We start from the raw sequence: 96,662 nt of genomic DNA on the forward strand, positions 1-96,662 counted from the left end.
TTCCTCGGCAGTTTTCGCCTTGCCTGACCTTCGTCTCAAGGCTTTTCATACAGACCCAAGTCGTACGATTCGCGAGCTAGCCCGCGAAAAGTACGACTTGGCCATCTGGCTCAGGCCACATCCACCAGCACGATCTCGCTGTCCTCGAGCGCCGTGACGCGCAGCACCTCTTCGCCTTCCACGGCAATCCCGTCCCGGGCTTTGGCGCGCACGCCATTGGCCTCGACCACGCCTTTGGCCGGAACCAGATACCCGCGTCGTCCGGCATCGAAACGGTACTCGGCGCTCTCGCCGGCACGCAGGGTCGCGGCCACCAGCCGTGCATCGGCACGGATGCGCAGAGCATCCTGATCCTCGACACGACCGCTGGCCAGCGTCACGAAGCCTTCGCCTCGCTCACCTTTGGGGAACGGCCGAGTCCCCCAGGACGGTGCGTCTCCGACCTTGTCCGGCACAATCCAGATCTGGAAGATGCGCGTGTCGACCTTCTCCAGGTTGTACTCGCTGTGCACGATGCCAGTACCCGCACTCATCACCTGTACGTCACCGACTTCGGTGCGGCCTTTGTTACCCAGGTTGTCCTGGTGGCTGATTGCACCTTCGCGTACGTAAGTGATGATTTCCATGTCCCGGTGCGGATGTGGCGGGAAGCCACTGCCTGCGGCGATCAGGTCGTCGTTCCATACGCGCAGGTTGCCCCAGTGCATACGCTCGGTGTCGTAGTACTCGGCAAAGGAAAAGTGATGATGGGCATCCAGCCAGCCGTGGTTGGCATGGCCGAGGCTTTCAAAGGGGCGCAGTTGCAGCATGATCAAGGTCCTCGGTAAGTGGGAATGGGGCCATGATGCGCCTTTCAAGTATCGAAAATAAGCGTAAATATCGACTTGTTTTTATCTGATAAATTGATGGTTTTGGTTGTGGTGCTTTCTGCGTTTCATCGCCTAATCCTATGATCTGCAAGCATTAGCTGGCACTTTTCAGCGGTTCGGTGGAACATGTTCCGCTGATTCGACTAGCAATGGAGTGACCGTGTCTTTCGAGCAGCCCCCGGCGCCACTGGACCTGACCCCACCCGCGCAATTGCCTTGGTTGCGCCGCTTCGCCGCTCGCCTGCTCGGGCGTGGATTGAGCCGTCTGCAGGCCCAGCACCGTGACTCATGGTTCCTCGGCCATGCCACTGGCCAGCGCAGCGGGCACGCCGATGGCTTGCGTGACGGCTATGAACGTGGCCGCGCCGAAGGGTACGAGGCGGGGCGCCAGGTCCTGGTGATCCGCGACAGCCGCCCGGACGGCGCTGCGGTGCCCGGCGAGGACGACAAGCTGTTCGACGACTGGCGCCTGCCGCTGACAGCAGAGCTGAAGAAACGCTTCAAGGCCGATGTCGGCCAGCGCCTGCCTGCCGACGCCCAACCCAGTGCCGCGCAATGGAAGCTGATCTTCAGCGATACGCCGTCTACCTGCGTGGTGGCGGGGGCCGGCGCCGGCAAGTCCACTTCGCTGGTGCTGCGTATCCTGCTGCTGCGTCACTATCTGGGCTTCGAGCTGGACGCCATGACCGTGGTCACCTTCACTCGTGAGTCGCGCAAGGACTTCATGAAACGGCTGGTGCAGGTCTTCGCCCTCTGGCAGATCGACCTGCCGCCGGCCCGTGCCCGTGACCTGGTGCGCACCTTCCATTCGCGCATCCTGCCCCTGGTGCGCAGCTTGCCGGGGTTCTCTCAACTGCGCGCATTCGAGACCCTGGGCAACGATGTACCTGCCGGCAGCGAAGCCGAGAGCGAAGGTAACCCTTTCGATCTGCGCCTGAACGATGCCCAGCGCCAGCAGCTCAATCTGTGTTATCGCGACCTGCTGCGTGACAGTCCACGTTTTGCGGAACTGGTCGCGACGATGCGCCAGGAGTCCCTGCAGCTCAAGCCGCTCGATCCGGATCATCCTGATGTGCAGAAGCGCGTACAGGTAACGCAACTGGCGGCCCAGCGCGACGAAGAGTTGTGCGACGTCATCGAAGACCTGTGGTTCGCTGCGGGCGCCTGGCCGATCAAGGGCATCGAGCCCTGTCGGGAAACGGTGCAGATCCGTGGCCAGCGCTTCCATGTGCACGGGCGTCTTGAAGGGCTCGATGCCTGGGTGGTACTGGGCTTCGACCCGTCGGAAAGCGCCCAGTACCAACGTGCCAACGCCAAGCTGTCGGTGCGTGCCGAGTGGGCTGTAAAGCGCACGTTGTTTCAAGCTTTCTGCGATAAGCCACTGATTTGGCTGGATAACTACACCTCGGCAAAGCGTCTCGCCGCGTCGCTGGCGGGTGATGCGGTGGCGGGGCCTGGGTTCGAGTTCAAGGTCAAGGGTGAACTGGCCCCAACGCCATTACTCGATGCCTTCGTCGGTGCGGCGAGCTTCATCGAGAACCTGGGGCTGGAGGTCGGGAGTGCTGTTGCTCGCATGAGCTTTGCGCCGGGCGACAGCGATGCGCCGTTCTTCGAAGCCCTGGCCCTGTACTGGAAGGCGTTGGAGGCCCACCTGCTCGGACAGTCCCCGCCGGTGATGACCTATAACCGCATGTTCGCGCTGTTCGGCGAGAACAACCCCGAGAATCTGCAACTGTTGCCAGACTCGCTGCTACGCCCGCTGGCGCATCTGATGATCGACGAGTTCCAGGATGTCTCGCCACAGATCGTCAGTTGGCTGCGCGCGACGCTGCGTGAGATTCGCAGGCGTGGCCCAGGCATGCATGCCGGGCGCAACGCTGCGCATTCGTCGTTGATGTGCGTGGGTGATGACTGGCAATCGATCTACGGCTGGCGCGGTAGTTCACCAAAGTACTTCATGGAGTTCGGCAAGACCTTCCCATCGCCGGCCAATACCCGGGTGATGCTGGTCGAGAACTACCGGAGTCAGCAGCACATCATCGATGCGGCGGAACACCTGGTGCGCGGCACAGCGGCAATCACCGGCAAGAAGGCCAGGGCCTGTGGTGGCGCTGCTGCGTTGCCGTTGTCGCCGGTCAAGGTGTTCGAGCGCGATGAGGCCGCACTCGGGCAAACCCTGATCGAGCATTACCAGCGTGGCGAGACAGTGATGATGTTGTTTCGAAAAAGTAGCGATAAGCTGCTGATTTCAAATCATATAGAGTCTGTGGTCAGGGCTGATTCGAGCCTGCCGCCTGAGCAGCGTCGTCTGCGTCAGCTCACCTATCACAGCGCCAAGGGCCTGCAGGCCGATGCCGTGTTCATGCTCGGCGATTGCCAATACCTGACCAGTTCGCCCTACAAGAATCAGGTTTACCGCATGGCCGGGTTGGGGCGTACCGGGGATGCGCAGCCGTTCGACAGTGCGCAGAAAGACGAGGCGCAACGCCTGGCCTACGTCGGGGTGACGCGGGCGATCAGGCACTGCTATTGGCATGTGGAAGCTGTCAGCGGCGAGACAGCGGCACTGCCTCGCGCATCCAGCCAGGTACAAGGCCGGCACGTCTACTTCGAGGACCTGCGCGGCCAGTGAGGATTCACAGCGTCAGTCGGTTTCGACTTCCCGGGTCAGGCTTTCGAACAGTCCGCGCTCGACGCTCGTCTGCTCATCGCGCAGCGCATTGAATGCCGCCACGTCCTGTTCATCGGTGAGCAGCAACGGCTGCAGTTTCCCGTTACTGCTGGGCAGCTCTTGAGCGATCGCTTTCTCCAGGGCCTTCCTGACCGAGGTCGACAACGAAGTGACGGGCTCGAGCTCGACGGTCTCGCCGTTTACTTGCGAAGCGAAGTCGCGGCAGTACTGCAGGTAATCAAGCCCGGGTCGCCAGAACTCGGTGACCGCCTCGAACTGTGAGGCATGGGCACGCCTGAGGCTGAGCTGCCAGGTGGGCTGTTCGACGATCCATTGGCGGGGCCCTGCCGGATCTGTATCCAGACGCGTCACTTCCTTGCTTACGTTGGCCTCCACCTTGTACGACAGGTGGGCAGTCGGCCTGTAGAGCATGTTCTCGCTCGGCTCTGGATAGTCCAAGTCCTCAGCGAGTGCCTGGCGCAACGCCAGGCGAATCTCTATATCGTCGACCAGTCCATCGATCAACACATCGTCCGGAATGGCGTCTGGGTCGTCCAGCTGATCAAGCGCAGGGATGTCCTCCGCACTGTTTTCGAGCCTCCGCTGCAGGCCGACTTTACGCAGCGTGCGCGCAAGGGCGATGCGATCAGCCAGGTTGTTGACCAGCTCTCGCCGGTAACGCTGGCGCAACAAGGCCCATTTTTCACTGAGGGTGAAGTCGCCGTTGCTGATCTTCTGCAAGCTGACCTCCGTTTCCAGTGCGCTGAATGCGTCGGCGCCGGCATCACCGCAAGTGGTGGGATAGTGTTCCGCGACATCGTTGAGCCTTTCACGCAGCTCGGTACTCTCACCTGCTGCTTTGAGCACTGCCCAGACGCGATTGCGCATGGCAGCAGGTTGTTGGCGAGTGTCTGCCGAATCGAGCAACAAGCCCAGCTTGTCCAGCAGTGGCTGGTTTTCGCCAGTTCCGAATAGATTGGCCCAGAGCAGACGTTGTTCTGGCGTGGCATTGGTCTGTATGAATGCCTCTGTCAGGCCGATCACGCCTTCGTTTTCGTGGACAACGAGTTGAATGCGGGCAAGCCCGGCACGGACCTCTGGCTCCAGTCCGTTGTAGTTGAAGGTCCAGCGCATGCCCGCCTGGCGCCTATTGATACCCTCGGCGAAAGGCGTGGCAAGGATATCTTCAAGGTCGGGTAGGGTGTGGATACGGTTCATCGACAGGTCGAGCTGGCGCAGCTGGTACTGCCTTTGGCTCATCAGGGTCGTCAGCCCCTGTGGCCATTGCTCCAGGTCGCAGCGCGACAGGTTCAGGTGCGACAGCCGAGCCATGTAGCCAACATCAGGCGCTACGCCCAGAGGGTTGGCTCGCAGGTTCAATTGCTGGATGTGGATCATCCCCTGGAAACGCTCGGCACTGGCAGCATCGAGTGTGATGCGGTTGTTGTTCAGCCTGAGGGTATCCAGGCGGCGTGCGGCGAGGAAGTCGATGTTCGCAGCACTCAGGGTGAGTGCATTGTGCCCCAGGTCGAGCTCTCGCAGAGAGGGCAGGCCGGCCAGGGTTTCCTGCATCTGAGGGCTGAGCCTGGTCAATCCGGTGTCTCTGAGTACCAGTCTGCGAAGATTTGGTGCCGCTCGCAGCGCCGTTGCCAGGGAGGATTCGCTGAGCTGCGAACTGTTGAGTATTTCAAGTTCTTCCAGAGCCGGGAAGCAAGTAAGCAGATCGGGGTTCAGTGCCCTCAACCCCAACCGATTGAGGCGCAATGTGCGGACATTCGAGAAGCGCGCCGAAATCTTGGGCAGCGTTGGGGTCTCGCTGCCAATGTTGTGGATTTCCAGCTCGTGCTCCTGCGGATTTCGCCAAGCGTCCATCAGCGCCACGTCTACTCCGCCGGACTCCGTACCAGCATTTCGTGAAGCGTCCACCCATCGGTCGATATCCTGGGTGAGTGTGTGCCACTCGTACTCAAGGCGAGAAATGTTGTTCTCCAATACGCGACCTGTGCCTAGTGGTGCTATCAGGTCATCGATCCGACTTTCGTTGTGTGTTCGGTAAAGCCTGGCGAGCCTTGCTCGCGCCCTGGAGACGCCCCGGCCACTGAGCGGATAGCCCAGCCGACCGTCGCTCAGGCGCAGAGGGGAGCGGAAGCCGGGTCTGACTGGTTGCTGGCCGATCAGTTGGCGGGCCTTGTCTCGGTCGGCGGTGGCGAGCTCGAACAGCGCGGCATCGGTCTTTGGCGGTTGTGTCTGCAGCCCCTCGCGCAGCAGTGCGGTATCGGCAGTCGCCAGATCGGCCTGTTTCAGACCAAGGATGGCCCGATCCAGGCGAATGCGGGCTTGCATCAGGCGCGCTTCCTCGGCGACGCGCAGTGGGACGCGTCCATCAGGGCTGCTCATCCGCGCGCGCTCTTGCGGGCTGGCATTTTCGACGATCTCATCCACCGCCACGCCCGGCAGGCTGGGAAACTGCCGCGACAAGCGTTCGGCCGCCAACGAGCTGTGCTCGGCCGCAGGCGCGCGTAGGCTGTCGAAGATCGACTGGCGGTTGGCTTCGAGTTGGTTGGCGAGGCGCTCCTGCAAGACCTGGATCCGGGATGCCTGTCCAGCTTCGACCGGCGCAAGACGCGCAGCTTGTTCGGGATCCATCTGAGCCAGCACACTGCTGACCAGTTCGCCATTCTCCAGCTCCTGTCTGCTGAGCTGCACCACATGATCGCCGGGCCTGCTGGCCCTGGGGTAGGTGACGGATTCGCCTGCACGCTCGCTCCCCTTGAAGACTTCCAGAACGTGATCGCTCGGCCATTCCGGCAAATGGGTCAGGGCATTGAGGGCGAAATTCTTGTATGCCGGGAAGCGTGTTCCTTCGCGAACGCTGCGTGTCAGGCCAGAGATCTCTTCGCTGGTGCGCAAGCGCTGGAAGGCGTCCAACAACTGTGAAGGTGTTCGACCATCCTCTGCCAATTGATGACGTAGAACGTCCGCGCTCAAGCCGGTGCTGCGCAGCGCCGTGTCGCGTTGCTCTGCACTGAGGCTGCGCGCCGCCGAGCCCTGGCGCTGGAGCAGAGTCTCACGGTCCCATGTCAGGGGATTCTCGTGCGCCACGCGCCAGGCCCCGGCGTCATTGTGCTCAAGCACAGGGCTATAGGCGTTCGGGTCGCTTGGGTGGCGAACGTGCCACTGGCCGTCCATGTCCTGGAACTGCTCGTAGAGGTCTTCGCCCAGGCGGACATAGGTCTTGCCCTGGTAGACATACTGACCCTGTGTATTGGGTTCGAGCTCGGAGGGGAGTTCCAGGTCACTGGCATACCCTGCCATGTTCGGGCTCCACAGCCGCTCCTGGCCATTGACGCTAATGCTTTGCATCGAATCGACAAAGTGCGATTGCAGTACCGCGCCACCGGCTACTGTGCCAATCAGCAAGCCAGCATTGATTACCAGTGACTTCAAGTGTGCGATGGCCTGGGCGTTGTCATTTTCTTCCCAGGCGTGCAGCGCATCGAATACCGAACCCATCATCTGCGCACCGATCACCAGGCTCATGACCGGGTTGAGCCCCGGTATGCAGACGGCCGCAATGTTGAGGATGTCCATGCCGATGACACCCCAGAATTCGAGGCGCTCCAGGCGGGCTTGGGCATCGACATCGGCGGTCGGTACCACAATCGCACGGGCATCGGCCTTCAAACGTCTGACATGGCGTATCTCCAGTTCCTTCCACGGACTAGACGGCAGGGTCGTCAGGTTCGTGTCCAGGTTGACCGTCGTCCGTGCGGTCAGCGCTGCGTCGTCTGCAGTCGGGTTGCTGTACAGCGCATTGCGCAATCGGCCGTTGAGTTCAGGCTGCACGGCGCGCGAAGTGTATTCGACGAAGGACTGGCGGACCTTTGGATCGAGCAGGCGTGTGCGCAGGTGGATATGGCAGGCGGCCATTGATTTGAATTCTTTCAGCGTCTCGGTGCTGTCCCCAGGGAGGTAGAGCACCACGCACGTAGCCTTGGGCGTCGCAATCGAAATCAGCATGAGTTCGTACAGCTCAAAACCGAAGACACTGAGCGACTGGCACTTGATGCTATAGGGCGCTTGCTTGCTGGCGGGCAGGTCGGCGCAGAGCGTATGCAGGGCAGCGAGCGTGTCGGAAGTGACGTCGCCTTTGAGGTAGGCGATGCGCGCTTGCACCCTCAACTCGTCCTGGCGTGCGCTGATCGAATCTCGGCTGATCTGCTCGGAATTACTGCCATCATAGATGGCGGCCAGGTGCTCCTGGTACTTCTGACCCAGGTCCAGATCGCGGGTTAGAGTGATGAACTTCTTCAGGTCAAGGCTTGGAAAGAATCGGTCATCGTCCTTGGCGAGACGTATACCGGAGAAACGAGGCGTGTCCAGCTCGCTCTTGAAGTTGTGCAGCGCAGCGGCGAGCAAGGAGCGGTACACGGGAGGGCCTGAGGGTAGGTATACCGTTTCCGTCTGGCCGCGTGTTGGTTGTGCGACTTTGGAATCTTGAGTGTAGTACTGCAGGACGTCGACTGACTGCTCCTTGTTCACGACCTTGACCGGCAGCTCCTTGTCGAAGCGCTTTTGCAGCAATGGCCGACAGAAATCGCTGATGCCCAGCAGCCCCGAGAGGCTGTTTTGCAGGGCTCGCAGGCTCTTGGCGCGCTGGTCGAGTGCATTGCGCAGCGCCTGCTGATCTTCGGGGAGTGCCGAGGAGTACCAGTCATACGCGTGACCGCTGGGGTAGAGGTGAGGGCTGCGTTGGGTGTCCAGCAGTGCGCTGAAGTGCTTCGGATGAAGGTCCTTGCTCCAGTTCGGCAAGGTGCGCAGGACCTGTGCTTCATGTTGGTTGGTGAGGTTGCTCATGGAGTGCTCCTTTCGTGGAAGCGCCCATTGGACGAGCTGGAGGGAGGCGCGCGTCTGTAGATGGTTAACGCCTGATAGCGAATTGTCCTGCCTGCGAGGGATCGGTTATGGTGCTGCGATGCACTTTCGGAGCTGCGACCAGGAGCTGCCACATGCGTCCCTTTGCCATTCGCCATATCGATCATCTGGTGCTGCGCGTGCGCGATCTTCAGCGCAGCGTCGCGTTTTACCGTGATGTACTCGGCTGCCGGGTGAGCAAGGAGCGCCCGGACCTGGGCATGATCCATCTGGCCACCGGCACCGCGATGATCGATCTGGTGAGCCTGGACGGTGAGCTCGGTCGCCCGGGCGGCGCTGCGGCAGGCGAGAGCGGGCGCAACCTGCATCACTTCTGCCTGCGTATCGATCCGTTCGACGAGCAGGCGTTGACCCGTTACCTGCGTGCTGCCGGGGTCGTGGTCGAGGCTGCGGAGTCGCGATACGGCGCCGAGGGCGAGGGGCTGTCGCTGTACTGTTATGACCCCGATGGCAACCAGGTCGAGTTGAAAGGACCTGTCGGCCAACAGCAGCAGGGATGATTCTTTCGATCGCCGGGCAGCCTCCAATTCTCAGTGGATATCCGCGCAATCCCGATTATGCTTCAACGTACCTTGCTGCGATTCTGGGCAGCCTGCCCTGTCGTGCTTCGCGCAACCGTAGTCCTGCTTAGACCCGGGGCCAGGGTGCGATGCTGTTTCTTTTGAGGTGCTCCGGCCTGACAAGAACACGACGGAGGCAACCCATGGCGGCAATCGACAGCACATCGACGGGCAGCGCGCCCCAACGCGGCATCAGTCGGGAGGAGCGCAAGGTCATCTTCGCCTCGTCCCTGGGCACCGTGTTCGAGTGGTACGACTTTTACCTTTACGGCTCGCTGGCGGCGATCATCGCCAAGCACTTCTTCGCCGGCGTCAATGAAACCACCTCGTTTATCTTCGCCTTGCTGGCGTTTGCCGCAGGCTTTGCCGTGCGGCCGTTCGGGGCCATCGTGTTCGGCCGTCTCGGCGACATGATCGGGCGCAAGCATACCTTCCTCATCACCATCATCATCATGGGCCTGTCCACTGCCGTGGTCGGGATATTGCCCAGCTACGCCAGCATCGGCGTGGCGGCGCCGATCATTCTCATCACCCTGCGGCTGCTGCAAGGCCTGGCGCTGGGCGGCGAGTACGGTGGCGCGGCGACCTACGTGGCTGAGCATGCACCGCCCGGCAAGCGTGGCTTTTTCACCTCGTGGATCCAGACCACCGCGACACTGGGCCTGTTCCTGTCGCTGCTGGTGATCCTGACCTGCCGCACGGTGATGGGCACCGAAGCGTTCGAAGCCTGGGGCTGGCGGATCCCGTTCCTGATCTCGATCCTGCTGCTGGTGATTTCGGTGTACATCCGCATGCAGCTCAACGAGTCGCCGGTGTTCCTGAAGATGAAGGCCGAGGGCAAGGCGTCCAAGGCGCCGCTGACCGAATCCTTCGCGCGCTGGGATAACCTCAAGGTGGTGCTCATGTCGCTGCTGGGCGGCACCGCCGGCCAGGCCGTGGTGTGGTACACCGGGCAATTCTATGCGCTGTTCTTCTTGCTGCAGACCCTGAAGATCGACCCTCAGACCGCCAACCTGCTGATCGCAGGCTCGCTATTGATCGGTACGCCGTTCTTCATCCTGTTCGGCAGCCTGTCTGATCGTATCGGGCGCAAGAAGATCATCATGGCGGGCTGCATCATTGCCGCGCTCACCTACTTCCCGATCTTCAAGGGCCTGACCGAGTACGGCAACCCGGATGTGTTCGTCGCCCAGGAGCAGAACCCGGTGGTGGTGATTGCCGACCCGGCGCAGTGCTCGTTCCAGTTCGATCCCGTGGGCAAGGCGAAATTCACCAGTTCCTGCGATATCGCCAAGAGCCTGCTGGCCAAGCGCGCCACCCCCTATGAAAACGAACGTGCAGAGCCCGGCAGTGTGGCGCAGGTGCGTATCGGCGAACGGGTCATTCCAAGCTTCGAGGGCACAGGCTTGGCGGCGGCCGAGCTCAAGGCCCAGGGCGATGCGTTCACCGCGACCCTGACCGGCGCACTGAAGGAGGCCGGCTACCCCGAAAAGGCTGACCCGGCGAAGATCCACTACCCGATGGTGCTGTTGCTGCTGACCATCCTGGTGATCTACGTGACCATGGTCTACGGCCCCATCGCTGCCTGGCTGGTGGAGCTGTTCCCGGCGCGTATCCGCTACACCTCGATGTCGCTGCCTTACCACATCGGCAATGGCTGGTTCGGCGGTTTCCTGCCGACAGTGGCCTTTGCCATGGTGGCGGCCACCGGGGATATCTACTATGGGCTGTGGTACCCGATCGTCATCGCGGTGATGACTGCGGTGCTGGGTATCTTCTTCCTGCCTGAGACCAAGGACCGGGATATCAATCACGCCTGAAGAACCGGCCACTCCTGCAGATCTTGCAGGAGTGGCCTTGTTTTGCAGTCACAGGCCTTCTTCAGGCTGCCAGCCAGTCGTGAATCTGCTCCAGCGTGGCGGTGGCGCCACCGCAGACGATCATCAGCACCTTGTTGTAGTGCGCCAGCCGCCCAGGTGCGTAGGCCAGGGCCAACGCTGCCCCGCAGGCAGGCTCTACCAGGATCCGGTGATCGTGCAGAAAGCGCTCGCAGGCCTGGAGCGCCGCACGATCGGATACCTGTTCGCTGTGCAACGGATGGTGCTGCGCGCAGGCCAGTGCCTGGTCCGCCACACGCTTGGCGCCCAGCGAGGTGGCCACGGAGTTGATGGCCGGCAGTTCCACCGGATGGCCCGCGGTGATGGCGGCATGCAGTGATGCGGCGCCTTCGGTTTCCACCGCCAGAACGGGCACGTCGTGCCAGCCATTGCGCTTGAGCCCTTCGACCACGCCACTGAGCAAACCGCCGCCGCCGACCGACAGCACCACGGCATCGGGTTTGAGCCCGGCCTGGGCGACTTCGTCGATCATGCTGGCATGTCCGGTCCACAGCAGCGGGTCGTCGAACGGATGGATGAACGCATCACCCGCGCCCAGCAAGCCTTGCGCATGCTGGTTGGCTTCTTGCCACGAACTACCTTTGACCACGACCTGGGCGTCTTCGAGCTTCAGCAGTTCGATGGCGCGCGCGCTGGTGGTTTCCGGCACCACCACGGTCACCGGCACGCCGAGCTTGCGCCCGGCATAGGCCACGGCGAGGCCGGCGTTGCCACCGGACGACGACACGAAGTGCCGGGCGCCACGCGCATGGTGCACTTCGCAGGCGTGGCCCACGCCGCGCAGCTTGAACGAGCCCGAGGGCTGCAGGGCCTCGAGCTTGAGCCACAGGGTAGGGCCGGCGGCCAGTGACAGCGGGCGGGATTCGATCAGAGGGGTCTGGACATGCAAGGTCATGGTGGGGCTCCGCATTCAGCGTTCGCGGGCAGCCGGCGTGGCATCGCCGCGCAGCTGCTCCAGGTAGTTGTAGATGGTGTAGCGGGTCACGCCCAGAGCGTCGGCCGCCTTCTCGACGCCACCTTTGACGATGAACAAGCCGCGTTCCTGCATCACCCGCACAGCCTCGACCTTGGCTTGCTTGTTCATCCGCCCCCGGCCCGAGCGCTGCAGCGAGTCCTGAATGATCTCGCTCATCAGCAGCGTCATGTCGGCCGCCTCGCGGGGCGGGGATGTGTCTGGGAGGGCGCCGAACGGCTGAAAGTGCTGGAGGAAGGCCATGGCCGCATCGAGGCCGGTGATGTCGGTGTTCACGCACAGGCTTGCGAACGGGTGGCCGCTGCTGTCACGAAAGATTGCCGTGGCACTGCGCAGCGTGCGTCCCTTGAGGGTGGTGGGGTAGTCCGGCAGCACCACCGGCTCGCAGCCGTCCTGAGTACGGCCGGCGTGCATCAGTGCCTTGAAGCCTTGGTCCTGTTCTGGTGCGGCGAGGATCGGGCTGCCCACTCGACGGCCCGAAAGATGGCCGTTGACGATGGCGATCACCGAGTGCTCGGGATTGTCCAGGTCGTGCAGGAGGATTTCCAGGTTGCGCGGCGCAACGCTGCCCAAGGCCTGAAGTGCCGCCTTGAGGACGGTGAGGGTGAGATGGCGTTCTTGCTGGAGGGGAAGCGAGGGCATGGGGAATCGCCAGATTCTTAAGTGTGTTGAATTTTACACAAATAGTTGAATCTGGCGAGTGTGGATTGCCTTCGAGCCTTTAACCTAGCGCCGGAGTGCGCGGTGGAATCACCCGGCGCGAGCCAGTGGCTTCGAAACCTGCGGCAAAGCGCAGCAGGGCATTGTCGTCATAGGCTCGCCCAGCGAAGGTCAGGCCCACCGGCATGCCGATGTCGGCCATCACGCCCATCGGCACGGTCACTGTCGGCACACCCAGGTGACGGATCGCCAGGTTGCCATTGGCGACCCAGATCCCGTTGCTCCAGGCGATGTCTGCCGAGGCCGGGTTGATATCGGCATCGGCCGGGCCGACATCGGCGACGGTGGGGAACAGCACTGCGTCCAGCTTGTGCTCGTCCATCCAGTCTTCCAGGTCCATCTTGCGCGTCTGCTCCAGGCCGCGCAGGCCATCCGGGACAGTCGCGATCTGGTCCCAGGACTTGAGGCCACGCTTGGCCATGTTGACGTATTCGTCCATGCCGGCTGCTAGGTCGTCCTCGCGGTTGGGCAGGGTGCCCGGATCGTGCGGGAAGATCTTCGGCCCGTCGACGTCAGCCAGGCGGTTGAGCTTGGGGTCGTCGTTGGCGCGCAGGAAATCGTCGAAGGCCCAGCCGGACAACTCCCACAGCTCGTCATGCAGGAATTCCTTGCTGACGATGCCGCGGTTGTACACGGTCGGTGCGCCCGGGCGATCCCCCTCGCAGTTGGAGACCAGCGGGAAGTCGGTTTCCACCACTTCGGCGCCTGCCGCCTCCAGCGCCTTGCGGGCTTGCTCCCAGAGGTCGATGACGCTGGCGCGGGTGTTGATGCGCTGTCCGGTCGGGCCACCGATGCCTGGTTTTTCCGACGTGCCGGCCTCGGCGTCGGCATTGATGTACATGCGCGGTACGGCAAAGCGCTTGCCCTTGAGCGCGCCGGCGCCGACGGCGAGGTCGAGGTAACTGGCCGGGCGCACGCTCGAGGCTGCCGGGATCGGCACCCAGGGTTGCATGCGCCACAGGTCGCCACGGGTGTCGGCGTCGTCGGCCACCACCACGTCGAGAATTTCCAGCAGGTCGGCCATGGTCCGTGCGTACGGCACGACCACATCCATGGTTGGCGTGAGCGGCCAGTTGCCGCGCACCGAGATCACCCCACGCGACGGGGTGTAGGCGCACAGGCCGTTGTTCGAAGCAGGTCCACGACCGCTGGACCAGGTTTCCTCGGCCAGGCCGAAGGCGCTGTAGCTCGCCGCAGTGGCGGTACCGGCGCCGTTGGAGGAACCGGAGGCGAAGGGCGCGGTGAGGTAGGCGGCGTTGTACGGGCTTTCGGCGCGGCCGTAGACGCCCCGCTGCATGCCGCCGTTGGCCATGGGCGGCATATTGGTCTTGCCCAGGCAGATCGCGCCGCCAGCGCGCAGGCGCTCGACGGTGAAGGCATCGCGCTGGGCGACCAGGTGCTCGAATGCCGGGCTGCCGGAGGCGGCGGTCAGGCCCTTGACCAGGTAGCTGTCCTTGGCGGTGTAGGGGATGCCGTCCAGCGGGCCCAGGGTGGTGCCGGCAGCGCGGCGGGCGTCGGAGGCCTCGGCCTCCTTGAGCGCTTCGGGGTTGCGCACCACGACGGCGTTCAGCGCGGTGGCGGTGTCGGCTCCATCGTAGGCGTCGATGCGGGCCAGGTAGGCCTTGACCAGTTCGACCGCCGTCGTGCGGCCGGACTCGAGCGCGTTGCGCAGCTCGGCAATGGAAACCTCGGTTACCTCGATCATGCTGTCACCAAAATGTACAGGTGGATTTTATGCAGGCGAGTGTACAAGAAGCCCTGCGCGGGCGCAGGTTTGCACCAGGGAAAAACCTGTTTGCAGCACGGCATGTGCCGGCAGGCGGGCGTGCGGCGTGGGGGCATGTTCTGAAAGATTCAGAAACATCCGATATGTCACGACGGGCAAAACCATCAGCGTCTACCGTTTGTCGTAGCTAACCGTGCGCATTAAGCGCCCTGATGGAGATTACCCGTACATGGCAAGTTCGCCCGAACAACCTCGCAAGCCCACCATCAATCCACCGGTTTTCTGGATTTCCGCGATCCTGCTGCTGATCCTGGTGCTGTACGCCAGTGTGTTCCAGGCCCATGCCCAGGCGTTGTTCGCACATATCCAGGGCTGGATCATCGGCAATGTCAGCTGGTTCTACATTCTCGGGGTGGCGCTGATTCTCGGCACCGTGGTGTTTCTGGGTGTCAGCCGCTATGGCGATATCAAGCTCGGCCCCGACCACAGCACCCCCGACTACAACAACGCCACCTGGTTCGCCATGCTGTTCTCCGCAGGCATGGGCATCGGCCTAATGTTCTTCGGTGTCGCCGAGCCGGTCATGCACTTTCTCAAACCGCCCATTGGCGAGGGCGGGACGGTGCTGGCTGCGGGTGAGGCGATGCGCATTACCTTCTTCCACTGGGGCCTGCATGCCTGGGCGATCTACGCCATCGTCGCGCTGATCCTGGCCTACTTCAGCTACCGTCATGGCCTGCCACTCACTCTGCGCTCGGCACTCTACCCGTTGATCGGCGAGCGTATCCACGGCCCCCTGGGGCATGCCGTGGACATCTTCGCGATCATCGGCACGGTGTTCGGCGTGGCCACCTCACTGGGCTTTGGCGTGTCGCAGATCAACACCGGGCTCAATGCGCTGTTCGGCGTGCCGGTATCCACTCCTATCCAGATCGCGCTGATCATCGGCACCACCTTCCTGGCCACCCTTTCGGTGATGTCCGGGCTGGACAAGGGCATTCGTCGCCTCTCCGAACTCAACCTGGGCCTGGCCGTGCTGCTGTTGCTGATGGTCATGCTGCTGGGCCCCACCGTACTGATCCTGCAGACCTTCGTGCAGAACACCGGCGGCTACCTGAGCGAGATCGTCAGCCGTACCCTCAACCTCTATGCCTACCAGCCCACCGACTGGATTGGTGGCTGGACCCTGTTCTATTGGGGCTGGTGGCTGGCCTGGTCGCCCTTCGTCGGGCTGTTCATCGCGCGCATCTCGCGCGGGCGCACCATCCGTGAATTCGTTACCGGCGTGCTGCTGGTGCCGACTGCGTTCACCCTGCTGTGGATGACGGTGTTCGGCAATACAGCGATCCACATGATCCTTGACGAGGGGTTGACCGACCTGGCCGCGGCGGTGGAGCAGGATACGTCGCTTGCACTGTTCGCCTTCCTCGAGCATTTCCCCTTCGCCAGCATCATCAGCACCCTGGCGGTGGTGATGGTGGTGGTGTTCTTCGTCACCTCGGCCGATACCGGCGCGATGGTGGTGGACATGCTGGCCTCCGGCGGCAAGGAGGGCACACCGATCCGCCAGAGGATCTTCTGGGCCTCGAGCATGGGCATCGTCGCCATCGCACTGCTGCTGGCCGACGGCCTCAAGGCGCTGCAGACCGCGACCATCGCCAGTGCGCTGCCGTTTACCCTGGCGTTGCTACTGAGCATGCGCGGGCTGCTCAAGGCGCTCAAACTCGACGCCACCAAGCGTGACCTGCGCTACCAGGCGCTGGCTATCTCGCCGACCGCTTCGCGTGCTGCGGGCAACTGGCAGCGACGTCTGCGCACCCTGGCGATGTTCCCGCGCCGTTCACATGTGCAGCGCTTCATCGCTGACGTAGCGCTGCCGGCCTGCCAATCGGTGGCCGAGGAGTGGCGTCGCCAGGGGTATGAATGCAGTGTCGAGGAAGGCGAGGGTGGCCGAGTGACGCTCAAGGTAGGGCCGAGCGATGAGGTGTTCGTCTACGAGATTCGTCCACGCGCCTATGCCATGCCCAGCTTCGTCCTGAGCGATGCCGCCGGGGAGGAGCGCAAGTACTTCCGTGCCGAAGTGCATTTGCGTGAAGGTGGCCAGGACCACGATGTGATGGGCTGGTCGAAGGACGAAGTGATCGGCGACATTCTCGACCACTTCGAACGGCACCTGCACTTCCTGCACCTGGTGCGTTGAGCCGGGCGCCCGCGAAGCGGGCGCCGCGACGTCGAGCTCAATCCAGGTCGGCCGCTGAATGCCGCTCCGGCACCTGGCTGGCCTCATCGCCCCAGGTGCGGTTGACCCGCGTGCCGCGCTGCACGGCCGGGCGCTGGGCGATCTCTTCGGCCCAGCGCTGCACGTGCGGATATTCGTCCACCGCCAGGAATTCGGCCGCGCCGTACAGGTTGCCGCGCACCAGCTGCCCGTACCACGGCCATACGGCGATGTCGGCGATGCTGTACTCGTCGCCACCCAGGTAACGGCTCACCCCCAGGCGTCGCTCGAGCACGTCGAGCTGACGCTTGGCTTCCATGGTGAAGCGGTTGATGGCGTACTCGATCTTCTCCGGCGCATACACATAGAAGTGGCCGAAACCACCGCCCAGGTAAGGCGCCGAGCCCATCTGCCAGAACAGCCAGTTCAGGCTTTCGACGCGGGCGGCTGGGTCTTTCGGCAGGAAGGCACCGAACTTTTCCGCCAGGTGTAGCAGGATCGAACCGGACTCGAACACCCGCACTGGCGGTTCGACACTGCGGTCGAGCAGGGCCGGGATCTTGGAATTCGGATTGACCTCGACGAAGCCGCTGGAGAACTGGTCGCCATCACCAATGCGGATCAGCCAGGCGTCGTATTCAGCGCCGCTGTGCCCCAGGGCCAGCAGCTCTTCGAGCAGGACCGTGACCTTGACGCCGTTGGGCGTGGCCAGCGAGTAGAGTTGCAGGGGATGCTTGCCGACGGGCAGGTTCTTGTCGTGGGTGGGGCCGGCGATCGGGCGGTTGATGCTGGCGAACTGGCCGCTGGCTGCGGCGTCGTTTTTCCAGACCTTCGGTGGGACGTAGGGGCTGCTGCTCATCCGATTAAATCTCCTGATGGTCTTCGATCCCATTGCGATCGCCTGATGCGATCAGGGTGCGATTGGCCAAGACTAGGGCAGGAGAAGTGGTCAAGGGAAGTGAAGTATTGCGCAGGGGTTATAACCGCTGCGCGTCTGCCAGCGGCTTGCAGACGCGCAGCGGGCTGCATCAGGCCACAGGGATCAAGGGGTCGGCTGCGGCGAGGGCGGCCGCGCGTTCGGCCGCAGGTGGGTAGATCCAGATGCTGTTGATCTGGCTCTTGAGTGCCTTGGCCTCGTGCTTGTCTTCCGGCGGGCTGACCTTGCGGTCCCAGCCTTCGGTGTACACCGCGCCCCACGCACCGAGGTCCAGGCAGGTCACGTACTTGGGCTGGCTGTAGGTCATCGGCGCCACGCCGATCAACTCGGCGGCGGCGTTGTTGCCGGCGTAGCGCCCCAGCGGGATGGCGTGCTGGCACGACATCACCGCGAAATTGCCCACCTCGTCGCAGGCGGTATAGGCGACGTCACCTGCCGCGTAGACCGCCGCATTACCCTTGACCTTGAGGGTGCCGTCCACATGCAGACGGCCCTGAAGGTCGTGCTCGCCGCTGACCTGTGCGGTAAGTGGGTTGGCCACGAAGCCGACGGTCCAGATCACGGTATTTGCCTCGATGCGCTGCCCGTTGTCCAGCGTGACGCCGGCGGCGTCCACTGCGGTTACTGATGCGCCGCAGATCCACTCCACGCCCAACGCTTGCGATGCCTGGACGATCGCCGGGCTGATGCCATCGCCCAGCGCAGCACCGATTCGTGCACCGCGATCGACCACGACCACGCGATGCTTGACCTGGTCGCCGAGGATCTTGCGCAGCCGTGCGGGCAGTTCGGTGGCCGTCTCTATACCGGTAAAGCCTCCACCGGCAACCACCACGGTATTGCGCGCCGGTGTATCGGGTTGGGCAGGCAACGACTTGAGATGCTCTTCCAGGCGTGTGGCGCTGTCGATCTTGTCGACATCGAAGACCCGCTCGATACCCGCAAGCGCCGGACGATTGAGGATGCTGCCGCACGCCATGATCAGCCGGTCGTAGGCCAGGGTCGCCTCGCTGCCATCTGCGCTGCGATAGCCGACGCGCTGGCCTGCCTCGTCGATGTGGTGGGCCGTGCCTTGTACGAAGCGCACCTTTACTGCGTCGAACAGCGCCTGCAACGGGGCAGCCATCTGGTGAACGTCAGACTCGTAGAAGCGTGGGCGGATGTGCAGCTCGGCCTGTGGTGCGAGCACCGTGATCTGGACGTCGTCGCGTCCTTGCAGGTCGAGCTGACGCGCAGCGCCCAGGGCGCTCCAGAGGCCGGCAAAGCCTGCGCCGAGGATCAGGATCTGTTTCATCGTTGTGCTCCTGGAAAATTCCGGATACCGCAAATTATGGGTGTTGTCGGAAACGGGCACGGCACGCGATGACGCAGGAAGAGTCGCTCGAACGGCTGGCGGCGCAGTGCGGTTCGCCTGACTGGCCGAAGTCGATGATAAGGCTTCCCGTCGGCGCACGGCCGTGGCCCGACAGGCGTAGCCGCAAGGCTCGATCTGTCACGGCGATGCTACGTGCGCTGCCGGGCAGGCCCTAGGTCAAAGATCCCTGGATTTCGGCCAGGGGCACGCTACGTGCGAAACGGGCGCGATAGTCGCGCGGGCTGACCTGCAGGTGGCGCTGAAACGCCAGGCGCAGCCTTTCTTCGTTACCGAAGCCGCACAGGCGGGCGATCTGCTCGATCCGCTGCGCCGAGTTCTCCAGCAGGCGGCGCGCGGCTTCCACGCGAAACAGCTCGAGGGTCTTGGCGGGAGTTCGCCCGGTCTTCTGCTTGTACACCCGGGTGAAGTTGCGCAGGCTCATGTTCGCCTGCTCCGCCAGGCGTTCGACGCTCAGGCGCGGGTCGCCCAGGTTGTCGTTGAGCCATAGGTGCAAGGCTTCGAAGGCGCCGCTGTCTTCGCCCTGGACCTTGAGCAGTTGGCTGAACTGGGTCTGGCCACCGGGCCGCTTGAGGAACACCACCAGTTCCCGTGCCACCTGCATGGCGACCTCTCGGCCACAGTCGGCCTCGACCAGGGCCAGTGCCAGGTCGATGCCAGCGCTGACGCCGGCCGAGGTCCACACATGCTCCTGTTCGACGAAGATCGACTCGGCATCGACCTGCACCTCAGGGAACAGCCGCTGCAGGTCGTCGCACATCGCCCAGTGGGTGGCGGCACGACGCCCCTGCAGTAAACCGGCTGCGGCGAGCAGGAAGGTGCCGCTGCACACTGATGCAGTGCGTCGTGCCTTGTGGCTGGCGTGTCGCAGGGCTTCGATCAACTCGCCCTGGTCGGGTAGCAGCCCGATCATCAGCGGAGCACCGGGCACTACCAGCGTGTCCAACGCTTGATCGAGCAGGACTTGCAGGCATTCGCTGGCCACCGCCAGGCCCTCGGCTGTGGTGATCAGTCCGCCGCCAAGACTTGCCGTACGCACTTCATAGCCTGGCAGTCCTCGCTCGTTGCGGGCCTTGGTCGCCGCCCAGAACACGGTCTGTGCGCCCGTCAGGTCAAGCAGGCCCATTTGCGGGTAGGCCAGGAACAGCACCCGACGCGGCAGGTCGTGGCAGACGTGGGGGGTATCCGGGAAGCTGGCGGGATGGGTCATGGGCATGTCGACGCAGGAAGGACGTCTACATGGTACTGCACCGCGGGTGAGGCCGCGGTGCCGAGCTGCCGGGTGGCGTGCCTTGCAGGTTCAGCACCAGCCGTGCGCTGCGGATCGCTCATCAGTGAGTAGGCATTGCTGAACTGGCGCCCGTCGGCACCTTGCATCTGCACGATGACGTGGCTGCCACCGCTGGAGGCCGGCAGTTCTTTGCCGAGCGGTATCGGTTGCCGGGGTGATGGCGCAGGTTGGTGTCGCTCTCTTCGCGAGCAAGCTCGCTCCTACAGAGAGCGGGCTTGCTGCGAAGAGGCCTGTCAGTGTGCGCCGGCAGCCTTGCTCAGGTCACTCTCGGCCCACTCGGTGTACACGCAGGCATCGGCCACCGCCCAGCGTACCTTGACCGTATCGCCCGGCTGCATCGGCATGCCCGCCGCCGACAGCGCCTTGACCGTCATTTCTGTACCCCCTGCCGTCACCACTTGGCAGGTCTGGCTTTCGCCAAGGAACAAGACTTCGCCGACCTTGGCGTTCACCTCGTTCCAGCCAGCGGGCAGCGGCTCGCGGGTCGCCTGCTCGGTGCTCAGCGCCAGGGCCTTTTCCGGGCGGACCATGATCAGTGCATCCTGGCCCGCGGCCAGCCCTGAGGTCAGGCGAATGGCCAGCGACTGGCCCTCGAACGCCGCCGCGCCATGGCTGCTGGCCGTGACCCGCAGGAAGTTGGAGTTACCCAGGAACGAGGCGACGAAGGCGTTGGGTGGGTTCTGGTAGAGGTCGTAACCGCTGCCCAGGCCGACGATCTTGCCGTGGCTGAAGATAGCGATGCGCTGGGACAGGCGCATCGCTTCTTCCTGGTCATGAGTGACGTAGACGATGGTGATGCCCAGGCGCCGGTGCAACTGGCGCAACTCGTCCTGCAGATCTTCGCGCAGCTTTTTGTCCAGGGCACCGAGGGGCTCGTCCATCAGCAGGATGCGCGGCTCGTACACCAGCGCCCGGGCGATCGCCACGCGCTGTTGCTGGCCGCCGGAGAGCTGGGCCGGGCGCCGGTGTGCGAAGGTTTCCAGTTGCACCAGCTTGAGCATGGCGTCGACGCGCTTGGCGATCTCGGCGCTGCCCAGCTTGCGGATGGCCAGTGGGAAGGCGATGTTGTCGCGCACGCTCAGGTGCGGGAACAGCGAGTAGCGTTGGAACACCATGCCGATGTCGCGCTTGTGCGGCGGCACGTTCACCAGCGAGCGGCCTTCGACCAGAATCTCGCCGCTGCTGGGGGTCTCGAAGCCGGCCAGCATCGACAGGGTGGTGGACTTGCCCGAGCCGCTGGAGCCGAGGAAGGTGAGGAATTCGCCGTCCTGAATGTCCAGGCTGATGTTGTCGACCGCGGCGAAGTCGCCGTAGTGCTTGTTCAGGTTGCGCAGGGTGACCAGGGTCTTGCCGTGCGCGGCTTCTTTGATGACTGCACTCATTATTGTTGTCTCCGGCACTCAGGCGTTGGTTTCGTTGCGACGGCGCAGGGCGCTGGCGATGAACATGACCAGGATCGACAGGCCGATCAGCAGCGTCGAGGCCACGGCGATCACCGGGCTCAGGTCCTGGCGCAGGGTGGTCCACATCTTCACCGGCAGGGTCTGCAGGTCGGGGCTGGCCATCATCACGCTGAGCACCACCTCATCCCACGAGACCAGGAAGGCGAACAGGCCGCCGGCGATCATGCCCGGGCGGATGGCCGGGAAAGTCACCTTGACGATCGCCTGCAGCCGCGAAGCGCCGCAGATCACCGCAGCATCCTCGATCGATTGGTCGAACAGCTTCAGCGAGTTGATGATCGAGATGATGGTAAAGGGCAGGGCGACGATCACGTGGCTGACCACGAAGGCGAACAGCGTGCCGGTGTAGCCCAGCTTCAGGAACAGCGCGTAGACCGCGACCGCGATGATCACCAGGGGCACGATCATCGGCATGGTGAACAGGCCGTAGAGCAGCTCGCGTCCGGGAAAGCGCCCGCGTACCAGGGCGAAGGCGGTCGGCAGGCCCAGGGCCACGGCGGCGAAGGTGGTCAGTACGGCAACCTTGAGGCTGGCCAGCGCGGCGTCCATCCACTCGGGGTTGGAGAAGAACTGGTCGTACCATTTGAAGGTCCAGCCGGGAGGCGGGAACACCAGCCACTGAGAGGAGCCGAACGACAGCAGGACGATGAACACCACCGGCAGCAGCAGGAAGGCGGCGATGATCCCGGTGGTCAGGTACAGGCCCGTGCGCAGCGGGCGACCCATGGCGTTGGGGGACAGGAGCATGAAGAATTACCTCGCATTGCCGACCGGGGATTCCGGCTGCAGCTTCAGGTACAGGTAGAAGAGCACCAGGGTTATGACCATCAGCAATGCCGCGGCGGCGCTGGCCAGGCCCCAGTTCAGGAACGACTGCACCTGCTGGATGATGAACTCGGGCAGCATCATGTTCTGCGCACCGCCCAGCAATGCCGGGGTGACGTAGTAACCGAGCGACATCACGAACACCATCAGCGCACCCGAGAACAAGCCTGAGCGGCACAACGGGATGAACACCTTCCAGAAGTTGGTCCAAGGGCTGGCGCCGCAGATCGAGCCGGCCTGCAGCACCATCGGGTCGATGGCCTGCATGGTCGCCTGCAGTGGCAGCACGATGAACGGGATCATGATGTAGCTCATGCCGATCACCACGCCCGTGAGGTTGTGCACCATCTCCAGCGGCGCATCGATGATGCCCAGCGCCATCAGCAGCTTGTTGATCACCCCCGAACCCTGCAGCAGCACCAGCCAGGAGTAGGTGCGGGCCAGCAGGCTGGTCCACATCGACAGCAGCACGATGTTCAGCAGCCAGCGACCCCAGCCGCGAGGCACCAGGGTGATCGCCCAGGCCAGCGGAAAGCCCAGCAACACGCTGATCACGGTCACCAGGCCCGCCACCGAGAAGGTGTTGAACAGCACTCGGGCGTAGGCTGAGTTGGCGAACAGTTGCTCGTAGTTGCCCAGCCCTGGCACCGGCTCCAGTACCCCGCGCAGCAGCAGGCCGATCAATGGCGCGAAGAAGAACAGGCCGAGGAACAGCAAGGCCGGCAGCAGGTTGCGGCTGCCACGCCAGCGCTGGCTCAGCGGCGGTCGGCGCACCGCCGCGCGTGGGGCGCCGGTGCCGGGGTCGGCACCTTGAGCGTTGTGCAGGGCGTTGATGGCGACTTTCATTTGACCAACCACTCATTCCAGCGCGCGGCGATTGCCTGGCCGTTCTTGGCCCAGTAGGCGAAGTCGAGGGTCACCTGGTCCTGGGCATAGGCGGTTGGCAGGTTGGGTGCGAGTTTCTTGTCGAGTTCGGCCACGCTGTCGAGGTTGACCGGGGCGTAGGCGGTAAGGTTGGCGAAGTCGGCCTGGCCCTTGGCGCTGCTGGCGTTGGCCAGGAACTTCATGGCCGCGTCCTTGTTCTTGGCGCCTTTGGGGATGACCAGGAAGTCGGCCATGACCAGATTCTGCTTCCAGCTCACGCCCACCGGGGCGCCGTCCTGCTGCAGGGCATAGACGCGGCCGTTCCAGAACTGCCCGAGTGCTGCTTCACCAGAGGCCAGCAACTGTTGCGACTGGGCACCGCCGCCCCACCAGACGATGTCTTTCTTGATGGTGTCGAGTTTCTTGAAGGCGCGGTCCAGGTCCAGCGGGTAGAGCTTGTCGGCAGGCACGCCGTCGGCGAGCAGGGCCAGCTCGAGCACGCCGGGGCTCGGCCACTTGTACAGCGCGCGCTTGCCGGGGTAGGTCTTGGTGTCGAACAGCGCGCTCCAGTCGACCGGCTTGTTGGCTCCGAGCTTGCCCTCGTTGTAGCCGAGCACGAAGGAGAAGAAGAACGAGCCGACGCCATGGTCGGAGACGAAGCGCGGGTCGATGCGATCACGCTGGATGGTGGAGAAGTCGAGGGGTTCGAGCAGGCCTTCGCTGGCGGCACGCAGGGCGAAGTCGGCTTCGACATCGACCACATCCCATTGCACGTTGCCGCTTTCGACCATGGCCTTGAGCTTGCCGTAGTCGGTCGGGCCATCCTGTACGACCTTGATGTTGCTGCTCTTGCTGAAGGGGTCGGCCCATGCCTGTTTCTGGGCGTCCTGGGTGGTGCCGCCCCAACTGACGAAGTTGAGGCTGTCGGCGGCCTGGGTGGCCTGGCAGGCCAGGGCTAGCAGGCTTGCGGACAGCACAGCGGTGACTCGTTTGCTCAACAGCATGGTTACGCCCTCGTTGCTTTTGTTATTCGAGGCGGGGCTTTTGTCGCGCCCGCCAACTGTGTTCGGGAGCAGCTATTTCAGGTGGTTCGTGGCCGTTGTGTGATTGTAGGTGTGGCCGGCAGATTTAAGGTCTACGGGATATCATATTATGGTATTCCAAGCTTTTGGCAAGCGTTCGGTGTTACCGGCGATCACCTGCGACATTGCAGGGCGCGCTGAATCGTCATTTCTCGCTGTAGGAGATGTCTATTTCGTGCCTGCTAAGGAAGTAGATCTCTTTGCGCCTGTTAGGTTTGCGCATTCCTCAAGCAACGGAGTCTGCGCATGCTTCGCGTCAATCTGAATGGCAAAGGTCAAGCGCTGGACGGCGACATGACCTCCACCGGCGCTGTGTGTATCGCAAGTGGTATCAACTATCAGGCGAACGATCGCGCCGTGCTGCGGCAGGGTGACAGCACTACGCCATGCCCTGTGTGTGGTGAGGTCGGCACCGTTGTCGAAGGCGTACCGTGGTTTGTGTCCTACGGTCGCCCTGTGGCCGTGGACGGGGCGTTGGTCGCTTGTGGATGCCCCAGTGGCAGCAATCGCGTGGTGGCTCCTCTAGACCATGGAGTGGCGGCAGGTCGTGCGAGGCTGACCTCGGGTGCTTTTAAGGCAAGCAACTCACCATCGCCTGCACCGGCTGCGGCTTCAATGAAATCGAACCTCTACGCAGGCCAGGGGGCTCAGTTCTCTGCACTGGAGCCTGGCTTCTACATCGTGCCGCGCAGCATGTCCGGCCCTCAGGTGCTGGCCCGACTGCTGTCGCAAGACTCAACGCTCCCCATCGCTCGGCTACAGCGGCTGAACCCTACCTTCGAACACGGCTTCAAGGCGGGTGAGATCTTTGTTGTCGGTAACCCTGACAATCTCCAGGCGTGCACTCACGAAGAGGCGCTACTGATGCAGGCTGCCGAACGCGCGCGTGGGGCCTTGGCGACTCTCAGCGAGGCAGAAGCCAACTTCATGATGGAACACATCGGGGAGATTGCCGGAGTTTTGAGTGGAGCAAGCAGTTCCATGGGGGTGGGCAAGGACATGCTTGATCAGGGCTTGGGACGTGTCAAGGACACGCTCAAGGGCATCGAAGCATTGCACCAGCGGCAGTTCATACTGCATGGCCATTTGCACAGCCCCGAGTTCTTCACTTCACGCCAAGCCTTGTATAAGCAGCTCAGTGCGCAATTGAGCAGCTCGTTCCTGCACAAACGATTGAACCTGGGGGGCTACGAGACGTTGCGCCGGGACCTGGGTATTTCGCCGAAGAGCTTGGTGCATCACTGGAAAAAGGCCGGAGGGCCGGGGCAGATACCGGGATATGCAACGCACTTGGATGAAGTGGCGAAAACAGCGCGATATTTGAAGTATGGGGGTATGTGGCGATTGGACTGTGTGCGACAGCTTCGTATCTGAAGGTGCAAGAGGCTTGTCGGTCTGGAGAGACCGATGAGTGTCGCAAGGTGCGCTTTACCGAAACGGGCGCTTTTAGCGGGAGTCTAGTAGCAGGTTTTGGTGGCGGTATCGCTGCGGGCAAGGTGGCTAACTTGGTCTGCCATTTTGGGGTGTGGGGAAAAGCAGTTTGCGGTATCGCGTTGGTAGGGGCGGGTTCCGTTGGTGCCGCAGAATGGGGTGGGCGTTACGGAGAGTATTGGGGGGAGTTGCTCTACGAGGTCTCAGATGATTGATGCCAGCAGTTGGTCGGCTAATTGCAAATTGGTATTCATAGGTGCGCCCTTTGCAATTATGTTGCTGGGGATTTTGATGGTGCTTCATATTTCTGCATCTCGTCACTTCGTCGTGATGTGTCGTGCTTTTGGAAGAAGCTCGGGGATAGATGCGGAAATCAAAGTTTGGGGAGTGACCTCGCTTTGGTCGCGAATGCTCATAGTGGCTGCCATGAGCTCAGCGCTAACGTGTCCTTCGATTGGTATTCGGCGTGGAACGCTGGATCCTCTTGATGTAAAGAGTTTTCCGTATTGCTTGAAGCGCCGTATACAGATTGCAACGTTATGCATTTTCCTCGGGCTGCTTTGGTTGATGGGGTTATCTGTTTTTCGCTTCAAATAACGCACGCCCGCGGCAGCGGGCGTTTCAGTTTTCACGAATTGATAGCGAATCAGATCGCTTCGAAGGGAATACTCTGCACCACCTCCAGCTCATACCCCGCCAACCCCGCGTACTTGAGCGGTGGGCCAAGATGGCGCAGCTTGCCCACGCCCAAGTCCTGCAGGATCTGGGCGCCGGTGCCCACCTCCGAATACACCTTCGACTGTCCGCGCTGGTAGGGGCGCTGCGGCTGGGTGAGTTGTGGCACGCGTTCGAGCAGGGCCTGGGACGATTCGTGGTTGGCAAGGACCACCACCACCCCGGCGCCCTCCGCCGCGACCCGCTCCAGCGCCGCCCACAGCGTCCAGTTGGCAGGGCCTGCGTATTCGGCGCCGACCAGGTCGCGCAGCGGATCGATGACATGCACGCGCACCAACGTCGGCTGCTCGCGGCGGATGTCGCCCATCACCATCGCCATGTGTACGCCACCTTCGATACGGTCTTCAAAGGTCACCAGGCGGAAGGTGCCGTGTACCGTTGGCAGCTCACGCTCGCCGATGCGCCTTACCGTCTGTTCGGTGCTCAGGCGATAGTGGATGAGGTCGGCAATGGTGCCGATCTTGATACCGTGGCGCTCGGCGAACAGTTCCAGGTCCGGGCGGCGGGCCATGGTGCCGTCGTCGTTGAGCACTTCGACGATCACCGAGGCCGGTGCGAAGCCTGCCAGGCGTGCCAGGTCGCAACCGGCTTCGGTGTGTCCGGCGCGGGTCAGTACGCCGCCTTCGCGGGCGCGCAGGGGGAAGATATGGCCAGGCTGGACCAGGTGCTCGGGGCGGGCATCCGCGGCCATGGCGGCGGCCACGGTCCGCGCGCGGTCGGCGGCAGAGATGCCGGTAGTGACACCGCTGGCGGCCTCGATCGATACGGTGAAGGCCGTGCTGAACACGCTGCCGTTGGTCGGCACCATCTGTTCGAGGCCCAGGCGTTGGCAGTGTTCGTCGGTCAGGGTCAGACAGATCAGGCCGCGTGCTTCGCGGGCCATGAAGTTGATGGCATGCGCGTCACAGCGCTCGGCGGCGATTAGCAGGTCGCCTTCGTTCTCCCGGTCTTCGTCGTCCACCAGCAGCACCATCTTGCCCTGGCGGTAGTCTTCGAGAAGGTCTTCGATGCTGTTGAAAGCCATGCTGCACGCTCACTGTGGTCAGGTAATTTTTATGGTATACCATAATACATAAATAGCCCTGTACAGGAGATCGACGGATGAAGGCTTACTGGATCGCCCATGTGGACGTCACTGACCCGGAGCAGTACCAGCAGTACACCCAGCGAGCGCCAGCGGCGTTCGTGGCATTCGGCGGGCGCTTTCTGGCCCGGGGAGGCAGGAGCGAGGCGATGGAAGGGCGGGCGACGCCGCAGCGCAACGTGGTGATCGAGTTCGACTCGTATGAGCAGGCGCTGGCCTGCTATCGGTCGGATCTGTATCAGGAGGCGTGCCGCTATCGGCAGGGGGTGGCCAAGGCCGAGGTGATTATCGTCGAAGGGTTCGAGCCGTAGAGGTGTTCCGATTCATCCGCGAAAAAACCAGCTTGCCCTGCACAAGTGCAGGGCAAGCGCGTTGCATCAATGTCCGGCAGCGAGCTTGGCGCCCATCTGACGGCGACGGTAGACGCTGTCACGGCTGGCCAGCCACCAGTACAGCGGTGTGGTCACCGCCAGCCCGACCAGCCACGACAGGTCGGCACCATTGATGTGTTCCGATACCGGGCCTACGTACAGCGGCGTGTTCATGAAGGGAATCTGCACCACGATCCCGACGGCGTAGGCGATCAGCGCCTGCGGGTTGTAACGCCCATAGATCCCGCCGTCGACCTTGAAGATCGACTGGATGTCGTACTCGCCCTTGTGGATGGCATAGAAGTCGATCAGGTTGATCGCGGTCCACGGCACCAGCACGACCAGCAGCACCAAGACCATGTCGACGAAGTGACCGATGAAGTCGGACGAGGCGAAGACTGCCACCACGCTGCACGCGGCCAGCACGATCAGCGAAAGTACGGCGCGGGTCTTCGCGGTCGGGATCCAGCGATAGGCGAAGGTTTGCACCAGGGTGATGATCGACAGTACCGCACCATACAGGTTGAGCGCGTTGTGGCTGATCACACTGAGCAGGAACAGCACCAGCATCAGCGGGCCAATGGCGCCGGTGGCCAGCTTTACGGCGTCCATGGTGTCCATCCCGGCGGGGATCGCCAGCACGGCGACTGCGCCGAAGATGAACGACAGGCTCGAACCCAGGGCTGAGCCCAGGTAGGTGGTCCAGAAGGTCGACGACACTTTCACATCGGCCGGCAGGTAGCGCGAGTAGTCCGACACGTAAGGGGCGAAGGCGATCTGCCACAGCGCTGCCAACGACACAGTGGCCAGCCAGCCGGAGATGTTGAAGTTGCCACGGGTCAGGAAGTCATCGCTCTGCACGTGGGTGAAGATATAGCCAAAGCCCACCACGATGCCGATGCCCAGCACCCAGGTGCCGATGCGGTTGAGCACATGGATGAAGCGGTAGCCGATGATGCCAATGATCCCCGAACCCAGGGCGCCGATGACGATGCCCACTGGCACGGGCACGCTGTCGACCACACCGTGCAGCGATTTGCCCGCCAGCACGATGTTGGAGGCGAAGAAGCCGATGTACATCACCCCTGCGATCACCACCACCAGCAGCGCGCCGAGGGTGCCGAACTGGGCGCGGCTCTGGATCATCTGCGGGATGCCCATCTGCGGGCCCTGGGCCGAGTGCAGGGCCATCAGCACACCACCGACCAGATGACCGACCAGGATGGCGACGATGCCCCAGATCAGGTTCAGGTGGAACAACTGCACGCCCAGGGCGCCGGTGACGATGGGCAGCGGCGCGATGTTGCCGCCGAACCACAGGGTGAACAAGTCCTTTACCTTTCCATGGCGGTCTTCGGGGGGCACGTATCCGATCGTGTGTTTTTCTATGAGAGGTGCCGATGTGGCTGCGCTGGTCATGACGGACTCCAAGGCAAGGATGGGCACTTCAAAGGTGCCCGGATGCGCGTCGGCAAAAGGCGACGCTTTCTTGTTGGAAGCGATCATGGGGCGTGGGCGCAGATGGATAAATTAGTAAATATGTGCTCATGAACGTTAAAAAAACTAAGTTCGCGAATGGGGCACGGTAGACCGTCGCAAAGGCTGTGCCACTGGGCTCCAGCACGCATGGGACGGGGTAGGCAGGGGGAGGTTGCGGCGCTTTTGCACCAAAAGAGTGCCTGTGGTGCGCTGGTGGGGCGGGTCAGGAAAAATCGGGTAGGGCGTCCGGGGCGCTGGAGAGCGCCCCGGAGTCGAGGAGGGTCAAGCCTGGGCCGCGACCGTTCGCGGGGTTACCGGCCGGAGCAGGGCGCTCAAGGCAAGCAGCAGTACAGCGCCACCCGCCATGACGGCCCAAGCCCAGTGCAACGAGCTGAACTCGTCACGCACCAGCCCGGCCACCACCGGCATCGAGGCAGCAATCAGGTAGCCACCCCCTTGCACGAAGGCCAGCAGCGACCCGGCTTCGGTCGGTGAGCGTGCATGATCGAGGGTGACGATCAGCGAGAGCGGGAACAACGCACCGATGCCCAGCCCCAGGCACAGGATGGCCAAGGCGGCCAGTTGCAGCGGCGCCGCCATCAGGCAGGCCAGCCCGCCGATCAGTAGCAGGATCACCAGCGCCAAGGGTTGGCGGCGATCCGGGAAACGGTGAATCAGCGCCGACACCAGCAAACCGGCGATGACCTCGGTGATGGTCAGTGCGCCGAGCAGGTAGCCGGCACTTTTCGCTGTCCAGCCCAGTTCGATGTAGAAGGGCGGCAGCCAGGCGAGCACCAAGGTGTACGCCCCGGTGCCGATCCCGAAGAACACTAGCAGCAGCCAGGCCCGGCCACTGCGCCAGGGCAGGCCGGCCGCCGTGGGATAGGCATGCACGTTGCCTGCGGCGAGCAGCCAGGCGATCAGCGCAATCATGGCCGGAATGGCGGCATAGCCGAGAGTGAGGTTCCAGCCCAGCTTGCCCGCGCTGGGAGCGGCAATGGCGGCGGCGATGGCCGCACCGCCCATGATCCCCGTGGTGAACAGCCCCATGAGCATCCCTGCGCTTTGCGGATGGTTGCGCTTGATGAACGCGGGCATCAGCGACTGGATCACGGCAATGCCGACGCCACCCACGGCAGCGCTGGCGATCAGTGCAGAGGACGATTCGACGTAGGTGCGTACCGCACAGGCTGCGGCAATCAGCGTCATGCCGATGGCCACGCCCTTGACCTCGCCGAGCAGGCGCAGCAGCCAAGGCCCGGCGAGGGCGAACAGGCCCATCATCATCACCGGCAGTGTGGTCAGCAAGCCGCCCTGGAAGTTGCTCAGGCCCAGGTCGCGTTGCAGCAGATCGAGCAGCGGGCCGACCGAGGCCATGATCGGTCGCAGGTTGATGCCGACCAGAATCGCCAGCAGCACTACGCTGGCCTTGGAGGGTGTGTCACCCATGTCGCTGTTGCTCCTGCAGGAAACCACTGAGTGCCCGGTTGAAGGCCGGGGCATGGGAAACGTTGAAGACATGGCCGTCGCCTGGAAAAGTGATGAGCTGGGCGTGAGCAATACGTCTGGCAATGGCCTCGGCCTCGCCAGGTGGGCTGATGCGGTCGCCGTCGGCGGCAAGCACCAGGGTGGGTGCCTGGATGTGTGACAGTCGATCGCTCGGGTCGTAGGTTTTCATACCCTCGCACCAGTGGATCTGGCAGCGCGCCCGTTGCATGGCGGCCTGGGCATGCCAGGCCTGGTAGAGGCTCTGTCCTTGGCTGGAGGCGGCGAAGGAACTGCCGACCAGTTGCGGCCATGTCGTCTTGAAGCGCTTCAGGCAGCCGTCCGGTTGGCAAAGGTTTTCGACCCACTCATCGAGCTGGTGATGGCGCGCGGAGCTGTTCATGCTGGCGAAGGTCGCGGCCACTACCAGTTTGTCCACGGCATCTGGGTAGGTGCAGGCCAGTTCCAGAGCAATCATGCCGCCCAGCGAAAGCCCGATCAGTTGAGTGCTGGCCAGCCCAAGGTGATCCAGCAATGCGATCAGCTCCTGGGCTTGCAGGTGAGGCGTGATGTGTTCCGGCGCATTGCTGGACGCGCCATGGCCGAGCAGGTCCGGTACGATGACGCGATGGCCCAGGCGCAGCAGGGCCCCGACCTGGTCCGTCCAGGCGCGGCCACTGTTGCCCAGCCCGTGCAGGAGCAGGGTGGGGGTGCCGGCCCCGGCGTCAAAGTAGTAATAGCGATTTCGGTTGTGTTCGAAGAACGCCATGTTCCCTCCCGATTCATACCTCGTGCATATCAAGATAACTTAACGTTAAGATACTTGGAAGGTGCCGGGGTACGGCAGGGATGTGGCCCTTGGGGAGTTCAGGGTGAACGGACGGTTATGCCAATGAAAGATCATGTCGATTTCGTCGTCGCGCAATGGGCGCAGGCGATGCCCTCGGTGGACGCTTCGTCCATGGAGGTCTTCGGGCGCATGGCGCGCCTGCAGAAACACCTCGAGCGCCGACGGTGCGCGGTGCTCGATCAATACGGTTTCAAGGAAGGGGAGTTCGATGTCATGGCGACCTTGCGCCGCTCCGGCGCACCGTACCAGCTGACCCCGACCGAGCTGTACAACTCGTTGTTGATCACATCCGGGGCGATGACCAATCGACTGAGCCGCCTCAAGGAGGCGGGCATGGTCGAGCAGATCCACGACCCTGCCGACAAGCGCAGCTATAAGGTGGCGCTGACTGCAGCCGGGCTTGCGGCCATCGAAAAAGCGGTTTTCAGCCACACCGACTTGCAAAACCAGTTCCTGGCACCGCTGCTGCCCGAGCAGCGCGAAGCCCTGGCGCAAATGCTCAAACTGATGCTGGCCAAGCTCCCCGAAGACGTCGATCCCATTCCATGAACATGATGACCCAGGAGGCCCCTGCATGCTTCACAGCAATTACCTGAAGCAGCTGGACCTGCAAGACATCGTGGTGTTTCTCAACTTGCTGGAATATCGCAGTGCCAAGCGCACCGCCGAACTGATGAACGTCAGCCAGCCCACGGTGAGCTACTGCCTCAAACGCCTGCGCGGTTGTTTCGACGACACCCTGTTCGCCTCCTCGCAGGGTCTGCTGCAGCCAACCGCCAAGGCGGAAAAGATCGCACCCTACCTGCGCGTGGTGATCGAGTCGGTCAACCGCTGCGCCGAGGATGATCCTGCGGGCGATGGCGTCACAGCCCCCAGGATCTGGCGTCTGTGCGCGCCGGAATACTTCGAGCTGGCCTTTCTGCCCCAGGCACTGGCGACCTTGTCGCGCAGCCATGCCAACACCTCCCTGCACCTCGATCGGCTGAGCCGCGACCTGCCGGTGGACCGGTTGATTTCCGGTGATATCGACCTGGCCATCGGTTTCGGGCCGAGTTACCACCAACTGCACCCCGAGCTGCAATGGCAGCCGGTGCTCAGCGACGGTTTCGTCTGCCTGACCAGCCAGCGTGGACTTGCGCTGGACGGGGCCATGAGCCTGGATGAGTTCTGTGCCTCGGCGCATGTCTTCCCCACACCGTGGATCTCGGAGAAGAACATGGTCGACAGCTGGCTGGAGAAGATTGGTCGCACGCGCAACGTGCTGGTGCGGGCGAACGGCTACCAGGCCTGCGTCAACATCCTCACCGCAGTCCCTTCGACCGTCGCCTTGCCAGCGCGCCTGCTGCCCCACCTGCGCATCCCCGAGGGGGTGAGGGTGTGTCAGCCACCGATGGGGTTTCCGGTGTTCACGGTGGACATGATCTGGTCGCGGGACCGGGGGCTGGGTACGGATGTCGCCAGTTTGCGCACGTTGATCCAGGACGTGGCCGCAGAGTTGCTCCGCGCTGGGTGAAACAGCTTTTTTGACACGGATTGCAGGCGCTCAGGATGAGTGAACATTCAGTGGTTACAGGGCTCTTTAGGGCCTCTTCGCGTCAAGCCATGCCTATTGGCACCTCTTCCTCGGGGTCGAGGGCCCGCGCCCGGACAACGCCTTCCCCCTGTGCGTTCCCTCGCACGCACGCACTTTTAATTTTTCATCATGGCTTTAGGTTTCTTAAAACCAGCATCCACGACATTTCCCCTAACGTGTTTGCGTCAGGCGGCGGACGGCCTGCCTGTCTGTAATCCATTTCCCAAGGAAGATGTCAGATGTTGGCCCACACTCACGCGAAAGTTCTACCCTTCTACCGTCATCCCACGCCGTGCTATGGCTTTGAATGTGTCTATGCCGTCGAACCGGGACTGCGCGTCTTCGATTCGATGAGCACTGCGGCACTCTATGAAGATTTGGCCCACAGCGGTGCGGTGATCTACCGCGACTTCAGCGACTCGCTCGAAGACTTCAACGACTTCGTCAGCGCGCATTCCTCCCGGGTCACCTTCGATCCGGCGCGCAAGGCCGCCACGGCCAACACCGCCGAGATCGAGGCAGGCGTCCACGAGATGGGACTGCACCGAGAAAACGGTAATTTGCCGTTCAACCCCGACCTGCAGTGGTTCTACTGCCTGGAAGCGGCGTCGGTTGGCTCCGAGACCACGCTGTGCGATGGCGAGCGGGTGCTATTCGACCTGTCGTCGAAAACCCGTAAAAGCTTCGAGTCCCGTGCCATTCGCTATGCGCGGCGCATTCCCTGGCACAACGTGCGGCGCTTTCTGAGCATCGAGCTGCAGTTGCCGATCGACAGCATCACCGACGAGCACCTGCAGCAGGTCAACGACCAGGTGGCCGGCCAGACCTACCGTCGCATCGACCAGAACCTGATCGCCTCCGAACTGGTGATCAGCGCGGTGGAAACCAGCTGCTTCAGTGGTCGCAAAGCCTTCTGCAATTCGATGCTCGGCCCCAGCGTCAATTACGAGCCGCCACGCATCACCTGGGCCGACGGCGAGGAGATCGCCCTTGAAATCTGGGACGAGATCAAGGAAGTCACCGCCCGTAACACCTACAGCCACTTCTGGAAGAAGGGCGACATCGTGGTCATCGACAACACCCGCGTGATGCATGGCCGCCGTCGCCTCGACGATATCAGCCGACGCATCTTCGGCGCCCAGAGCTACCGCATCGGGGGTAACGGCCAATGATCAGCCAGAAAATGCAGCACTACCTGACCACCAGCACGGACCGCGTGGTGATCCGCGAGATGCACGGGCGCGACTACACCCTGCATGGCCTGCGCGATGACGTCGAACGCCTGGCCCAGGCACTGCAGGCTCGGGTCGGCAACTGCGAGCGCAAGGTGTTCGGTATCGCGATGCGCTCATGCTACGAGTGGGTGTACACCCTGCTGGCGATCCAGAAGGTTGGTGGTGTGTTGCTGCCGGTGCCCATCGAATTTTCCGACGATCAGATCGGTAGCCTGCTCGGCAAGGCCGCTGCCGTGTTCGTCAGTGATGAGCCGACCGCCCGGCGCCTGCAGCGGATCCTGCCAGACAAGCCCAGCTTCATCCCCCGGCAATTGATGACCCGGTCCACGGACACGCCCTGGGCCCAGGACGACGAACTGATCCCCGCGGGTATCGTCTCGGTGATCCACACCTCGGGCACCACCTCCAAGCCCAAGGGCGTGATGATTCGCGACGCGGCCGTGGGGCTGCTGGTCGACAACGTGATGAAGCGCCTGCCGCAGCAGCCGCTGCATTACTTCTCGATCGTGCCGATGAGCCTGCTGATCGAACAGGTGCTGGGCGTGTTCATTCCGATCCTGTCCGGCGGCACCCTGACGCTGATGCCCGAAGGTGTCACCGAGTACGGCGCGGCCAGCGGCAATGCCCGTCATTATCTGGAGCTGATCGCACCTAACCGGCCCAACTTCCTCTACCTGCCGCCCAAGCTGCTGGAGGAGGCCAACCTGCTGCTCGAGCAGGGTGCCACTGTCGAGCAACTGTTCGGCCCAGCCAGTCCGCACATCATCACCGGCGGCGCGAAGATCCCGGCCACCGTGCTCCAGGCCCTGGATGCCCGAGGCGTGCAAGTGTTCGAGGCCTACGGGCTGAGCGAGAACTCCTCGATCATCTCGCTGAACTCGCCTGCAGAACGGCGTATCGGCTCGGCTGGCAAGCTGCTCGACGGCATCGAGCCCAAGCTGGTCGACGGCGAGTTGCTGGTGAAGACGCCGACCCTCTGCGCGGGTTACTACAACGCCGACGACACGGCCTGCGACCTGTCCGACGGCTACCTGCACACCGGCGATATCGCCGAGTTCCGTGACGGTTTCCTGTACATCACCGGGCGCAAGAAGCACGTGATCATCCTCTCGACGGCGCGCAACATTTCGCCTGAGTGGGTGGAGAACGTCTACAAGGAGAGTGCGCTGGTCGACGACATGATCGTCATGGGCGAGGGGCGCGACGAGCCGTGTGCCATCGTCCTCAGCACCGCAAGCCCCGCCAGCGTGCGGGACGAGATGGCGCGCCTGGAGCACCGCCTTGCCGACTTCGCGCGGGTGCGACGGGTCGAGGTGGTCGAGGACATTGCCGCGTTTCGTGACCAGTTCTACACGGTCACCGGACGACCGCGGCGCGCCGAGATCGAAGCGCGATTCATCGATCAACTGTACGCCTAGGACGGGACGTCGCCCATGTACATCGTGCGCAATTTCTACAAGGGTCGCCCCGGCTACCGCTGCCTGCAGGAGGCGGTGCGTGGCCATTACCTCAAGCACTACGACGCAACGCCCGTGCCGCAGCCCGACCTGTTCGCCTGCCTGACCGGCTCGACCGGCGGGGCGCCAGGCTACGCCTGTGCCGGCATCAGCTACGGCGACTCCGGCAAGCTGTTCAGCGAGTACTACCTGGACCATGCGCTGGATGAACGCTATGCCATCGACCGTGCGCGTATCGCGGAGATCGGTGCTTTCGCCTCGTTCCAGAGCGGCAGCGGCGCCGGCAAGTACCTGCTCGACAACGTGATCCGCACCCTGGCGCTGCGCAACTTCGGCCTGGTGGTGCTGACCGCCACGCCACAGGTCCAGCAGCTGCTGGCAGCGATCGTCGACAACCTCGACGACCTGGGCCTGGCCGATCCGCGTCGGGTCAAGGACCCCGGTGTCAACTGGGGGACCTACTACGACCAGGCACCGCGCGTACTGGTTTCGCGCCTGTCCTCGCCCAGTGCCTGGCTCAAGGCCCCGGCACCTTCCATCCCGCCACCGCAGTTCGCCCACCAGGCGTCTGTCTGACCCATGTGCGTGCCGGGCGCTTCGCTGCCCGGCACGCCGGAGATCCTATGCACGCCAATACGCGTTATGAAAACTTCATCGTCTTCCTCGCCCCGCTGGTCAACAGTCTGGGGGGCATCGCCATCGATCTGTATGCACCGAGCCTTCCGTCCATCGGACGCGAACTGGGCGCGGGGCCTGCGCTGATGCAGAACACCATCACCATCACGCTGCTGTTCTATGCCCTGGGGCAGCTGTTCTTTGGCGTGATGGCCGACGCGCGCGGGCGCCGGCCTGCCGTACTGCTGGGCCTGGGCGTGTTCGTGGTCGGCAGCCTGCTGGCCACTGCTGCGACGTCCATCGAGATGCTGCTGCTGGCGCGTGCGCTGCAGGGCTTTGCCATTGGCGCCTGCCAGGTCGTTGCCCGTGCTGTGTTGGTCGACATCGTCAAAGGCCCGCGCTTCTATGTCGCGATCATCTACCTCAGCCTGGCGTTCGGCCTGGGGCCAGTCATCGCGCCCTATATCGGCGGGCTGATCGAGGTGCATTTCGGCTGGCGCTACAACTTCGTGCTGTATGCCGCCTATGCCCTGATGGTCCTGGCTTTCGTCGTTGCCGGGCTCAAGGAGTCACTGCCGACCGGTGCCCGTCGCAGTGCCTTGCAGACGGTGGTCGGCTATCGGTTCATCCTGGCCGACAAGCGCTTCCGTGCCTCGGTGGTGGTGCTCGGCGCGAGCTTTTCCGCATTCCTGCTGTGGAACGTGTTTGGGCCGCATATCGTCCAGGATGTGCTTGGCCATGACGCTCATTACTTCGGCACCACGGCGCTGGGTGTGGGCTGCTGCTATCTGGTCGGCACACTGACCAACCGTGCGCTGGTCCGTGTCGTTTCACCCGATACCTTGATGTGGAGCGGGCTGGCGCTGTTTCTGGTGGGGGTACTGTGCATCGCGGCGGCTGCCGACACCTTGAGCCTGGCGAACATTCTTGCTGGCATCATGCTGATCGCCTTCGGCCAGGGCTTTATCTTCTCCAATGCCATGGCCCGTTCGATGGCACTGTTTCCTGATCGCGCTGGGGTGGCTGCGAGTCTGCAGGGCTGCTTGATGCTGGTGTTCGGTTCGATTGCCTCGGCGACGGTCAGTGGCTTCGGGTTGGAGTCGAACCTGCCGATCGCCGGGGTCTTCGCAGTACTGATGCTGGTATCTTTTTCCGGGATGCTGGGTGCACGGATGGCGCGCCAGGCGTCCTTGGCCTAGGTGCTTGTGCGAATCGTAGAGCGCCCAGCGCCCGATCAATCCAGTGGCTGGGACAGCAGACGGTCCAGCTACTGGGCATAGGCAGCAAGCGCTGCCAGCCTCGCGCAACCGTCACCCCAGTGCTTCGTGCTCTTGCTTGTACAGTTGCAGGCCACGGGCCTGATAGTTGGCCAGGGCGGCGGGATGGTCGAGGCTGCAGGTGTGTACCCAGACCCGCCGCGTGCCAGGCCACTCCCACGCGCTGCGGATGGCCTGGCTGAGCAGCGGGCCGCCGAAGCCCTTGTCAAGGAACTGCGGGGCGAGGCCGAAGTAGCGGATCTCGGTGTTCTCGCCGTCGGGGCGGTGCAGTTCGTAGTAGCCGGCGATGGCGCCACGGTGGTAGGCCACCCAGGTGCGGTGGCAGTCCTGGCCGACAACCGCCAGCCACTGTTCGTCGCTCCAGCTGTTCAGGTCGGTCCAGCCCCAGGCCTTGCCCACCAGTTGGTACAGGAAGCGGTTGAGCTCCGGCTGGACGACTTCGCATTCGACGATCGTCAAGCCATCGGGGGCAGGCTTGCTGCGCAGGGCATCCGGGGAGGTCATTTCCAGGTAGAAGGTGGTCAGCGTGGCGGTCACCGGTGCGGCTCCAGGTCGGGGGCAAGACCGCTAGCGTACCTGCCAGGACGTGCGGATCAAAGCCTGGTGGCCATTACTCAGCTCGATGTGGGCGGGATATCGGCGGGTGTGTCGATGTCACGCAGGATGCCAGGGTCGTCGAGATCCAGCACAAGGCAGGCGTGGGGGTTGGCCTCGATGACCGGTCGCCCACCCTGGTCACCTTGCAGGCGGGTGAGGGCTGCCCAGAAATGGCGCCCGAAGATGACCGGATGGCCACGTCGGCCTTGGTAGCACGGCAGGACGATACGTTCGGCAGCGAGGTGACCGAGCAGGTGCTCGAAGGTGCGTGGTGCGATCCACGGCATATCGCCAAGCAGCACGGCCACGGCCGGGGCATCGATGCTGGCCAGGGCCGTGATGCCGGCCGCGAGGCTCGCTCCCATGCCATCAGCTGCCTGTGAGGCGCGTACGATGTGGACTTGCGCATCGATGCCCAGGGTTTGCGGATCATCGTCGCAGCGCAGCACCACATACACCGGGTCGAAACAGGCTTGTACCTGTTTCAAGGTGCTGGCCAGTAGGCCCTGTCCGTCCGCGAGCACGGCCTTGCGCTTGTCGCTGCCAAAGCGCGTGCCGCGTCCGGCGGCGAGCACCAGGGCGGCGCAGCGAGCTCTGGCTTGGGGTTCGGTCATGGTGGGTTGTCCGAGTGTGGCGGCATGGGGTGCAGGCAAGCATACCGCAGGGTCAGGCGGCAGGCAGCGCCTGTTGTTCGCGTGCCTGCTTGGCCTTGGTGACGTTCACCGCGCCGGGCAGTTCGACGCCGTTCTTGGCGGCAAGGATCTCGGCCATCACACTCACGGCAATCTCGGCCGGAGTCTTGCTGCCGATGTAGATGCCGATGGGGCCGTGCAGGCGCGCAAGGCTGGCGTCGGTTTCACCGAAGTGCTCGATCAGCCGCGCGCGACGCTGCTGACTGTTGCGCCGCGAGCCGATGGCACCGATATAGAAAGCTGGGCCACGCAGCGCTTCGAGCAGGGCCAGGTCGTCGAGCTTGGGGTCGTGGCTGACCGCAACGATGCAGGTGCGCAAGTCCGGGGCGTAGTCGCGCACGACATCGTCGGGCATGCCGACCAGGCACTCGACGCCGGCCACGTTCCAGCCGTCGATGTACTCGGGCCGCGGGTCGCAGACCGAGACACGAAAACCGTTGAACAGGGCCATGGTCGCCAGGTATTCGGCCAGGGCGCCGGCCCCGATCAGCAGCAGTCGATAGCCCGGGCCCAGGGTGCTGGCCATGTGCTCGCCATCAACGCTGAACTGCTCCGGGGCAGCGCTGGCGAGAAGGGTGGCCGCGCCGCTGTGCAGGTCGAGCTGACGGCGCACCAGTTGGCCGCTGTCGAGCTGCTCAAGCAGTTGGGCCAGCGACTGCCACGACGGTGAAAACTCCAGAATCAGCTCCAGCGTGCCGCCACAGGGCAGCCCGAAGCGATGGGCCTCGTCGGCGGTAACGCCGTAGCGCACGCGCTGCGGGGTGCTTTCAGGCAGGCCGGGGCCACCGTAGGCGGTGGTGTAGCGGTGGATCAGGTCGTCTTCGATACAGCCGCCGGAGACGCTGCCGACCACCCGCCCGTCGCTGCGCAAGGCCATCATCGAGCCGACCGGGCGTGGCGATGAGCCCCAGGTACGGGCGACGGTGGCCAGTAGCACGCGGTGGCCGGCTTGCAGCCAGTCCCGAGCGGTGCGCAGGACCAGCAGGTCGATACTTTCCATGGGCGCTCCTTCAACGCATATGCAGCACGATCGGGCTGCTGCTGGCAGGGTCGGTATGCTCGCGAAGCTTGGCCACTGCCTTTGCATCGACCGCACCACCGGTATTACCCCAGGTCGTACGGACGAAGCTCAGCACCTCGGCGATCTCCTCGTCCGACATCTGCTCACGCAGCGCGGGCATCCGGTAGGCATCCGGCACCCCGGCGGCGACGACACGCTGCGAGCCGTTGAGGGTGATATTGATTGCCGAAGCGTTTTCCTTGGCCAGCATCGAGGTCGCGCCGGCCAGTGGCGGTATCCACTCGGCCTGGCCCTGGCCGTCCAGGCCATGGCACGACGCGCAACGGGTTACGTAGCTGTGCGCGCCCGGTGCATCCAGACGGGTAGCCGCCGACATGGCCTGATACTGCCAGGGGGCGCCGTCGCGCTGGGGATCACCCGGCAGGGACTTCAGGTAGCGGGCAATCGCGCCCAGGTCGTCGTCGCTCATGAACTGCGTGGAGTTGTTGAACGCCTCGGTCATCGAACCGTACACCACCGCATGCTTGTTGCGACCGGTCTTGAGGAACTGCACGATCTCGGGTTCGCTCCAGCGCCCGAGCCCGGTGTTGTGGTCCTGGCGCAAGCTCGGCGCATACCAGCCGTCGAGCAGGGCTCCGGCGAGAAACGCCTCGCCGGAGTCGTCCAGCGCTTTTTCGTTGAAGGCAAGGCCACGTGGCGTATGGCAACTGCCGCAGTGGCCCGGGCCCTGGACGATATAGGCGCCGCGGTTCCACAGGGGGTCTTCGGTGGGCTTTTCAGCGTAGGGCTTGTCGGCGGCGAACAGGCCGTTCCAAAAGGCGATCGGCCAGCGCAGGTTCAGCGGCCAGGGAATATCGCTGGGGATATTGGCCTGGTCGGACGGTTGCACGCCCTTCATGAAGAAGGCATACAGCGCCCTCATGTCGTCATCGCTGAGCTTGGCGTAGGAAGGGTAGGGCATGGCCGGGTACAGCCGGCGCCCGCCCGGCGCGACGCCATGGCGCACGGCGCGGTCGAAGTCAGCGAGGCTGTAGCTGCCGATACCGTTTTTGCGGTCCGGGGTGATATTGGTGGCATGGATCGCGCCCAGGGGTGTTGCCATTTCCAGGCCGCCGGCGAACGGCGCCTTGCCGGGCAGGCTGTGGCACGCCACGCAATCGCTCAGGCGCGCGACATATTCGCCGCGGGCGATCAGCGCCTGGTCGGGGCTTGGTGTTTCCTGCTCGAAGGGCGAGGTGACCTCGCGGGTGACATACCAGGCCAGCAGGCCTGCCGCGACAAGGCAGGGCAGCGCAAGCCAGCGAGTGGTGGTGACCAGTCGGCTGTTTTTCATGAGGGCTTCCGTGTCAGGCAAAGGTATGGCGGCTGAGGGGCAGGCTGCGTGCGCGTTGGCCGGTCAGCCGCGCCACGGCGTTGGCCACCGCTGGTGCCACTGCCGGCAGCGGCGGCTCGCCGATGCCACCCATCTTCGCCCCGCTCTCGACGATGCGCACATGCACCCGGGCCATGCGCGATGGCGGCAGGATCGGGTACAGGTCGTAGTTACGCGCACGCGGCATGCCGTTGACCCACACCGCTTCCTCCACCAGTGTCTGCGAGAGGCCCAGCGCCACGGCGCCGTTGACCTGATGCTCGACGATCGCCGGGTTGACGATGCTGCCCGGGTCGATCGCTTGCCAGATGTCGTGCACCTTGACCTGGCCGTTCTCGATCGATACTTCGGCAATCACCGCCGCCTCCGAACCGAACGGCGAGGCCATGGCCACTCCGCGGGCCCGCTTGGTTCCATCTTCGGCGGTGAAGGGGCCACGCTTCCAGCCACCGGACAATTCGCCGACAGCCTGCAGCAGGGTGGTCAGGCGTGGGTTGTCGCGCAACAGATGCAGGCGCAGCTCGAACGGGTCGTGCCCGCCTTTGTCGGCCAGTTCATCGAGGAACGACTCATAGAAGAAGTCGTTCAGCGAATTACCGACCGAACGCCAGTAGCCCAGCATGGCAGGGCCCTTGACATAGATTTGCGCGATGCGTTTGTTGGCAATGGCATAGGACTTGCCCGCCAGGCCTTCCACGGCAGTGGGGTCGATCTTCTCGCCCTGTTTGCCGGCGATTGCCTCGGTCGGGCTCTCGGTCGCGCTGACCGCTTCGATGGCAACCGGCAGGCCCTTCTCGTCGAGCCCGGCGCGGAACTTGACCACTGCCACGGGCCGCAGCACGTCACGTACGAACTCTTCCTCGCGGGTCCAGATCAGCTTGACCGGGCGCCCGACCGCCTTGGCCAGGGCAATGGCCTGTGGGTAGGGGTTGGCCGAGTCGTACAGGAAGTGGCGCCCGAAGAAACCGCCCAGAAGCGGCGAATGCAGGATGATCTGTTCCTTGGCAAGGCCGGTGCGCTTGGCGATGTCGTCGCGGAACATGTCCGGCGCCTGGTTGGGCAGCCAGACTTCGAGCGACCCATCGGAATTGAAGCGCGCGAGCGCCGACGGCGGTTCGAGCTGGCCGTGGTTGAGGTACTGGTTGTGGTAGGTGGCTTCCACCTGGGTCTTGGCCCCCTTGAGCGCAGCCGCTACATCGCCTTCGTTCTCGTCATCGCGCGCCGGGCCGGTTTGTGCGGCCAGGTGATCGCGATAGGCATCGCTGGAAAAGTCAGCCGGCATCGTGCGTACCTTCGAATCGGCCCCCGGCTCCTGCCAGTCGACCTGTACCGCCTCCACTGCACGCTTGGCATGCCACCAGCGTTCGGCGACCACCGCCACTGCACCCGGCAGGACATGCACCGAATGCACGCCCTTCATCGCCTTGACCTGCGCTTCGTTGCGCAGGCCGCCCACCGTCATGCCCAGTCGTGGCGCGTGCTGCACCGCCGCGTGGAGCATGTCGTCGACCTTGAGGTCGATACTGTACTGAGCCTTGCCGGTGGACTTGTCGTAGGCATCGAGACGGCGTACCGGCTTGCCGATCCAGCGGAACTGGCTGGGATCGCGCAGCTTGACGCTGGCCGGGTCCGGCACAGGCAGGTCCATGGCGCGCTCGGCCAGGTCGCCATAAGCGACCGAGCGGCCGGAGGCTGCATGCACCACCTTGCCCGGTTCGGTGCTCAGCTCGCCGACCGGGACTTTCAGGGTGTCGGCACCGGCCTGCAGCAGCATGGCCCTGGCCAGCGCGCCAAGGCGGCGCATGGTTGGGTAGCTCATGCGTACCGACATGCTGCCGCCGGTGATGCGTAGGCCATTCTCCATCACCACATAGGCTTCGCCAGGTGGTGCGGCATCGATCAGGAAGTGGGCCGGTTCCACATCCAATTCTTCGCCGACGATCTGCGCCATGGCGGTGAATGTGCCCTGGCCACCTTCCATGAAGGGGCAGAGCAGGCGCACGGTGCCGTCAGGGCGGATTTCCAGGAATGCCGGCACCTGCGTGCCGCGCTCTGCGGTCAGCGCGGTGGCGGCCTGGACCCGGGCCGAGCCGAGCGGCAAGCCAAAGCCGATCACCAGGGCGCCGATGGCGCTCCCCGCAAGAAAGCGCCGACGCGACAGGTTGACCGGCTGATCCAGTTTCAGGTCGCGCAGTTCGGACGGGATGTCGATGGGCGAGTTCATCAGACGCTCTCCTTGGCGGCGGGCTGGGCGGCGAGCTCGTGCACCGCGGCGTGGATCGCGTTGTAGGTGCCGCAGCGGCACAGGTTGACCATCGCGGCGCTGATCTGCTCGTCGCTCGGTGCTGGCGTGTGCTTGAGCAGGGCGGTCGCGGCCATCACCTGGCCAGACTGGCAGTATCCGCACTGGGCGACCTGATGTTCGACCCAGGCCGCAACCACGCGCTTGCCCACCGGGTCGGCCTCGATCGCTTCGATGGTGGTCACTTCACGGCCAACCACACCGGCCACCGGCGTGACACAGGCACGCACCACGTTGCCGTCCACCAGCACCGAGCAGGCGCCACACTGGGCCAGGCCGCAGCCGTATTTGGTGCCGGTCATGCCCAGGTCATCGCGGATCACCCACAGCAGGGGGGTATCGGCGTCGGCGTCGACCTGATAGGTCTTCTGGTTGATGCGTAGTTCCATGGCGTTCACCCGCTGATCATCGGTTGGTGTTTCGTCGTTATAGGCAGGGCAGTGCATCGAGGCAGGGCCCTGGGAGGAATGCCGCGCGCGCAGGAGGCGGGTTCCCGATCTGAAAACTCTAGACCCTGGTGGACAGGTTTCCTATCCGTCGGGCAGCAGGTTCAGAGAATCAGGCAAGAAATCAGGTGGATTGCGCTAGTGACAGGACTGGGCGGCTGCATCGCGCGGCGAGCCGTCGGTAAAAGCGCCGACATCGATCACGGATGTCGGCATCAGGCCAGTTGAACCAGGGGCCCGCGTTCGTTATCGGCGCGCGACGGCGTGATGGACGCACTGTTCGTAGTAGGTCTGCTTGATGGCGTTCGGCGGCAGGCGTGAGCTGCTGCTGTAGGTTTGCTCGGTGATGCCGAACGCCGTCATGCGCATCCAGGGTTTGGCGAAGCGCCGCACTTGCAGTTTCTTGCGCTGCGCATAGAGCGTCACCCCGGAGAGCTTGGCATGCTGCGCGTCGGCGGCGATCTGCGCGCCCCAGCCACACACGCTGCGATCGTTCTGGCTCAGCGGCCTGGCCTGGGCGCCGAATGCGGTGACCACCAGTACGCAGCTGGCCAGGGTTGCTAGAAATACCCGCATGTTGCTGTCCTAAGCGTCTGAAGAAAAAGGGAGTTTGCCTTCGCTTTGAACGCCTGGGGGCCAGCAATTTGCCGTCAGACGACAAGCAGCTTTGTCGGGCAGGAGGTGGGCAGGCGCAAAGAGAACCAAGCCAGCCCAGCAACCCAGAGCACCGCCACGCCGTAGTTGATTCGTTGATAGAGACCGAAGAGCTGGCCTGTTTCGGCTGCCCGTGCCATCAACGCCACCGTGCCGATGGAGAACACCACACAAAGCAGGGAGCCAATGGCGAGCAGCCGTGAATCACCCATGCGCAGTGCCAGCCAGACCCACAACAGGCTGGCCAGGGGCAACGACAGGAACATCAGCAGACCGCTGAGGTTATGCATGTGCTGGGAGAACGAAGGCTCTGTGGGGGTGCAACCTGGGTCGCAGGCGAATACCCCAGTCCCCAGACTTGCAACACCGTGCAACAGCACCAACAGCGCGCTCGCCAGGGCGACGTTCGAGTGACGCCAGCGACGGGCCAGCCCCCAGGCGAACAAGGCAAACAGCAGTGCCAATGGGAAGTTGTTGACCCAGGGCGAGAATGCCGCGGTCGGTGCGCCTGTCGCCCCGAGCTGGCTCAAGGCCTGCTGCAGGTGCTGGTAACCGGGGTAAGCCTGAGCGGTGAGCCAAACCCCCAGCAGCAACCAGAGTGGGATGAACAGGCCGGTGGTGAGCAGGGCTCGGTCGAGTTTCGTCATAAGATGCCTTCCTTGGGCCATGCCGCTACATCTGGCGGCACGTGAACCCGCACACTACAGGCCTCGGCGGGCGGTTCGCCAGCCGTTTCGCTCAGCGGCCGGTCCCCAGCATCACCACCAGCACGCAGGCCAGCAGTGCCAGGTAGGCCCGCGCATGCAGGGTATCGCTCAGGCGCCCCAGCAGCGGCGCCGCCAGGTGCATGCCGAGCCAGGCGCCTGCGGCCATTGCCAGTGCCGCACGCAGGTCGATGTAGCCCAGCAGGCCTGTGCCCAGGTCCGTTCCCGGAGTCGGCACCAGGGCATACACCAGGGTCGCGGCCAGCGCCATGGGCAGTGACAGCGGGTTGGCCATGGCGGTGGCGGTGCTCATGCTGGCGCCGCGCCTGCGCATCAGCGGCACGGTCATCACACTGCCGCCGACTCCCAACAGCGCTGCCAGTGCGCCGATCGGCAGGCCGGCGAGGGTGGCCGCTGCCTTGCCCAGCGGCGCCGGGCGGTGGTTGTCAACGCGCATGAAGCCTGGACGAAGCCATGCATCGAGCAGGCTCAGCAACAGGTAGCCGATGAATAGCCAACGCAGCCAGGTGCTGTCCAGGTACAGGGCGGCCCAGGCGCCAGCCAGTGCCCCCAGCGCGATGGCCGGCGCCAGAGGGCGTACCAGGTCCCAGCGCAGCGTGCCGGCGCGCTGGTGCCGCCAGGTGGCCAGGGCGCTGCTGAAGATCATCACCAGGGCAGAGGTGGCCACGGCGATCTGCATGGCGTGCAGTGCCATCGGGGAGCCCGCCGCGTGGCTGGTGAGCAGCAATGCGTAGAGCAAGGGCACAGCGAAGAAACCGCCGCCGAAGCCGAACAACAGCGTGGTGACGCCAGCGCACACGCCGAAGACACCGAGCAGGGGGTACAGCATGATCGTCAGCCTTTATTGAGAGAGTGGAGGTGCAGGGTAGGAGGACGAGGGCTGGCCAGCATTCGAACATTGGCCAATAATCCGTGCGTTTCAGCCATGGAGGCTCCGATGCGCAATGTGCCGCTGTTCCAGGTCGATGCCACGCCGCGCCCGGTGTTGGCGATCGCCACCGATTACCCGCCCGACACGCTATTGCCACGGCATGTCCACCGGCGTGCTCAGTTCCTCTATGGCATGAGCGGATTGATGGAAGTCCTGACCGACGATGGCGCCTGGGTCATCCCGCCCTACAGCGGTGTGTGGATTCCGCCCGGCAAGCCCCATCAGGTACTGATGCGCGGCGTGAGCACGCGCAGCCTGTACATCGAGGCCGTTGCGGCGCCGAGGCTGGGGCAGGCCTGCGAAGCGCTGCTGGTCACGCCGCTGCTGCATCAGTTGCTGCTGGCCAGTGCCGAACTGCCTGCGCTGTACGACCCACAAGGGCGCGATAGCCAACTGGTCGGCTTGATCCTGCATGAGTTGCGCAGCGCCGAGCGCCTGCCGCTGTTCGCGCCGATGCCAGGGGAGCCGCGTCTGGCGCAATTGTGCCTGGCGTTTCTCGCGGCGCCGTCGATCAGCACTACGGCCGAGCCCTGGGCGATACACCTGAACTGGAGCCCTCGGACGTTCAGCCGACGCTTTCGCGAGCAGACCGGGCTGTCGTTCGGTCAATGGCGCCAGCAAGCCTGCCTGATGGCAGCCGTCACGCGACTGGCAGCGGGTGAGGCGGTCACCCGGGTTGCCCTCGACCTCGGGTATGACAGCCCCAGTGCGTTTTCCAGCATGTACCGCAGGGTCATGGGCGAGGCGCCGTCGGCGGTTCGGCAAAAGGCATTGGCGGCGAGATGAAAACCCTGGCGGATGTATGTGATCGTACAACTGCATGAGCTATGATGACGGCTGTCTTTTCACGATGAAACGTACAGGGCATGACAGAGCAGCAACTACAGGCACGTACCCGACGCAAACCGCGCAGTCTGGCGCAGGAACTGGTCACGGTGCTGACCGAACGTATTCGCAGCGGCCAACTCAAGCGTGGCGACAAACTGCCGACCGAATCGCAGATCATGGTCGAGGAGGGCGTCAGCCGCACGGTGGTGCGTGAGGCGATCTCGCGGCTGCAGGCGGCCGGCCAGGTGGAGACCCGCCACGGCATTGGCACCTTTGTGCTCGACGCGCCGAGCACCGGCGGTTTCCGTATCGACCCGGCGACCATCGTGACCCTGCGCGAGGTGCTGGCGGTACTGGAGTTGCGCATCGCCCTGGAGATCGAGTCGGCCGGGCTTGCCGCCCAGCGTCGCAGCGATGAACAACTGACCGGCATGCGTGCTGCGCTCGACGAGCTCAACGAAGGTGCCGCGCATGCCTCCGATGCGGTCTCGGCGGATTTCCAGTTCCACCTGCGCATCGCCCAGGCCAGTGGCAATCATTATTTCGCTGACATCATCAATCACCTGGGTACCAGCATCATTCCCCGCACCCGGCTCAATTCGGCGCGCCTGGCCCACGATGACCAGGCCCATTACCTGAGCCGCCTGAGCCATGAGCACGAGGCCATCTATGAAGCCATTGCCCGACGCGACAGCGAAGGAGCGAAAATGGCCATGCGCCTGCACCTGAGCAACAGCCGCGAGCGGCTGCGCCAGGCGCATGAGGCGGCTGAGGCACAGGGGGGCTGATCGAACCATTGGCTTGAATGCGGGCCCATGACTATTTCTTGAAGAGAAATAATCAATTGCCACCTGCACTGATTCTAAGGGTCGGGCGAATGAGTAAGGATTGATACACCCTCACTCAACCGCTCAGGTGCCACCATGAACAAGCCTACGTCGGACCTCAAGCCCTCGCCATGGCACGACGGCGAGCTTGCGCTGCAACGCAGCGTCGGCGCGATCGAACGCATGGTGGGGACCGGCAAGGTGCAGATGTCGCGCGACTTCATGCCCGACCAGCACCGCGAGTTCTATGCCCAACTGCCTTTCGTGGTGCTCGGCAGCGTCGATCCGCATGGCAATCCGTGGGCAACGCTGCGCACCGGCCAGCCCGGCTTCATGCAATCCCCCGATCCGCGTCGGCTGCTGCTGGACCTGCCCCGTGAGCCCGCCGATCCCGCCGATGCCGGGCTGGAGGACGGTGACGGCGTGGGCATGCTCGGCATCGAGTTGCACACCCGCCGACGCAATCGCCTGAACGGCTTCGTGCGCCGGGCAGACGACAGCGGTTTTACCATCGAGCCGACCCAGTCCTATGGCAACTGCCCGCGCTATATCAATCTGCGCCGCTATGTCTTCGATGACAGCACACCCGGTGAGCCCTGCGAGTCTACCGAGCTGAGCGCAGCGGACCGTGCCGTGGTGGCCGCCGCCGATTCCTTCTATGTTGCCTCGTATGTGGTGCGCGATGGCGTGCGCCAGGTGGATGTCTCGCACCGCGGCGGCAGGCCAGGCTTTGTCCACATCGACGCCGACGGCACGCTGAGCGTGCCCGATTTCAATGGCAACCTGTTCTTCAACACTCTGGGCAACATGCTGCTCAACCCCCGTGCCGGGCTGGTGTTCGTCGACATGCGCAGCGGCGACCTGCTGCAGATGACCGGGCGTACCGAGGTGATCGTCGACGATCCACAGACACTGGCCTTCATCGGCGCCGAGCGCATGTGGCGGTTTTACCCCGAGCGGGTCGTGCGCCGACCGGGAGGGTTGGCGCTGCGCTGGGTCGACATGGATGACGGCATCTCGCCCAATGTGTTGATGACCGGTAGTTGGGAGGACATGCAGGCGCGCCTGAAAGCCGCGGCATTGCAGCAAAGCTGGCGTCCGTACCGGGTAACGCAGATCGTCGACGAGAGCGAGCACATCCGTTCGTTCCACCTGGCGCCCGACGATGGTTTGGGCTTGCCGGTGCGCCAGGCGGGGCAGCACCTGCCGATCCGAGTACGGTTGCCTGGAGAGGAGGCGCCATTGGTGCGCACCTACACCTTGTCTGGCGCGCCGGCGGACGATGCGCTGCGCATCAGCGTCAAGCGTGAGGGTGTGGTCTCTCGGCACCTGCATGAGCAGGTCAGGGTCGGTGACCTGATCGAGGCGCGTGCGCCGGCTGGAGCCTTCACCCTCGATGCTGCGGTACGCCGGCCCGTGGTGCTGCTGGCTGCGGGCGTGGGGGTGACCCCGGCATTGGCCATGGCCAGGCACCTGGTCAATGAGGGACGGCGTACACGCTACGCCCGGCCTGCCTGGGTGTTCCAATCGGCGTCGAACCGGGCGCAACTGGCCTTTGCCAGCGAGTTTGCCGCGTTGGTGGCAGCCTCCGAAGGCAAACTCAGGCATATGCGCCTGCTCAGCGATGCCCGCGGTGCGGTCGCAGGTGAGGACTATGAGCGCGAGGGGCGCCTGGGCGTCGATCTGCTGCGCGAGGTGCTGCCTTTCGATGACTACGACTTCTACCTGTGCGGGCCGCAGGGTTTCATGCAACAGATGTACGACGGCCTGCGCGCACTGGATATCAACGATGCACGGATCCACGCCGAAGCCTTCGGCCCATCGAGCCTGCGCCGCACGCGCAACGAGCAGCAGGCCGCGCCGGCCTTGCCGGCGGTGGCCGCTGAGTCGGTTGCGGTGATGTTCATGGACTCGGCGAAAGAGGCGCGCTGGAACCCGGGGGATGGTTCGCTGCTGGAGCTGGCCGAACAGCGTGGCCTTGAGCCGCCTTTTGGCTGCCGTGGCGGGTCGTGCGGAAGCTGTCGGACCCGCGTGCTCAAAGGGGCGGTTACCTATGCCGAGGCACCGGAGTTCGCCGTGGCGCAGGACGAGGCGTTGATCTGCTGCGCCATGCCGGCCGACGGATCCGGTCCCTTGCATCTGGCGTTGTGATAGCAAACTGTCTCTTCGATTGGACTGCCCCCAACAAGTTGGACACAAATCCAACCCTTGGGGGCAGTCCACCCTGTGGGAGCGGGCTTGCCCGCGAACACGGGCGTAGCCCGTGCCAGACACCGAGGTGAATTTTTCGCGGGCAAGTCGCAGCGGCGAACCGCCGCTCCTGCAAGCGCGCGTCAGAGCGCGCCGTCGCTCCACTGACCATTGACCAGGCGCCGCAACCCCAGTGGGTTGCCGTCCTGCAGGGCCTTTGGCAACAAGGCTTGCGGGTAGTTCTGGTAGCACACCGGACGTAGGAAGCGATCGATGGCCAGGGTGCCGACCGAGGTGCCGCGGGCGTCGGAGGTGGCCGGGTAGGGGCCGCCGTGCACCATGGCATCGCATACCTCAACACCGGTCGGATAGCCGTTGACCAGAATCCGTCCGACCTTTTCTTCCAGCAGCGGCACCAGCCAGGCATAGGCGTCGAAGTCTTCGGGCTCGCCGATCAGGGTGGCCGTGAGCTGGCCGCGCAGGCCCAGCAGCGCGGCGCGCAACTGCTCATCGTCACAGACTTCGACCGCCACGGTGGTGGGGCCGAACACTTCTTCCTGCAGCAGCGGATCGCCATCCACCAGCAGGCGTGCGTCGGCCTTGAACAGTTGGGCGCGGGCCTGGCTGCCTTCCTGCGCCTGGCCGGCCAGGTGCTTGATGCCGGCGTGCGCGTGCAGGTGTTCCAACCCGCTCACATAGCTGCGCAAGCCGCCGGCATTGAGCAGGGTCTGCCCCGCCTGCTGCGCCAGGTGTTGGCCGAGGTCTGTGAGCAACTGGCCGAACTGTGCCGACTGCAAGCCGATCACCAGCCCTGGGTTGGTACAGAACTGACCGGCCCCCAGGCACACGGAGCCTGCCAGTTCACGGGCGATGGCTTCGCCGCGTTTGGCCAATGCACCAGGCAGCACGATTACCGGGTTGATGCTCGACATCTCGGCGAATACCGGGATCGGCTGCGGACGTTCGGCGGCCATGCGGCACAAGGCATCGCCGCCCTTGAGCGAGCCGGTGAAGCCGACCGCCTGGATGGCCGGGTGCTTGACCAGCCACTCCCCCACGCCACCGCCGAAGACCATGTTGAACACGCCCTTGGGCATGCCGGTGCGTTCGGCGGCACGGACGATGGCGCAGCCCACCAGGTCGGCGGTGGCCATGTGGCCGCTGTGCGCCTTGAACACTACCGGGCAGCCGGCAGCCAGCGCAGCCGCGGTATCGCCGCCTGCGGTGGAAAACGCCAGTGGGAAGTTGCTGGCGCCGAACACCGCCACCGGGCCCACGCCGATGCGCATCTGGCGCAAGTCCACTCGTGGCAGGGGTTGACGGTCCGGCAGCGCCAGGTCGATACGGGCACCGAGGAAATCGCCCCGGCGCAGCACTTGGGCGAACAGGCGCATTTGCCCGCTGGTACGGCCGCGCTCGCCCTGAATGCGGGCGGCGGGCAGGGCGGTTTCGCGGCAAACGATAGCGACGAAGCTGTCGTCCAGCTCATCCAGTTCGGCGGCAATGGCGTCGAGGAACTCGGCGCGACGGGTTGGCGGCAACTGGCGGAATTCGGCGAAGGCGGTGGCAGCGGCTTTGGCAGCTTGATCGACTTCGTCTTCGGTGGCTTGCATGAAGCTGTAGGGCAAGGCCTCGCCAGTGGTGGCGTCCAGGCTCTGCAGGCGCTGCTGGCCGGCGGCACTGCGCTGGCCGGCGATGAAGTTATGGCCGAGGATCTCAGGCATGAGGTGCTCCTGTAGGTAAAGTGCAAGGTCCATCCATCCCCCATGGAGGGAAGGCTGTCAGGTAATCGGTGCCGGGTTGAACAGGGTGATGTCGTTATGCAACTTGTGCCGCTCGGCCCAGGTCTGCTTGCGGCCGCTGGCAACGTCCAGGTAGTAGTGGAAGAGCTCCCAGCCCAGCTCCTCGATGCTTGCGCGGCCGCTGGCGATACGCCCGGCATCGATGTCGATCAGGTCGGGCCAGCGCTGGGCCAGTTCGCTGCGGGTGCAGACCTTGACCACGGGGGCCATGGCCAGCCCGTATGGTGTGCCGCGACCCGTGGTGAACACATGCAGGTTCATGCCCGCTGCCAGCTGCAGGGTGCCGCAGACGAAGTCGCTGGCCGGCGTCGCGCAGAAGATCAGGCCTTTGCGTGCGACGCGCTCGCCCGGGCCGACCACGCCCTGGATCGCAGCGCTGCCGGACTTGACGATCGAGCCCAGGGACTTTTCGACGATGTTCGACAGCCCGCCTTTCTTGTTGCCCGGCGTGGTGTTGGCGCTGCGGTCGGCTGCACCCTGTTGCAGGTAGCGGTCGTACCAGTCCATTTCGCGCACCAGCGCTTCGGCCACTTCCGGGGTTTCGGCACGGGAGGTGAGCATGTAGATGGCATCGCGGACCTCGGTGACCTCCGAGAACATCACCGTGGCACCGGCGCGCACCAGCAGGTCGGCGGCATAGCCCAGCGCCGGGTTGGCGGTGATGCCGGAGAAAGCATCGCTGCCGCCGCACTGCATGCCCAGGATCAGCTCACTGGCCGGCACCGTTTCGCGACGGCGCTGGTCGAGCTTCTTCAGGCGGGTTTCAGCCAGTTGCATGATCTGTTCGATCATCTCGACGAAACCCAGCGAAGCGTCCTGCAGGCGATACAGCCAGGGCTCGCTGAGGTCCACGGACGGGTCGTCTTCGTGCATCACCTGGCCGGCCTGCAGCTTTTCGCAACCCAGGCTGATGACCAGGGCTTCGCCGCCCAGGTTGGGGTTGCGCGCCAGGTTGCGCACGGTGCGGATGGGTATATAGGCGTCACGCGCGTTGATCGCCACGCCACAGCCGTAGCTGTGGGTGAGGGCGACCACGTCGTCGACGTTGGGATACTTGGGCAGCAGCTCGTCGCGGATGCGTTTGACCGCGTGGTCGAGCACGCCGGTCACGCATTGCACGGTGGTGGTGATGCCGAGGATGTTGCGGGTACCGACGGTGCCGTCGGCGTTGCGATAGCCTTCGAAAGTGAAGCCTTCAAGAGGTGGCAGGGCCGCGGGAACCGCGTCGCAGCGCGGCAGGCTGTCGAGTTCGGGGGCAGCGGGCATCGATAGCTGGGTTTCCTGAACCCAACTGCCCTGACGCAGGTCTTGCAGGGCATAACCGATGATCTGTCCATAGCGGCGTACAGGCTCGCCCTGGTGGATATCGACGGTGGCGACCTTGTGGCTTTGCGGCACGCCCTCGACCAGGGTCAGGCCATCGGCGAAGCGCGCACCTTCGCCCAGGCCACCGTCATTGACCACCACCACGACATTGTCGTCATCGTGCAGGCGGACGTAGCGGGGCGACTCGGAATGTTCGATCAACTGCATGGTCAGGCCCTTTTTGTGATTTCTTTCAGGCTTTTATACGGCCACCGACGCCCGTCCCGGGGCGCCGGCGTGCTTCTGGTTACTGGCGCGAGCCGGCCAGTTCGGCGTTGGGCGCCGCTTGCGGTGTGGCTTCGTCCTTGAGCTCGATGCGCTTGATCGGGCCGACGATCACCAGGTAGCTGAATACCGCTACCAGCGCATTGGCACCCACGTACACCAGTGCCCATTTGAACGAGCCGGTGGCACTGATGATGTAGCCGATGACGATCGGCGTGGTGATCGAAGCGATGTTGCCGAAGGTATTGAACAGGCCGCCCGAGAGCCCTGCGATCTGTTTGGGCGAGGTGTCGGCGACCACTGCCCAGCCCAGGGCGCCGATGCCTTTGCCAAAGAAGGCCAGGGTCATGAAGCCGACCACCATCCATTCGGCGTCGACGTAGTTGCAGAACACCATGGTGGTGGACAGCAACAGGCCACAGACGATGGGCAGCTTGCGCGAGAAGGTCAGCGAGTTGCCACGGCGCAGCAGCCAGTCCGACAGCACACCGCCCAGCACCCCACCGATGAAGCCGCAGATGGCCGGCAAGGAGGCGATGAAGCCGGCCTTGAGGATGGTCATGCCGCGCTCCTGCACCAGGTACACCGGGAACCAGGTCAGGAAGAAGTAGGTGATGGCGTTGATGCAGTACTGGCCCAGGTAAACGCCCAGCAGCATGCGGCTGGTCAGCAGTTGCTTGATGTAGCCCCATTTCGGGCCGTCGTTGCCGCGTTTCTGGTCCATGTCCACCAGGCCGCCGTTCTGCTCGATGTGCTCGAGTTCGGCCGGGCTGATGCGCGGATGCTGGCGAGGGTTGTAGATGGTCTTCATCCATACCATCGAGAACAGGATGCCCAGGCCACCCATGACCACGAACACGTGTTCCCAGCCGAAGCTGAACACGATCCAGCCCATCAGCGGTGCGAACAGCGCGGTGGCGAAGTACTGCGCCGAGTTGAAGATCGCCGAGGCCGTGCCGCGTTCGGCGGTGGGGAACCAGGCCGCAACGATCCGGGCGTTGCCCGGGAACGACGGGGCTTCGGCGAACCCGACCAGAAAGCGCAGGGTGAACAGGGTGACGACTGCCCAGGCCACCGGCAGGCCGCCGACGAAACCTTGCAGCAGGGTGAACAGCGACCAGGTGAAGATGCTGAATGCGTAGACGTTCTTCGAACCGAAGCGGTCCAGCAACCAGCCGCCGGGAATCTGCCCGGCCACGTAGGCCCAGCCGAAGGCGGAGAAGATATAACCGAGGGTGACCGCGTCGATGCCCAGATCCTTCTGCAGGCTTGAACCGGCGATAGCGATGGTGGCGCGGTCGGCGTAGTTGATCGTGGTCACCAGGAACAGCATGAACAGGATCAGGTAGCGTACATGCGTCTTTTTCGTCGCTTGCATGCTGGTGTTCTCCCACTATTTATTGTTGTGCGGGGCATTCGGATTGTGGGCCGGAGCGCGGCTGGCGCTCCGGCAGCGGCATTGGCAGGCCGCGGGGGTCGCTTATTGCGGGCCCATCTTGTCCATCAGGGCGGCGAGCATTTCGTACTCTTCGCCGGTCAGGTCGGTCAGCGGGGTGCGTACCGGGCCTGCGTCGTAGCCCGCGAGTTTGGCGCCGGCCTTGACGATGCTCACCGCGTAACCGGCCTTGCGGTTGCGGATGTCCAGGTACGGCAGGAAGAAGTCATCGATCAACTTGCCGACCGTGGCGTGATCGTCGCGGGCGATGGCGTTGTAGAAGTCCATTGCGGTCTTGGGTACGAAGTTGAACACGGCCGAGGAGTAGACCGGCACGCCCAGTGCCTTGTAAGCCGCAGCATACACCTCGGCGGTCGGCAGGCCACCCAGGTAGCTGAAGCGATCGCCCAGGCGGCGACGAATCGACACCATCAGCTCGATATCACCCAGGCCATCCTTGTAGCCGATCAGGTTCGGGCAGCGCTCAGCCAGTTTTTCGAGCTGTGCAGCGTTCAGGCGGCAGACGTTGCGGTTGTACACCACCACACCGATCTTCACCGACTTGCACACGGCTTCCACGTGGGCGGCTACGCCGTCCTGGCTGGCTTCGGTGAGGTAGTGCGGCAGCAGCAGCAAGCCTTTGGCACCCAGACGCTCGGCTTCCTGGGCGTACTCGATGGCCTGGCGGGTGGCACCGCCTACGCCAGCCAGGATCGGTACGGAGGTGGCGCAGGTGTCAACGGCAGTCTTGATCACCTGGCTGTATTCGCTGGCAGCGAGGGAGAAGAACTCACCGGTGCCTCCGGCGGCGAACAGCGCGCTGGCGCCGTAGGGGGCCAGCCATTCCAGACGCTTGATGTAGCCGGCGGGATTGAAGTCGCCCTGGGCGTTGAAGTCGGTGACGGGGAACGACAACAGGCCGTGGGAGAGGATGGATTTCAGTTCTTGTGGATTCATTGTTGTAGGCATCCTGGGGGCGCTTGGGTAAGAAGGTGTACCAAGGTGAGAGGTAGGTTATCGTACAACTTACACGATGACTAGCCCTGCCTGAGAAAATTTTTTAAGCGACTTCTATCCGCAGGGCCCTGCTGCGGTGCGCGTCAGCTCGAAGCGGATCAGCCAGAACTGTGCTTTTGTGGGAGCGGGCTCGTCCCGCGATAGAGCTGTAACAGCCAGCCGAAACGGCTGATCGTGCACTACGGCAGATCAGTCATCGTATGTCTTGAGGGGAAAAAAGATCGCGGAGACAGGCACAAGCCCGCCGCCCGCTTCCACGGGAAGTGTTCTGGGACCAGCAGAGGGTGACCGGGGAAGCAGGGGCGACCTTGCGCCGCCCCGCGATCAAAGCTAACGAAGAGGGGTCAGGCCGCCTGGTGGCGTTTGCTGGCCTGGGACTTGCGGACCTGGGCGCGGCAGGCGTCGCCGAAGGCTTGGAACATCTTGATCGAATCAGGGTTCTTCGCCGCTTGCCACTCGGGGTGCCACTGCACCGCGAACAGGAAGGGCGAAATGCTCGGTGCATGAATTGCCTCGACCAGGCCGTCTTCGGCGTGGGCGATCGGCTCGATGCCTTCACCCAGGTTGCGCAGGCCCTGACCGTGCAGCGAGTTCACGCGGATCTCGTCGGTGCCCAGGGTGTCGCGCAGCCAGCTACCGGGCTTGATCTTCACGCCGTGGGAGGCGGCGTATTGCACATCGACCGGGTCTTCAGGGTTTTCGCGGTGGTCGTTGAAGCCAGGTTCGGCGTAGACCTTCTGGTAGATGTCACCACCCAGGGCCACGTTGATTTCCTGCATGCCACGGCAGATGCCGAAGATCGGCAGGCCGCGGGCGATGGCCAGTTGTACCAGGGGGATGTCGAACAGGTCGCGATCCTTGTCCTGGGCCTTGCCGGGGGTTTCGTTCTCCTGGCCATAGAGGGCCGGATCGATATTGCTGCCGGCGCCGGTCAGGTAGACGCCGTCGGCCATGTCCAGGTACGCCTCGAGGGCGTCGGTGCCGCAGCAGGTAGGGACCAGAACCGGTACGCAGTCGGCGAAATCGACCAGGGGGGTGATGTATTTATGGGTCATGACCTGATAGTCGTGACCTTTGCGCTCTTGGGTACCCATGGTCATCAGGACGACGGGTTTGCGCAGGGCGGGTTGCTTGTTGCCAATGTTGCTGTTGGACATATGTCACCTTGGGACAGGTTTTACCTGTCGTTGTTGTGCAGGTCCGCGGCCTTGGGCCCTTGATGCGTGACCTGTGGTCCCGAGCACTGCCGGCGCGGCCTGAAGGCTGCGGACCGGTCGGGACATGCTTCATAGCTTGCCAGAGCCGTTTAATATGTCAAACGACTGGCGCGTCGGTTTCAGGGGGCGATCTGCCTGTTTTTGGGGGCTTCGCCTGCTGGAAGCCTGAGCCGACAAGGCTTTGGCAGGGCAGTCGGTCAATAATATTTAACGACGCAGTCGGGTCATTGCAGCGCTGCAATAAACCTGGCGTTTGCGCGCTTGCCGGATTTGACAGCACACCCTTGCCGAGGGAAGAGTGGCAGGCATTGCCCTGGGCTATCGCCATTCCAAATCCAATAAAGGGAGTTTCAGATGTCTGCACCATCCACCGACCCCGTCGTACGTGTGCCTCTTGCGCGATTGCAGGCGCTGTTGCAGCAGATCTTCCAGCGTCATGGATGCAGCGAGGCAGTGGCCGCAGTGCTGGCTGCCAACTGCGCCAGCGCCCAGCGCGATGGTGCTCACAGTCATGGTGTGTTCCGCATGCCGGGTTATGTCTCGACCCTTGCCAGCGGCTGGGTCGATGGACGTGCGGTGCCTGAGGTCACGGATGTCGCCCCGGCCTTCGTGCGGGTCGATGCCAGGGGCGGTTTCGCCCAGCCAGCCCTGGCGGCGGCACGCACGTTGTTGGTAGAGAAGGTGCGGCAGGCGGGTATTGCCGTGCTGGCTATCCATAACTCCCACCATTTCGCGGCGCTCTGGCCGGATGTGGAACCCTTCGCCGAAGAGGGCCTGGTTGCATTGAGCGTGGTCAACAGCATGACCTGCGTGGTACCCCATGGCGCCCGCAAACCGTTGTTCGGCACCAATCCCATCGCGTTCGCCGCGCCTTGCCAGGGGCTCGCCCCGATCGTCTTCGACATGGCCACCAGTGCCATGGCCCATGGTGATGTACAGATCGCCGCGCGCGAGGGTGAGCAGTTGCCGCCCGGTGTTGGCGTCGATGCCAAGGGTGAACCGACCACCGATCCCAAGGCCATCCTCGAAGGCGGCGCCTTACTGCCGTTCGGTGGGCATAAGGGCTCTGCGCTGTCGATGATGGTCGAGCTGCTCGCGGCGGCGCTGACGGGCGGGCATTTTTCCTGGGAGTTCGACTGGTCGCAGCATCCAGGCGCCAAGACACCCTGGACCGGACAGCTGATCATCGTCATCGACCCGAGCAAGGCTGAAGGTGGACGCTTTGCCGAGCGCAGCCGGGCGTTGGTGGAGCAGATGCAGGCGGCAGGGTTGTCGCGCCTGCCCGGGGAGCGGCGGTTCAGGGAGCGGGCGGTTTCGGAGCGGGAAGGGGTGGCGGTTGGTGGGCGTGACTGGCGAGAACTTCAGGCGATGGTGGACTGAACAGGGCCTGATTTGCACGTTGCTTTCAATCTCAGCTTTCGTCATGACGCGATAGATGAACGAGTTGGTAAAGCAGGCTGATCCCGGTAACCCATAGCAAGGAGCCCCATGTCACTCCATCCACTTGCAGGAGTTCATGACGTCCAATGGTGGTGCATGAGGTCATCCCGAGGATCATGAATACAAGGCACAGGCCCAGTCGGACGGACGTGCGTTTGCACAAATAATTGAGAGTTATGAAAAGGACCAAACAGCCAATCGTGGCGTAGAGCAGGGGCATACGTACTACTCCCGTGCTATCAAGAGGGAATTGATGAAGTTTGCGGGCCAATACCGCCATTGACCTGGGCGCTGATGGAAACAATCACGTCTCCAGCGTGAGTTGTAGATAATCTGCCTTTGAGCGTTCCCCTGACGCCCGGGGGCTGTCAGGGCTCACGGTCGAACCAGCGACTGCGCTCGAAGAGCAGAGGAAAGCCTGCCAATATAAGAAAGACGCTCCATTCTCCGCCGTTCCAATAGAGGACTTCGCGACTGCCTATATGAGTGCAGGTCGCAATGCCTGTTGTCAGGAAAAATAAATACAGGAGTCTGCGTAGCGCCACAGGCCTGCATAGTCAGTCGAGCAACAGGCTGGTGACGATAATGCACGCTATCTGGATTATTTCAGGCATCGTGCGCTTATAGAATTATCATGATGTTAGTCACCTGTATGTCCAGTGCCTTGAAATGGCATCGACTCTTGCCAGGGCGGCCTCGATCAGTTCTTTTGACGATCAAAGAACGAGGAGCGTTTCCACAGGAGAAAATACCCGAGGCTGGAAAAGAACCATCCCCACCACCCACCGTCCAATGCCAGTACTTGCTCTGTTCCCAGTTGGGAGCAAGTCGTGATACCCAGTGTGATGAGTGATAGCCCCAAAACGCGGCGGATGGTTGCGGATTTGCACTGCCACTCAAGTAGGACAGTGATCGTTAGCAGGGCGATGGTGAGATAAATTTCCGGCATCGCAAGCGTCTCAGAGAATAAGCGTCAAAGCTGAGACTTGAGGGCCAATACCGCCTTTGACCTGAGCCTCAAGTGAAACCAGTACATCCGAGGAATGGAAGGTGGGGAGCTGGTTCCTGATCGCGATTGTCGCCGCAGCCCCGGTTGTTCCTCCAGCAATCTTGCCTGCAAGTTTCCCGAAGGCTCCCGCAACTCCCGCTCCTGTAGCAGCGGAGATCGCCGCGCTAACCAACGCCGCCACTGTTATCCGGTTTTCGTTGAGCTGGTCGGCCTGCTCCCTCGTAAGTGGTCTAGATACGAGGATCTTGATATGACAGGGCAGTTTCCCCGGGAGCATCCGGTCGTACAGTTCCCGTGCCTTGATAGTCACCTTGTAGTGCGCTCCATGAACGGATGGCAGGCTCAGCTTGGGGAGGTCACAGCATTGACCCGGTTGGATGATGAATTCGCTGATGTCGAATGCGATCCCGTAGCGTCCGACATAGTGATGAGTCTTTTCAGCTCGCATGCGCGCTCTTCAGCTGATGGGCTGGCCCGACGAGCTGCGAACGATGCCGTGATGGAGATGCAGGAGTCTGCCGGCTTGATCTGGCTTTTCTGTGGGATATCTCCCGCGATCTTGCAAACGGCTCGCTCCCACGGGAGCCGCGCCAGTTTTCGGATTTTCAGCAAGACAGTGGCTGCTGCAAAAATCAACAGATGTACACTATCGGCACTGCTATGCAAACCTGCATTCACACCTTGCACATTCAGTGATGTTCCTTGCGCGTCACTGCAGGTATGCTCGGGGAAGCCTTTCCGAACTGTCCTGATCCAAGGAGCTGCACGCTGTGTTCAAACATGTCGATGCCTATGCCGGCGACCCGATTCTCTCGTTGATGGAAGCCTTCAAGGTCGATCCCCGCGCCGACAAGGTCAACCTGAGTATCGGTCTGTACTACGACGAAGCTGGCGTGGTGCCGCAGCTGCCGTCGGTGGGCAAGGTCGAGGAGCGTCTGGCCGGCCAGCCGCATGAAGCGTCGCTGTACCTGCCCATGGAAGGCCTGGCCAGCTACCGCCAGGCGATCCAGGCGCTGCTGTTCGGTGCCGACCATCCGGCAGTGACCGGCGGACGTGTCGCCACCGTGCAGACTGTGGGCGGCTCGGGTGCACTGAAAGTCGGTGCCGACTTCCTCAAGCGCTACTTCCCGCAGTCCGAGGTGTGGGTCAGCAATCCGACCTGGGACAACCATCGCGCGATCTTCGAAGGCGCGGGCTTCAAGGTGCACACCTACCCGTACTTCGACCAGGCCACCCGCGGCCTGGACTTCGACGGCATGCTGGCGAGCCTGCAGACCCTGGCCAAGCACAGCATCGTCCTGCTGCACCCGTGCTGCCACAACCCTACCGGCGTCGACCTGAGCCAGAGCCAGTGGCAGCAAGTGGTTGAGGTGGTCAAGGCTCGCGAGCTGATTCCGTTCCTCGACATCGCCTACCAGGGCTTCGGCGAAGGTCTGGCCGAAGACGCCTACGCTATCCGTGAAATGGCCCGTGCCGGTGTGCCGTGCCTGGTCAGCAACTCGTTCTCCAAGATCTTCTCGCTGTATGGCGAGCGGGTAGGGGGCCTGTCGGTGGTCAGCGATGATGCCCAGAGCGCCCAGAGCGTGCTGGGTCAGCTCAAGGCCACGGTGCGCCGCAACTACTCCAGCCCACCCAGCCATGGTGCGCTGCTGGTCGCCGGCGTGCTCGGCGATGCCGGCCTGAACGCCCAGTGGCAGGCGGAAGTCGAGACCATGCGCAAGCGTATCCTCGACATGCGCCAGGGGCTGGTCGATGCACTGGCCAAGCAGTTGCCAGGCCAGGACTTCCAGTTCTTCCTGCGCCAGCGTGGCATGTTCAGCTACACCGGCTTCAGTGCCGAGCAGGCGCGCCGCCTGCGTGACGAATTCGGTGTCTACATCATCGACAGCGGCCGGGTGTGCATGGCTGGCTTGCGTCCGGACAACCTGCAGCGTGTCGCCGAGGCGTTTGCGGCGGTGCAGCAGGGCTGATCCGCCGGGCCAGGCATGCCTGGCCTGTGGGATCGGGCTTGCCCGCGAAACAAAGAGGTGAGATTACCGACGCCTTCGCGGGCAAGTCGCAGCGGCGAACCGCCGCTCCCACAATGTTCCGCTTCCTTTTCCCAAAACAGGTGCCGTCCCTCGGACGGGGCTTCGCAATCGCCCCTATTCAGTGCACAATCGCGCCCCTCTTTTTCGGTTGAGGTGGCGTGAGGCTTCTATTTCGCCACTCTCAGCCTGTTGCAGTCTTGCGAGTGGAGTTGCACCCGGAATGAATGAGCAGGCCCAAAGCGTCGAACAACGCTTCGAATCGACCCAACAAGCCACCCTCGGTAGCTGGTCGCGTCAAGACACCACCTGGATGCTGGGCCTGTTCGGCACGGCCATCGGCGCAGGTACGCTGTTCCTGCCGATCAACGCCGGCCTCGGCGGCTTCTGGCCGCTGCTGATCCTGGCCGTGCTGGCCTTCCCCATGACCTACTACGCACACCGTGCGCTGACCCGTTTCGTGCTGTCCGGCAGCAAGGGCGGCGATATCACCGAGGTGGTCGAGGAGCATTTCGGCATCACCGCCGGTGCGCTGATCACCGTGCTGTACTTCTTCGCCATCTTCCCGATCCTGCTGATCTACAGCGTGGCGCTGACCAACACGGTCGCAAGCTTCATGGAGCACCAGTTGCACATGACGCCACCACCCCGCGCGATCCTCTCGTTCGTGCTGATCCTCGGCCTGCTGGCCATTGTGCGCTGCGGTGAGCAGGCCACGGTCAAGGTCATGAGCCTGCTGGTGTATCCCTTTATCGTCGCCCTGGCGCTGCTGGCCCTGTACCTGGTGCCGCACTGGAATGGTGGCATTCTCGATACTGCTGGCCAGTTGCCGTCTGGTTCGGCCTTCCTCCACACCCTGTGGCTGGCGATCCCGGTAATGGTGTTCTCGTTCAACCACTCGCCGATCATTTCGGCCTTCGCGGTTGATCAGAAGCGCCGTTATGGCGAGCATGCCGACGCGCGCAGTGGGCAGATCCTGGCCCGTGCCCATCTGCTGATGGTGGTGATGGTGCTGTTCTTCGTGTTCAGCTGCGTGCTGACCCTGAGCAGCGCGCAACTGGCCGAGGCCAAGGCGCAGAACCTGTCGATCCTGTCGTACCTGGCCAACCACTTCAGCAATCCGGCCATCGCCTTCGCCGCGCCGCTGATCGCGTTCGTCGCCATCGCCAAGTCGTTCCTGGGCCACTACATCGGTGCCAGCGAAGGCCTCAAGGGGATCATCGTCAAGACCGGCCTGCGCCCGGGTGCCAAGGCCCTGGATCGTGTGGTCGCGGCGCTGATGCTGGTGGTGTGCTGGATCGTCGCCACGCTCAATCCGAGCATTCTGGGCATGATCGAGTCGCTGGGCGGCCCGATCCTCGCGGTGCTGCTGTTCCTGATGCCGATGTACGCCATCCGTCGTGTGCCGTCGATGCGCAAGTACAGCGGCGCGATGTCCAACCTCTTCGTCGTGGCGATCGGCCTGGTGGCCCTGAGTTCGGTGGTCTACGGCCTGCTGAACTGAGGCCGTCGCACAGAGCAGGCGGGCGCGCGGCAATCCGCGCCTGCCTGTTGCTCGAAGCTTGCAGCCCGACGCTAAAAGCGATTAACTCGGAATCCTTTTCAAACCCCTATAAGGATTTCTGCCATGGCTCAAGTGACTCTCAAAGGCAACCCGGTTCAGGTCAAGGGCGAGCTGCCCAAGGTCGGTGCCCAGGCGCCTGCCTTTTCCCTGGTCGGCGAAGGCCTGGCCGACAAGTCGCTGAAGGACTATGCCGGCAAACGCAAGGTGCTGAACATCTTCCCGAGCGTCGACACTCCGACCTGCGCTACCTCGGTGCGCAAGTTCAATGCCCAGGCCAATGACCTGGCCAACACTGTGGTGCTGTGCATCTCCGCCGACCTGCCGTTCGCCCAGGCGCGCTTCTGCGGCGCCGAAGGCCTGGAGAATGTAAAGAACCTGTCGACCCTGCGTGGTCGTGAGTTCATCGAGAACTACGGCGTTGCCATCGCCGACGGCCCGCTGGCCGGCCTGACTGCCCGCGCCGTTGTGGTACTGGACGAGAACGACAAGGTGCTACACGCCGAACTGGTCGGGGAAATCGCCGACGAGCCGAACTACGACGCCGCTCTGGCTGTTCTGAAGTAAACGCGGGCAGAGGGCCGCAGTGCGGCCCCAGCGGTTTACACACTGTTACGCCGGCCCGGAAGCCATTCCGGGCCGTTTTCATTTAAAGTTCATCGTTTTAGCAACGTCAGCCAATGGTAAATGCCTGGTAAAGGCCCTTTGCTAAAGCGATGCCAGTGCTTATCGTTCAATCTCCCCGGTCGCCACTCTCTGAACAAGGTTCGTTCAACCCATGCAAGCTTCTGCCTCCCGTTCTCCCCGTCGCTGGCTGTTCGGCCTGCTGATCCTGCTGCTGGTGGCCTTGCTGGCCTGGTGGCTGTGGCCTGCCGCTGCCCCGACGCACAAGGAGCAGGGCGTGCGCATGGGCAAAGGCGGGCGCCCAGGCTTCGGGGCCTCCAGCGACCCGGTGCCGGTGCGCGTCGAACCTGTGCGGGTCGGCGACTTCCCGCTCTACTACAAGGCACTGGGTACGGTCACGGCGGCCAACACGGTCAATGTTCGCAGCCGGGTGGCGGGTGAGCTGGTCAAGATCCACTTCAAGGAAGGGCAGCAGGTCAAGGCTGGCGACCTGCTGGCCGAGATCGACCCGCGCTCGTACCGGATCGCCCTGCAGCAGGCAGAGGGCACCCTGGCGCAGAACCAGGCGCAGCTGAAGAACGCCCAGGTCGATCTGGCCCGCTATAAAGGCCTGTACGCCGAAGACAGCATCGCCAAGCAGACACTGGACACCGCCGAAGCCCAGGTCGGGCAGTTCCAGGGGCTGGTCAAGACCAACCAGGCTGCGGTGAACGACGCACGCCTGAACCTGGAGTTCACCCAGATTCGTGCCCCCATCAGCGGTCGCCTGGGCCTGCGCCAGCTCGATCTGGGCAACCTGGTGGCGGCCAACGACACCACCGCGCTGGTGGTGATCACCCAGACCGAACCGATCAACGTCGCCTTCACCCTCCCGGAAACCGAACTGGCCACCGTGCTCGAGCGCTACCGCAGTGGCGCGCGCCTGCCGGTCGAGGCCTGGGACCGCGGTGACCGCAAGCTGCAGTCCACCGGTGTGCTGGGCAGTTTCGACAACCAGATCGACACCACCACTGGCACCCTGAAGTTCAAGGGTTTCTTCGAGAACAAGGACCTCGCCCTGTTCCCCAACCAGTTCGTCAACGTGCGCCTGCTGGCCGATACCCTCAAGCAGGTGGTGCTGGCCCCGGCGGCGGCGATCCAGTTCGGCAACGACGGCACCTTCGCCTATGTGGTCAACGCCGAGAACAAGGTCAATGTCCGCAAACTCAAGGTTGGTGCCAGCGACGGCGAGAACAGCGTGATCCTGGAGGGCCTGAAGGCCGGCGAGCGCCTGGTGCTCGAAGGCACCGACCGCCTGCGCGAGGGCACCCAGGTCGAGGTGGTCGACGACAGCTCGCAAGTGCCGACCACCCCTGGCCAGCACCTGCAAGGCCAGGAAGCCAAGGGCTCGGCCCAGACCGGTGAGTCGAGCAAGGCGGGCGCATGAACATCTCGCGGCTGTTCATCCTGCGCCCGGTCGCCACCACGCTGAGCATGCTGGCCATCGTCCTGGCCGGCCTGATCGCCTACAAGATGCTGCCGGTGGCAGCCTTGCCCCAGGTCGATTACCCGACCATCCGTGTCATGACCCTCTACCCGGGCGCCAGCCCCCAGGTGATGACCAGCGCGGTCACTGCGCCGCTGGAACGCCAGTTCGGCCAGATGCCGGGCCTTAGCCAGATGGCCTCGACCAGTTCGGGCGGCGCCTCGGTGCTGACCCTGCGCTTCAACCTGGACATGAACATGGACGTTGCCGAGCAGCAGGTCCAGGCTGCGATCAACGCCGCCAGCAACCTGCTGCCCAGCGACCTGCCGGCCCCGCCGGTGTACAACAAGGTCAACCCGGCCGATACCCCGGTGCTGACCCTGGCCATCAGTTCCGGCACCATGCCGCTGCCCAAGCTCAACGACCTGGTCGACACCCGTGTAGCGCAGAAAATCGCCCAGATCAGCGGCGTCGGCATGGTCAGCATCGCCGGCGGCCAGCGCCAGGCGGTGCGGATCAAGGTCAACGTCGATGCCCTGGCCGCCAACGGCCTGAACCTGGACGATGTGCGCACCTTGATCGGCGCCTCCAACGTCAACCAGCCCAAGGGCAACTTCGATGGCCCGACCCGGGTGTCGATGCTCGATGCCAACGACCAGCTGCGTTCGCCCGACGAATACGCCAACCTCATCCTCAAGTACAACAACGGCGCGCCGCTGCGCCTGAAGGACGTTGCCGAGATCGTCGACGGTGCCGAGAACGAGCGCCTGGCGGCCTGGGCCAATGAAAACCACGCGGTGCTGCTGAACATCCAGCGCCAGCCCGGGGCCAATGTCATCGAAGTGGTCGACCGCATCAAGGAGATGCTGCCGTCGATCACCGACAACCTGCCGGCCGGCCTCGACGTCAGCGTGCTCACCGACCGAACCCAGACCATCCGCGCCGCGGTGCGCGATGTGCAGCACGAGCTGCTGTTCGCCATCGCCTTGGTGGTGATGGTCACCTTCGTCTTCCTGCGGCGGGTCAGCGCCACGATCATTCCGTCGATCGCCGTACCGCTGTCGCTGATCGGCACCTTCGGTGTGATGTACCTGGCCGGCTTTTCGATCAACAACCTGACCTTGATGGCCCTGACCATCGCCACGGGTTTCGTGGTGGACGATGCCATCGTCATGCTGGAGAACATCTCCCGGCACATCGAAGAAGGCGAAACGCCGATGCAGGCGGCGCTCAAAGGCGCCCGGCAGATCGGATTCACCCTGATTTCGCTGACCTTCTCGCTGATCGCGGTGCTGATTCCGCTGCTGTTCATGGCCGATGTCGTCGGCCGGCTGTTCCGCGAGTTCGCCATCACCCTGGCGGTGGCGATCCTGATCTCGCTGGTGGTATCGCTCACGCTCACGCCGATGATGTGCGCGCGTTTGCTCAAGCGCGAACCCAAGGAAGAAGAGCAGAGCCGCTTCTACCGCGCCAGTGGTGCCTGGATCGACTGGCTGATCGAACGCTACAGCCACGCCCTGACGTGGGTGCTCAAGCACCAGCCGCTGACCTTGCTGGTGGCGGTGGGCTCGCTGGCGCTGACGGTGTTCCTCTACATCATCGTGCCCAAGGGCTTCTTCCCGGTGCAGGACACCGGGGTGATCCAGGGCATTTCCGAAGCCCCCCAGTCCATCTCGTTCAGCGCCATGAGCGAGCGCCAGCAGGCACTGAGCAAGGTGATCCTGCAGGATCCGGCGGTACAGAGCCTGTCTTCGTACATTGGTGTGGACGGGGACAACGCCACGCTCAACAGCGGGCGCCTGCTGATCAACCTCAAGCCCCATGCCGAGCGCGATGTCACGGCCAGCCAGGTGATCAGCCGCCTGCAGCCGCAGCTCGACCGGCTGGTGGGTATTCGCCTGTTCATGCAGCCGGTACAGGACCTGAGCATCGAGGACCGGGTCAGCCGCACCCAGTACCAGTTCAGCCTGTCCTCGCCTGACCCGGACATGCTCGCCGAGTGGAGCGGCAAGCTGGTCCATGCCCTGCAACAGCGCCCTGAGCTCACCGACGTTGCCAGCGACCTGCAGGACAAAGGCCTGCAGGTGTACCTGGTGATCGACCGCGACATGGCCAGCCGCCTGGGCATCACCGTCGCGCAGATCACCAACGCCTTGTACGACGCCTTCGGGCAGCGGCAGATCTCGACCATCTACACCCAGGCCAGCCAGTACCGCGTGGTGCTGCAGTCGCAGGCTGCGGCCAGCATTGGCCCGCAGGCGCTGGAGTCGATTCACGTCAAGGCCACCGATGGCGGGCAGGTTCGCCTCTCGGCGCTGGCGCGCATCGAACAGCGCCAGGCACAGTTGGCCATTTCGCACATCGGCCAGTTCCCCGCCGTGATGATGTCCTTCAACCTCGGGTCGGGCGTGTCGTTGGGCGAAGCGGTGCAGGTGATCGAGCAGGTGCAGCAGGACATCGGCATGCCGCTGGGTGTGCAGACCCGCTTCCAGGGCGCCGCCGAAGCCTTCCAGGCCTCGCTGTCGAGCACCTTGCTGTTGATCCTCGCCGCCGTGGTGACCATGTACATCGTGCTCGGCGTGCTCTACGAGAGCTACATCCACCCGGTGACCATCCTCTCGACCCTGCCGTCGGCGGCCGTGGGTGCCTTGCTGGCGCTGCTGCTCAGTGGCAACGACCTTGGGATGATCGCCATCATCGGTATCATCCTGCTGATCGGTATCGTCAAGAAGAACGCGATCATGATGATCGACTTCGCCCTGGAGGCGGAACGTCACCAAGGCATGAGTCCGCGCGAGGCGATCTATCAGGCCGCGCTGCTGCGCTTCCGGCCGATCCTGATGACCACCCTGGCAGCGCTGTTCGGTGCCTTGCCGCTGATGCTCGCCACCGGCTCCGGCGCCGAACTGCGCCAACCGCTGGGCCTGGTGATGGTCGGCGGGCTGCTGGTCAGCCAGGTGCTGACGCTGTTCACCACGCCTGTCATCTACCTCTACTTCGACCGCCTGGCGCGCCGCTGGCGCCCGGCCGCTGATACCGCGCAGGCCGAGGCATGAACCTGTCCGGACCGTTCATTCGCCGGCCCGTGGCGACCATGCTGCTGAGCCTGGCGATCATGCTGCTCGGTGGCGTCAGTTTCGGCCTGCTGCCGGTCTCGCCGCTGCCGCAGATGGACTTCCCGGTCATCGTGGTGCAGGCCAGCCTGCCAGGCGCAAGCCCGGAGGTGATGGCCTCGACCGTGGCAACGCCGCTGGAGCGCAAGCTGGGCAGCATCGCCGGGGTCAGCACCCTGACCAGCAGCTCAAGCCAAGGCTCGACACGGGTGATCATCGGCTTCGACCTGGGGCGCGACATCGACGGCGCGGCGCGCGAGGTGCAGGCTGCAATCAACGCCACCCGCAACCTGCTGCCCAGCGGCATGCGCAGCATGCCCACCTACAAGAAGGTCAACCCGTCGCAGGCGCCGATCATGGTGCTGTCGCTGACCTCGGACGTGCTGTCCAAAGGGCAGTTGTACGACCTGGCCGACACCATCCTCTCGCAGAGCCTGTCGCAGGTCAGTGGGGTAGGGGAAGTGCAGATCGGCGGCAGTTCGCTGCCGGCGGTGCGCATCGAGCTTGAGCCCCAGTTGCTCAACCAGTATGGCCTGGCGCTGGACGATGTACGCACCGCCGTGGCCAACGCCAACCAGCGCCGCCCCATGGGTTTCGTCGAGGATGCCGAGCGCAACTGGCAGGTACGCGCCAACGACCAGCTGGAAAAGGCCGATGACTACAAGCCGCTGGTGATCCGCCAGCAGAACGGTGCCATCCTGCGCCTGGCCGATGTGGCCAAGGTCAGCGACGGTGTCGAGAACCGCTACAACAGCGGTTTCTTCAACGACGATGCGGCGGTGCTGCTGGTGGTCAACCGCCAGACCAACGCCAACATCATCCAGACCGTGCAACAGATCAAGGACCAGCTTCCGGCCCTGCAGTCGCTGCTGCCGGCCAGCGTCAAGCTCAACGTCGCCATGGACCGCTCGCCGGTGATCAAGGCCACGCTCAAGGAAGCCGAGCACACGCTTCTGATTGCCGTGGTGCTGGTGATCCTGGTGGTGTACCTGTTCCTGGGTAATCTGCGTGCCTCGTTGATTCCGAGCCTTGCCGTGCCGGTGTCGCTGGTGGGCACCTTTGCGGTCATGTACCTGTGTGGCTTTTCGCTGAACAACCTGTCGCTGATGGCATTGATCCTGGCCACAGGGCTGGTGGTGGACGATGCCATCGTGGTGCTGGAGAACATTTCCCGGCACATCGAGAATGGCGCCAAGCCCATGCGCGCTGCGTTTCTGGGTGCCAAGGAAGTGGGGTTCACCCTGCTGTCGATGAACGTTTCGCTGGTGGCGGTGTTCGTCTCGATCCTGTTCATGGGCGGTATCGTGCGCGGGCTGTTCCAGGAGTTTTCGATCACCCTGGCCGCAGCAATCCTGGTGTCGCTGCTGGTGTCGCTGACCCTCACGCCGATGCTCTGCTCGCGCTGGCTCAAACCCCATGCCCCACAACACCAGACGCGTTTGCAGCGCTGGAGCGACCGGGTGCACCAACGCATGGTCGAGGGGTACGACAAGAGCCTGGGCTGGGCCGTGCGTCATCGCCGGCTGACGCTGATCAGCCTGTTGGCGACCATCGTGCTCAACGTCGCCCTGTACGTGATCGTGCCCAAGACCCTGATGCCGCAGCAGGATACCGGTCAGTTGCAGGGCTTCGTGCGGGGCGATGACGGGCTGTCGTTCACCGTGATGCAGCCGAAGATGGAAATCTACCGCCGGGCGCTGCTCAAGGACCCGGCCGTGCAGAGCGTCGCTGGTTTCATTGGCGGTAACAGCGGCACCAACAACGCCTTCGTCCTGGTACGGCTGAAACCGATCGCCGAGCGCAAGGAAAATGCGCAGAAGGTCATCGAGCGTCTGCGCAAGGAATTGCCGAAGGTGCCGGGCGGGCGCCTGTACCTGATGGCCGACCAGGACCTGCAGCTGGGCGGTGGAGGGCGTGATCAAAGCACCTCGCAATACCTCTACACCCTGCAAAGCGGGGATCTGGCAGCCCTGCGCGAGTGGTTCCCCAAGGTGGCCGCGGCCTTGCGCAAATTGCCCGAGCTGACGGCCATCGACGCCCGCGATGGTGCCGGCACCCAGCAAGTGACCCTGGTGGTCGATCGCGACCAGGCCAAGCGCCTGGGCATTGACATGGACATGGTCACTGCCGTGCTGAACAACGCCTACAGCCAGCGGCAGATTTCGACCATCTACGACAGCCTCAACCAATACCAGGTGGTAATGGAGATCAACCCCAAATACGCCTGGGACCCGAGCACCCTGGAGCAGGTGCAGGTGATCACGGCCGAGGGTGCGCGGGTGCCGCTGTCGACCATCGCCCGTTACGAGAACAGCCTGGCCAATGATCGGGTCAGCCATGAGGGGCAGTTCGCCTCCGAAGACATCTCCTTCGACGTTGCCGAGGGCTACAGCGTCGACCAGGCCCTGGCGGCGCTGGAGCGCGAGGTGGCCAAGCTGGGCCTGCCGGAGTCGGTGATCGCCAAGCTCGGTGGCAGTGCCGACGCCTTCACCAAGACCGCCCAGGGTCAGCCGTTGATGATCCTCGGTGCACTGGTTCTGGTGTACCTGGTGCTGGGCATCCTCTACGAGAGCTACATCCACCCGCTGACCATCCTCTCGACCCTGCCGTCGGCGGGGGTTGGTGCATTGCTCACGCTTTACGTGACCGGCGGGGAGTTCAGCCTGATCTCGTTGCTGGGGCTGTTCCTGCTGATCGGGGTGGTGAAGAAGAACGCCATCCTGATGATCGACCTGGCCCTGCAACTGGAGCGCAATGAAGGCCTGTCGCCGGAAGAGTCGATCCGTCGCGCCTGCCTGCTGCGCCTGCGACCGATCCTGATGACCACCATCGCCGCCATCCTCGGCGCATTGCCGTTGCTGCTCAGCCAGGCCGAAGGCGCGGAAATGCGCCAGCCGCTGGGCCTGACGATCATCGGTGGCCTGGTCTTCAGCCAGATCCTCACCCTTTACACCACGCCCGTGGTCTACCTGTACCTGGACCGCGCGCGCCACCGTTTCAACCGTTGGCGCGGCGTGCGCACCGACGCCGCCCTGGAAACCCCGCTATGAACTTTGCCCAGACCCCGCTGCACCGCGCCCTGCAATTGCTGACCCGTGGCCGTGGATCGCGCCTGCTTGGCGCCGGCCTGTGCGTGGCGATGCTCAGTGCCTGTACCCTGAGCCCCGATTATCACCGCCCCGAGGTCAGCACCCCGACGCAGTTCAAGCAGGCCGAGGGCTGGACCCAGGCCAACCCCTCGGATGCCATCGCCCGCGGTGCCTGGTGGGAGCTGTATGGCGACAAGGGCCTGAACGCCCTGGTCGAGGAACTCAACCGCAGCAACCAGACTGTCGCCCAGTATGAAGCGCAGTACCGTCAGGCCCAGGCCCTGGTACGCAGCAGCCGGGCGTCGCTGTTCCCGTCGCTGAACCTCACCACCAGCAAGAACCGTTCAGCCCAGGGCACTGGCAGTTCCAGCTCGAGCCTGTCGAACAACAGCAGCGGCATTCGCGACACCTACAACGCGCAGTTGGGCGTGAGCTGGGAAATCGACCTCTGGGGCAAACTGCGCGAGACCATGAATGCCAACGAGTCCAGCGCCCAGGCCAGCCTCGCCGACATGGCGGCGATTCGCCTGAGCCAGCAGTCGGAACTGGTACAGAACTACCTGCAGCTGCGGGTCATCGACGAACAGAAACGCTTGCTCGAAGCCACCGTGGCCGCTTACGAGCGCTCGCTGCGGATGAACGAGAACCAGTACCGCGCCGGCGTCGCCGGCCCGGACGCCGTCGCCCAGGCACGTACCCAGCTCAAGAGCACCCAGGCCGACCTGATCGACCTGGCCTGGCAGCGCGCCCAGTATGAAAATGCCATCGCCGTGCTCATGGGCAAGGCGCCGGCCGAGTTCTCGCTGGCCGCCAGCAACGATATCCCTGCGCTGCCGCCGATCCCGGTGAGCTTGCCGTCGCAGTTGCTGGAGCGTCGTCCGGATATCGCCTCGGCCGAACGCAAGGTCATGGCCGCCAACTCGAACATCGGCGTCTCGCGCGCGGCCTATTTCCCCGATCTGTCGTTGAGCATGAATGGCGGCTATTCGAGCAGCAGCTTCAACAACTGGATCGAGCTGCCGAATCGCTACTGGTCGGTCGGGCCACAACTGGCATTGACCCTGTTCGACGCTGGCAAGCGTAGCGCCGAGGTGGACCGCACCGTGGCGGTCTACGACCAGACCGTAGCGCAGTATCGCCAGACGGTGCTCGATGGCTTCAAGGAGGTCGAGAACTACCTGGTGCAGTTGAAGGTGTATGCCGACGAAGCGGTGGTACGCCAGGAAGCGCTGGATGCTGCCCGTGAATCGTTGCGCCTGACCGAGAACCAGTACCGTGCCGGATTGATCGGCTATCTGGATGTGGTGAACGTGCAGACGACGGCGCTGAGCAACGAACGCAGTGTGCTGAATCTGCTGCAGGGGCGCCTGGTGGCCAGCGTGCAGTTGATCGCGGCATTGGGCGGCGGCTGGGAAGCGGGGCCGGCGTTCGCAGAGGCTGACAAACAGTAAGGTTGCAGTGCCGGCGTTATCGCGGGGCAAGCCCGCGATAGCGTCGGCACCGTGCGTAACCGACCGCGGGATCTTCCACCCTGTAGTCCCCGCAAAATCCCGTGCCTTTCCTCCCTGTTCGCGTAAAATCCTCCGCCTTTTCCGGGCCCTTCCTCGCCCTCTGCCGGAACTTGAAATGCTGACAGGTAGCTACTCCTCTTCGCTGGTGTTGATCTCGCTGTGCGTGGCCATCCTGGCGTCCTACACCGCACTCGACCTCGCAGGCCGCATCGCCACCGCCAAGGGACGCGCGGTGTATCTGTGGATGGGCGGCGGGGCGCTGGCGATGGGAATCGGCATCTGGTCGATGCATTTCATCGGCATGTTGGCCTTCGAGTTGCCCATCGAGCTGGGCTACGACCTGGGCTTGACCGCGTTGTCACTGCTGATCGCCGTGTTATCTGCAGGCTTTGCCTTGTGGTTGGTCAGCCAGCCGCGGTTGAGTTGCCCGCAGGTGGGCTTGGGTGCGCTGTTCATGGGCACCGGGATTGCCTGCATGCACTACACCGGCATGGCTGCCTTGCAGATGCTGCCCGGGATCGACTACGACCCGGCGCTGTTCGGTGCTTCGCTGGCCATCGCCGTGGGCGCCTCGGCGGCAGCCTTATGGATTGCCTTCCGCCTGCGCAGGCAGACGCCGTACGTTCGGCAGATCCGCGGTGCCGCAGCGGTGCTGATGGGGGTTGCCATCGTCGGCATGCACTACACCGGCATGGCGGCGGCCAACTTCCCCGAGGGTAGTTACTGCGGTGCGCTGGTCGGCGGGTTGTCTGGTGACTGGCTGGACTATGCAGTACTGATCACCACCCTGGCGGTGCTGGCGGTGGCCTTGCTGACGTCGGTGCTGGACGCGCGCCTCGAATCCCGCACCGCGGAACTTGCGCGCTCATTGACCCAGGCCAACCAGGAGCTGACGCAACTGGCCCTGCACGACACCCTGACCGGGCTGCCGAACCGCACCTTGCTGGCCGACCGTATCGAGCAGGCCATGGCCAAGGTGGCAGAGCAAGGTGGTTGCTTTGCGCTGATGTTCATCGACCTGGACGGGTTCAAGCCGGTCAACGATGCCTTTGGTCACCATGTTGGCGACCAGTTGCTCAAGGCGGTGGCTGCGCGGCTGCGTGGACATCTGCATAGCCAGGACACCTTGGCGCGGATTGGTGGTGACGAGTTCGTCCTGCTGGTCGAGTTGCAGGAACCGGACGATGCTGTGGGCGTGGCGGACAAACAGGTCAACCTGGTAGCCAGGCCATTTCGTGTTGCAGAGCACGACCTGCAATTGTCGGCAAGCCTGGGTATCGTGCTCTACCCGGGTAATGGCCAGGACCAGCACGAACTGCTGCGCAATGCCGATGCGGCCATGTATCACGCCAAGAGCGCGGGCAAGAACGGCTACAGTTTTTTCGACACCTCGATGAACAGTAACGCCCGCCAGCAGCTGCAATTGCTGCAGGACCTGCGCGCGGCGCTCGAGCATGACCAGTTCCGGCTGTATTACCAACCCAAGTTCGAAGCGCACCAATGTACGCCGATCGGTGCCGAGGCCTTGTTGCGTTGGGAGCACCCGCAGCAAGGGCTGTTGCTGCCGGACCGTTTCATCGGCCTGGCGGAGAAGACCGGCCTGATCATCCCCATCGGCGAATGGGTGCTGGGCGAAGCCTGCCGGCAGATGCGCCAGTGGCTGGATCAGGGCCATGGACACTGGCGCATCGCGGTGAACCTGTCGGCCATCCAGTTCTGCCATTCAGGGTTGGTTGACAGTGTCTCGCGAGCCTTGGCCGACAACGGCCTGCCGGCCAACCGCCTGACCCTGGAAATCACCGAAACCACCGCCATGCGCGATGCCGATGCCAGCCTGACGGTGTTGCAGCGCTTGTCGGACATGGGCGTCGATTTGTCCATCGACGACTTCGGGACGGGCTATTCCAGCCTGATGTACCTCAAGCGCCTGCCGGCGAACGAGCTGAAGATCGACCGCGGTTTTGTCCGCGACCTCGAGCATGACAGCGACGATGCTGCGATCGTTTCGGCGATCGTTGCGTTGGGGCAGGCATTGGGTTTGCGGATCGTTGCCGAGGGCGTTGAAACCGATCGTCAGCAGGACTTCCTGACCCGCCTGGGCTGCGATTCGCTGCAGGGCTACTTGCTGGGTCAGCCGGTACCGGCCGAGCAGTTCATGCAACGGCTGACGCAGGGCGAGAACGGCTAACCCGCGTCGCGCAGGGTAGGGAAGGGGTTGAAGGCGTCCATCTCGGCTTCGACTGCCTCGATGATGCGCTCCACATCTGCCGCGGCCATGATCGCGGCGCAGGGAATGCCGGCGATGGCCAGCAGGGTTTCGCCAGTGGCCCGGTCGAACAAGCGCGCGACCATGCTGCGTGGTGCATCCATGCTGGCCTCGAAGCCCAGCGGGTGGAAATGCCAGCGCATCACCTGGCAGGCGTTGGGGAACGTCATCTTGTTCATGCCAGCCTCCATTTCCGGGTGTTCGGGCGCCTGGTCGCTGAACCCTGTGCCTGGCTTTGTCGTGAAGGGCAGGGGGGACAGCGAAACTTAAACATAGCAGCTACGGCGCCAGTGTCGCGCAGCGAAGATGACAAATCGGCGAATGCATGACACAGGTCACATCCACGTGGCTCCGGCAAATCACGGGCGTCCATGGGGGCAAACGTTTTCCGCGTGGCTTGGCGAGCAACGGGCGCGAACCTGACCGACCTGCGCTTTCGGACCAGCGGTCAACTGAGCAGACCGGCGGCGATATTGATGGTGAAACCCAGGATTGCGGTGTTGAACACGAAACTGACCAGGGAGTGGGCCAGCACCACCCGGCGCATGGCTCGGCTGGCCACGCCTATGTCCGAGGTCTGGACCGCGACACTGAGGGTGAAGGAGAAATAGTGGAAGTCCCAGTAATCGGGGTTGCGTTCGCCATCGGCGAAGCGCAGAGGGGGCTCCTTGTGGCTGTCGGTGTAGAACAGCCGCGCGTAGTGCAGGCTGAAGATACAGCCGATCAACAGCCAGGATCCGGCCACGGTCAGGCCGGTATACAGGTAGTGCAGGGCCTGCGCGCTGCCGTGCAGGCCGCGACTGGACGCCAGTTGCAGGGTCACGGCGACCAGGCTGGCAATGGCTGCAATGCAGACGGTGAACAGGACCAGGCCTGCGTTTTCGTCCTCGACATTGGCGACCTTGCGCACGGTTTGGGATGTAGCGCGCCAGGTCAGCCACAGCACCAGCGCCAGGTACAGCCAGACACCGAGGTTCCAGCCTGCGAGAAAACGCTGCGTCCAGTCGTCTGCGGGGATCAGCCAGCCGCCGAGCAGGCCAACAAGCGTGGCAAGGCTCAGGCGTGGGTGGGTTCGGGTCAGGCGGTGGAAAGCCATGGGCGCTCGGCGGTGGTCTGGGTTGTCTTCCACTTTAGCCTGCACCAGGTGGTGTTGTGTCGCCGCGCGTTCGATCCGTGGTCGATCATCAGGTACCATCCGCGTTCGCCATCGATAAAAGCCTTGTGTATCAAGGTGATGACTCGTTTCACGCTACAGGATCCACGTTTTGACCGATTCCCTGCACAATCCCTTGCTGCAGTACCTGGCACGCCTGGCGCCCTCCAGCCAGTTGACCATGCGCTATATCCTCCAGGATGCCGCCGACCGGCTGGGGTTCGCCGATTGCGACATCGCCGCGGTGCCCTGGCACCTGATCGAACCTGGCCACGTCATTGCCCTGGTGGCAGCCTTGCGTGCCGATGGTTTTGCACCCAATACCTCTTCGCTGTACGTCAACGCGGTGCGCGGGGTGATGAATGAGGCCTGGCGCCAGGGGCTGATCGACCACGAGCATCTACTCAGGATTCGCGAGGTCAAGCCTGCGAGCGGCACGCGCCTGCCACCCGGGCGCAACCTGCGACGCAGCCTGATCCGTGAGCTGATGGAAGTCTGCGCTGCCGATCCGCGGCCGCAAGGTGTGCGCGATGCGGCGATCATCGCCTTGCTGTACGGCACCGGGATGCGCAAGTCCGAGTCGGTGGACATCGACTTGTGCGATGTCGACTTCCACGAACACAGCCTGCAGGTGCTGGGCAAGGGCAATCGGCAACTGGTCAAGTACGCCCCGGCCTGGGCCTTCGACAAGCTGCAGGCCTGGCTCGATCTGCGCCGCGCGCAGTTGCCGGAGGGCGCGGCGGACGATCCCTTCCTCTTCAACCGGATTCGCCGGGGCAGCCATATCACCCGTGCGCGCATCACCAAGCATGCGATCTACTACATCGCCCGCCAGCGTGGCGCGCAGGTGGGGGCGAAGATCATGCCGCACGATTTTCGCAGGGCGTTCATTACCCGGGTGATCGAGGAGCACGACCTGTCGATTGCCCAGAAGCTTGCCCACCATGTGAACATCCAGACCACCGCAGGGTACGACCGACGTGACGACAACGAGCGGCGGCGGGCGGTGGAGCGCTTCGACTATTGATATCGGCGTTGTGCCCCGCTCAATGAATGCTCGAGGCCAACTCGAAGATCGGCATGTACATCAGGATCACGATCAGCCCGATCAGCAGCCCGATGAAGGTCATCAGCAGTGGTTCGAACAAGCGCACGAACCACTCGACCCAACGACCGATCTCCTGGTCATGGAAATCGGCGCAACGTTCGAGCATCTGCCCCAGGTTCCCTGATTGCTCCCCCGCCCGCAGCAGACGCAGCGACACCGGCGTGACCAGCCCGCCAGCCTCCAGCGCCGCCGACAAGGCTAGCCCTTCGCCCACCTGCCGCGCCGCACGCTCCAGCCCTTCGCCTGCAACGCTGCCGAGCAGTCCGCGCGCCATCCCCATTGCGGTCAGGATCGGAATCCCACCCTGCAGCAGGATCCCCAGCGAACGATAGAACCTCGCCAGCTCGTACATCAGCAAGCGCTGGTGCAAGGCCGGCAGGCGCTGCAGTTGGCGGTTGGCAACGCGGCGCACACGCGGGTGGCGGCGCAGCAGCACCAGGGTGAGGATGCCTGTCAGTGTGCCGAGCCCCAAGGGCAGTTGCTGGGCATGCAGAAACAGGCCGACCTTCATCAGCACCCGCGACAGCCACGGAAGTTCGCTGCCCATGCCCTCGAACACCAGGCTGAAGCGCGGCACCACATAGCCGAGCAGAAACAATACGACCCCCCCGCCGACCAACAACAGCAACAAGGGATAGACCGACGCGCCCACAAGCTTCTGGCGCACCAGGTCCAGGCGCTGGCGATAACTGATATAGCGGCCGAGGGCATCACCCAGGGCTCCGGTGCGCTCGCTGGATTGCACCAGCGCCACATAGAGCCCGGGGAAGATCCGGGGCTGCTGGGCCAGCGCCTGGGACAGCGAACGGCCTTCGTACAGCTGGCTCACCAGTTGGCCAAGCACCTTGCGCGCCGGGGCGTTCGGCGCCTTTTGCGCCAGGCTTTCCAGGGCATCGATCAGGGGCAGGCCGGCGTCGAGCAGAGTCCCCAGCTCCTGGCTGAACAGCACCAGGTCGAAGGGCTGGGCGCGCCGCCAGTTGCCATGCGACCAGGACAACCCCTGGCGTTGCAGGCTCACTACCCGCAGCCCCTGGTCCTGAACCTGGCGCCGGGCATGCTCGGCATCCTCAGCTTCGACCTGCATTTGCACGATACCCTGCCTGCCGAGGGCCTTGAGGCTGTAGCGCATGGCGAATGCCCTCACTGCCAACTGGTGACTTCGGCGTTTTCGCCGTCACCACCGGGCTGGCCGTCCTTGCCCATCGACAGCAGATCGTACTCGCCACCGTTCTCACCCGGCTGACGATAGATGTAAGGGCGGCCCCAAGGGTCCTGGGGCACGGCCTTCTGCAGATAAGGGCCGGACCAGCGCGCCTCGCCACCGGGGGCGGTGACCAGCGCCTGCAAACCCTGCTCGCTGCTGGGGTAGTGGCCCACCTCGAGGCGGTACAGGTCCAGTGCCTTACCCAGCCCTTCGATCTGCGCCCGGGCAACCTTGGCTTCGGAGCGGCCGAGCTGGCTGAAGTACTTGGGCGCGACGATGCCGGCCAGCAGGCCGAGCACCACCAGCACCACCAGAAGTTCGAGCAGGGTGAAACCACGTTGTGTGCGAATGCGGCGCTGCATGGCGATGCCCTCCGATGCGTGTACAGGCCCCCATGCAACAGCCGTGCACGTCTGCCTTGCGGCCTTGTGGCATGCGGCTCAGGCAAGCGGCACGCTGCTTGCGTGAGAGCTGCAGGGCCCAGGTTTTTCGGGGCATTTCCCCCACATCGGGGGGCACGGCGGGGAGACGAGCGACATGCGTGGACTCATCCTTGGCTTGATCGGGCTGCTGGCAGGTGCGGCCCAGGCTGACGTGTACATCTCCATCGGCGCGGGTGGCACCTACGTGCTGTCCAACGTGCATCGACCGGGGCGCCAGTATGAGCGGGTCATCAGCGAGACCCGCCCCCAGGCCGGCCCTCTGGAGGCGCAACTGTTGACTGGGCGCCCCTACGCTGACCTGGTAGCGGATGCGGCCCGCCTGCATGAAGTGCCCCAGGCGTTGCTGCATGCCGTGATCAAGGCCGAGTCCGGCTACAACCCCAAGGCCCGCTCGGCCAAGGGGGCTGCCGGATTGATGCAGTTGATGCCCGATACCGCCCGGGAGATGGGGGTCAAGGACGTCCTCGACCCCAAAGACAATGTGCAGGGCGGGGCGCGTTACCTGAAGCGCATGCTCAGGTTGTTCGACAACGACATCACCCTGGCCGTGGCAGCCTACAACGCCGGGCCTGACGCGGTGATCAGCCGTGGTCGCGTGGTGCCGCCCTTTGCCGAAACCCGGCGCTATGTGCCCAACGTGCTGCGCGACTACCGGCGCCTGCAGGGGCTCGCCGAGGGTGGGGCGTGGTGAGCGGTGGATCAGTGCGGGATGACGGAGGGCACTTCGCCGCCCAGCGAAAAGCGATAGCCAATGTCGATATCGGGGGCTGGCCGGTGGCAGTGGGTGCGACTGAGCAGGAACTCGAACGCCGGCTCGTACAGCCCGTCACGTACTACTGCGCCGGCAAGGACCTCGACCTGGTACCAGCCGTTGTCGAGTTCGATCATCGGTCGGCCCGGCACCTGGTAGCGGGCCATGAAGTCGCCAAGGGTCTTGTTGGTGAAGTGCTGCAGCATGCGCCAGGTGAACAGCATCAGCGCGCGGTTCTCCACGTGCAGCACGTAGCCTGCGCGGCGGTGTGCCACGCGACTGCCGGCTTCGAGCAGGGCCGGGGTTCGTTCGTCGAGGCTGAAGATGATGCGGTAGGGCAGGTTATCGATGCCTGCCAGGGGCAGTACCACGCCTTCGAGCACGGCGCGGTCGCCGCTGTCGGTGTCGGTGCGGGGGTGGGTGAATTCGTGGGCAAGGTCGTCGGGTAGCGCGTTGTCATCCTTGAAACGCGCCAGGCGCTGTATGTCGCCGACGAGGAAATAGTCGACCAGGTCGTTCAGGACTTCGCTGAATTCGTAGCGCATCGGATTTTCCTTGTTCTATGTGCGCTGGCGGGTAAACAGAATGTAGCGGATGCCGTGAGGGCTGTCGCCTCTGCCGGCAGTCCGCTGTGATCAATGGCGTTGGGCGATCTGGATCAGGTTGCCACAGGTATCGTCGAACACCGCCACGGTGACAGGCCCCATGGGCGTAGGCGGCTGGGTGAACTGCACGCCGCCGGCGCACAGGCGCGTGTACTCGGCCTGGATGTCACGCACGGCGAAGGAAGTGGCCGGGATGCCGTCGGCCTTGAGCGCGGCCTTGTAGGTTTTGGCAGCCGGATGGGCATCGGGCTCGAGCAGCAGCTCGACACCATTGGGGTCGTTGGGGGAGGTGAGGGTGAGCCAGCGGTACTGGCCCATCGGGATGTCGTGTTTGGGCTGGAAGCCCAGAACGTGATGATAGAAAGCCAGAGCCTTGGCCTGGTCGTCGACGAGGATGCTGGTGACTACGATCTTCATAGGCTGCACCGTTCCTGAGGGTCGTAGCGTTAAGTAAAGACGCTGCGCGCCATTTGACCAGTCTGATGGCGGGGCGAGGCACCCTTGATCCTATCTGCAGGAGCGGGGGGGCGGCGCTCCGACTTGACCCGCGATGGGGCGCGCAGCGGCCCCATGCATCCGTCTCACTGCGGCGACCCGAACAATGCCGTCCAGTAGATCCCCGCATCGCTCTTGGGATCTACGGCATAAGCTGCGCCCAATTCGCGGTAATCCGGGTTCATCAGCGTTGCGCAGTGGCCAGGGCTGGCCAGCCAGCCATCGACCACCTTGCGTGGCGTATCGCGGCCGGCAGCGATGTTTTCGCCGATCTGCTGATACAGATAGCCGGCAAGCTCGGCCCGATCACCCGGCGTGCGGCCGTCGCGGTCGATGTGGTCGAAGAAGTTCTGGTTGGCCATCGCCCGCGTGTGGTTGGCGGCGACACCGGCCAGCGTGGTATTCCAGCTCAGGGCCGCTGCTGCTGCGAAAGGCTGCCCACCGCATTGGCGCGGTATCTTGCGCGCGGCGTTGACCTCCTGCAGCAGTTTCTGGCCTTCGGCTTGCCAGTCGCCGAGGCGCCCGCTGAGCAGCGGGCGTGCCAGCACGATGCGCCAGTCGCGGCCTTCCTGGCTGACACCGATATCCACGAACTGCGGGTCGAGCACCACCTGGCAGAAGCTTTCTTCGATGGCGCTCATCGCCGCCTTGGCATCCCGTGGCCCGGACAAGCTGATGGCCTGGACATTGACCATGGGGTAGGCGGCACGGGTCATGGCCTGCTGCAGGTCGCGGGTGCCTTCCGGCGACAGCGCCAGGCGGGTGTCGCTATTGAGCGGCGGCAACTCCAGCGAACCTGCGTCGCCGCAGCGCTGGGCCTGGCTGCGGTAGGCATTGATCGACTCGATCAGTTGCGCTTCGTCGCCGCTGATCGCCAGGGCACTGGTGGAAATGACCAGGCCGAGTGACAGGGCGCCAAGGCAGGCAACAGATGACAGGACGCGCATCAAGAATCTCCCTATGACTGGCAGCGACCTCGTGTTGGCGCTGCCCATCCTACACAAGCTGCAGGCTTTTGGCCTCGTCTGTGCGTTGCAGTAAACCACCGACAACCGATTGTTGCGGCAAAAGAGGCAGTAGACCGGCGAAGGGCGAAAAAGTGCAATTGATTGGAAATAATTCGCAATATCCATTATAAACACGACTCAATCGCAATCATGCATGCCAGGAAGGCGCTCCATTCACTTTATCGGGAGCCTTTCATGGCACGTTCCTGTCCTTTTCGTCCGACCCTGCTCGCCCTCTGCTGTTCCCTTGGCGTAGCCGCCCATGCCGCTGATGCGCCGCTGGAGCTCGACGCCACCGCGATCAACGCCGATGCCGTCAAGGCGCCTCGCACCCAGTTGCCGGAGGCCTTCGCAGGTGGGCAGCTGGCCCGTGGCGGGCAGATGGGCGTGCTGGGCAACCAGGACATGATGGACGTGCCGTTCACCATGACCAGCTACACCTCGCAGTTGATCGAGGATCAACAGGCCGAGGATATTGGTGATGTGCTGCTCAATGACCCCTCGGTGCGCCAGTCGTTCGGCTTTGGCAACCAGTCCCAGGTCTTCGTGATCCGCGGCCTGCCGTTGAGCGGCGACGACGTGTCGTTCAATGGCCTGTACGGCGTGCTGCCACGGCAGATGATCTCCACCGACGCGGTAGAGCGGGTCGAGCTGTTCAAGGGCCCCAATGCGTTCCTCAACGGCGCCAGCCCCACTGGCACCGGCCTTGGTGGCAACGTCAACCTGCAGCCCAAGCGCGCCGGCGACACGCCGACTCGCCGTTATACCCAGGACATCAGCAGCGATGGGCGCATCGGCGAACACCTGGACATCGGCCAGCGTTTCGGTGAAGACAACCGTTTCGGCGCGCGCCTGAACCTGTCCCAGCGTGAAGGCGAAACCGCCGTGGACGACCAGGACCAACGCAGCAAGCTGTTCGTCGCAGGCCTGGACTACCGTGGTGACCAACTGCGCCTGTCGGCCGACATCGGTTACCAGAAGCAGCGCGTCAATCACCTGCGCAACTCGGTGCGCCTGGGCTCGGCGGTGACCAGCATCCCGCGTGCGCCGAGCGCCGATCACAACTACGGCCAGGATTGGTCGTGGACCGAGACCGAGGATACCTTCGGCATGCTGCGCGGCGACTACGATTTCAACGAGAACTGGAGCGGCTACATCAGCGGGGGCGTCAAGCACACCCGCGAGAACGGTTTCTATGGCACGCCGGTCCTCACCAACGCTGCCACGGGCGCCGCGACCATCGGCGGCTCGCAGATCCCGCACAACGAAGACAACACCAGCCTGATGGCCGGGATCAACGGCCGCTTCCAGACGGGCCCGGTGAGCCACCAGTTGAATCTCGGTGCCGCGAGCATCTGGACCCAGCAGGAAAACGCCTACGTCTTCTACAGTTCGCAGAACACGAATATCTACAACACCAGCCCACTGCCCAAACCGACAACGCCTACGCTGGTCGGCGGCATGCTCGACGACCCAGGTGTGACCGGCAAGACCCGCAACCGCAGCCTGGCGCTGTCCGATACCGTGGGGCTGTTCGACGACACGCTGCTCCTCACCGCTGGCGTACGCCGCCAGCAACTGCGTGTCGAAGGCTATGCCTACCGCGGCACGGGTGTGGACGCCGGGCGCACTGCGTTCTACGACGAAGCGGTCACCACACCAGTGTATGGCATCGTCTACAAGCTCAACCCGTCGGTCTCGTTGTACGCCAACAGCATCCAGGGCCTGGCCCAGGGCGCCACGGCGTCGGGCCAGGTGGTCAACGTCGGTGAGGTGTTCCCACCGGCCAAGACCAAGCAGATCGAGGCGGGCATCAAGTTCGACCGCCAGACCTACGGTGCCAACCTGGCGGTGTTCCGTATCGAGCGGCCCACCGATGGCTACGTGCAGGGCAACCTCTATGTGCAGGACGGCGAGCAGGTCAACAAGGGGATCGAGCTCAGCGTATTTGGCGAGCCGGTGCCGGGCCTGCGCCTGATGGCCGGTGGCACGCGCATGGACACGGAGCTGAAGAACACCCAGAACGGCACCAACGATGGCAACAAAGCGGTGGGGGTCCCGACCTTCCAGCTCAATGCCAGCGTCGACTGGGATGTGCCTGGGCTCGACGGCGTGGCGCTCAATGCCCGCATGCTGCGCACCGGCGGGCAGTACGCCAACCCGGCCAACACCCTCAGCCTGCCGACCTGGAACCGATTCGACGTGGGCGCGCGCTATCGCTTCAAGGTGCAGGAAAAAGACATCACCTTGCGCATGAACGTGGAAAACCTGACCGACAAGAACTATTGGGCCTCGGCCAACGGCGGTTATCTGACCCAGGGCGACCCACGGCTGGTCAAGTTCTCCGGGACCATCGATTTCTGATGGCCCGTCGCCTCGCTATCGCGCCAGTGCCTGGTTGGGCTTGTAGAAGATGAAATGCGTGGTCTGCGCTGTGCGCCGATAGGCCTTGGCCCAATCTGGCCGCACAGTGCGATCATGGAAGTACAGCGCCCCCGCGGTGCTGTCCTGCAGCTGCTGGTTCAATGCCTTGCGCGCGATTTCCTTGGCGACCTCGTAGCGCTCCTTTTCCTCGACCTGGTCAGGGCGCCCGTCACACCACCAGGAGAACTGGCAGCTCTTGCTCTCGACGCCTTGCTTGACCACGCCGCAGATGGTGTCGGGGAAGCCGTCCTTGCCCAGGCGGTTGAGCACTACACTGGCCACTGCGCTCATGTCTTGCTCGTCAGCGCCCTTGGCCTCCCAGTAGAGGGTGCGGGCAAGGCAGGTGATGCTGTCGTCCAGCGGCGCTTGCCCGGCCGGATCCACGGCCTGCACCTCGGTGGGGGTGATCTTCTCCGGCGCCTTGGGTGGCGGGGAGTCGTTTACCACTTTCTGTTCCAGCGCCTGGGCCTTGTCTTCAGCGACTGCGGCCTTGGCGCTGTCGGCGGCATGCAACGGGCCTGCGGGCAGGGCCAGGAACAGGCTGATGACCATCCACGGGTGGCGCATGATCGGGCTTCCGCGTCAGTGAGCTGATTACATTCTAGCCAGTGGTTTCAACTCAGTGTGAGGCTCAGCATCAATGGCAGGGTGACGGCTGCGGCGACGGTCTGCAAGGCGATGATGGTCGCCATCAGCGGCGCGTTGCCCCCCATCTGCCGGGCCATGACGTAGGACGACGATGCGGTGGGCAGCGCCTGGAACAGCACGGCCACCACGGCGGCCTGGCCGCTGAGGCCGAGCAGGCGACACAGGCCGAAGGTGGTCAGTGGCATGACCAGGAACTTGAACGCCGAGGCGGCCACCAGGGGCTTGACCTGCTGGCCCATCCGCGCGCCGCCCAATGCCGCTCCGACGCACAGCAAGCCGAGGGGCAGGGCGGCCTGGCCAAGGGCCTTGATCGTCGGCTCCAGCCCCGCCGGCAGGCCAAGCCCGGTGACCCGCAGTAGCAGGCCACCCGCGCAACCTACGATCAACGGATTGGCGAAGATCGCCCGCAGCACGGTCAGTGGCGAGCTGTGGCGAGCACTGAAACGGGCGAATACCAGTACGCAAAGCAGATTGACCAGCGGCACGATCGCCGCGTTGGCCACGGCCGCCAGGGCGATGCCGGCGCTGCCGTAGATGCCCGCCGCCAGGGTCGCGCCAATGTAGTTGTTGAAGCGTATGCCACCCTGGAACACCGAGGTGAAATCAGCACCATCATGGGCTGCCGCGCCTTGGTAGAGCACCAGCAGCAGCGCGCCTGCGAGGGTCGAGAGCATCAGCACCCCAACCATGCCCAACACCGGTACTCCATCCAGGTTGGCGGTGGCCAGGCCATGCAGGAACAGTGAGGGCAGCAGCACGTAGTAGCTCAGGCGCTCGGCGCCGGGCCAGAAACCCTCCGCGAGAAAACCGCGCACCCGCAACAGAGTGCCCAGGGCGATCAGCAGGATGATGGGCACCAGGGTGGTGAGGAGCAGAGGCAGCATGGTCGCGGTTCCGTGGTCGGGTACCGGCACAGGTTAGCGAGGTGAGTCAGCAGAAAAAAACGTTGTTTTCTGCATTCACCGTTGAGAAAAACTGCATGGTCGTAAGCAGTTGCCTGATCAACTGCCCAGGGCGGTCCTGAGTACCGCGCTCAGGTGACGGCGCTGGCTCTTTTCATGTTCCAGCAACACCACGTGGCGGCTCAGTTGCGGCTCGCCAAAAGGCAGCACCGTGGCGGGCGGCAGCCGTTGCAGGTCGTCGTCGCTCATCGGGATGATCGCCACCCCGAGGCCCATTGCAGCCATGCGTGCCAGGGCTTCCTGGCTGTCCAGCTCCATCTGCTCGCTGACCTGCAAATGCTGGCGACGCAGTTCCTGTTCGATCTGCCGACCGGCCCAGGCGCGTTTGTCGAAGCGCAGGAACGGCTGGTTGGCGAGCAGTTGCGCCAGGCTTTGCCCGGCCAGGTCGGGGCTGGCGACGGCCCAGAAACGGTCGGAGAACAGCGGGCTGAACTGCAGGCTCTGCGGGTAGGGGCTGACCGGTTCGGTGGTAATGGCGGCGTCCAGCTCACCGTCCTCGATCCGCCGCGCAAGTTCCGCGGACATGCCCGAGACCACGCTGATGTGCAGTTGCGGATGGTGCGCCTTGATCCACACCAGCGCCTTCGGCAGGCGCCGGGCGAGCACGGTATGGATCGCACCGATACGCAGGCGTCCACGCAGGCTCGGGCCGCTGGCCAGGGTATCGGCCAGCTCGTCGTAGGCGGCGAGAATGCTTTCGGCGCGCGCTACGGCCAGTTGCCCGGCTTCGGTGAGTATCACCTGGCGACGGCTGCGGTCGAACAGCGGCACTTGCAGTTCGTCTTCGAGTGTCTTGATGTGCAGGCTTACCGCCGAAGGGGTCAGGCTCAGCAGGTCGGCGGCGCGGGCGAAGGTGCCGTGGCGGGCGATGGTGACCAGGGTACGCAGGGCTTTGAGGGACACGCGACGGTTCTCCTGCACGGGAATGCCCGGCACGGTACGCGCATCGCGCCTCCTGGGGCAAGCGCCAGGCGGGTCAGTAGACCCACACCTCCACCCGGCGATTGCGCAGGCGCCCCTGTTCCAGGTCGTTGTCGGCTACCGGCAGTTCATCACCCATGCCGGTGACATCCCGGATCTCCACGCCGCTGCGCGCCAGTTCACGGCGCACGGCCATGGCGCGCAGGCGCGAGAGCAGGGCGGCGCGGCCGGGCGTTTCCTTGGGGTCGCCAAAGCCCACGAGTACCGCTTTGTCACGCAGCTTGCCGACCTGGCGCAGGTAGTCGCTGACCCGCTGCACATCGCGCAGGGCCTTGTTGTCGAGGCTGGCGCTGCCCTCCTGGAAGCGGAAGTTGACGCTCAGCCGCCGGGCCTCCGCAGCCAGGGCACGGTATTGCGCGGGCATCTCGGCCTGCACTGCGACCGGCACTGCCTTGACCTGCTGCGAGACGAAACCCTGAGCGGCGACAATGGCCTGCCCGGCAGGGCCCTGGGTGAATTCAGCCAGCGCCCTGGCCTGGTCGGTCGCTTGGGCCGGCAGGTAGAAGAACAACCGCCGCGACAGCGGATAGTCTTCGCTGGCCACGCCAGCGGCGGTTGGCAACAGGGCCGGTGCATCGCCTTCGGCGATGGCCAGCAGCTTGGCGCCATGCACTGTGGTCAGGCTGCTGAAACCGATGGCCGCGGGATCGGCCTTGACCCGTTCGGCCAAGGCATCGCCGGATTCGAAGCGTTTGGCCCGTGGCGAGAGCTCCAGTGCCCGTGGTTGCAGTACCAGCGCGCGAAAGGTTTCGAAGGTGCCGGAGCGATCGTCACGGGCGTACAGGTGAATGGGGCCGCCCGCTACACCGAGTTGTTCCCAGCGTTGGATCTGGCCGGAGAAGACCTGGGCCAGTTGCGCGGTACTCAACTGCTGCAGGCGGTTGTCGGGGTGCACCATGACCGCAACGCCGTCCAGGCCGATCACCTGCTCGCTGGCCGCGCTGCGCAGGTCGCCCAGGCGCTGCAGTCGCAGCACTTCCTGGTCGGAAATCGGGCGCGAGGCGGCGGCAAGGTCGGCTTCGCCACTGTCCAGGGCACTGAAGCCGGTGCTGGAACCATGGGCGGCGATCGTGATCAGCAATGGCTGACCCTGGGCGTCGCGGGCACGGATATCAGTCTCGTTGGGCTGTTTCCCGCGCTCGCTGCGGATGTCTTGCGCACCTTGGCTTTGCAGCAGCCCACGCACCAGCGCAGGGCCCAGCGCCGCGCCGATGGTGTTGGAGCCCTGGATACGCAGTGTGGCTGGCTCCGCCTGAGCCAGCAGGGGCAGCAGGCAGAGCAGAAGAGCGAGCGGGCGGGGCATGCCGGGATCCTTGAGGCACAGATATGTCCGGCAGATTACGACAGCGGTGTGAATGAAAAATGACGGTCAGGCGCAGGCCAGCGGTCAGAAGGTGGGCGGCGTGATCACCCAGATGACCACCGTGTCCACCTCGCCAGGGTTGCCATAGCGGTGCGGCTCCTGGCTGGGAAAACTGAAGCTGTCGCCTTCATCGAGCAGGAAGTGGCGCTCTCCCACCCACAGTTCGAAACGCCCTGACAACACATACCCGGCTTCCTCGCCTTCGTGGCTGTAGCTCTCCTGGCTGTAGGCGCCCGGCGGGAAGCGCGAATGCAGCATCTCCAGCTGGCGGTTGGGCTGCGGGGTGAGCAACTGGTCGACCACGCCATCTTCGTAATGCACGCTCAGACGGCTTTGCCTGCGCACCACGAAGCCCTGGTCCTCGGGCGCGGTGCTGGCTTCGCTGGCGAAGAACCACTGGATGGTCACCCCCAGGCTGCGGGCGATGTTGAACAGCGCCGGGATCGAGGGGTACGACAGGTTGCGTTCCAGCTGGCTGATGTAGCCAGCGGTCAACTCGCTGAGGCGGGCCAGTTCCGCCAGGGTCATGCCGCGGCGCTTGCGCAGGCCGCGGATGCGGGTGCCGAGGAACTGCGGCGCGGCGGCACCGCCTTCGGCGAGTTGCGGGACGAGGGGGCGCTGGCTCATCGAGGGTCGGTCCATCGGTAAAAACCGGGAGTATGACCAGCCTCAGAGCGACCAGGCAACCGCCAGGCCGTCATGGATTGCCTCTTCAGCGGTTCGTGGAGCCAGGCAATCGCCGATGCGCCGTACTTCGACCAGCCCGGCCAGCTCCTGGGCCAGGGTGTCGACAGGCTGGTGACCGAGGCACAGCACCAGGGTGTCGATCTGTTCGAAGATCATGGGTTCGCCACTGGCGGTGTGCTGCAAGTACACGGTGTTGTCGTCGGTGCCATAGAGGCGGGCGTAGGGGGTGATGGGGATACCCAGGCGGTGCAGTTCGCCGGCCATCTGGTCACGCACGTAGAGCGGCAGGCTCTCGCCGCAGTGAGTGCCATTGACAGCCAGTTGCACCTGATGACCTTCGCGCACCAGGCGTTCGGCGATGCCTGGGGCGATCCAGTCGCAGCGCCAGTCCAGCACCAGCACCGAGCGCCCCAGGGCGTGCTCGTTGCGCAGCACCTGCCAGGCATCCACCACCTGCAGCTCGCCGCTGCGCTCAAATGCAGGCCAGTAGGGGGTGGCACCGGTGGCCGCGATCACCAGGTCTGGCCGTTCGCGCTCGACCAGCGCGCGGTCTACACGGGTATTGCGTACCACCTGCACCCCTGCCAGTGCCAGTTCGCGCTGCAAGTTGGTGCTGGCGCCGCCGAACTCGCTGCGCCGTGGCAGCAGTTGCGCCAGCAGCACCTGGCCGCCGAGCTGCGGGCCCGCTTCGTACAGCGTCACTTCATGGCCTCGGGCGGCGGCGACGATGGCCGCCTTCATGCCTGCCGGACCACCGCCAGCCACCAGGATACGCTTGCGCCGGGGGGCAGGTGTGACGGTGCCGTACTGCAGTTCACGACCGGTTTCCGGGTGCTGAATACAGGAGATCGGCAGGCCCCGATGGAAGTGGCCGATGCAGGCCTGGTTGCAAGCGATGCAGGCGCGCACGTCTTCGACACGGCCTTGTTCGGTCTTGATCGGCATCTGCGGGTCGCAGATCAGCGCACGGGTCATGCCGCACACATCGGCCTGGCCACGGGCGAGAATCAGTTCGGCTTCCTGCGGCTGGTTGATACGGCCAGTGACGAACAGCGGGATGTCCAGGCGCGCCTTGAAACTACCGGCTTCGCGGGCCAGGTAGGCCGGTTCGATGGCCATCGGTGGGACGATATGCACCGCGCCACTCAGGGTCGCCGAGGTGCCGGCGACGATGTGCAAGTAATCGACCTGATTCTGCACCGCGATGGCGGCCGCCAGTGATTCGTCTTCGCTCAAGCCTTCGCTGTCACGCTCGTCCGCACTGATGCGCAGGCCGACGATGAACTGTTCGTCAGTGGCTGCACGCACCGCTGCCAGCACTGCGCGCAGAAAGCGCAGGCGTGCTTCGAGGTCGCCGTTGTAGCCATCGGTACGACGGTTGACACGTGGATTGAGAAACTGCGCGGGCAGGTAACCGTGGCTGGCCACCACTTCGACGCCGTCCAGCCCGGCCTGGTGCAGGCGCCGGGCTGCACTGGCGTAGCCCTGGACGATTTCGTCGATCATGGGCTGCTCCAGGGCGCGCGGCATCACGCGAAAGCGCTCGTTGGGCACCGCCGAGGCCGAGTAGGCCACTGCCAGCAGGCCATCGGCCGATTCCATGATCTCCCGGCCGGGATGGAACAGCTGCGACAGCACCACGGTGCCGTGTGCGTGGCAGGCCTGGGCGATACGTCGGTAACCGTCGATGCAGGCATCGTCGGTGGCCATCAGCACATGCGAGGTGTAGCGCGCGCTGTCGTGAACCCCGGCGACCTGCAGCACGATCAGGCCGGCGCCGCCCTCGGCGCGGGCGCGCTGATAGGCGACGAGCTTGTCGTTGACCAGGTTGTCGGTGGGCAGGCAGGTGTCGTGACCACTGGACATGATGCGGTTCTTCAGGCGTTTGCCACGGATCTGCAAGGGTTCGAACAGGTGAGCGAAGGCAGTCGACATGCGTACGAGCTCCAGCGTGCGTTCTTGTTTTTTTCATGGAAGTGTACCTTCAGTAAAAAATCAACTTGTTTTTTTACTTTGGCGGGACTAGCTTCGGCTCATCCCCTCGGACTGGGATAAGCTCGTCCCCACAAGAACAACCCTGGATGACACCATGCACCCCAGCGAACGTACCCTGCGTGAGGAACTGGCCGCCTGTTATCGGCTGATTGCGCATTTCCGCATGACGGACCTGATCTTCACCCACATCTCGGTGCGCGTGCCCGGCCCCGAGCATCATTTTCTGATCAACCCCTATGGCCTGCTGTTCGAGGAAATCACCGCGTCCAACCTGGTGAAAATCGACCTGCAAGGGCGTGCCGTGGAGGCGTCGCCGTACCCGGTCAATCCGGCTGGCTTCGTCATCCACAGCGCCATCCACGGCGCACGCGAGGATGCCCAGTGTGTGTTGCACACCCACACCCGTGCCGGGTGCGCGGTGGCGGCGCTCGAGTGCGGGCTGCTGCCGGTCAACCAGATCTCCATGGAGTTCTACGGCAAGGTCGCTTACCACGACTATGAGGGTGTCGCCCTGGACATGGACGAGCAGCAGCGACTGGTCGCCGACCTCGGGGACAAGCCGGTGATGATCCTGCGCAATCATGGGCTGCTGACGGTGGGGCGCACGGCCGGCGAGGCGTTTCTGCGCATGTTCTACCTGGAGAAGGCCTGCGAGATCCAGTTGGCGGCGCAGAGTGCCGGGAAGGTGGTGCTGCCATCGCCCGAGGTCTGCGCGCATACCGAGCAGCAGTTCAATGCTCCGGCGAGGCCGCTCAAGCCCGGTGAGCTGGCGGACCCGGATGCCATGGGGCTGGCCTGGGGGGCGCTGTTGCGCTTGCTGGAGAAAGTGGCGCCGGATTATCGGGACTGACGGCAGAAGCGGCTTTTTGTAGCGAAAGGCCGCTTCTGCAAAAGACCGGTGTCGTCGGTCAATGTGCCTGGGGTTCGATCAACTGCGCCGGCGCTTGCCTGGCCTTGCCCCGGGCAACCCAGTAATACAGCACGCTGGGTACCACCAACCCGATCAGCCACGACACATCGACACCGCCCAGGTGCGCAACCATGGGCCCGGTGTACAGCTTGGTGTCAATGAAGGGCATCTGGATCAGCACGCCGATGCTGTAGACGATGATGCCGGGCCAGTTCCAGCGGCCATAGCGCCCGTCGGGATCGGCCAGGGCAGGGATGTCGTAACGCTCGCGGGTAATGAAGTAGTAGTCCACCAGGTTGACCGCGCTCCAGGGCACGAAGAAAGTCAGCAGGAACAGGATGAACGACTTGAACGCACTCAGGAACGAATGCTGACCGAGCAGGGCCACCAGCGTCGCAGCACCCACGATGCCGAGCACGAACAACAAGCGCTGCAAGCGACTGATCTGCAGGCTGCCGCGAAAACCGCTGATGATCGTGGCGATGCACATGAAGCTGCCGTAGCTGTTCAGGGTTGAGATGGTCACCTTGCCGAAGGCGATGGCGAAGTACAGCAGCGCCGCGGTGGTGCCGGCGCCACCCAGGCCGACGATGTAGGCCACTTCACGCCCCGAAAACTGACCGCCGGCAATCGCTGCGGCGAACACGCCGAGGATCATCGATGCCTGGGCGCCGATCACCGAGCCCAGGCCGGCGGCGAGGAAGGTCTTGAGCGGCGACGTGTTGCTGGGCAGGTAGCGTGAATAATCGGCGACGTAGGGGCCGAAGGCGATCTGCCACGAGGCGGCCAGCGACACCGCCAACAGGAACGAGGCCCAGCTGAAGTGGCGGTTGTCGAGCAGTTGGCCGATATCGGCGAGCATCAGGATACGGCTGAACAGATAGACGAACGCAATGATCCCCAGCACGCTGGCGACACGGCCGATCCAGTGGATCACGCGGTAGCCGGCGAGGGTGGCCAGTACGATCACGCCAGCGAAGATCAGGATACCGGCACTGTCGCTGACACTGAGCAACTGGCCGATAGCCTGGCCCGACAGCACTGTGCCGGTGGCAGTGAACCCCAGGTACATCAAGAACACCAGCACCATCGGGATGGCCGCGCCATAGACGCCGAACTGCACGCGGCTGGAGATCATCTGCGGCAGCCCCAGTCGCGGCCCCTGGGCGGCGTGCAAGGCCATGACCGCTCCGCCAATCACTTGGCCCAGCAGCAGGCCGATCAGCGACCAGAACACATCACCGCCAAGCACGACGGCGAGGGCGCCGGTCACGATGGCGGTGATCTGCAGATTGGCTCCCAGCCACAGGGTGAACTGGCTGTACACGCGTCCGTGGCGTTCAGCTTCGGGAATGTAGTCGATCGAGCGCCGCTCGATCACGGGCTTGCTGGACATGTGGGGCTCCGCTTGTTTGTTGTTGTAGGGCGGGGAGGGCATCCAGAGGGATGACTCTGCTCTTATATCATCATGTATATACAAGATGGTCAATGCGCAGGCATCGACTTTTGGGATAGCGAAAAGGTCACTGCAAAACCATCCACCACTTGCATAAACAGCTGACTGTTGCGCAACCCTAGGCCGCAACTGTGCTGGTCGCTGGCGAAGGAATACCCTTATGCTGTAACGAAATATGTCGTGAAATGCCTGATAGAAGGAACACCGCAATGCCAGTCAAGGACCTGCTGATCGCCCTGGTGGTGATCATTGCCTGGGGCGTCAACTTCGTGGTCATCAAGGTCGGGCTCGACGGCCTTCCGCCCATGCTGCTCGGCGCCTTGCGTTTCATGCTGGTGGCCTTTCCGGCGATCCTCTTCATCAAGCGCCCGAACCTGCCCTGGCGCTGGCTGATCGCCTATGGCGCGACCATCTCCCTCGGGCAGTTCGCCTTCCTGTTCCAGGCCATGTACAGCGGCATGCCCCCGGGGCTGGCTTCGTTGGTACTGCAATCGCAGGCGTTCTTCACCTTGGGTTTCGCTGCGCTGTTTCTGGGGGAGCGGTTGCGCCCGGCCAGTGTGCTCGGGTTGCTGGTGGCGGCCGGCGGCCTTGCGGTGATCGGCAGCGAAGACAGCAGTCATGTGCCATTGGTGGCGCTGCTGTTGACCCTGTGCGCCGGCGCCATGTGGGGCATGGGCAATATCATTACCCGGCGCTTTGGCTCGGTGGACCTGGTGGCCCTGGTGATCTGGGGCGGGTTGATCCCGCCGCTGCCGTTCCTGGCGCTGTCGTGGTGGTTGGAGGGGCCGCAGCGCATCGGTCATGCGCTGGCCAACATCGGCATGAGTTCGGTGCTGGCGTTGCTCTACCTGGCGCTGGTCGCCACCATGCTCGGCTACAGCCTGTGGAGCACATTGCTCTCGCGTCACCCGGCCGGCAAGGTCGCGCCATTTTCGCTGCTGGTGCCGGTGATCGGCCTGAGCTCCTCGGCCTGGCTGCTCGACGAGCGCCTGAGCGCCGCACAGGGTTGGGGGGCGCTGCTGGTGATGCTGGGGCTGCTGATCAATGTCTTCGGGCCCCGCCTGGGCCAACGCCTGCGAGCTGCCAGCGCGCAGTAACCTGTCGAACGCGAGGCTCTGTTAGCATCTGGGGTTTTCCAGAACCACGGAGCCGTGCCCATGATCATTTCCACCACCAGCCAGCTCGAAGGTCGCCCGATCAGCGAGTACCTCGGCGTGGTCAGCGCCGAATCGGTGCAGGGCGTCAACTTCGTGCGCGATTTCTTCGCACGCTGGCGCGACTTCTTCGGCGGTCGCTCGCAAACCCTGGAAAGCGCATTGCGCCAGGCGCGCGAGCAGGCCACCGAGGAACTGCTGGAGCGGGCACGTCGCTTGCAGGCCGATGCAGTGGTGGGCGTGGACTTCGAAATCAGCATGCCGTCCGTGCAGGGTGGGATGGTCGTGGTGTTCGCCACCGGGACGGCTGTGCGTCTTAAATAGCGGCGAGGTGCCACTGGTCGGGCAAAGGTCTTTCGTCCGGGTGGTCTGCAAATGACCGGCTAGTCTCAGTTCAACGAGCCGTGTTTCTCTGGGCAAGCAGGCTGCTTGCCGACGCGGTCGCCTTTGGAGGGGAGACAGGGTATGAGCGAGTCCTATATCGAAGACCTGAACGACGCATTCCCGATCAACAGCCAGGTACGTTGCGGCCAGACGGCCTTTCACCTGGGTTTTGCCAACATGACTCTGGACGAATCCGAGCAGCTTCAGCCGGCCCACTTGCAGCGCAGCAAGAAAGGGCGCTTCACGCCACGGGTGCCCGCCAAGAAGTCATCCTGACGCCTCATTGATGCCCATCGCAGGGGCCTGCTCCGAGCATGAAAAAACCCGGCCTTGCGGGCCGGGCTCAAGTAGCGGTGTACAACTCAGTTGAGTGGGTCGATCACCTTGACGGTCTGCTGCTCACGGGCGGCAGGCCATTCTTGTTGCAGGGTCATGAGTACGCGTTCGACGAACTGAGTGTCGGCGGCGGCCTTCTTGCCGACGTAGCCCTGGCCACGGCGGTAGACCTTGAAACGGGCGCACATGCTGTCGGGCATATGCAGGTCGGATTCGTCTTCGACGGTGTTGGCCGGCAGGCGGTCGAGGCGGACCTCGCCAGTCTGGCTGACCCACAGCAGGTGGTCGTCGAGGCTGTCCTTGCGTGCGGCGAACAGCTGAGCCAATTGGTCGATCGTAGGATTGTTGTTCAAGTTCATCATAAAGCCCCCATTACCCATTCGTTGGTGATTTTCACAGTTGGCGCCACAGCGGTGTAGCGCTCTACCAAGGCTGCTACAGCAGCATCGCAACAGGGGCTTTCTCACGCTGCCTTTTGGACAGTTTCCCTCTCCACGGACGGCCTGCGTTACCGCGCAGGCCGTCTGGAACACCCTTGCCACCGCTCCCGATCAGGGAGACGGCCTCATCATGCACAAGGCTGGGGAAGGGCGTCAATGGGTTTGTAGTGAAAATTTTTAGTCACTACATCTTGTCGGACAATCCTGCTTTTTCAGGGGAATAGCGCGCACTCAAGGTCATCCCTTTCAAGGTGTTCGCGTGCGATTGTGTGAGGGCTGACAGGGGCTTGCCGAAAGTTTTTTGGTGCCTATGAGATCGAGTGCCGCCCGCGCGGCGCTTCGCGGGGAAACCCGGTCCTCCATTTGTTTCAGGACGTTTATTTCTGTTCCAAATAAGCATAACAAAATG

78 protein-coding genes and 1 pseudogene are annotated in these 96,662 nt (G+C 63.8%); 32 read left to right on the plus strand and 47 right to left on the minus strand.

Annotated features, from left to right (window positions below; genetic code table 11):
- Positions 1 to 110 precede the first annotated feature (110 nt).
- A complete protein-coding gene (locus ACPZMI_RS22625; RefSeq protein WP_186664220.1) occupies positions 111 to 809 on the minus strand; it encodes a pirin family protein in 699 nt (232 codons plus the stop codon).
- Positions 810 to 1,029: 220 nt separating this feature from the next.
- Here ACPZMI_RS22625 and ACPZMI_RS22630 point away from each other — a divergent pair, with 220 nt between their 5' ends.
- Positions 1,030 to 3,501: a UvrD-helicase domain-containing protein gene (locus ACPZMI_RS22630; protein ID WP_426353120.1), complete on the plus strand. Its 2,472-nt coding sequence runs from the start codon at positions 1,030 to 1,032 to the stop codon at positions 3,499 to 3,501.
- Positions 3,502 to 3,513: 12 nt separating this feature from the next.
- On the opposite strand, the gene ACPZMI_RS22635 is transcribed toward ACPZMI_RS22630, so the two are convergent.
- Positions 3,514 to 8,397 carry a dermonecrotic toxin domain-containing protein gene (locus ACPZMI_RS22635; RefSeq protein WP_426353121.1) on the minus strand — a complete coding sequence of 1,628 codons (4,884 nt, stop codon included), beginning with the start codon at positions 8,395 to 8,397 and terminating at the stop codon, positions 3,514 to 3,516.
- 152 nt (positions 8,398 to 8,549) lie between these two features.
- On the opposite strand from ACPZMI_RS22635, the gene ACPZMI_RS22640 reads away from it, so the two are divergent.
- Together ACPZMI_RS22640 and ACPZMI_RS22645 are read left to right on the plus strand one after the other, a co-directional pair.
- Positions 8,550 to 8,975 (plus strand): VOC family protein, encoded by a 426-nt coding sequence (locus tag ACPZMI_RS22640; protein WP_186710558.1) that lies wholly within the window; start codon positions 8,550 to 8,552, stop codon positions 8,973 to 8,975.
- A gap of 203 nt (positions 8,976 to 9,178) precedes the next feature.
- The gene (locus tag ACPZMI_RS22645; RefSeq protein WP_186664228.1) at positions 9,179 to 10,855 is read left to right on the plus strand and encodes an MFS transporter; all 1,677 of its coding nucleotides are present in this window, start codon (positions 9,179 to 9,181) and stop codon (positions 10,853 to 10,855) included.
- A gap of 61 nt (positions 10,856 to 10,916) precedes the next feature.
- On the opposite strand, the gene ACPZMI_RS22650 is transcribed toward ACPZMI_RS22645, so the two are convergent.
- The 3 genes from ACPZMI_RS22650 to ACPZMI_RS22660 form a co-directional block, all read right to left on the minus strand.
- Positions 10,917 to 11,828 (minus strand): pyridoxal-phosphate dependent enzyme, encoded by a 912-nt coding sequence (locus ACPZMI_RS22650; RefSeq protein ID WP_186664230.1) that lies wholly within the window; start codon positions 11,826 to 11,828, stop codon positions 10,917 to 10,919.
- 15 nt (positions 11,829 to 11,843) lie between these two features.
- Positions 11,844 to 12,548, minus strand: coding sequence for a helix-turn-helix transcriptional regulator (locus ACPZMI_RS22655; RefSeq protein ID WP_186664232.1), 705 nt, complete (start codon positions 12,546 to 12,548; stop codon positions 11,844 to 11,846).
- Between the two features lie 79 nt (positions 12,549 to 12,627).
- Entirely contained in the window at positions 12,628 to 14,331 is a 1,704-nt protein-coding gene (locus ACPZMI_RS22660; RefSeq protein ID WP_186664234.1) for an amidase, read from the minus strand.
- Positions 14,332 to 14,581: 250 nt separating this feature from the next.
- Between ACPZMI_RS22660 and ACPZMI_RS22665 the strand changes: the two genes are divergently transcribed.
- Entirely contained in the window at positions 14,582 to 16,552 is a 1,971-nt protein-coding gene (locus ACPZMI_RS22665; RefSeq protein ID WP_426353122.1) for a BCCT family transporter, read from the plus strand.
- Positions 16,553 to 16,589: 37 nt separating this feature from the next.
- Here the strand turns inward: ACPZMI_RS22665 and yghU are convergent, their stop codons facing one another.
- From yghU to ACPZMI_RS22700, 7 genes are all read right to left on the minus strand, one after another.
- Positions 16,590 to 17,429, minus strand: coding sequence for a glutathione-dependent disulfide-bond oxidoreductase (gene yghU, locus ACPZMI_RS22670; protein ID WP_426353123.1), 840 nt, complete (start codon positions 17,427 to 17,429; stop codon positions 16,590 to 16,592).
- Positions 17,430 to 17,598: 169 nt separating this feature from the next.
- Positions 17,599 to 18,801, minus strand: coding sequence for an NAD(P)/FAD-dependent oxidoreductase (locus tag ACPZMI_RS22675; protein ID WP_426353124.1), 1,203 nt, complete (start codon positions 18,799 to 18,801; stop codon positions 17,599 to 17,601).
- A 232-nt stretch (positions 18,802 to 19,033) separates the two neighbouring features.
- A complete protein-coding gene (locus ACPZMI_RS22680) occupies positions 19,034 to 20,089 on the minus strand; it encodes a GlxA family transcriptional regulator (RefSeq protein WP_426353125.1) in 1,056 nt (351 codons plus the stop codon).
- A 314-nt stretch (positions 20,090 to 20,403) separates the two neighbouring features.
- Positions 20,404 to 21,552, minus strand: a complete 1,149-nt coding sequence (locus ACPZMI_RS22685) for an ABC transporter ATP-binding protein (protein WP_186710552.1) — start codon at positions 21,550 to 21,552, stop codon at positions 20,404 to 20,406.
- An 18-nt stretch (positions 21,553 to 21,570) separates the two neighbouring features.
- On the minus strand, positions 21,571 to 22,380 hold the full coding sequence (locus ACPZMI_RS22690) for an ABC transporter permease (protein ID WP_186664240.1): 810 nt from the start codon (positions 22,378 to 22,380) through the stop codon (positions 21,571 to 21,573).
- 6 nt (positions 22,381 to 22,386) lie between these two features.
- Positions 22,387 to 23,304: an ABC transporter permease gene (locus tag ACPZMI_RS22695; RefSeq protein WP_426353126.1), complete on the minus strand. Its 918-nt coding sequence runs from the start codon at positions 23,302 to 23,304 to the stop codon at positions 22,387 to 22,389.
- Positions 23,301 to 24,326 (minus strand): ABC transporter substrate-binding protein, encoded by a 1,026-nt coding sequence (locus tag ACPZMI_RS22700; RefSeq protein ID WP_186664244.1) that lies wholly within the window; start codon positions 24,324 to 24,326, stop codon positions 23,301 to 23,303. The genes ACPZMI_RS22695 and ACPZMI_RS22700 overlap by 4 nt, the downstream gene beginning before the upstream one ends.
- Positions 24,327 to 24,650: 324 nt before the next feature.
- Here ACPZMI_RS22700 and ACPZMI_RS22705 point away from each other — a divergent pair, with 324 nt between their 5' ends.
- The gene (locus tag ACPZMI_RS22705; protein ID WP_426353127.1) at positions 24,651 to 25,778 is read left to right on the plus strand and encodes a PAAR domain-containing protein; all 1,128 of its coding nucleotides are present in this window, start codon (positions 24,651 to 24,653) and stop codon (positions 25,776 to 25,778) included.
- 264 nt (positions 25,779 to 26,042) lie between these two features.
- Positions 26,043 to 26,432, plus strand: coding sequence for a hypothetical protein (locus ACPZMI_RS22710; protein ID WP_186664248.1), 390 nt, complete (start codon positions 26,043 to 26,045; stop codon positions 26,430 to 26,432).
- 49 nt (positions 26,433 to 26,481) lie between these two features.
- Here the strand turns inward: ACPZMI_RS22710 and ribBA are convergent, their stop codons facing one another.
- Positions 26,482 to 27,594: a bifunctional 3,4-dihydroxy-2-butanone-4-phosphate synthase/GTP cyclohydrolase II gene (gene ribBA, locus ACPZMI_RS22715; RefSeq protein WP_186664250.1), complete on the minus strand. Its 1,113-nt coding sequence runs from the start codon at positions 27,592 to 27,594 to the stop codon at positions 26,482 to 26,484.
- Positions 27,595 to 27,671: 77 nt separating this feature from the next.
- On the opposite strand from ribBA, the gene ACPZMI_RS22720 reads away from it, so the two are divergent.
- Entirely contained in the window at positions 27,672 to 27,965 is a 294-nt protein-coding gene (locus ACPZMI_RS22720; protein ID WP_186664252.1) for a DUF1330 domain-containing protein, read from the plus strand.
- 66 nt (positions 27,966 to 28,031) lie between these two features.
- Here the strand turns inward: ACPZMI_RS22720 and ACPZMI_RS22725 are convergent, their stop codons facing one another.
- From ACPZMI_RS22725 to ACPZMI_RS22735, 3 genes are all read right to left on the minus strand, one after another.
- Positions 28,032 to 29,444: a purine-cytosine permease family protein gene (locus ACPZMI_RS22725; protein ID WP_186664254.1), complete on the minus strand. Its 1,413-nt coding sequence runs from the start codon at positions 29,442 to 29,444 to the stop codon at positions 28,032 to 28,034.
- Between the two features lie 342 nt (positions 29,445 to 29,786).
- A complete protein-coding gene (locus ACPZMI_RS22730; protein ID WP_186711730.1) occupies positions 29,787 to 30,953 on the minus strand; it encodes an MFS transporter in 1,167 nt (388 codons plus the stop codon).
- The gene (locus tag ACPZMI_RS22735) at positions 30,946 to 31,758 is read right to left on the minus strand and encodes an alpha/beta fold hydrolase (protein ID WP_288377217.1); all 813 of its coding nucleotides are present in this window, start codon (positions 31,756 to 31,758) and stop codon (positions 30,946 to 30,948) included. The genes ACPZMI_RS22730 and ACPZMI_RS22735 overlap by 8 nt, the downstream gene beginning before the upstream one ends.
- 123 nt (positions 31,759 to 31,881) lie before the next feature.
- On the opposite strand from ACPZMI_RS22735, the gene ACPZMI_RS22740 reads away from it, so the two are divergent.
- The 6 genes from ACPZMI_RS22740 to ACPZMI_RS22765 all read left to right on the plus strand — a co-directional run bounded on the left by ACPZMI_RS22740 (position 31,882) and on the right by ACPZMI_RS22765 (position 37,918).
- The gene (locus ACPZMI_RS22740; RefSeq protein ID WP_186664260.1) at positions 31,882 to 32,388 is read left to right on the plus strand and encodes a MarR family winged helix-turn-helix transcriptional regulator; all 507 of its coding nucleotides are present in this window, start codon (positions 31,882 to 31,884) and stop codon (positions 32,386 to 32,388) included.
- 25 nt (positions 32,389 to 32,413) lie between these two features.
- The gene (locus ACPZMI_RS22745) at positions 32,414 to 33,352 is read left to right on the plus strand and encodes a LysR family transcriptional regulator (RefSeq protein ID WP_186711728.1); all 939 of its coding nucleotides are present in this window, start codon (positions 32,414 to 32,416) and stop codon (positions 33,350 to 33,352) included.
- 299 nt (positions 33,353 to 33,651) lie between these two features.
- Complete coding sequence (locus ACPZMI_RS22750) at positions 33,652 to 34,584, plus strand: TauD/TfdA family dioxygenase (protein WP_186664264.1); 933 nt, start codon at positions 33,652 to 33,654, stop codon at positions 34,582 to 34,584.
- Entirely contained in the window at positions 34,581 to 36,065 is a 1,485-nt protein-coding gene (locus ACPZMI_RS22755; protein WP_426353128.1) for an AMP-binding protein, read from the plus strand. Before ACPZMI_RS22750 ends, ACPZMI_RS22755 begins: the two co-directional genes overlap by 4 nt.
- A gap of 15 nt (positions 36,066 to 36,080) precedes the next feature.
- Complete coding sequence (locus tag ACPZMI_RS22760; RefSeq protein ID WP_426353129.1) at positions 36,081 to 36,680, plus strand: thermostable hemolysin; 600 nt, start codon at positions 36,081 to 36,083, stop codon at positions 36,678 to 36,680.
- Between the two features lie 47 nt (positions 36,681 to 36,727).
- Positions 36,728 to 37,918 (plus strand): multidrug effflux MFS transporter, encoded by a 1,191-nt coding sequence (locus tag ACPZMI_RS22765; protein WP_186722220.1) that lies wholly within the window; start codon positions 36,728 to 36,730, stop codon positions 37,916 to 37,918.
- A gap of 111 nt (positions 37,919 to 38,029) precedes the next feature.
- Here ACPZMI_RS22765 and ACPZMI_RS22770 read toward each other — a convergent pair whose 3' ends face one another.
- The 9 genes from ACPZMI_RS22770 to ACPZMI_RS22810 all read right to left on the minus strand — a co-directional run bounded on the left by ACPZMI_RS22770 (position 38,030) and on the right by ACPZMI_RS22810 (position 46,634).
- A complete protein-coding gene (locus ACPZMI_RS22770) occupies positions 38,030 to 38,533 on the minus strand; it encodes a GNAT family N-acetyltransferase (RefSeq protein WP_186664272.1) in 504 nt (167 codons plus the stop codon).
- Between the two features lie 77 nt (positions 38,534 to 38,610).
- Positions 38,611 to 39,207, minus strand: coding sequence for a nucleotidyltransferase family protein (locus ACPZMI_RS22775; RefSeq protein WP_426353130.1), 597 nt, complete (start codon positions 39,205 to 39,207; stop codon positions 38,611 to 38,613).
- A 52-nt stretch (positions 39,208 to 39,259) separates the two neighbouring features.
- Complete coding sequence (locus ACPZMI_RS22780) at positions 39,260 to 40,285, minus strand: XdhC family protein (RefSeq protein WP_186664276.1); 1,026 nt, start codon at positions 40,283 to 40,285, stop codon at positions 39,260 to 39,262.
- A 10-nt stretch (positions 40,286 to 40,295) separates the two neighbouring features.
- A complete protein-coding gene (locus tag ACPZMI_RS22785) occupies positions 40,296 to 41,639 on the minus strand; it encodes a c-type cytochrome (protein WP_426353131.1) in 1,344 nt (447 codons plus the stop codon).
- A gap of 13 nt (positions 41,640 to 41,652) precedes the next feature.
- Positions 41,653 to 43,902 carry a xanthine dehydrogenase family protein molybdopterin-binding subunit gene (locus ACPZMI_RS22790; protein WP_426353132.1) on the minus strand — a complete coding sequence of 750 codons (2,250 nt, stop codon included), beginning with the start codon at positions 43,900 to 43,902 and terminating at the stop codon, positions 41,653 to 41,655.
- Positions 43,902 to 44,369: a (2Fe-2S)-binding protein gene (locus ACPZMI_RS22795; RefSeq protein ID WP_054890890.1), complete on the minus strand. Its 468-nt coding sequence runs from the start codon at positions 44,367 to 44,369 to the stop codon at positions 43,902 to 43,904. The genes ACPZMI_RS22790 and ACPZMI_RS22795 overlap by 1 nt, the downstream gene beginning before the upstream one ends.
- A gap of 303 nt (positions 44,370 to 44,672) precedes the next feature.
- Positions 44,673 to 45,002, minus strand: coding sequence for a hypothetical protein (locus ACPZMI_RS22800; RefSeq protein ID WP_186664282.1), 330 nt, complete (start codon positions 45,000 to 45,002; stop codon positions 44,673 to 44,675).
- Between the two features lie 74 nt (positions 45,003 to 45,076).
- The gene (locus ACPZMI_RS22805; RefSeq protein WP_426353133.1) at positions 45,077 to 45,727 is read right to left on the minus strand and encodes a DUF998 domain-containing protein; all 651 of its coding nucleotides are present in this window, start codon (positions 45,725 to 45,727) and stop codon (positions 45,077 to 45,079) included.
- 91 nt (positions 45,728 to 45,818) lie between these two features.
- Positions 45,819 to 46,634, minus strand: a complete 816-nt coding sequence (locus ACPZMI_RS22810) for a sulfite exporter TauE/SafE family protein (protein ID WP_202883543.1) — start codon at positions 46,632 to 46,634, stop codon at positions 45,819 to 45,821.
- 108 nt (positions 46,635 to 46,742) lie between these two features.
- Between ACPZMI_RS22810 and ACPZMI_RS22815 the strand changes: the two genes are divergently transcribed.
- From ACPZMI_RS22815 to ACPZMI_RS22825, 3 genes are all read left to right on the plus strand, one after another.
- Positions 46,743 to 47,522, plus strand: coding sequence for an AraC family transcriptional regulator (locus ACPZMI_RS22815; RefSeq protein ID WP_426353134.1), 780 nt, complete (start codon positions 46,743 to 46,745; stop codon positions 47,520 to 47,522).
- A gap of 80 nt (positions 47,523 to 47,602) precedes the next feature.
- The gene (locus ACPZMI_RS22820) at positions 47,603 to 48,352 is read left to right on the plus strand and encodes a FadR/GntR family transcriptional regulator (protein ID WP_186708909.1); all 750 of its coding nucleotides are present in this window, start codon (positions 47,603 to 47,605) and stop codon (positions 48,350 to 48,352) included.
- 135 nt (positions 48,353 to 48,487) lie between these two features.
- Complete coding sequence (locus ACPZMI_RS22825; protein WP_426353135.1) at positions 48,488 to 50,542, plus strand: 2Fe-2S iron-sulfur cluster-binding protein; 2,055 nt, start codon at positions 48,488 to 48,490, stop codon at positions 50,540 to 50,542.
- Between the two features lie 182 nt (positions 50,543 to 50,724).
- Here ACPZMI_RS22825 and ACPZMI_RS22830 read toward each other — a convergent pair whose 3' ends face one another.
- The 5 genes from ACPZMI_RS22830 to ACPZMI_RS22850 all read right to left on the minus strand — a co-directional run bounded on the left by ACPZMI_RS22830 (position 50,725) and on the right by ACPZMI_RS22850 (position 57,582).
- Positions 50,725 to 52,305, minus strand: a complete 1,581-nt coding sequence (locus tag ACPZMI_RS22830) for an aldehyde dehydrogenase (NADP(+)) (protein WP_426353136.1) — start codon at positions 52,303 to 52,305, stop codon at positions 50,725 to 50,727.
- Between the two features lie 57 nt (positions 52,306 to 52,362).
- Positions 52,363 to 53,916 carry a galactarate dehydratase gene (garD, locus tag ACPZMI_RS22835; protein WP_125930023.1) on the minus strand — a complete coding sequence of 518 codons (1,554 nt, stop codon included), beginning with the start codon at positions 53,914 to 53,916 and terminating at the stop codon, positions 52,363 to 52,365.
- Positions 53,917 to 53,995: 79 nt separating this feature from the next.
- Complete coding sequence (locus ACPZMI_RS22840; RefSeq protein WP_288377240.1) at positions 53,996 to 55,351, minus strand: MFS transporter; 1,356 nt, start codon at positions 55,349 to 55,351, stop codon at positions 53,996 to 53,998.
- A 102-nt stretch (positions 55,352 to 55,453) separates the two neighbouring features.
- Positions 55,454 to 56,365 carry a 5-dehydro-4-deoxyglucarate dehydratase gene (gene kdgD / locus ACPZMI_RS22845; RefSeq protein WP_186664298.1) on the minus strand — a complete coding sequence of 304 codons (912 nt, stop codon included), beginning with the start codon at positions 56,363 to 56,365 and terminating at the stop codon, positions 55,454 to 55,456.
- 404 nt (positions 56,366 to 56,769) lie between these two features.
- Positions 56,770 to 57,582, minus strand: a complete 813-nt coding sequence (locus ACPZMI_RS22850) for a gamma-glutamyl-gamma-aminobutyrate hydrolase family protein (protein WP_186664299.1) — start codon at positions 57,580 to 57,582, stop codon at positions 56,770 to 56,772.
- 414 nt (positions 57,583 to 57,996) lie between these two features.
- On the opposite strand from ACPZMI_RS22850, the gene ACPZMI_RS22855 reads away from it, so the two are divergent.
- A complete protein-coding gene (locus ACPZMI_RS22855) occupies positions 57,997 to 59,022 on the plus strand; it encodes an Ldh family oxidoreductase (protein WP_426353137.1) in 1,026 nt (341 codons plus the stop codon).
- Positions 59,023 to 60,041: 1,019 nt separating this feature from the next.
- Here the strand turns inward: ACPZMI_RS22855 and ACPZMI_RS22860 are convergent.
- A complete protein-coding gene (locus ACPZMI_RS22860) occupies positions 60,042 to 60,539 on the minus strand; it encodes a hypothetical protein (protein WP_186722201.1) in 498 nt (165 codons plus the stop codon).
- Between the two features lie 322 nt (positions 60,540 to 60,861).
- Between ACPZMI_RS22860 and ACPZMI_RS22865 the strand changes: the two genes are divergently transcribed.
- The 8 genes from ACPZMI_RS22865 to ACPZMI_RS22900 all read left to right on the plus strand — a co-directional run bounded on the left by ACPZMI_RS22865 (position 60,862) and on the right by ACPZMI_RS22900 (position 75,669).
- On the plus strand, positions 60,862 to 62,061 hold the full coding sequence (locus ACPZMI_RS22865) for an amino acid aminotransferase (protein ID WP_186664305.1): 1,200 nt from the start codon (positions 60,862 to 60,864) through the stop codon (positions 62,059 to 62,061).
- Positions 62,062 to 62,341: 280 nt separating this feature from the next.
- A complete protein-coding gene (locus ACPZMI_RS22870; protein WP_186664307.1) occupies positions 62,342 to 63,622 on the plus strand; it encodes a serine/threonine transporter in 1,281 nt (426 codons plus the stop codon).
- A 123-nt stretch (positions 63,623 to 63,745) separates the two neighbouring features.
- Positions 63,746 to 64,246, plus strand: coding sequence for a thiol peroxidase (gene tpx / locus ACPZMI_RS22875; RefSeq protein WP_186664309.1), 501 nt, complete (start codon positions 63,746 to 63,748; stop codon positions 64,244 to 64,246).
- Between the two features lie 211 nt (positions 64,247 to 64,457).
- Positions 64,458 to 65,729, plus strand: coding sequence for an MdtA/MuxA family multidrug efflux RND transporter periplasmic adaptor subunit (locus tag ACPZMI_RS22880; protein ID WP_411382602.1), 1,272 nt, complete (start codon positions 64,458 to 64,460; stop codon positions 65,727 to 65,729).
- Positions 65,726 to 68,824, plus strand: coding sequence for an MdtB/MuxB family multidrug efflux RND transporter permease subunit (locus ACPZMI_RS22885; protein ID WP_186664312.1), 3,099 nt, complete (start codon positions 65,726 to 65,728; stop codon positions 68,822 to 68,824). Before ACPZMI_RS22880 ends, ACPZMI_RS22885 begins: the two co-directional genes overlap by 4 nt.
- Positions 68,821 to 71,931 (plus strand): efflux RND transporter permease subunit, encoded by a 3,111-nt coding sequence (locus ACPZMI_RS22890; protein WP_186708926.1) that lies wholly within the window; start codon positions 68,821 to 68,823, stop codon positions 71,929 to 71,931. Before ACPZMI_RS22885 ends, ACPZMI_RS22890 begins: the two co-directional genes overlap by 4 nt.
- Positions 71,928 to 73,421: an efflux transporter outer membrane subunit gene (locus tag ACPZMI_RS22895; protein WP_186664316.1), complete on the plus strand. Its 1,494-nt coding sequence runs from the start codon at positions 71,928 to 71,930 to the stop codon at positions 73,419 to 73,421. The genes ACPZMI_RS22890 and ACPZMI_RS22895 overlap by 4 nt, the downstream gene beginning before the upstream one ends.
- Positions 73,422 to 73,596: 175 nt before the next feature.
- A complete protein-coding gene (locus ACPZMI_RS22900; protein ID WP_426353138.1) occupies positions 73,597 to 75,669 on the plus strand; it encodes a putative bifunctional diguanylate cyclase/phosphodiesterase in 2,073 nt (690 codons plus the stop codon).
- On the opposite strand, the gene ACPZMI_RS22905 is transcribed toward ACPZMI_RS22900, so the two are convergent.
- A complete protein-coding gene (locus tag ACPZMI_RS22905; protein WP_186664320.1) occupies positions 75,666 to 75,926 on the minus strand; it encodes a DUF1652 domain-containing protein in 261 nt (86 codons plus the stop codon). The genes ACPZMI_RS22900 and ACPZMI_RS22905 overlap by 4 nt on opposite strands.
- Positions 75,927 to 76,195: 269 nt before the next feature.
- Positions 76,196 to 76,843 (minus strand): DUF1345 domain-containing protein, encoded by a 648-nt coding sequence (locus tag ACPZMI_RS22910; protein WP_426353139.1) that lies wholly within the window; start codon positions 76,841 to 76,843, stop codon positions 76,196 to 76,198.
- Positions 76,844 to 77,012: 169 nt separating this feature from the next.
- Between ACPZMI_RS22910 and ACPZMI_RS22915 the strand changes: the two genes are divergently transcribed.
- Positions 77,013 to 77,927 carry a site-specific integrase gene (locus ACPZMI_RS22915; protein ID WP_186708941.1) on the plus strand — a complete coding sequence of 305 codons (915 nt, stop codon included), beginning with the start codon at positions 77,013 to 77,015 and terminating at the stop codon, positions 77,925 to 77,927.
- Positions 77,928 to 77,946: 19 nt separating this feature from the next.
- Here the strand turns inward: ACPZMI_RS22915 and ACPZMI_RS22920 are convergent, their stop codons facing one another.
- Together ACPZMI_RS22920 and gspG are read right to left on the minus strand one after the other, a co-directional pair.
- Positions 77,947 to 79,137, minus strand: coding sequence for a type II secretion system F family protein (locus ACPZMI_RS22920; RefSeq protein WP_186708943.1), 1,191 nt, complete (start codon positions 79,135 to 79,137; stop codon positions 77,947 to 77,949).
- Positions 79,138 to 79,148: 11 nt separating this feature from the next.
- Positions 79,149 to 79,574 (minus strand): type II secretion system major pseudopilin GspG, encoded by a 426-nt coding sequence (gene gspG, locus ACPZMI_RS22925; protein WP_186664325.1) that lies wholly within the window; start codon positions 79,572 to 79,574, stop codon positions 79,149 to 79,151.
- Positions 79,575 to 79,749: 175 nt separating this feature from the next.
- Between gspG and ACPZMI_RS22930 the strand changes: the two genes are divergently transcribed.
- Positions 79,750 to 80,346, plus strand: a complete 597-nt coding sequence (locus tag ACPZMI_RS22930; RefSeq protein WP_186664327.1) for a lytic transglycosylase domain-containing protein — start codon at positions 79,750 to 79,752, stop codon at positions 80,344 to 80,346.
- Positions 80,347 to 80,354: 8 nt separating this feature from the next.
- Here the strand turns inward: ACPZMI_RS22930 and ACPZMI_RS22935 are convergent, their stop codons facing one another.
- From ACPZMI_RS22935 to ACPZMI_RS22945, 3 genes are all read right to left on the minus strand, one after another.
- Complete coding sequence (locus ACPZMI_RS22935) at positions 80,355 to 80,951, minus strand: hypothetical protein (protein ID WP_186722194.1); 597 nt, start codon at positions 80,949 to 80,951, stop codon at positions 80,355 to 80,357.
- Between the two features lie 90 nt (positions 80,952 to 81,041).
- Positions 81,042 to 81,428 (minus strand): VOC family protein, encoded by a 387-nt coding sequence (locus tag ACPZMI_RS22940; protein WP_426353140.1) that lies wholly within the window; start codon positions 81,426 to 81,428, stop codon positions 81,042 to 81,044.
- A gap of 164 nt (positions 81,429 to 81,592) precedes the next feature.
- Positions 81,593 to 82,453 carry a CAP domain-containing protein gene (locus ACPZMI_RS22945; protein WP_186664333.1) on the minus strand — a complete coding sequence of 287 codons (861 nt, stop codon included), beginning with the start codon at positions 82,451 to 82,453 and terminating at the stop codon, positions 81,593 to 81,595.
- A gap of 255 nt (positions 82,454 to 82,708) precedes the next feature.
- Here ACPZMI_RS22945 and ACPZMI_RS22950 point away from each other — a divergent pair, with 255 nt between their 5' ends.
- Positions 82,709 to 84,877 carry a TonB-dependent receptor gene (locus ACPZMI_RS22950; RefSeq protein ID WP_186664335.1) on the plus strand — a complete coding sequence of 723 codons (2,169 nt, stop codon included), beginning with the start codon at positions 82,709 to 82,711 and terminating at the stop codon, positions 84,875 to 84,877.
- Between the two features lie 15 nt (positions 84,878 to 84,892).
- On the opposite strand, the gene ACPZMI_RS22955 is transcribed toward ACPZMI_RS22950, so the two are convergent.
- The 6 genes from ACPZMI_RS22955 to ACPZMI_RS22980 all read right to left on the minus strand — a co-directional run bounded on the left by ACPZMI_RS22955 (position 84,893) and on the right by ACPZMI_RS22980 (position 91,513).
- Positions 84,893 to 85,504 (minus strand): cell wall hydrolase, encoded by a 612-nt coding sequence (locus tag ACPZMI_RS22955; protein ID WP_186708955.1) that lies wholly within the window; start codon positions 85,502 to 85,504, stop codon positions 84,893 to 84,895.
- A 47-nt stretch (positions 85,505 to 85,551) separates the two neighbouring features.
- Entirely contained in the window at positions 85,552 to 86,469 is a 918-nt protein-coding gene (locus tag ACPZMI_RS22960; RefSeq protein ID WP_426353141.1) for an AEC family transporter, read from the minus strand.
- A gap of 117 nt (positions 86,470 to 86,586) precedes the next feature.
- A complete protein-coding gene (locus ACPZMI_RS22965; protein ID WP_186664341.1) occupies positions 86,587 to 87,450 on the minus strand; it encodes a LysR family transcriptional regulator in 864 nt (287 codons plus the stop codon).
- A gap of 73 nt (positions 87,451 to 87,523) precedes the next feature.
- Positions 87,524 to 88,831, minus strand: a complete 1,308-nt coding sequence (locus ACPZMI_RS22970) for a substrate-binding domain-containing protein (RefSeq protein ID WP_426353142.1) — start codon at positions 88,829 to 88,831, stop codon at positions 87,524 to 87,526.
- Between the two features lie 84 nt (positions 88,832 to 88,915).
- The gene (locus ACPZMI_RS22975; protein WP_186664345.1) at positions 88,916 to 89,518 is read right to left on the minus strand and encodes a cupin domain-containing protein; all 603 of its coding nucleotides are present in this window, start codon (positions 89,516 to 89,518) and stop codon (positions 88,916 to 88,918) included.
- Between the two features lie 42 nt (positions 89,519 to 89,560).
- Positions 89,561 to 91,513 (minus strand): oxidoreductase, encoded by a 1,953-nt coding sequence (locus tag ACPZMI_RS22980; RefSeq protein ID WP_426353143.1) that lies wholly within the window; start codon positions 91,511 to 91,513, stop codon positions 89,561 to 89,563.
- Positions 91,514 to 91,655: 142 nt separating this feature from the next.
- On the opposite strand from ACPZMI_RS22980, the gene ACPZMI_RS22985 reads away from it, so the two are divergent.
- Positions 91,656 to 92,423, plus strand: a complete 768-nt coding sequence (locus ACPZMI_RS22985) for a class II aldolase/adducin family protein (protein WP_272979759.1) — start codon at positions 91,656 to 91,658, stop codon at positions 92,421 to 92,423.
- Between the two features lie 58 nt (positions 92,424 to 92,481).
- Here ACPZMI_RS22985 and ACPZMI_RS22990 read toward each other — a convergent pair whose 3' ends face one another.
- Entirely contained in the window at positions 92,482 to 93,879 is a 1,398-nt protein-coding gene (locus ACPZMI_RS22990; protein WP_426353144.1) for a purine-cytosine permease family protein, read from the minus strand.
- Between the two features lie 269 nt (positions 93,880 to 94,148).
- Between ACPZMI_RS22990 and ACPZMI_RS22995 the strand changes: the two genes are divergently transcribed.
- The 3 genes from ACPZMI_RS22995 (at position 94,149) to ACPZMI_RS23005 (ending at position 95,753) form a co-directional block, all read left to right on the plus strand.
- On the plus strand, positions 94,149 to 95,036 hold the full coding sequence (locus ACPZMI_RS22995) for an EamA family transporter (protein WP_411382590.1): 888 nt from the start codon (positions 94,149 to 94,151) through the stop codon (positions 95,034 to 95,036).
- 60 nt (positions 95,037 to 95,096) lie between these two features.
- Positions 95,097 to 95,417 (plus strand): YbjQ family protein, encoded by a 321-nt coding sequence (locus ACPZMI_RS23000; RefSeq protein WP_186708985.1) that lies wholly within the window; start codon positions 95,097 to 95,099, stop codon positions 95,415 to 95,417.
- A gap of 141 nt (positions 95,418 to 95,558) precedes the next feature.
- A complete protein-coding gene (locus tag ACPZMI_RS23005; RefSeq protein WP_186664354.1) occupies positions 95,559 to 95,753 on the plus strand; it encodes a hypothetical protein in 195 nt (64 codons plus the stop codon).
- An 86-nt stretch (positions 95,754 to 95,839) separates the two neighbouring features.
- Here the strand turns inward: ACPZMI_RS23005 and ACPZMI_RS23010 are convergent, their stop codons facing one another.
- The gene (locus ACPZMI_RS23010; RefSeq protein ID WP_186664356.1) at positions 95,840 to 96,175 is read right to left on the minus strand and encodes a hypothetical protein; all 336 of its coding nucleotides are present in this window, start codon (positions 96,173 to 96,175) and stop codon (positions 95,840 to 95,842) included.
- A 262-nt stretch (positions 96,176 to 96,437) separates the two neighbouring features.
- A pseudogene (locus ACPZMI_RS23015) lies at positions 96,438 to 96,662 on the minus strand (hypothetical protein); the annotation flags it as partial.

Source organism: Pseudomonas wayambapalatensis, from assembly GCF_049942315.1.
GTDB classification, from domain to species: Bacteria; Pseudomonadota; Gammaproteobacteria; order Pseudomonadales; family Pseudomonadaceae; genus Aquipseudomonas; species Aquipseudomonas wayambapalatensis.

Excerpts from the sequence above, each read along its gene's own strand:
- ACPZMI_RS22800 (WP_186664282.1), bottom strand. The coding sequence starts at position 45,002 with ATGCGGGTATTTCTAGCAACCCTGGCCAGCTGCGTACTGGTGGTCACC.
- ACPZMI_RS22825 (WP_426353135.1), top strand. The coding sequence starts at position 48,488 with ATGAACAAGCCTACGTCGGACCTCAAGCCCTCGCCATGGCACGACGGC.
- gspG (WP_186664325.1), bottom strand. The coding sequence starts at position 79,574 with ATGCAGCGCCGCATTCGCACACAACGTGGTTTCACCCTGCTCGAACTT.
- ACPZMI_RS22780 (WP_186664276.1), bottom strand. The coding sequence starts at position 40,285 with ATGGAAAGTATCGACCTGCTGGTCCTGCGCACCGCTCGGGACTGGCTG.
- ACPZMI_RS22840 (WP_288377240.1), bottom strand. The coding sequence starts at position 55,351 with ATGCAAGCGACGAAAAAGACGCATGTACGCTACCTGATCCTGTTCATG.
- ACPZMI_RS22970 (WP_426353142.1), bottom strand. The coding sequence starts at position 88,831 with ATGCCCCGCCCGCTCGCTCTTCTGCTCTGCCTGCTGCCCCTGCTGGCT.
- ACPZMI_RS22880 (WP_411382602.1), top strand. The coding sequence starts at position 64,458 with ATGCAAGCTTCTGCCTCCCGTTCTCCCCGTCGCTGGCTGTTCGGCCTG.
- ACPZMI_RS22990 (WP_426353144.1), bottom strand. The coding sequence starts at position 93,879 with ATGTCCAGCAAGCCCGTGATCGAGCGGCGCTCGATCGACTACATTCCC.
- ACPZMI_RS22650 (WP_186664230.1), bottom strand. The coding sequence starts at position 11,828 with ATGACCTTGCATGTCCAGACCCCTCTGATCGAATCCCGCCCGCTGTCA.
- ACPZMI_RS22690 (WP_186664240.1), bottom strand. The coding sequence starts at position 22,380 with ATGCTCCTGTCCCCCAACGCCATGGGTCGCCCGCTGCGCACGGGCCTG.
- ACPZMI_RS22755 (WP_426353128.1), top strand. The coding sequence starts at position 34,581 with ATGATCAGCCAGAAAATGCAGCACTACCTGACCACCAGCACGGACCGC.
- tpx (WP_186664309.1), top strand. The coding sequence starts at position 63,746 with ATGGCTCAAGTGACTCTCAAAGGCAACCCGGTTCAGGTCAAGGGCGAG.
- yghU (WP_426353123.1), bottom strand. The coding sequence starts at position 17,429 with ATGAGCAGCAGCCCCTACGTCCCACCGAAGGTCTGGAAAAACGACGCC.
- ACPZMI_RS22765 (WP_186722220.1), top strand. The coding sequence starts at position 36,728 with ATGCACGCCAATACGCGTTATGAAAACTTCATCGTCTTCCTCGCCCCG.
- ACPZMI_RS22860 (WP_186722201.1), bottom strand. The coding sequence starts at position 60,539 with ATGCGAGCTGAAAAGACTCATCACTATGTCGGACGCTACGGGATCGCA.
- ACPZMI_RS22905 (WP_186664320.1), bottom strand. The coding sequence starts at position 75,926 with ATGAACAAGATGACGTTCCCCAACGCCTGCCAGGTGATGCGCTGGCAT.
- ACPZMI_RS22655 (WP_186664232.1), bottom strand. The coding sequence starts at position 12,548 with ATGCCCTCGCTTCCCCTCCAGCAAGAACGCCATCTCACCCTCACCGTC.
- ACPZMI_RS23010 (WP_186664356.1), bottom strand. The coding sequence starts at position 96,175 with ATGATGAACTTGAACAACAATCCTACGATCGACCAATTGGCTCAGCTG.
- ACPZMI_RS22665 (WP_426353122.1), top strand. The coding sequence starts at position 14,582 with ATGGCAAGTTCGCCCGAACAACCTCGCAAGCCCACCATCAATCCACCG.
- ACPZMI_RS22930 (WP_186664327.1), top strand. The coding sequence starts at position 79,750 with ATGCGTGGACTCATCCTTGGCTTGATCGGGCTGCTGGCAGGTGCGGCC.
- ACPZMI_RS22945 (WP_186664333.1), bottom strand. The coding sequence starts at position 82,453 with ATGCGCGTCCTGTCATCTGTTGCCTGCCTTGGCGCCCTGTCACTCGGC.
- ACPZMI_RS22955 (WP_186708955.1), bottom strand. The coding sequence starts at position 85,504 with ATGCGCCACCCGTGGATGGTCATCAGCCTGTTCCTGGCCCTGCCCGCA.
- ACPZMI_RS22700 (WP_186664244.1), bottom strand. The coding sequence starts at position 24,326 with ATGCTGTTGAGCAAACGAGTCACCGCTGTGCTGTCCGCAAGCCTGCTA.
- ACPZMI_RS22940 (WP_426353140.1), bottom strand. The coding sequence starts at position 81,428 with ATGAAGATCGTAGTCACCAGCATCCTCGTCGACGACCAGGCCAAGGCT.
- ACPZMI_RS22795 (WP_054890890.1), bottom strand. The coding sequence starts at position 44,369 with ATGGAACTACGCATCAACCAGAAGACCTATCAGGTCGACGCCGACGCC.
- ACPZMI_RS22885 (WP_186664312.1), top strand. The coding sequence starts at position 65,726 with ATGAACATCTCGCGGCTGTTCATCCTGCGCCCGGTCGCCACCACGCTG.
- ACPZMI_RS22760 (WP_426353129.1), top strand. The coding sequence starts at position 36,081 with ATGTACATCGTGCGCAATTTCTACAAGGGTCGCCCCGGCTACCGCTGC.
- ACPZMI_RS22920 (WP_186708943.1), bottom strand. The coding sequence starts at position 79,137 with ATGCGCTACAGCCTCAAGGCCCTCGGCAGGCAGGGTATCGTGCAAATG.
- ACPZMI_RS22900 (WP_426353138.1), top strand. The coding sequence starts at position 73,597 with ATGCTGACAGGTAGCTACTCCTCTTCGCTGGTGTTGATCTCGCTGTGC.
- ACPZMI_RS22725 (WP_186664254.1), bottom strand. The coding sequence starts at position 29,444 with ATGACCAGCGCAGCCACATCGGCACCTCTCATAGAAAAACACACGATC.
- ACPZMI_RS22805 (WP_426353133.1), bottom strand. The coding sequence starts at position 45,727 with ATGACGAAACTCGACCGAGCCCTGCTCACCACCGGCCTGTTCATCCCA.
- ACPZMI_RS22695 (WP_426353126.1), bottom strand. The coding sequence starts at position 23,304 with ATGAAAGTCGCCATCAACGCCCTGCACAACGCTCAAGGTGCCGACCCC.
- ACPZMI_RS22820 (WP_186708909.1), top strand. The coding sequence starts at position 47,603 with ATGACAGAGCAGCAACTACAGGCACGTACCCGACGCAAACCGCGCAGT.
- ribBA (WP_186664250.1), bottom strand. The coding sequence starts at position 27,594 with ATGGCTTTCAACAGCATCGAAGACCTTCTCGAAGACTACCGCCAGGGC.
- ACPZMI_RS22895 (WP_186664316.1), top strand. The coding sequence starts at position 71,928 with ATGAACTTTGCCCAGACCCCGCTGCACCGCGCCCTGCAATTGCTGACC.
- ACPZMI_RS22750 (WP_186664264.1), top strand. The coding sequence starts at position 33,652 with ATGTTGGCCCACACTCACGCGAAAGTTCTACCCTTCTACCGTCATCCC.
- ACPZMI_RS22635 (WP_426353121.1), bottom strand. The coding sequence starts at position 8,397 with ATGAGCAACCTCACCAACCAACATGAAGCACAGGTCCTGCGCACCTTG.
- ACPZMI_RS22735 (WP_288377217.1), bottom strand. The coding sequence starts at position 31,758 with ATGGCGTTCTTCGAACACAACCGAAATCGCTATTACTACTTTGACGCC.
- ACPZMI_RS22710 (WP_186664248.1), top strand. The coding sequence starts at position 26,043 with ATGATTGATGCCAGCAGTTGGTCGGCTAATTGCAAATTGGTATTCATA.
- ACPZMI_RS22960 (WP_426353141.1), bottom strand. The coding sequence starts at position 86,469 with ATGCTGCCTCTGCTCCTCACCACCCTGGTGCCCATCATCCTGCTGATC.
- ACPZMI_RS22720 (WP_186664252.1), top strand. The coding sequence starts at position 27,672 with ATGAAGGCTTACTGGATCGCCCATGTGGACGTCACTGACCCGGAGCAG.
- ACPZMI_RS22870 (WP_186664307.1), top strand. The coding sequence starts at position 62,342 with ATGAATGAGCAGGCCCAAAGCGTCGAACAACGCTTCGAATCGACCCAA.
- ACPZMI_RS22790 (WP_426353132.1), bottom strand. The coding sequence starts at position 43,902 with ATGAACTCGCCCATCGACATCCCGTCCGAACTGCGCGACCTGAAACTG.
- ACPZMI_RS22730 (WP_186711730.1), bottom strand. The coding sequence starts at position 30,953 with ATGGGTGACACACCCTCCAAGGCCAGCGTAGTGCTGCTGGCGATTCTG.
- ACPZMI_RS22810 (WP_202883543.1), bottom strand. The coding sequence starts at position 46,634 with ATGCTGTACCCCCTGCTCGGTGTCTTCGGCGTGTGCGCTGGCGTCACC.
- ACPZMI_RS22935 (WP_186722194.1), bottom strand. The coding sequence starts at position 80,951 with ATGCGCTACGAATTCAGCGAAGTCCTGAACGACCTGGTCGACTATTTC.
- ACPZMI_RS22980 (WP_426353143.1), bottom strand. The coding sequence starts at position 91,513 with ATGTCGACTGCCTTCGCTCACCTGTTCGAACCCTTGCAGATCCGTGGC.
- ACPZMI_RS22685 (WP_186710552.1), bottom strand. The coding sequence starts at position 21,552 with ATGAGTGCAGTCATCAAAGAAGCCGCGCACGGCAAGACCCTGGTCACC.
- ACPZMI_RS22645 (WP_186664228.1), top strand. The coding sequence starts at position 9,179 with ATGGCGGCAATCGACAGCACATCGACGGGCAGCGCGCCCCAACGCGGC.
- ACPZMI_RS23005 (WP_186664354.1), top strand. The coding sequence starts at position 95,559 with ATGAGCGAGTCCTATATCGAAGACCTGAACGACGCATTCCCGATCAAC.
- ACPZMI_RS22890 (WP_186708926.1), top strand. The coding sequence starts at position 68,821 with ATGAACCTGTCCGGACCGTTCATTCGCCGGCCCGTGGCGACCATGCTG.
- ACPZMI_RS22740 (WP_186664260.1), top strand. The coding sequence starts at position 31,882 with ATGAAAGATCATGTCGATTTCGTCGTCGCGCAATGGGCGCAGGCGATG.
- kdgD (WP_186664298.1), bottom strand. The coding sequence starts at position 56,365 with ATGAATCCACAAGAACTGAAATCCATCCTCTCCCACGGCCTGTTGTCG.
- ACPZMI_RS22950 (WP_186664335.1), top strand. The coding sequence starts at position 82,709 with ATGGCACGTTCCTGTCCTTTTCGTCCGACCCTGCTCGCCCTCTGCTGT.
- ACPZMI_RS22815 (WP_426353134.1), top strand. The coding sequence starts at position 46,743 with ATGCGCAATGTGCCGCTGTTCCAGGTCGATGCCACGCCGCGCCCGGTG.
- ACPZMI_RS22640 (WP_186710558.1), top strand. The coding sequence starts at position 8,550 with ATGCGTCCCTTTGCCATTCGCCATATCGATCATCTGGTGCTGCGCGTG.
- ACPZMI_RS22680 (WP_426353125.1), bottom strand. The coding sequence starts at position 20,089 with ATGACCCATCCCGCCAGCTTCCCGGATACCCCCCACGTCTGCCACGAC.
- ACPZMI_RS22705 (WP_426353127.1), top strand. The coding sequence starts at position 24,651 with ATGCTTCGCGTCAATCTGAATGGCAAAGGTCAAGCGCTGGACGGCGAC.
- ACPZMI_RS22785 (WP_426353131.1), bottom strand. The coding sequence starts at position 41,639 with ATGAAAAACAGCCGACTGGTCACCACCACTCGCTGGCTTGCGCTGCCC.
- ACPZMI_RS22745 (WP_186711728.1), top strand. The coding sequence starts at position 32,414 with ATGCTTCACAGCAATTACCTGAAGCAGCTGGACCTGCAAGACATCGTG.
- ACPZMI_RS22675 (WP_426353124.1), bottom strand. The coding sequence starts at position 18,801 with ATGAAACAGATCCTGATCCTCGGCGCAGGCTTTGCCGGCCTCTGGAGC.
- ACPZMI_RS22625 (WP_186664220.1), bottom strand. The coding sequence starts at position 809 with ATGCTGCAACTGCGCCCCTTTGAAAGCCTCGGCCATGCCAACCACGGC.
- ACPZMI_RS22830 (WP_426353136.1), bottom strand. The coding sequence starts at position 52,305 with ATGCCTGAGATCCTCGGCCATAACTTCATCGCCGGCCAGCGCAGTGCC.
- ACPZMI_RS22975 (WP_186664345.1), bottom strand. The coding sequence starts at position 89,518 with ATGAGCCAGCGCCCCCTCGTCCCGCAACTCGCCGAAGGCGGTGCCGCC.
- ACPZMI_RS22660 (WP_186664234.1), bottom strand. The coding sequence starts at position 14,331 with ATGATCGAGGTAACCGAGGTTTCCATTGCCGAGCTGCGCAACGCGCTC.
- ACPZMI_RS22855 (WP_426353137.1), top strand. The coding sequence starts at position 57,997 with ATGTCTGCACCATCCACCGACCCCGTCGTACGTGTGCCTCTTGCGCGA.
- ACPZMI_RS23000 (WP_186708985.1), top strand. The coding sequence starts at position 95,097 with ATGATCATTTCCACCACCAGCCAGCTCGAAGGTCGCCCGATCAGCGAG.
- ACPZMI_RS22850 (WP_186664299.1), bottom strand. The coding sequence starts at position 57,582 with ATGTCCAACAGCAACATTGGCAACAAGCAACCCGCCCTGCGCAAACCC.
- ACPZMI_RS22910 (WP_426353139.1), bottom strand. The coding sequence starts at position 76,843 with ATGGCTTTCCACCGCCTGACCCGAACCCACCCACGCCTGAGCCTTGCC.
- ACPZMI_RS22995 (WP_411382590.1), top strand. The coding sequence starts at position 94,149 with ATGCCAGTCAAGGACCTGCTGATCGCCCTGGTGGTGATCATTGCCTGG.
- ACPZMI_RS22775 (WP_426353130.1), bottom strand. The coding sequence starts at position 39,207 with ATGACCGAACCCCAAGCCAGAGCTCGCTGCGCCGCCCTGGTGCTCGCC.
- garD (WP_125930023.1), bottom strand. The coding sequence starts at position 53,916 with ATGCAGTTGATCGAACATTCCGAGTCGCCCCGCTACGTCCGCCTGCAC.